95 protein-coding genes, 3 tRNA genes and 1 pseudogene (1 of these 99 running past the window's edge) are annotated in these 115,343 nt (G+C 69.2%); 43 read left to right on the top strand and 56 right to left on the bottom strand.

Annotation, left to right across the window (positions count from 1 at the left end; all coding sequences use genetic code 11):
• From ACWFR1_RS08830 to ACWFR1_RS08820, 3 genes are all read right to left on the bottom strand, one after another.
• Positions 1-692, bottom strand: partial view of a hypothetical protein gene (locus ACWFR1_RS08830; protein WP_453548135.1) — the 5' portion only. Its footprint begins 214 nt before the window's first position; only the first 692 of its 906 coding nucleotides appear in the window; the start codon lies at positions 690-692; its stop codon lies off the left edge, out of view.
• 91 nt (positions 693-783) lie between these two features.
• Positions 784-2,247, bottom strand: coding sequence for a DUF2252 domain-containing protein (locus ACWFR1_RS08825; protein ID WP_453548133.1), 1,464 nt, complete (start codon positions 2,245-2,247; stop codon positions 784-786).
• Positions 2,248-2,349: 102 nt separating this feature from the next.
• Entirely contained in the window at positions 2,350-3,471 is a 1,122-nt protein-coding gene (locus tag ACWFR1_RS08820; RefSeq protein ID WP_453548131.1) for a hypothetical protein, read from the bottom strand.
• A 101-nt stretch (positions 3,472-3,572) separates the two neighbouring features.
• Between ACWFR1_RS08820 and ACWFR1_RS08815 the strand changes: the two genes are divergently transcribed.
• Complete coding sequence (locus tag ACWFR1_RS08815) at positions 3,573-4,040, top strand: MarR family winged helix-turn-helix transcriptional regulator (RefSeq protein WP_453548129.1); 468 nt, start codon at positions 3,573-3,575, stop codon at positions 4,038-4,040.
• Between the two features lie 125 nt (positions 4,041-4,165).
• Here the strand turns inward: ACWFR1_RS08815 and ACWFR1_RS08810 are convergent, their stop codons facing one another.
• The 3 genes from ACWFR1_RS08810 to ACWFR1_RS08800 all read right to left on the bottom strand — a co-directional run bounded on the left by ACWFR1_RS08810 (position 4,166) and on the right by ACWFR1_RS08800 (position 13,613).
• Positions 4,166-4,831, bottom strand: coding sequence for a response regulator (locus ACWFR1_RS08810; protein WP_453548127.1), 666 nt, complete (start codon positions 4,829-4,831; stop codon positions 4,166-4,168).
• A 40-nt stretch (positions 4,832-4,871) separates the two neighbouring features.
• The gene (locus ACWFR1_RS08805; RefSeq protein WP_453548125.1) at positions 4,872-6,641 is read right to left on the bottom strand and encodes a sensor histidine kinase; all 1,770 of its coding nucleotides are present in this window, start codon (positions 6,639-6,641) and stop codon (positions 4,872-4,874) included.
• Positions 6,642-7,823: 1,182 nt separating this feature from the next.
• Positions 7,824-13,613: an RHS repeat domain-containing protein gene (locus tag ACWFR1_RS08800; protein ID WP_453548219.1), complete on the bottom strand. Its 5,790-nt coding sequence runs from the start codon at positions 13,611-13,613 to the stop codon at positions 7,824-7,826.
• A gap of 549 nt (positions 13,614-14,162) precedes the next feature.
• Between ACWFR1_RS08800 and ACWFR1_RS08795 the strand changes: the two genes are divergently transcribed.
• The 3 genes from ACWFR1_RS08795 (at position 14,163) to ACWFR1_RS08785 (ending at position 21,774) form a co-directional block, all read left to right on the top strand.
• A complete protein-coding gene (locus ACWFR1_RS08795) occupies positions 14,163-17,411 on the top strand; it encodes an FG-GAP repeat domain-containing protein (RefSeq protein WP_453548123.1) in 3,249 nt (1,082 codons plus the stop codon).
• Positions 17,412-18,341: 930 nt separating this feature from the next.
• Positions 18,342-20,834, top strand: coding sequence for an AAA family ATPase (locus ACWFR1_RS08790; RefSeq protein WP_453548121.1), 2,493 nt, complete (start codon positions 18,342-18,344; stop codon positions 20,832-20,834).
• Positions 20,835-21,081: 247 nt separating this feature from the next.
• Positions 21,082-21,774 (top strand): hypothetical protein, encoded by a 693-nt coding sequence (locus tag ACWFR1_RS08785; protein WP_453548119.1) that lies wholly within the window; start codon positions 21,082-21,084, stop codon positions 21,772-21,774.
• 219 nt (positions 21,775-21,993) lie between these two features.
• Here ACWFR1_RS08785 and ACWFR1_RS08780 read toward each other — a convergent pair whose 3' ends face one another.
• A complete protein-coding gene (locus tag ACWFR1_RS08780; protein WP_453548116.1) occupies positions 21,994-22,305 on the bottom strand; it encodes a helix-turn-helix domain-containing protein in 312 nt (103 codons plus the stop codon).
• Positions 22,306-22,416: 111 nt separating this feature from the next.
• On the opposite strand from ACWFR1_RS08780, the gene ACWFR1_RS08775 reads away from it, so the two are divergent.
• Positions 22,417-23,328, top strand: a complete 912-nt coding sequence (locus ACWFR1_RS08775) for a hypothetical protein (RefSeq protein ID WP_453548114.1) — start codon at positions 22,417-22,419, stop codon at positions 23,326-23,328.
• Positions 23,329-25,050, top strand: coding sequence for a hypothetical protein (locus ACWFR1_RS08770; RefSeq protein ID WP_453548112.1), 1,722 nt, complete (start codon positions 23,329-23,331; stop codon positions 25,048-25,050).
• A 207-nt stretch (positions 25,051-25,257) separates the two neighbouring features.
• Here the strand turns inward: ACWFR1_RS08770 and ACWFR1_RS08765 are convergent.
• A tRNA-Leu gene (locus ACWFR1_RS08765) sits at positions 25,258-25,344 on the bottom strand.
• Between the two features lie 493 nt (positions 25,345-25,837).
• Between ACWFR1_RS08765 and ACWFR1_RS08760 the strand changes: the two genes are divergently transcribed.
• From ACWFR1_RS08760 to pknB, 6 genes are all read left to right on the top strand, one after another.
• Positions 25,838-26,719, top strand: a complete 882-nt coding sequence (locus ACWFR1_RS08760) for an FhaA domain-containing protein (protein ID WP_453548110.1) — start codon at positions 25,838-25,840, stop codon at positions 26,717-26,719.
• Positions 26,720-26,729: 10 nt separating this feature from the next.
• Positions 26,730-27,254, top strand: a complete 525-nt coding sequence (locus ACWFR1_RS08755) for an FHA domain-containing protein FhaB/FipA (protein ID WP_453548108.1) — start codon at positions 26,730-26,732, stop codon at positions 27,252-27,254.
• An 87-nt stretch (positions 27,255-27,341) separates the two neighbouring features.
• Positions 27,342-28,835 carry a Stp1/IreP family PP2C-type Ser/Thr phosphatase gene (locus tag ACWFR1_RS08750; RefSeq protein WP_453548106.1) on the top strand — a complete coding sequence of 498 codons (1,494 nt, stop codon included), beginning with the start codon at positions 27,342-27,344 and terminating at the stop codon, positions 28,833-28,835.
• Positions 28,836-28,861: 26 nt separating this feature from the next.
• Positions 28,862-30,304, top strand: coding sequence for an FtsW/RodA/SpoVE family cell cycle protein (locus ACWFR1_RS08745; protein ID WP_453548103.1), 1,443 nt, complete (start codon positions 28,862-28,864; stop codon positions 30,302-30,304).
• On the top strand, positions 30,301-31,761 hold the full coding sequence (locus tag ACWFR1_RS08740) for a peptidoglycan D,D-transpeptidase FtsI family protein (protein ID WP_453548101.1): 1,461 nt from the start codon (positions 30,301-30,303) through the stop codon (positions 31,759-31,761). Before ACWFR1_RS08745 ends, ACWFR1_RS08740 begins: the two co-directional genes overlap by 4 nt.
• 183 nt (positions 31,762-31,944) lie before the next feature.
• The gene (pknB, locus tag ACWFR1_RS08735) at positions 31,945-33,987 is read left to right on the top strand and encodes a Stk1 family PASTA domain-containing Ser/Thr kinase (protein ID WP_453548099.1); all 2,043 of its coding nucleotides are present in this window, start codon (positions 31,945-31,947) and stop codon (positions 33,985-33,987) included.
• Between the two features lie 118 nt (positions 33,988-34,105).
• On the opposite strand, the gene ACWFR1_RS08730 is transcribed toward pknB, so the two are convergent.
• The 6 genes from ACWFR1_RS08730 to ACWFR1_RS08705 all read right to left on the bottom strand — a co-directional run bounded on the left by ACWFR1_RS08730 (position 34,106) and on the right by ACWFR1_RS08705 (position 38,516).
• Positions 34,106-34,786, bottom strand: a complete 681-nt coding sequence (locus ACWFR1_RS08730; RefSeq protein ID WP_453548096.1) for a class E sortase — start codon at positions 34,784-34,786, stop codon at positions 34,106-34,108.
• 37 nt (positions 34,787-34,823) lie between these two features.
• Positions 34,824-36,077, bottom strand: coding sequence for a class E sortase (locus ACWFR1_RS08725; protein ID WP_453548093.1), 1,254 nt, complete (start codon positions 36,075-36,077; stop codon positions 34,824-34,826).
• A gap of 56 nt (positions 36,078-36,133) precedes the next feature.
• Positions 36,134-36,772 (bottom strand): aminodeoxychorismate/anthranilate synthase component II, encoded by a 639-nt coding sequence (locus ACWFR1_RS08720; RefSeq protein WP_317597151.1) that lies wholly within the window; start codon positions 36,770-36,772, stop codon positions 36,134-36,136.
• Positions 36,769-36,930 (bottom strand): hypothetical protein, encoded by a 162-nt coding sequence (locus ACWFR1_RS08715; RefSeq protein WP_024760376.1) that lies wholly within the window; start codon positions 36,928-36,930, stop codon positions 36,769-36,771. The genes ACWFR1_RS08720 and ACWFR1_RS08715 overlap by 4 nt, the downstream gene beginning before the upstream one ends.
• Positions 36,931-36,994: 64 nt before the next feature.
• Positions 36,995-37,714 carry a class E sortase gene (locus ACWFR1_RS08710; RefSeq protein ID WP_453548217.1) on the bottom strand — a complete coding sequence of 240 codons (720 nt, stop codon included), beginning with the start codon at positions 37,712-37,714 and terminating at the stop codon, positions 36,995-36,997.
• A gap of 34 nt (positions 37,715-37,748) precedes the next feature.
• The gene (locus ACWFR1_RS08705) at positions 37,749-38,516 is read right to left on the bottom strand and encodes a DUF881 domain-containing protein (protein WP_453548090.1); all 768 of its coding nucleotides are present in this window, start codon (positions 38,514-38,516) and stop codon (positions 37,749-37,751) included.
• Between the two features lie 140 nt (positions 38,517-38,656).
• On the opposite strand from ACWFR1_RS08705, the gene crgA reads away from it, so the two are divergent.
• On the top strand, positions 38,657-38,911 hold the full coding sequence (gene crgA / locus ACWFR1_RS08700; protein WP_453548088.1) for a cell division protein CrgA: 255 nt from the start codon (positions 38,657-38,659) through the stop codon (positions 38,909-38,911).
• A 337-nt stretch (positions 38,912-39,248) separates the two neighbouring features.
• Here the strand turns inward: crgA and ACWFR1_RS08695 are convergent, their stop codons facing one another.
• Both ACWFR1_RS08695 and ACWFR1_RS08690 read right to left on the bottom strand, forming a co-directional pair.
• The gene (locus ACWFR1_RS08695; RefSeq protein ID WP_453548086.1) at positions 39,249-40,136 is read right to left on the bottom strand and encodes a rhomboid family intramembrane serine protease; all 888 of its coding nucleotides are present in this window, start codon (positions 40,134-40,136) and stop codon (positions 39,249-39,251) included.
• Between the two features lie 9 nt (positions 40,137-40,145).
• The gene (locus tag ACWFR1_RS08690) at positions 40,146-40,673 is read right to left on the bottom strand and encodes a peptidylprolyl isomerase (RefSeq protein ID WP_453548084.1); all 528 of its coding nucleotides are present in this window, start codon (positions 40,671-40,673) and stop codon (positions 40,146-40,148) included.
• 245 nt (positions 40,674-40,918) lie between these two features.
• On the opposite strand from ACWFR1_RS08690, the gene ACWFR1_RS08685 reads away from it, so the two are divergent.
• The gene (locus ACWFR1_RS08685) at positions 40,919-41,632 is read left to right on the top strand and encodes a DUF5324 family protein (protein WP_453548081.1); all 714 of its coding nucleotides are present in this window, start codon (positions 40,919-40,921) and stop codon (positions 41,630-41,632) included.
• A pseudogene (locus ACWFR1_RS08680) lies at positions 41,532-41,762 on the top strand (pentapeptide repeat-containing protein); the annotation flags it as partial. The gene ACWFR1_RS08685 and the pseudogene ACWFR1_RS08680, both read left to right, overlap by 101 nt.
• A gap of 45 nt (positions 41,763-41,807) precedes the next feature.
• Here ACWFR1_RS08680 and ACWFR1_RS08675 read toward each other — a convergent pair.
• The gene (locus ACWFR1_RS08675) at positions 41,808-42,203 is read right to left on the bottom strand and encodes a DUF6344 domain-containing protein (RefSeq protein ID WP_453548079.1); all 396 of its coding nucleotides are present in this window, start codon (positions 42,201-42,203) and stop codon (positions 41,808-41,810) included.
• Positions 42,204-42,431: 228 nt separating this feature from the next.
• Positions 42,432-42,504 (bottom strand) — tRNA-Ala (locus ACWFR1_RS08670).
• Between the two features lie 129 nt (positions 42,505-42,633).
• On the opposite strand from ACWFR1_RS08670, the gene ACWFR1_RS08665 reads away from it, so the two are divergent.
• A complete protein-coding gene (locus tag ACWFR1_RS08665; protein ID WP_150268275.1) occupies positions 42,634-43,182 on the top strand; it encodes a helix-turn-helix domain-containing protein in 549 nt (182 codons plus the stop codon).
• 62 nt (positions 43,183-43,244) lie between these two features.
• A complete protein-coding gene (locus ACWFR1_RS08660) occupies positions 43,245-44,663 on the top strand; it encodes a protein kinase domain-containing protein (RefSeq protein ID WP_453548076.1) in 1,419 nt (472 codons plus the stop codon).
• A 78-nt stretch (positions 44,664-44,741) separates the two neighbouring features.
• Here ACWFR1_RS08660 and ACWFR1_RS08655 read toward each other — a convergent pair whose 3' ends face one another.
• The 11 genes from ACWFR1_RS08655 to dnaA form a co-directional block, all read right to left on the bottom strand.
• Positions 44,742-46,046, bottom strand: a complete 1,305-nt coding sequence (locus ACWFR1_RS08655) for a hypothetical protein (RefSeq protein WP_453548074.1) — start codon at positions 46,044-46,046, stop codon at positions 44,742-44,744.
• Between the two features lie 104 nt (positions 46,047-46,150).
• Positions 46,151-46,285 carry a DLW-39 family protein gene (locus ACWFR1_RS08650; RefSeq protein ID WP_003958712.1) on the bottom strand — a complete coding sequence of 45 codons (135 nt, stop codon included), beginning with the start codon at positions 46,283-46,285 and terminating at the stop codon, positions 46,151-46,153.
• 169 nt (positions 46,286-46,454) lie between these two features.
• Positions 46,455-46,528: transfer RNA gene (locus ACWFR1_RS08645), tRNA-Ile, on the bottom strand.
• Between the two features lie 99 nt (positions 46,529-46,627).
• Positions 46,628-47,212 carry a DUF3566 domain-containing protein gene (locus ACWFR1_RS08640; protein WP_453548072.1) on the bottom strand — a complete coding sequence of 195 codons (585 nt, stop codon included), beginning with the start codon at positions 47,210-47,212 and terminating at the stop codon, positions 46,628-46,630.
• A 106-nt stretch (positions 47,213-47,318) separates the two neighbouring features.
• The gene (gene gyrA, locus ACWFR1_RS08635; protein WP_453548070.1) at positions 47,319-49,943 is read right to left on the bottom strand and encodes a DNA gyrase subunit A; all 2,625 of its coding nucleotides are present in this window, start codon (positions 49,941-49,943) and stop codon (positions 47,319-47,321) included.
• 41 nt (positions 49,944-49,984) lie between these two features.
• Positions 49,985-52,012 (bottom strand): DNA topoisomerase (ATP-hydrolyzing) subunit B, encoded by a 2,028-nt coding sequence (gene gyrB / locus ACWFR1_RS08630; RefSeq protein WP_453548067.1) that lies wholly within the window; start codon positions 52,010-52,012, stop codon positions 49,985-49,987.
• Positions 52,013-52,484: 472 nt separating this feature from the next.
• Positions 52,485-53,054, bottom strand: coding sequence for a DUF721 domain-containing protein (locus ACWFR1_RS08625; RefSeq protein ID WP_453548065.1), 570 nt, complete (start codon positions 53,052-53,054; stop codon positions 52,485-52,487).
• Positions 53,051-54,172, bottom strand: a complete 1,122-nt coding sequence (recF, locus tag ACWFR1_RS08620; RefSeq protein WP_453548063.1) for a DNA replication/repair protein RecF — start codon at positions 54,170-54,172, stop codon at positions 53,051-53,053. Before recF ends, ACWFR1_RS08625 begins: the two co-directional genes overlap by 4 nt.
• Positions 54,173-54,231: 59 nt before the next feature.
• Complete coding sequence (gnd, locus tag ACWFR1_RS08615) at positions 54,232-55,110, bottom strand: phosphogluconate dehydrogenase (NAD(+)-dependent, decarboxylating) (RefSeq protein ID WP_141298773.1); 879 nt, start codon at positions 55,108-55,110, stop codon at positions 54,232-54,234.
• Positions 55,111-55,305: 195 nt separating this feature from the next.
• On the bottom strand, positions 55,306-56,436 hold the full coding sequence (dnaN, locus tag ACWFR1_RS08610; RefSeq protein WP_453548060.1) for a DNA polymerase III subunit beta: 1,131 nt from the start codon (positions 56,434-56,436) through the stop codon (positions 55,306-55,308).
• An 897-nt stretch (positions 56,437-57,333) separates the two neighbouring features.
• The gene (gene dnaA, locus ACWFR1_RS08605; RefSeq protein ID WP_453548058.1) at positions 57,334-59,094 is read right to left on the bottom strand and encodes a chromosomal replication initiator protein DnaA; all 1,761 of its coding nucleotides are present in this window, start codon (positions 59,092-59,094) and stop codon (positions 57,334-57,336) included.
• Positions 59,095-59,491: 397 nt separating this feature from the next.
• On the opposite strand from dnaA, the gene rpmH reads away from it, so the two are divergent.
• The 9 genes from rpmH (at position 59,492) to ACWFR1_RS08560 (ending at position 66,224) form a co-directional block, all read left to right on the top strand.
• On the top strand, positions 59,492-59,629 hold the full coding sequence (rpmH, locus tag ACWFR1_RS08600; RefSeq protein ID WP_006381191.1) for a 50S ribosomal protein L34: 138 nt from the start codon (positions 59,492-59,494) through the stop codon (positions 59,627-59,629).
• 21 nt (positions 59,630-59,650) lie between these two features.
• Complete coding sequence (rnpA, locus tag ACWFR1_RS08595; RefSeq protein ID WP_079037505.1) at positions 59,651-60,022, top strand: ribonuclease P protein component; 372 nt, start codon at positions 59,651-59,653, stop codon at positions 60,020-60,022.
• On the top strand, positions 60,019-60,345 hold the full coding sequence (gene yidD, locus ACWFR1_RS08590) for a membrane protein insertion efficiency factor YidD (protein ID WP_015034858.1): 327 nt from the start codon (positions 60,019-60,021) through the stop codon (positions 60,343-60,345). The genes rnpA and yidD overlap by 4 nt, the downstream gene beginning before the upstream one ends.
• 3 nt (positions 60,346-60,348) lie before the next feature.
• The gene (gene yidC, locus ACWFR1_RS08585; RefSeq protein WP_453548055.1) at positions 60,349-61,683 is read left to right on the top strand and encodes a membrane protein insertase YidC; all 1,335 of its coding nucleotides are present in this window, start codon (positions 60,349-60,351) and stop codon (positions 61,681-61,683) included.
• Between the two features lie 14 nt (positions 61,684-61,697).
• Positions 61,698-62,210: a Jag family protein gene (locus tag ACWFR1_RS08580; protein ID WP_453548053.1), complete on the top strand. Its 513-nt coding sequence runs from the start codon at positions 61,698-61,700 to the stop codon at positions 62,208-62,210.
• A gap of 116 nt (positions 62,211-62,326) precedes the next feature.
• Entirely contained in the window at positions 62,327-63,043 is a 717-nt protein-coding gene (gene rsmG / locus ACWFR1_RS08575) for a 16S rRNA (guanine(527)-N(7))-methyltransferase RsmG (protein ID WP_453548051.1), read from the top strand.
• Between the two features lie 236 nt (positions 63,044-63,279).
• Complete coding sequence (locus tag ACWFR1_RS08570; protein WP_453548048.1) at positions 63,280-64,356, top strand: ParA family protein; 1,077 nt, start codon at positions 63,280-63,282, stop codon at positions 64,354-64,356.
• On the top strand, positions 64,353-65,450 hold the full coding sequence (locus ACWFR1_RS08565) for a ParB/RepB/Spo0J family partition protein (RefSeq protein ID WP_453548046.1): 1,098 nt from the start codon (positions 64,353-64,355) through the stop codon (positions 65,448-65,450). Before ACWFR1_RS08570 ends, ACWFR1_RS08565 begins: the two co-directional genes overlap by 4 nt.
• 156 nt (positions 65,451-65,606) lie before the next feature.
• Positions 65,607-66,224 (top strand): GNAT family N-acetyltransferase, encoded by a 618-nt coding sequence (locus tag ACWFR1_RS08560; protein ID WP_453548044.1) that lies wholly within the window; start codon positions 65,607-65,609, stop codon positions 66,222-66,224.
• Positions 66,225-66,309: 85 nt separating this feature from the next.
• Here ACWFR1_RS08560 and trxA read toward each other — a convergent pair whose 3' ends face one another.
• The 7 genes from trxA to ACWFR1_RS08525 all read right to left on the bottom strand — a co-directional run bounded on the left by trxA (position 66,310) and on the right by ACWFR1_RS08525 (position 75,903).
• Positions 66,310-66,642 (bottom strand): thioredoxin, encoded by a 333-nt coding sequence (gene trxA, locus ACWFR1_RS08555; protein ID WP_453548042.1) that lies wholly within the window; start codon positions 66,640-66,642, stop codon positions 66,310-66,312.
• A gap of 47 nt (positions 66,643-66,689) precedes the next feature.
• Positions 66,690-67,655, bottom strand: coding sequence for a thioredoxin-disulfide reductase (gene trxB, locus ACWFR1_RS08550; protein WP_453548039.1), 966 nt, complete (start codon positions 67,653-67,655; stop codon positions 66,690-66,692).
• A 139-nt stretch (positions 67,656-67,794) separates the two neighbouring features.
• Complete coding sequence (locus ACWFR1_RS08545; protein WP_453548037.1) at positions 67,795-68,742, bottom strand: hypothetical protein; 948 nt, start codon at positions 68,740-68,742, stop codon at positions 67,795-67,797.
• The gene (gene sigM / locus ACWFR1_RS08540; RefSeq protein ID WP_453548035.1) at positions 68,739-69,443 is read right to left on the bottom strand and encodes an RNA polymerase sigma factor SigM; all 705 of its coding nucleotides are present in this window, start codon (positions 69,441-69,443) and stop codon (positions 68,739-68,741) included. The genes ACWFR1_RS08545 and sigM overlap by 4 nt, the downstream gene beginning before the upstream one ends.
• Positions 69,444-69,469: 26 nt before the next feature.
• Positions 69,470-71,155 (bottom strand): serine/threonine protein kinase, encoded by a 1,686-nt coding sequence (locus tag ACWFR1_RS08535; protein WP_453548033.1) that lies wholly within the window; start codon positions 71,153-71,155, stop codon positions 69,470-69,472.
• A 116-nt stretch (positions 71,156-71,271) separates the two neighbouring features.
• Positions 71,272-73,488 carry a murein biosynthesis integral membrane protein MurJ gene (murJ, locus tag ACWFR1_RS08530; protein WP_453548031.1) on the bottom strand — a complete coding sequence of 739 codons (2,217 nt, stop codon included), beginning with the start codon at positions 73,486-73,488 and terminating at the stop codon, positions 71,272-71,274.
• A gap of 45 nt (positions 73,489-73,533) precedes the next feature.
• Complete coding sequence (locus tag ACWFR1_RS08525) at positions 73,534-75,903, bottom strand: DUF6049 family protein (RefSeq protein WP_453548215.1); 2,370 nt, start codon at positions 75,901-75,903, stop codon at positions 73,534-73,536.
• Between the two features lie 190 nt (positions 75,904-76,093).
• Between ACWFR1_RS08525 and ACWFR1_RS08520 the strand changes: the two genes are divergently transcribed.
• Positions 76,094-77,536 carry a CCA tRNA nucleotidyltransferase gene (locus tag ACWFR1_RS08520; RefSeq protein ID WP_453548029.1) on the top strand — a complete coding sequence of 481 codons (1,443 nt, stop codon included), beginning with the start codon at positions 76,094-76,096 and terminating at the stop codon, positions 77,534-77,536.
• Between the two features lie 102 nt (positions 77,537-77,638).
• Here ACWFR1_RS08520 and ACWFR1_RS08515 read toward each other — a convergent pair whose 3' ends face one another.
• From ACWFR1_RS08515 to ACWFR1_RS08505, 3 genes are all read right to left on the bottom strand, one after another.
• Positions 77,639-78,898: an MFS transporter gene (locus ACWFR1_RS08515; RefSeq protein ID WP_453548027.1), complete on the bottom strand. Its 1,260-nt coding sequence runs from the start codon at positions 78,896-78,898 to the stop codon at positions 77,639-77,641.
• Positions 78,899-78,971: 73 nt separating this feature from the next.
• Entirely contained in the window at positions 78,972-80,054 is a 1,083-nt protein-coding gene (locus ACWFR1_RS08510; RefSeq protein WP_453548024.1) for an inositol-3-phosphate synthase, read from the bottom strand.
• A 50-nt stretch (positions 80,055-80,104) separates the two neighbouring features.
• Positions 80,105-80,785, bottom strand: coding sequence for a helix-turn-helix transcriptional regulator (locus tag ACWFR1_RS08505; RefSeq protein ID WP_453548021.1), 681 nt, complete (start codon positions 80,783-80,785; stop codon positions 80,105-80,107).
• A 370-nt stretch (positions 80,786-81,155) separates the two neighbouring features.
• Between ACWFR1_RS08505 and ACWFR1_RS08500 the strand changes: the two genes are divergently transcribed.
• The gene (locus ACWFR1_RS08500) at positions 81,156-83,948 is read left to right on the top strand and encodes a transglycosylase domain-containing protein (protein WP_453548018.1); all 2,793 of its coding nucleotides are present in this window, start codon (positions 81,156-81,158) and stop codon (positions 83,946-83,948) included.
• A gap of 126 nt (positions 83,949-84,074) precedes the next feature.
• The gene (locus ACWFR1_RS08495) at positions 84,075-85,709 is read left to right on the top strand and encodes a glycosyltransferase family 87 protein (protein WP_453548016.1); all 1,635 of its coding nucleotides are present in this window, start codon (positions 84,075-84,077) and stop codon (positions 85,707-85,709) included.
• 15 nt (positions 85,710-85,724) lie between these two features.
• Here the strand turns inward: ACWFR1_RS08495 and ACWFR1_RS08490 are convergent, their stop codons facing one another.
• From ACWFR1_RS08490 to ACWFR1_RS08480, 3 genes are all read right to left on the bottom strand, one after another.
• Positions 85,725-86,756, bottom strand: a complete 1,032-nt coding sequence (locus ACWFR1_RS08490) for an alanine racemase (protein WP_453548013.1) — start codon at positions 86,754-86,756, stop codon at positions 85,725-85,727.
• Positions 86,757-86,838: 82 nt separating this feature from the next.
• Positions 86,839-87,957 (bottom strand): lipid II:glycine glycyltransferase FemX, encoded by a 1,119-nt coding sequence (locus ACWFR1_RS08485; RefSeq protein WP_453548011.1) that lies wholly within the window; start codon positions 87,955-87,957, stop codon positions 86,839-86,841.
• Between the two features lie 119 nt (positions 87,958-88,076).
• Positions 88,077-88,391, bottom strand: a complete 315-nt coding sequence (locus ACWFR1_RS08480; protein WP_453548009.1) for a hypothetical protein — start codon at positions 88,389-88,391, stop codon at positions 88,077-88,079.
• A 286-nt stretch (positions 88,392-88,677) separates the two neighbouring features.
• Here ACWFR1_RS08480 and rpsF point away from each other — a divergent pair, with 286 nt between their 5' ends.
• The 4 genes from rpsF to rplI all read left to right on the top strand — a co-directional run bounded on the left by rpsF (position 88,678) and on the right by rplI (position 90,410).
• Positions 88,678-88,968, top strand: coding sequence for a 30S ribosomal protein S6 (gene rpsF, locus ACWFR1_RS08475; protein WP_005482942.1), 291 nt, complete (start codon positions 88,678-88,680; stop codon positions 88,966-88,968).
• Between the two features lie 73 nt (positions 88,969-89,041).
• Entirely contained in the window at positions 89,042-89,650 is a 609-nt protein-coding gene (locus ACWFR1_RS08470; RefSeq protein ID WP_453548005.1) for a single-stranded DNA-binding protein, read from the top strand.
• Positions 89,651-89,708: 58 nt separating this feature from the next.
• Positions 89,709-89,945: a 30S ribosomal protein S18 gene (rpsR, locus tag ACWFR1_RS08465; RefSeq protein ID WP_003967857.1), complete on the top strand. Its 237-nt coding sequence runs from the start codon at positions 89,709-89,711 to the stop codon at positions 89,943-89,945.
• 18 nt (positions 89,946-89,963) lie between these two features.
• The gene (gene rplI, locus ACWFR1_RS08460; RefSeq protein WP_453548002.1) at positions 89,964-90,410 is read left to right on the top strand and encodes a 50S ribosomal protein L9; all 447 of its coding nucleotides are present in this window, start codon (positions 89,964-89,966) and stop codon (positions 90,408-90,410) included.
• A 112-nt stretch (positions 90,411-90,522) separates the two neighbouring features.
• Here the strand turns inward: rplI and ACWFR1_RS08455 are convergent, their stop codons facing one another.
• Positions 90,523-91,860, bottom strand: a complete 1,338-nt coding sequence (locus tag ACWFR1_RS08455) for an MATE family efflux transporter (protein ID WP_453548000.1) — start codon at positions 91,858-91,860, stop codon at positions 90,523-90,525.
• Positions 91,861-92,284: 424 nt separating this feature from the next.
• On the opposite strand from ACWFR1_RS08455, the gene dnaB reads away from it, so the two are divergent.
• Entirely contained in the window at positions 92,285-93,766 is a 1,482-nt protein-coding gene (dnaB, locus tag ACWFR1_RS08450; RefSeq protein WP_453547998.1) for a replicative DNA helicase, read from the top strand.
• Between the two features lie 69 nt (positions 93,767-93,835).
• On the opposite strand, the gene ACWFR1_RS08445 is transcribed toward dnaB, so the two are convergent.
• Positions 93,836-94,756, bottom strand: a complete 921-nt coding sequence (locus ACWFR1_RS08445) for an NAD-dependent epimerase/dehydratase family protein (RefSeq protein WP_453547996.1) — start codon at positions 94,754-94,756, stop codon at positions 93,836-93,838.
• 86 nt (positions 94,757-94,842) lie between these two features.
• Here ACWFR1_RS08445 and ACWFR1_RS08440 point away from each other — a divergent pair, with 86 nt between their 5' ends.
• Positions 94,843-96,225, top strand: a complete 1,383-nt coding sequence (locus ACWFR1_RS08440) for a serine hydrolase domain-containing protein (protein ID WP_453547994.1) — start codon at positions 94,843-94,845, stop codon at positions 96,223-96,225.
• Positions 96,226-96,336: 111 nt separating this feature from the next.
• Here ACWFR1_RS08440 and ACWFR1_RS08435 read toward each other — a convergent pair whose 3' ends face one another.
• The 3 genes from ACWFR1_RS08435 to ACWFR1_RS08425 all read right to left on the bottom strand — a co-directional run bounded on the left by ACWFR1_RS08435 (position 96,337) and on the right by ACWFR1_RS08425 (position 98,275).
• On the bottom strand, positions 96,337-96,789 hold the full coding sequence (locus ACWFR1_RS08435) for an N-acetyltransferase family protein (RefSeq protein WP_453547991.1): 453 nt from the start codon (positions 96,787-96,789) through the stop codon (positions 96,337-96,339).
• A 73-nt stretch (positions 96,790-96,862) separates the two neighbouring features.
• Positions 96,863-97,321 carry a MarR family winged helix-turn-helix transcriptional regulator gene (locus tag ACWFR1_RS08430; protein ID WP_453547989.1) on the bottom strand — a complete coding sequence of 153 codons (459 nt, stop codon included), beginning with the start codon at positions 97,319-97,321 and terminating at the stop codon, positions 96,863-96,865.
• A 90-nt stretch (positions 97,322-97,411) separates the two neighbouring features.
• The gene (locus tag ACWFR1_RS08425; protein WP_453547987.1) at positions 97,412-98,275 is read right to left on the bottom strand and encodes a GNAT family N-acetyltransferase; all 864 of its coding nucleotides are present in this window, start codon (positions 98,273-98,275) and stop codon (positions 97,412-97,414) included.
• A gap of 101 nt (positions 98,276-98,376) precedes the next feature.
• On the opposite strand from ACWFR1_RS08425, the gene ACWFR1_RS08420 reads away from it, so the two are divergent.
• Complete coding sequence (locus tag ACWFR1_RS08420) at positions 98,377-99,048, top strand: HAD family hydrolase (RefSeq protein ID WP_453547985.1); 672 nt, start codon at positions 98,377-98,379, stop codon at positions 99,046-99,048.
• A 104-nt stretch (positions 99,049-99,152) separates the two neighbouring features.
• On the top strand, positions 99,153-100,427 hold the full coding sequence (locus ACWFR1_RS08415; RefSeq protein WP_453547983.1) for a globin domain-containing protein: 1,275 nt from the start codon (positions 99,153-99,155) through the stop codon (positions 100,425-100,427).
• Here the strand turns inward: ACWFR1_RS08415 and ACWFR1_RS08410 are convergent.
• From ACWFR1_RS08410 to ACWFR1_RS08390, 5 genes are all read right to left on the bottom strand, one after another.
• Positions 100,370-100,849: an NUDIX domain-containing protein gene (locus ACWFR1_RS08410; RefSeq protein ID WP_453547981.1), complete on the bottom strand. Its 480-nt coding sequence runs from the start codon at positions 100,847-100,849 to the stop codon at positions 100,370-100,372. The genes ACWFR1_RS08415 and ACWFR1_RS08410 overlap by 58 nt on opposite strands.
• A 35-nt stretch (positions 100,850-100,884) precedes the next feature.
• Entirely contained in the window at positions 100,885-101,781 is an 897-nt protein-coding gene (locus tag ACWFR1_RS08405; protein ID WP_453547979.1) for a LysR family transcriptional regulator, read from the bottom strand.
• A gap of 277 nt (positions 101,782-102,058) precedes the next feature.
• A complete protein-coding gene (locus tag ACWFR1_RS08400; protein ID WP_453548212.1) occupies positions 102,059-103,201 on the bottom strand; it encodes a cystathionine gamma-lyase in 1,143 nt (380 codons plus the stop codon).
• A gap of 56 nt (positions 103,202-103,257) precedes the next feature.
• Positions 103,258-103,749 (bottom strand): low molecular weight protein-tyrosine-phosphatase, encoded by a 492-nt coding sequence (locus tag ACWFR1_RS08395; protein ID WP_453547977.1) that lies wholly within the window; start codon positions 103,747-103,749, stop codon positions 103,258-103,260.
• Positions 103,750-103,759: 10 nt separating this feature from the next.
• The gene (locus tag ACWFR1_RS08390; protein WP_453547975.1) at positions 103,760-104,137 is read right to left on the bottom strand and encodes a phage holin family protein; all 378 of its coding nucleotides are present in this window, start codon (positions 104,135-104,137) and stop codon (positions 103,760-103,762) included.
• Between the two features lie 51 nt (positions 104,138-104,188).
• Between ACWFR1_RS08390 and ACWFR1_RS08385 the strand changes: the two genes are divergently transcribed.
• The 4 genes from ACWFR1_RS08385 (at position 104,189) to ACWFR1_RS08370 (ending at position 106,494) form a co-directional block, all read left to right on the top strand.
• Positions 104,189-104,506, top strand: coding sequence for a cupin domain-containing protein (locus tag ACWFR1_RS08385; RefSeq protein WP_453547973.1), 318 nt, complete (start codon positions 104,189-104,191; stop codon positions 104,504-104,506).
• Positions 104,507-104,695: 189 nt separating this feature from the next.
• The gene (locus ACWFR1_RS08380; protein WP_453547971.1) at positions 104,696-104,914 is read left to right on the top strand and encodes a DUF5326 family protein; all 219 of its coding nucleotides are present in this window, start codon (positions 104,696-104,698) and stop codon (positions 104,912-104,914) included.
• 236 nt (positions 104,915-105,150) lie between these two features.
• Entirely contained in the window at positions 105,151-105,921 is a 771-nt protein-coding gene (locus ACWFR1_RS08375; protein ID WP_453547968.1) for an IclR family transcriptional regulator, read from the top strand.
• 138 nt (positions 105,922-106,059) lie between these two features.
• A complete protein-coding gene (locus ACWFR1_RS08370) occupies positions 106,060-106,494 on the top strand; it encodes an SsgA family sporulation/cell division regulator (protein ID WP_024760447.1) in 435 nt (144 codons plus the stop codon).
• 122 nt (positions 106,495-106,616) lie between these two features.
• Here the strand turns inward: ACWFR1_RS08370 and ACWFR1_RS08365 are convergent, their stop codons facing one another.
• Positions 106,617-107,981 carry a YibE/F family protein gene (locus ACWFR1_RS08365; protein ID WP_453547966.1) on the bottom strand — a complete coding sequence of 455 codons (1,365 nt, stop codon included), beginning with the start codon at positions 107,979-107,981 and terminating at the stop codon, positions 106,617-106,619.
• A gap of 199 nt (positions 107,982-108,180) precedes the next feature.
• Between ACWFR1_RS08365 and thiC the strand changes: the two genes are divergently transcribed.
• The gene (gene thiC / locus ACWFR1_RS08360) at positions 108,181-109,974 is read left to right on the top strand and encodes a phosphomethylpyrimidine synthase ThiC (protein WP_453547964.1); all 1,794 of its coding nucleotides are present in this window, start codon (positions 108,181-108,183) and stop codon (positions 109,972-109,974) included.
• 240 nt (positions 109,975-110,214) lie between these two features.
• Here the strand turns inward: thiC and ACWFR1_RS08355 are convergent, their stop codons facing one another.
• The 3 genes from ACWFR1_RS08355 to ACWFR1_RS08345 form a co-directional block, all read right to left on the bottom strand.
• A complete protein-coding gene (locus ACWFR1_RS08355; protein ID WP_453547962.1) occupies positions 110,215-110,865 on the bottom strand; it encodes a hypothetical protein in 651 nt (216 codons plus the stop codon).
• 159 nt (positions 110,866-111,024) lie between these two features.
• The gene (locus ACWFR1_RS08350) at positions 111,025-112,377 is read right to left on the bottom strand and encodes a metallophosphoesterase (protein WP_453547960.1); all 1,353 of its coding nucleotides are present in this window, start codon (positions 112,375-112,377) and stop codon (positions 111,025-111,027) included.
• A 263-nt stretch (positions 112,378-112,640) separates the two neighbouring features.
• A complete protein-coding gene (locus tag ACWFR1_RS08345; RefSeq protein WP_453547958.1) occupies positions 112,641-113,747 on the bottom strand; it encodes a LacI family DNA-binding transcriptional regulator in 1,107 nt (368 codons plus the stop codon).
• Between the two features lie 380 nt (positions 113,748-114,127).
• On the opposite strand from ACWFR1_RS08345, the gene hisC reads away from it, so the two are divergent.
• Positions 114,128-115,225 carry a histidinol-phosphate transaminase gene (gene hisC, locus ACWFR1_RS08340; RefSeq protein WP_453547956.1) on the top strand — a complete coding sequence of 366 codons (1,098 nt, stop codon included), beginning with the start codon at positions 114,128-114,130 and terminating at the stop codon, positions 115,223-115,225.
• The last annotated feature ends 118 nt before the right edge of the window (positions 115,226-115,343 follow it).

Below are 115,343 nucleotides of genomic sequence, written 5' to 3'. Positions count from 1 at the left end.
AGCCGCTCCTCGGCCGGCACCGGCCCGGCCTCCCACTCGGCGGACAGCTCACGCAGCTGGGCCTCGTCGCCCCGGGCGTAGGCGGCGTTCACACGCGTGATGAACTCCTCGCGCCGCTGCCGCTCGGCCTCCTCACGGGCCAGGTCGGGGTGGGCCTTGCGGGCCAGCTCGCGGTAGAGCCTGCGAGCCTCCTCGCCGGGCCTGACCCGCTTCGGCGCCTGCACCGGCCGCTCGTTGAGCATCGCCGCAGCCTCGGGGGAGAGGCCGTCGGAGTCGATCCAGTCGTGGAACAGCTCCTCCACCCCGGGCATGGGCATGACCGCGGCCCGCGCCTCCTGGGCCCGCAGCAGATCCTCCGGGTCCCCGGTGCGCGCCGCCCGCGCCTCGGCGATCCGCGCGTCGAGCTCGTCGAGCCGCGCGTACATGGGACCGAGCTTCTGATGGTGCAGCCGCGAGAAGTTCTCCACCTCGACCCGGAAGGTCTCGACAGCGATCTCGAACTCGATCAACGCCTGCTCGGCAACGAGCACGGCCCGCTCCAGCCGAGCCTCGGGCCGCTCGTCCCCGGCCGACGCCTCCGCGACCGGCACGCCGGCCTCAGCGCCCACGGCCGCCTCGTCCACAGGCCGCTCGGCCTCGGGCCCGTCGTTCGCACCCTGGTCCACGCTCACGTTCACGCCTGCCCACGTCATCGTTCCGGCTCGTCCCACCCAGCCTACGGTCCTTCGGGGGGGCCTCCCCCCCTCCCTCCCCCTCCCCTCCCTCCCCCGTTGCGGGCGTCGGTCAGACGCCCAGTTCCGCCGCTATGCGCCCTGCCCGGACGGCGGCGAGCAGGTCGGCGTGGTCCGCGGTGGTGCGGTCCGCGTACGTGACGGCGAAGGACGCGACGGCCTCGTCCAGTTCCTCGTTCTTGCCGCAGTAGCCGGCTATCAGACGCGGGTCGGCGCTGTGGGCGTGCGCCCTGGCCAGCAGCGCGCCGGTCATCCGGCCGTAGTCGTCGACCTGGTCTACGGTGAGCGCGGCGGGGTCGACGCTGCCCTTGCGGTTGCGGAACTGACGCACCTGGAAGGGGCGCCCTTCGACCGTCGTCCAGCCGAGCAGGATGTCGCTCACCACCTGCATGCGCTTCTGCCCGAGCACCACGCGCCGTCCCTCGTGGCCGGGGTCCGGCACGGTGAAGCCCGCGGCCGGCAGGTACGGCAGCAGGGCCGAGGGCCTCGCCTCCTTCACCTGGAGCACCAGCGGCTCGCCCCGGTGGTCGAGCAGCAGCACGACATAGGAGCGGGTGCCGACACTGCCGGTGCCGACGACCCGGAACGCCACGTCGTGGACGGCGTACCGCGCGAGGAGCGGCAGCCGGTCCTCGGACACGGTCTCCAGGTAGGCGGCGAGGGAGGCGGCGACGGCCGCCGCCTCGCTGTCAGGGACTCTGCGCAGCACCGGGGGAGCGTCCACGAATCTGCGGCCGCCGCCCTCGGCGTCGGTCACCGCCTCGGTCGACCGGGCGGCGAACCGGGCGCTGGTGTTCTTCCGGGCTTTTCCCGAGACCTTCTCCAGGGTGCCGAGGAGATCGCGGGCGTCGGTGTGCGAGACGAGTTCCTCGTCGGCTATCGCGTTCCAGGCGTCGTGGGCGGGGAGCCGGGCCAGGAGGCGCATGGTGCGCCGGTAGGCGCCGACGGTGTCGAACGCGGCCTTCCGGCACACGTCCTCGCCGGCTCCGACCTCGCGTCCGGCGAGGACGAGCGAGGTGACGAGCCGCTTGAGGTCCCATTCCCAGGGGCCGACGATCGTCTCGTCGAAGTCGTTGAGGTCCATGACGAGCCGGCCGCGGGCGTCGCCGTAGAGGCCGAAGTTGGCGGCGTGCGCGTCGCCGCACAGTTGGGCGGATATCCCGGTGACGGGGGTCGTGACAAGGTCCTGGGCCATCAGTCCGGCGGATCCGCGGAGGAAGGCGAAGGGGCTCGCCGCCATCCTGCCGACCCGTATCGGCGCGAGCTCGGGCACCCGGTCCCGGCTCGACTCCTCGACTGCCCGGACGGCGTCCGGCCGGTCGGCCGCGAGGGCCGGCCGGGCGTGCGAGGAGCGCGGCACCCGGTCGCGCAACTCCTTGCCCGCGTCGCTGGGGGAGACCCCCGTGCCGCCGACGGCGGCGCGGCGCGCGAAGCCCGCTACGTGCGGGACGCGCTCACCTTCCGCCGTCCCGTCGGTACCGCGCTGTCCCGGCACCACGGCCTGGATCTCGTCCATGGGACGCCTCCCCCGATGCGATGTCCAACATCATCCGGCCCTGACCGTACAGCCGCATCTGATCGACCGTCTCCCCCTGTGGACAACGCCCTGTGGACAACCTCAGACGGCGACCGCCTCCTCCATCTCCTCCTCCGCCCTCGCCTCTGCCCGGGCCTTCTCCGCGCCCGACTCGCCGCCCGACTGCCCGCCCGACTCGGCACCCGTCTCGCCGCGCTTCTCCCCGGCCGGTGCCGCGCCGCCCCGCCTGGCCGCCTCCACGACGCCTGCGGTCACCACGAGAGCCGCTCCGACGAGGAACCACACAGCGAGGACGAGGACGTGTCCGCCGAGCGCGTGGCCGCCGAAGTACACATGGCTGCGGATGCCCTCGACGAAGCCGGCGCCGTTCCAGAAGGCGTGCAGCGCACCGAAGAAGCCGGGCTGGAGCTCGGGCCGGTAGATACCGCCGGAGCTCGTGAAGTTGAGCATGACGAAGAGCACCATCACGCCGAGCGTGGTCCAGCGGCGCAGGAAGGTGTGAAGGCCGACGCCGACGAGCAGGATGCCCGCCGCGTACAGCCAGGACATCGCCCAGACTCCGCCGAGACCCTGGTCGACGAGGTGGAAGACCGGTCCGGCGAACAGGATGCCGATCAGGCTGACGACCAGCGACATGCCGGCGGCGAGGAGAGCCCTGACACGCATGGGCAGGACGGCGCCCGCGCCGCCGATGACGGCGACCGAGGCGTAGGCGCCGATGCTGAGGGCGACGAGCAGGAAGAAGACGCCCTGGCCGGTGGGGTCGCCGGAGGCGACGGGGGCGACGTCGGTGACCTTGAGCGGGGCGTCCTGTGCGGCGGCGACCCTGGTGAACACCTTCTCGACGGCCATGGCGCTGGTGTCGGAGGAGCCGGAGGCGACTAGGAGCTCGGGCTGCTCGCCGGGGACGTAGGCCCCGAAGCTGCCCTGCTCGCGCAGCGAGGCGACGGCCGTCTCCCGGTCGGCGACGGTACGGACGTCGAGGGCGCCCGCACCCTGGTCCTGGAGCGTCTGGGCGAGGACCTGGGCGCTCGGACCGGAGCCGACGACGTCGACGCGCAGGTCGTGGGGTGCGGGGGCGTGGAACGCGCCGAGGTAGGCGAGGCCCATGCCGATGCACATCAGCAGGGGAGTGAGCAGATGTCCGAGGACATGTCGCAACGCGTCGTGGGTACTCGGTCCTGCGGCCACCGGAACCTCCATGGTTGGCTTTTACAACTAAATAACCGTTGTACTATACAACCGAAAGCGCAGACGGCGGCAACCGACGACAACCACCGATGACCGACGACAGGGGAGCGCACATGACCGGTAGCGCAGACGTACCGCGCGAGGCGTCCGTGGACGTCATCCAGCGCGAGCTGACGGCCTTCGCTCGCCGCGCCCGCGCCGCGGCGGCCCGGGTCCACCCCGAGCTCCCGCTCGTCTCGTACACGCTCCTCGCCCACATCGACGAGCAGCGCGGCTGTCGCGCCACGGACCTCGCGGCCCACTACCTGCTAGACAAGTCGACGGTCAGCCGCCAGGTCGCCACCCTGGAGAGACTCGGACTGATCGAGCGCCGGCCCGCCCCCGACGACCACCGCGTCCAGGTCCTGCACCCCACGGAGGCGGGCGCGCAGGTCCTCGCCTCGGCCCAGACGAGCCGCCTCGCCGCCTACCAGGAACGCCTCAGGGACTGGTCGGCCGACGACCTCGCCCGGTTCGCCGCGTACCTGCTCCGCTACAACGCCGCGAGCCCGACCGGCCTCCCGGACAACCCCCCGCGCTGACCACCCCGCCCCCGGACCGCCCAGGCCCGCCGACCCACAGCCAGGCCCGCCGACCCACGGCCAGTACCGAACCACAGCCAGGCCCGACCCGCGGCCAGGGCGAAACCAGAGCCCCCCGGAAGGGCCTACAGCCCCAGCCCCGCATCCCGGGCCAGCAGCGCGGCCTGGACACGGTTCTCGCAGTCCAGCTTGGCCAGGATCCGGCTCACGTGCGTCTTCACCGTGGCCTCGCTCATGTGCAGCCGCCGACCCGCGTCCGCGTTGGACAGCCCTTCCCCGAGCACCGCCAGCACCTCGCGCTCCTTCTCGCTCAGCGCCGCCACCCGCACCCGCGCCTGCTCGGACCGCGTGGCCTCCCGGCCCGTGGCGAGCCGCTCCACCACGTGCCGGGTCGCCGCAGGCGACAGATACGCGTCACCCGCCGCGGCCGCCTGCACCGCCCGGATCAGCTCCGCCGGCGCCGTGTCCTTGAGCAGGAACCCGGCGCCCCCGTGCTCCAGCGCCCGCAGGACGTTCTCCCGCTCCCCGAAGGTCGTCAGGACGATGACCCGGGCAGCCGGCGCTGCCCGGCGCAGCTCCGGCAGCGCGGAGAGGCCGTCGAGCACCGGCATCTGAATGTCGAGGAGCACCACGTCGGCGGCGTGCGCCCGCGCCGCCTCGACGGCCGCCCGGCCGTCGGCGGCCTCGCCGACCACCTCGATGTCCGGGTCCGAGATGAGGATCATCCGGATCCCGGCCCGGATCAGGGGCTCGTCATCGGCGATCACGACCCTGATGGGCTGCCCTGCCACAGCTGCTCCCCCACGCCTCCTGGTGGTTCCGAGGACAGCGTCACCGCTGCTCGACCACGTACGACTTCTTCTCGATCAGCTTGCCGTCCTTGAAGCAGAACCGGAAAACAGGCTCCTCTTCGAAGGACTCGCCGCTCTCCGAGGAGAGCAGCACCAGACAGTCCGCGCCCTCCGGCCGCGCGGGCCCCTTGCCGCCCAGGCCCGCGGTGGCGATCGAGTCGCCCGAGGGCAGCCGGTCCCGGACCTCACGCTCGGTCATGCCCACCTTCACCTCGTCGTACCGCTCGGGATCGATCATTCCCTTCTCCAGCGAACCGATCATGAAGAAGAGACCGAAGCCCGCGGCCACCACGAGCAGGACGACCGCGCCGAAGGCGATCCCGCAGCCCAGCGCGACCCCGCCACCCGCGCCCATGCCCCTGCCTCTGCCCCCGCGCACCGCCATCGCCAGCTCCCGCTCCGTGAACGTCCAGTCGGCCGGTCCGACCACGACCGGACGACCATCACTCACCAGCGGCTCCGTCGACTGCTGCCGGAAGTCGTCGGCGGCATCGACCAAAGGCGCCGCCTCGGCGACGGGCGCAGCCCCGTACGGCAGCATCCCGGCCACCCGGAAGCCGCCTCCGTCGGCCGGACCCGCGTGGCACATGCCGCCCACCAGACGGGCCCGCTCGGCAAGTCCGGTCAGTCCCTGACCACCGCTCACGACGTCCTTGGCCGGGCCGCCCGTCGACGGCTCGTTGACGACCTCCACGACGAAGGTGTCCGGCTCGTACCGCAGCTCGACGCCGATCGGCGCCCCCGGCGCGTATTTGTAGGCGTTGGTCAGCGCCTCCTGGACGATTCGGTACGCGGCGTGGTCCGCGGCCGGCGCCAGCGGCCGCTCCTCCCCGAGCCGGCGCAGCCCGACCGTGGTTCCGGCCGCTCTCGCCGACGCCACGAGCCCCTCTATGCCCGCAGTGCCTCGTGCCGCCCGCCCCGTCTCGCCCCCGGCCTGGGCGGGCGCGGAGGCCGTTCCGGTCGTCGCTTCGATCCCGTCGCGCAATATGCCGACGACCTCCCGCAGCTCGTGCATCGCCGTCACCGACGCGTTCCGCAGGACTCCGACGACCCCGCGCTGCCGCTCGCTCAGCTCCCGGTCGACCTCCAGGGCGCCCGTGTGCACGGCGATCAGCGCCAACTGGTGGCCGAGGCTGTCGTGCATGTCCTGGGCGATCCGCTGCCGCTCTCGCAGGCGCGCCTGCCAGGCCACCATGGTCCGCTCCCGCAGCAACTGGGCGTTGCGCTCCTGGAGGGCGTGCAGCAGGGTCCGCCGCTGGATCCAATAGCGGTGGGCGAGGCCCGGCGCCAGGGTGGTGCCCAGGTAGTAGAGGGTCGCGATGAAGGCCACCGTGAGCAGCCGCTGCTGGTCCCAGGTCTCCAGGAGCGTCCCGCCGACGTCCAGGACGAAGGCGGCCATGAAGGCGGCCAGCGCCCGCCCGACGCTCGGGATGTACCGGCCGGCCGACCAGCCGACCACGATCAGCAGCGGCCCGAAGCCCGGCAGGAAGGGGGCGAGCGCCGCGGCGAGGACGAGGACGCTCGCGGGCAGCCTGCGGCGCGCCAGCGACAGCACGGCGGCAGCTGCGGCGACCCCGGCAAGCCGCCATCCCTCGCCGCCCAGGAGCTCCTCGCTCCCGGCGGCGAGCAGCGCGACGACGACGGCGAGCGAGATCTCACCGGCGGTCCTGCGACGCGACCACTGCCCCGGTACGGCGAACCATCCCCACCAGGCGGCGAACCTGGTCCTGATCCCGGTCGTCGCGGTCATCCCGCTGCTCCGGCTCGCGTCCCGGGCCCCCGACTTCGACATAACGTCCACGCTCGCACCCTAGGCAGCGGCCCCACTCGCGGACGTCCGTCTTTCGTCTCGCCCCACGACGACAAAAGTCGCGACCCAGCCACTCGGCCCTCGGGTCCGCGACCCGACGTGTGAAGGCTCACACTCGGCGACACATAAGCGGAAGCCCCGTAGGTCGATGACCTACGGGGCTTCCGTCTGGTGGGGCACCGACGAAACCCGCTGGTCAGGGCCTACGCCGGTGTCCGTGGAGATCATTTCCCCCGCTGGTGTAGATCGTTTCCCACCACTCCAGTCAGAGGGCTGCCGACTCAGGACTCGGTGATCCCGTGCCCGGCCAGTTCACCGAAGCCCGCGAGCACAGCGGTTACTCCGGTGACGGCGGACAGGGAGAGGGCCCTGGCATCGACCTCATGGAGAGCGCGCTACGGACCAGAGGTACATCAATGGCGGGGATCGCGAGTTCCCAGGCTTGATTGGCATCTCGCAGAGACAACAGGCGGAACAGTGTCTTGTCGACCACATGACCGCCATCACCAGTTACCGGCCCCACCCCATAGACACGGAACGGAGCAATCAAATCCACGCCACCGGATCTACCGATAAATCGCACTGGAAACCAGATCACAGGTGAGTGTGCAGCGGGATCAAGGATCAGCACTCCCTGCAAGAAACGGCTACCATCCCAAGCGAACGCGGAAACAGCGCGCGCCTCGCCGGAATTGAACGCATCGACATCCGCCTTTGCCCGAGTCGGAGCATCAACCGTGAACTGCTCAATGACACGCTTCGGATATCTCAGCAAATCCGTGAATGTCTGTGTACCAGCAGACCGTCGCACTCTTTGCCCCACCCCTACCCCCTCTGCCACAGCACACCTCTTACACAGATAGTACCCGCTGCGCGATGCGGAGCCTCTCGCGACCTGAAAACATCTTCACGGACGCCAGCGAGCTGCAATCAAGCAAGCCAATCACGCAACTTGCCCTCACCCGCACCATCGAGGCCAGCTACTGGGATACGCAGACCCGTCTCTCCAACGGCCCCTAATCGCTAAATTAAAGCGAATCATCGCGGATATTCGACTCCCCGATAATCCGAGCGGCTGACACCCACCGAAGGGCACCAGTCACTCGGATCACCACAGAACGGTTACGGCTTCCAATACTTCTTCTTGGTGAACATTAGCTTCGCCATTCCCGACCAGCTACTACGGAACTTCATTGCCGCATGCAGCCTGAAGGCGAGCTTTCCTGCAAATACGCCCCCTACATTCTGCGCAGCCCCTACACCTGCAGCTTGCGCGTATCCCGTAGCCGTGTGCTTTCCACCACTGATCGAATAGCCGGCCACTCCTCCAGCTGCCCCGATACCTGAAGCGATGACGTACCCAGCTATCACGCCTCCACAGACACCCGCCGTTGCCGCGATGCAGAGAGCCCCACCGATGACAGCTGCACCCGTGATTCCAATCTGCGCGATCCCTCGCCAGTGGTCGGATACGAACTCGCCGGTGGCTTCAGCAGCATTTGCGACCCCAGATACGACCTTTCCACCCGTATTGTCCCAGATGCCACCCAGGATACTTCCCCAGGTTTTTTCCTTATTACGACGGTCGGCGTCGGCCTTATCTCGATCGGCTTTCCGGTCGTCGGCAGCCCTTTTTGCCTGGGCAGCCTTCTTGGCGTCGTAGTGGAATACCTTGTAGTTCGCCGGGTCCGCTCGGTACGACTTGTAGCGGCGCTGGGATTCGGGGTCCTTCCTCGGGCTCTGGTTCCAGACGTACTGGCCGTTCTTCTGGGTGTAGTGGCCGGTCGTCATGCCCCGTTCCTGGGCGTAGTAGTAGTCCGAGACCCCGTTGCCGCCTACCGGGCCATCTGGGCGGAGGCCCGTCGGGTCCGCCTTGGTCAGCGGGTTGTTGTGCCCGTAGGCGTAGGCGTTCATCTGGGCCGGGTCACCGACGTCGATGATCGGGTCGACCGAGAGGAAGCGGCCCATGGTCGAGTCGTACTCGCGGGCTCCCAGGTGTGTCAGGCCCGTCGGGTCGTTCGTGCCGCCGACGAAGCCGCGGGTGCCGAAGGCGCCCGACTGGGCCGTGCGCAGTTCGCCGAAGGGGAGCTGCTTGCGGTGAGTGACGGCGAGGGTGGAGACGTTGATGGCGGTCATGGCCGTGCCCTGGTGGTCGCCGACCAGGTAGGAGATGGTCGCGCCCGTGCGGACAGCGATCGTTTCGCCGTCGTGGGTGTAGTAGCGGGTGGCGGTCTTGGCGCCGTTCGCTGCGACCTTGAGTTCATCTCCGTTGGGCAGGGTCAGCACGCTGCTGCCGTCCGCGTTCTTGGCGATGAGCCTGCCGCCGTCGGCGTCGTACACGTAGCTGCTGGTCTTGCCGGCCTCGGTGAGGGTGGCAAGGTGGCCCTCGGCGTCCCAGACCAGGTTCTGCACCTTCGTGCCGATGGTCCGGTTGGTCGTGTTGCCGGTCGCGTCGTACTGGAAGCTGCTGACCCGCCCGTCGTCCGGACCGCCGGTAACGGTGGCCTGCTGGACGGCGTGAGGGCGGTCGGCCTTCGCCGCCGGGTGCGTGTAGGCGGTCGTGATGCCGCCGAGCTTGTTGCTCTGCTCGGTTCGGTTGCCCAGCTTGTCGTAGCCGTAGGTCAGCCAGTACGCGTCCGGGCCGCCGACGCTGGTCGTGGTCGGTGCCGTAGCGCAGTCGGCCTTAGCCGTCCACGCCTCGGTCAGCCGGCCAAGGGCGTCGTTGGTGAAGCACTGACGGTCGGTGGACGCGGTGGCGTCCTGGCCGGTCGTGCTGGTGATCCCGGTGACGTTGCCCGCCGGGTCGTAGGCGTACAGGGAGCGGTCGACCCGCCTCGGCGCGAGGAACCGGTCGGTGGTCCGCTCAAGGAGTCGCCCTGTGTGCTCGTCGTACGCCAGGGTCCGGAAGACCTTCTTGTCCAGATCGTGGCCGAACTCGGTGCCGACGGGCCGACCGAAGACGTCGTACTGGACGTTGGCGACGAGGAGGTTTCCGGCGCGGGTGGTGCGGTAGGGCTGATCGTCGCTGTTGTAGTTGGTCACGACCAGCTCGGAGGGAATGTCACCGACCGCAGGGTTCTCCGCCCATACCAGGGCGCCCGTCTGCTCGCTGTACCCGTATTCCCAGTTGTAGGTGCCGGCGAGTCCGCCCGCAGCGGTCGGGACGGTCAGGGTGGTCGACGTGGGCTGGTAACGGCCGTCGAACGCGTCGACCTGCTCCTTGTACTCGGCACCACCGACGATCCGGCTGCTGCTGGTGAGCTGTCCCTTGGCGAGGGTGTCGTACGTCCACTTGGCCAGCACCGTGGTGCCGTTCTTGACCTCGGTCTTGCGGCCGAGCTTGTCGTAGACGGTCGTCAGAATGTTGTGCTCGGCGTCCTCGCCAGTGACGACCTGTCCGTTGGCGTCATAGGTGAGGACGGTCGTGCCCTTGTCGGGGTCGTCGACCTCGGTCTTCTGACCTCGGTTGTCGTAGGTGTACGTCCAGGTGTTGCCGGCCGGGTCGGTGATCGCGGTGGGCTCGTTGTACTTGCCGTAGGTGTAGGTCGTCGACTGGGGCTGTGTCTGCCCGGCACCCGCGTACTGGATGAGTTCGGTGGCGCGTCCGTTGGCATCCGCCACCTTGGTGGTGACTGTGCCGCCCTTGGGCGGGGTCACGGTGACCCGGTCGCCTCCGTAGGCGGTCGTCGTCCGCCACTTCTCGTCGCCGCGGAAGAGCGACACGGCGTCCGTGACGCGGCCCATGCCGTCGTAGAAGTTCTCCGTGACGTTGTCGACCTGGTGCTGCTCCTTGGCCGTGTACAGCGTCGTGGACGGGGCGACGTCGCCGTAGTACGGGGCGAAGCTCTTCCAGACCCAGCCCCGCGAGTCGTAGCGGGTCTCCGACATGATCGTGTGCAGCGTGCCGACGGCTGCGGCCTGCGACTGGCGCTCACGCAGCAGACCGTCGTACAGGGCGTACGTGGTGCGGTAGGTGCCATCCTGCTTCAGGGTCTTCGTGGTGACCGCGTTGGCCTGGGTCTTCGAGATCTTGTAGCTGTATTCCGTGGACGGCTGCGTGGCGTGGTCGGCCTTGGCCCAGCCGGGCTGCCACACCTTGAGCACGCGGCCGAGGCCATCGTAAACCGCGTCCGTGCGCTTGCCGTTGGCGTCGACGGCAGCGGTGACCACTCCGCGTACCGGATCGTACGTCGTCGTCGAGGCGTGGCTGAGGGCATTGGTCACCTTCATCGAGGTGGGTATGCCCGTGGCCGGGGTGTACGTGGTCGTGGTGGTCTGCCCGAGCGCATCGGTGTCGGTGAGCTCGCGGCCGTGCTGGTCGTAGGCGTGGCGAGCGGTGGTGAGGTAGCCGGTGCCGGCCGCGTCCTGCTCGTCGAGGCGGGTGACATCACCCTTCACCGGCGCGGTGGTGATCGAGGTCGCCCCGTCGTAGTAGCGGCGCTCGACGGAAATCAGGTCGTCAGGCAGGCTCGGCGCCGTACCGCACGGCTTGGCCACGGTCCTGATCTCTGACGGCATCCCGAGAATGACGCCGGGTGCGTAGGTCGTCGTAGTGCACCTCTCGTCGCCCGACTTCGCGGTGTCGCCGAGCCGGGACTCGGTGAGGACGTGACCGTTCGCGTCGAACGTGCGGTGGGTCTCGGTGGTGCGCCAGTTCTGGCCGACGACAGTGCGGGTCTTCTCCTCCGCGCCTCCGGTGATGTAGGCGTGGCGGGCGGGGAGCCCCTCCGCCCGGGTCTCCGTGGCGGTCGCAGTGGACACCCACGGCGTGAAGCTCGTGGTCGACTCCAGCCCGCCGTTCTCACCGTTGTACGTGGCTTCCTCACGCGTCATGCCGCCAAAGGCCTCGTGGTCGGTGACGCCGATCTGCTCGCTGTCCTTGACCGAGGCGCCAGGGATGCCGCGGAAGTAGCGGTACTCCTTGAGCGTGCGCTGGAACGGGTACGCGCCGGTGCGGACCTGGACCCGTCCGAAGCCCTTGCGATCGCCGTACGTGAGGTGCTCGGCCTTGGTGAACTCGTCGTCCTTGGCCTTCGCCCAGGCCATACCGTCGGGGTACGTGTACTCGGTCCGCTTGGCGGGAGCCCCACCGGTGTTGTCGTTCTCGGTGATCAGGTTGACGGCGTAGGCGTGGAACCAGTCGAGGTACGGCTCGTAGTTCGCAGCCGGGGCGTCCGGTGGGGACCACTTGACCGGGTAGCAACGCCGGGTGTTCGAGGTGGGCGAGGGCACGCTGGTGGCCGAGCAGTCCTCGGACGTGTAACCGATGCCGATGGTGCCGCCGGACTCGGTGTGGATGGCGGTGACCCGGAAGCGCCTCATGCCAGGCAGCGGGTCCGGGTCGCCTCCAGTGGTAGCGCCTTCGACACGGTTGGGCAGAGGAGTGCCGTTGAAACCGACCGCGGGTAGTTGCACGGCGCCTGTTCCGGTGTGTCCGGTACGGGTGATCGACTTGAGCCAGAGCGGCGCGCCACCGTCGCCGGGTGGCGGGAAGTTCGCGTCCAGGGCCCAGCTGTCGACCGGCTTCCACGCGCTGACAGACCAGACATGGGTGGCGATCGTGGTGAGCTTCAGACGGGTCCAGAAGGACGGCGAGTAGCGGTCCTTGCATTCGGTCCCGGAGGCGCAGTACTGGTCGAAGGGCACGTCCGGCCAGTTCTTCGCATTGGTCGCGTCGAAGGTGGAACAACCCGTGATGCAGCGCTCGGTATTGGTGAACTCGACCTTCGCAGACGGCTGACCGTAGAGGGCGGTGTCGCGCAGACCGTACTCAATGCGCTTCAGGTAGCCGCTGCGGTCGTATGCCGTCGCGGTGGAGGCGCCGGTGTTGGGGTCGACGTTGCGGCCGTAGTAGTTGACCTCTTCGCCCCAGTAGTACGTCATGGCGTCACCGTGCGGGTCGACCACGGCGTCCAGGTTCCAGCGCCAGGCCTGCTGGCACCAGGCGTCCTTGAAGGCGGCGTTGTAGCAGAACTCGCCCTCGTGGTTTCCGAAGACGGGGACCGTCCAGGTGGAGCGGGTCTCGGTCTTGCCCGCGGCCCAGCCGTCCATCCGGTTCGCGCCGAAGTAGTACTGGGTGCCGTCCGGCGTCGTCACCTTCCAGTACTCGCCGTTGTCGTCACCGTTGTTGTCGCCGTAGTTGTCGGCGGCCGTGCTGGTGAGCTTGTCGATCTCGGTGCCGTCGTCGGCCTCCAGGTGCCACTTCTTCGAAGCGGTGTCCCAGATGAGCTGGTTGGTCTTGCCGCCAAGGTTGAGGACGGCGTTGTCCTTCTTCCAGCACAGGTCACCGACCTTGGCGGTGGTGTTGTTGCTGTTCGCCTTGTCGTCCATGCAGGAGACGTACTGGCGCTCGACGTAGCCGGGCTCCATGGACCAGCCGTCGCCGATACCGCCCGGCTGGTTGTTGGTCGCGGCAGTCCGGCCGTCAATGGCCTGCGAGCTGTAGCCCAGCTTGAGCTGTGGACTGACGTCACCGGGGACGTCCGGGACGTCGATGTCGTAGTTCCAGGAGAAACCGCCGCTGGAACCGCCGGCCGACCAGGATGCGGACGGAGCGAGCGACGTGGCCCTGAAGTCGCCGGACGAGCCGGCCGCCCCCGCGGTGGCCACGAGAACGGTGGCCTCGCCCGGCGCCGCGGACAGCGTCACGGGAGCGGAGAGCGTCCCCGTCTCGACGTCGTTGGCCGTCGGTAACTCCGCACCGACGGCACAGCCCTTGGCTCCGGGCGTGGTCAGCGCACAGGAGGGCAACTCCCGCAGGCGGAGCCGGGAGGCCCAGTCGCCGCCGTAGGCGCCGCGGAACGCGTCGTAGTCCAGCTCGACGCGTACGTCACCGATCCCCTTCTGGAGGGGCTGCACGGAAAGCACGACCCCTTCCACTCCGAGCCGCTCGGCCGCGTCCCGGCCGAGCACGTTCACACGCGCCCTGTCGGCCTGCTTCGCGTCCTGCTTCCACACGCGGACACCCGAGACCGTCGGGTCGACGAGCGGCGACGCCTGGACGCCCGCCTTCGCGGACGAGATCGCGACGGACGTCCTACCCAGGCTCACGTCCGCCGATGCCTGCGCCGGCCAGGTCACCTGAGGTGTCCGCCAGGTCATTTCGGTCGGTGCCTTCTGACGGGTGCCCTGTTGGTACGGAGCCACAGGCTCCACCTGTACCGGGTCGATCCTGCGTGGCTTGTCGGGCCGCCATTCCTCGACGGCCGCCGCGACCGGTCCCCCCAGTAGACCTGCGGAAAGGAAGCCCGCCGTCAGTGTCGCGACGGCTCGGACACGTCTTCTACCGGTACGAGTTCTGCTTTTTTCGAGTCCACTCACGTGATCGTCTCCCCACCCCATGAACACATGGATCACAGATCCATCACTAACCGACGGAAGATAACAAGCGCCCCCCTCAGGAGTTCACCAACGGCCGAAATCGAACACGCACTGAGTCAAGTCGCATGACTGATATCGGACATGACGGGCGCCCTCTACGTACGCCTTGCAGATCAAGAAGCAGAATCAAGCCAACCGAAGACCGTTGGAAAACAGATCCACTTTTCAGGAGAAAGACGATCTAGTCTGCGTGTCGACCAAATCCTGGGAGGGGAGATCATGAGGAATCGGAAAAGAAGAACAAGATCGAGAACAGTCATCGCCGTAGTGGCAACTACGGCGGCCGCCCTGATCGGCACGTCGATCACGCCTCAGCTCGCCGCGGCTGCCTCGGACCCGTCGACGGACGGGCCCGTTTCTTCGCAGGTCGAGACGCCACAGCCGACGCCGGAGGATGTGGCGAGCAAGGAGGCCAAGGAGACCGGAAGGCCGGTCGAGGTGCTGGCCCGCCGCACCGAGACGTCTCAGCTGTTCGCCGATCCGTCAGGCAGCTACACCCAAGAGCAGTACGTACTGCCGAGGTGGACGCGGAAGGACAACAAACTCGTCCCCATCGACACGAACCTCGCACTGGAAGCGGACGGGAGGATCGCACCGAAGGCCACCACCACCGGCCTCTCGTTCTCCGGCGGCGGCACGGACCCAGCCGTCACGATCACACGCGACGGCCGGAAGCTCTCGCTCACCTGGCCATCGCCTCTGCCTCAGCCCGATACCGACGGCGACAGCGCGACCTACCGCGAGGTCCTTCCCGGGGTCGACCTGGTACTCCGCGCGGGCAACACCGGCTTCGGTCAGCTCCTCGTCGTCAAGACGCCCGAGGCCGCCGCGAACCCCGCTCTCAAGTCCATCCGGCTCTCCATGGCGACGGATGACCTGAACGTCTCCGCTGATGCCGACGGCAACCTGACCGCCGTCGACCCGGCCGGCCAAGAGGTCTTCACGGCCCCGACCCCGCGCATGTGGGACAGCTCCACAGCCACCAGCGGAGCCCAAGCGTTCGCCGACGAGACACCGGCACCGCCGACCGACGGATTCGAGCCTGGTCACGGCGCCAAGCAAGCCGACATTGACCTGGCCGTCAGCGACGCATCTCTCACGTTGGCACCCGATCAGCCGTTGCTCACTGGCGAGGACACCACCTACCCGGTGTACATCGATCCGACCTTCTCCGCCCCCGGAGTGCGCGAGGCATGGGCTATCGCCTACAAGGCGACCCCGAACGCCGCCTACTACAACGGAGCCGGCTGGCATAACTCGGACGGAAGCGTCGGGACCAACCTCGCACGCGCCGGGTACGAGAACTACACCAACGGCCTCGCCCGATCATTCTTCCGCATGGATTCCAACAATCTGTGGGGCACCACCACGAAGTACATCAAGACCTCGACGTTCCGGATCAAGAACGTCTGGTCCTATTCCTGTGGCGACCGTGGCATCGAGCTCTGGCGCACCGGTAGCATCTCCTCGTCCACGACCTGGACCAGCCAGGACAACAGCACCATGTGGGCGGCAAAGCTCGACTCCGTCAACGACTCCCTCGGCTGGGGATCCGGCTGCCCGGCAGGCGATCTCGCCTTTGATGCCACCCCCGCCGCCAAGGACGCGGTGGCGAAGAAGTGGAACAACATCACGATAGGTCTCCGTGCCACGAACGAGGCCGATACGTACGCGTGGAAGAAGTTCGACGCCGGGACGGCGAGACTCACCACTACTTACAACACGTACCCCAACCCGCCCTCCAACCTTGACACCACTCCGGACACGAACACCGAGGCCTGCCTGGCCGGCGGCTACTTCTTCAAGACGATCGGCAACACCGACATCTCCCTGGCTGGAACTTTCTCCGACCCCGATGGCGGCACGGTCAAGGCACGCTTCGTGCTGTGGCCCACTGGCCACGGCGGTGCCGCCAACGAAGTCAACCAAGTCGTTGACGTGCCCTCCGGCAAGGGCGCGACGCTCCCGATTCTCCGAACGAAGCTGAAGGACCTCCTGGCAGATGCCGGAGAGACCGGCACGGGCAGCTTCTCCTGGCACGCACGTGCAGAGGACGGCGAACTCGTCAGCCCCTGGAGCCGCACCTGCGAGTTCCTCTTCGACGCAACCAGGCCCAGCTTCCCGCCGAGCGTCACCTCGACGCAGTTCCCCGACGGATCCGCAGGCTGGCCCGAAGTCACCGGCATGGCCCGCAGCCAGGGAACGTTCAGGGTGCTGAACAAGGACAACGATGAGGTCATTGGCGCCTTCGAGTACTGGACCGACTGGGACCCGACCGTCCGCAAGATCGACCTCGGTTTCATGGGCGGCAATCTCGCCGACATCAACCTCACTCCACCCAGCGTGGGCAGGCACGCCCTCAGCGTCCGGGCGATTGACAAGGGCGGCAACATCTCCGACACCACCCGGTACTGGTTCTACGCCAACGGGCCGGGGACAAAGGACAAGTCCGGTGACCTCAATGGGGACGGAATCGCCGACTTCTACGGTGTGCGCACCGACGGTGACCTGTGGTTCTACAGCGGCAACGGCAACGGCATCATGGCCCCCTACACCGTCGCGTCGAACCACAACTTCGACGGCGCCGACATCACCCGCCGCGACGACTGGACACAGGACGGATACGAGGACCTCATCGCCCTCAATCCCGCCGCCGCCGACGGCGACAAGACACTGACCATCCACCCCAACAACGGCTTCGGCTATGCCTGCTCCGCAAGAAACGAGCAGGCCGACGGCGTGTCAAAGGCCTGCCTGTTCGACAAGATCACCCTCTCCGTACGCAAACCGGCCAACAACCACTGGTCCACCGCCAGTGAGATCCTCGCCATCGGCGACGTCGACGGACCGCTCGACACGAACGCCGACGGCGTGATCGATACCCCCGCCCACCCCGACCTCCTGGTCAAGGAGGGCAACCTCCTGTGGCTCTACTTCGGCTCGGCCAACCACTATCTCGATGACCGGGATCCCAAGCTCATCGGCACCGCCGGCTGGGCCAGCTTCACGCTCGCCGCTCCGGGTGACCGCAACAAGGACGGCTACGTCGACCTGATCGCCCGCAACACCACCAACGGCGAACTCCGTCTCTACACCGGCAGCGAGGATGGCGACAGCCTCGGATCCGGCTACAGCTTCTCCGTCATCGGTACCGGCTGGACCACAGCCGCCCGTCCCCATCTCACGGCCGTCCCCGACGCCAACAAGGACGGCACCCCGGACATCTGGTCCACCGGCAGCGACGGCAAGCTCTACTTCTATCCGAACGCCGTGGGATCCGGAACGGTCGTCGGCAGCAGCGGCTGGACCTCGTTCCAGGATCTCTCCTAGCACGCCAGGCTGGTACCGCGATCCTGCAGCGGGACCAGCTGGGCACTGATCGGCCACCACGTGATCACCGATAGTTGCGCGTCAACCCCTCAAGATCACGTGGTGGCAGCAGGTCAAAGCGGAGCCGCTGACAGGTCCCCCACGTCCACCACGGCTTCCCGTTCCATGCACGGATGTGCCCCTTCGGACAACTACGACAGCCTCAAGCGTCCAGCGTGATGGTCCCGTCCGGGATCCACCCCTCGACGTAGCCAGTCATCAGGATGCCGAGCTCCTGAGGGAAAACGGCCGCAGGGTCGATGTCCACGAGAGGCCACCAGGCCCCCGTGCGGCGAAAACTTCCCCGGCGCCTCGTCCCGGCACAGCTTGAGGATGACGACCAGGTAGTCGCAGCGCCCATACGTCGTCCCGGTCATCAGCCGTCCACTCACCGCACCTCGGCGCAGGGTCGTCCAGCGACCCACGCGTTTCTGCCATCGGTGCACGGCACGCGCGTACGAAAGATGGGGCGGTACGTCGACGCACAGCGGCCACCAGACAGGCTGCCCCGGCCGTCGCTCCAGGAGGATCGTTCTGCTGTCGTGCGACAGCAGAACGATCAGCAGCGCGCGACGCAATTCCTGGACGGCCTGTTTCACGAGTACGGGGGAGGCCGTGTCGGCGGGTGTCATACACGCCACCCTTACTCTTCGTTATAGGAATATCACCTTGGGTGTTCCAACCGGGTGGTACGGGGCAGGATCTCCCCGTCAGAGCGTTCAGCGAACTCGATACCGGGCCAGCCCTGGTACGGCTCCTCCGCATCCTTTTCGCTGAACGCCACGGCTGGTCGGTCCGAGCAGGACCGAGGAACGCCCACGTGCGGTGTGAACGCACCAGGGCGCTGCTCGGTGCGGCTCGGACCAACCCCGTATCCGGACCGAGGGGTGAATGGACGCGGCGTGGCCGGACCGGTTGGGCGTGGGTGACCGAGTCCGATTCGACGGGCGGGCGTGCACGGTCACCAGCGTGTACGGCAGGCGCCTGACGTTGACGGACGCGGTCGGCGCCACGCTGCACGAGGACGTGGTGGCGCTCTTGCGTAGCCCAGGCTTCACGGTGCTGGACCTGGCGGCGCGTGCTCCCGTAGGAGGGCCGCCTCAGCCCGTGGGTGACGCCGCCGAGCGGGCGCGGTGGTGGTTTCCCCACATCGTCGAAGTGCTGACGGGACTGCCGCCCGGCTCGCCTCCGGGCGCGCGGCCGAGGCCCGAGTTCGATCCGGCACGGCGCACTCTGGGCGAGCGCGAGGAGGCTAAGTCCGAGGAGCTACGGCGAGCGGGGCTGCGGGGCACTTCCGCTCGAACGGTCCGGCGCAAACGGCAGCGGTACGAGGAGGAAGGGCCGGCCGGGCTGGTGGACGGCCGGGCTTGGCGCCGTGAGGACCTCGGGGCGCGGTGGGACCCGCGGCTTCTCGGGGCAATACGCACGACGGCGTCGGAGTCAGCCGGGGAATGGCCAGGGGTCGAGTCGGTCCGCCGCCAGGTCGCCAGACTCCTGGAGGCAGAGGTCCGTTCGGGGTCGCTGGTGCTGCCTTCACGGACGACCTTCCACCGCCTGTACACCGAACTGGAGGCTGCGGGTCTGATCGCCGGTCCGGACAGATGGCCGGGACGGCAGGTCGTCGTGGACGCCGTACGGCTTGCCCCGCTGCCGCTCCCGCACGGCGAGCAGCGGGACTTGGGGCTGGTGTTCGCCCTGGACGCCGACTCCGAGGTGCTGCTGACTGCCGTCGTACGGGAGGGTTCACGGCCTGTGGACGGAGCCGCGCTGCTGGCTCGGATGTGGACACCCGCAGATCGACGGGCGGACTGGCTCTCCGGGCACAAAGAGGTGGTCCCGGAGGGTCCGTATGGCGGGGAGGGGCTGCCACCACTCGTCCGGCCGCAGACCTTGCTCCTGGACCAGGCACTCACGTTTCCCCGATTGGCGGACGCGTGCCGCCGCCACGGTGTCCTCGTACGCACCGCCCCCGACTCGCTGCCGCATATACGCCACCATGCCGAGGTCGTGGCCCGGCAGTTGACCGGCCGGTTCAGTGCCTGCCTGCAATCGGCACAAAGCGATCAGGCCCGGGATGCCGGGTGGCCTATGGACATGCTGCAGAACCTGCTCGATGTGTGGACCCATGAGGAGTGGAATCACGACGAACTCCACGGACTGGAAGGCGGGTTCGCTACGCATCAGTCCCCTCGCAGCAGGGTTCTCAGATATTCGGAGCTCACCGCGCAGGCGGGCTGGGTCGCCACACCCCCCTCTCCACAGGCGTTCGCCGCCCTGTTCCCCGGCGTGCGTAGGCGCGTGACCGGGTCGGGGCTGCACCTGGCCAGGCAACGCTACGACAGCCCCGCCCTGGACAGTCTGCGCGGGCAGCACCCGGTTGACGTACGCCAAGACCCTTACGACCGACGGCACGTGTGGGCGCGCACGGCGGAGGACACATGGTCCACGGTGCCGGCCACGACGCCCGCTCCGCTGCTGCCCCTCCGCGCCCCGCGCTCCGCCGCCTACGGTCGTCCCGTCGTCACCCCGATCCCGATGTCGGGACCAGGCCGGACGCCCGCCGTCGACGCCCCGGACCGGGCCCGCATCGAATACCACGCCGGGCTCCCTCTTCTCACCCCTGACGTCGAGGCCGCGCTTCTCCGGGCCGAGGAGTTGACGCTGCTCAACGAGCACACCTCCGGTGCACGCCGTGGCATCTTGGTGAGCGGCGGATCCGGCATGGGCAAGACCACGGCGCTGCTGGCGCTCGGCCGGAGTTACACAGCGCGGGCACCGATCGCCGTCGAAGGCACTCGTGCGCCGGTCGTCTACCTGCGGGTGGCGCCGGCTACGACCCCGCGCGTGTTCCTGGCGGAGCTGGCCCGACAGGCATCGGCCCCGGTCCGCGATCGGGCCGGGGTGGCCGTCCTGGCCCGCGAGACGAGTGACGCGCTGAACCGGCTGGGTACGGGCCTGGTCCTGGTGGACGAATTCGAGTACCTGCACGCGGCAAGAGGCTCTGTCACGCCCGTGTTCGACACTGTGGACTACCTGTGTGATCGGGTCCCTGCCACCTTCGTGTTCGCAGGTCGCACCGCTGCCCTGGCCTGCCTCGCGCCCAGCCGCCGCCTGCTGCACCTGACGCTGAGTCCGATGCCGTGCGACTGCACTTGGCGCGATCACCTCGCACGAGCGGAGGCATCGCTCCAATTGCGCAGGCATGTGCAGGGCACCCTGCCCGACATGGCCGACCATCTGCACAAGCTCACCGGCGGCCGGGCCGACCGACTGGGCTATCTACTGCGCAGCGGAGCTATACGCGCCATCCGAGACGGCACCGAGAACCTCACCCGCACGCTGTTCGACGACCTCGCCGCCCCCTGGCGCAGCGCGCACGACTGACAGGACACGGCCCCTGGGAAGCCATCTGTGCCGGGACAGCTGCAGCTCTACCGGGTCGCCCTGGCCAACTATCCAGAACACCCAGAGGAAACCGGCGACCAGCGAACCCGATATTCCCGCTCATTCATTCGAGCAACGAATATACAACTAGGGCAAATCGGAACGACAACCCCCCTGCCTGTCGAATGTCAATGCCAGCTAAAGGGAAGGCAGGACATATATGGCCGCCTGCCTCTACCGTGACACCATGGCTTTTCAGGCGACTGAGCAGATCATCCCGGATGAGTCTCCGGACACACTCGAAGATTGGGCCTGGAAGTTCGATGCGGCGCTGAAGGAATGCGACACCCGCATCGACGAGCTTGAGCAGTCGTTGCGGCTGGCCAAGGAGCGTCGCATGCGACTCTCCTTGGGGAGGGAAGAAGTCTGGGCGGCCGTGACGAGTAGGCGGTCCGCGCTGAAGACTGCTCGCGAGGTGTTCGCCCCACAGGAGAGCACCGCCGACGCCCCCACAGCCGCCCAGCAGGGCCCTCAGCTCAAGATCGTCCTGGCGGACGCGTCGCCGCCCGACGCGCGACCTTCCAATGAGCCGCCCGCACCGGAACACCCGGCTGCCCCCGGTCCGCACCTTCCACCCCGGGAGTCCACCCCCGTGGACGTGGCCCCGTCGACCGTTGCGCCGCACGACCTCCCGCTTGAGGTCGTCGTCCGGGGGGCCCGAATGAAGCAGATCCTCACGGTGATGGCTCAGCGCCCCGATATCAACTGGGGCACCGGCGATGTCGCCAACCTCCTCGGCGTCGACGACGACATCGCAGCCCGCCGCGCGCTGCGCGAAAACCTCCGCAACCTCGCCCGACGCGGCGCGCTGGAACGGGTGACGATCGAAGGCGACTTCCACACTTACTACCGGCCCCGCATGAACTGGAAATTTGCCTGACGTAGAGACCTCGTCGGCAATCACCACTGCAAAAACAAACCGCAAAATACATAAATGACCGCCGCCGCGTAAAGCGACCCCGGGTGGCACCCCATGGGTCTGCGGCGACGGTCATGGCCAGCTAGGCCGTTTCCGAGACTACCCGGCACCGCCTGGGCGTGTACGGCATTCGGCCATTTCACCCTGCCTCTTTTCGAGGAGCCGAATGCTCATGCGAATTCATCGTGGCGGATTTCCTGGCTCTCGACCGGGCCACAGGTCCACGTCGAGCGCCTTCTCCAGGGTCGCGATCGTCAGCAGATCGGGCCACACCTGCCCAGCGAGCACCCGCGTGACGGTCAGCCGGTCGACGCCCGTGCGCCGGGCCACCTCCACCATCGACCAGCCGTTCGCGTCGATCGCCTTCCGCAGCCTCGCGGCCACTTCCTGGGCGACCCGCGCCCCGTGGTGGTCATCGAGCACAGCGCCCGGCCAGGTGCCCTCGAGGACGTACCCGACGGGCTTGCGGCTGCGCTTGTCTCCCTGTGGCACAGGAAAGAGTCTCGCCCATACGGACCTCCCGGGATGACGGCGGCCGCCACTCTCACCGAATGTTATTGGAATATCACCCCGCCCGGGGTCTATTCCTGGTGGAGAGTCACGATGGACGCGATCGAGCGGTACCGGCCCAAGCTTCCGGGCCCTGTCTGGGAGCGGATCGGCGCGGACTGCCGTCGCGCGGTCACCAAGGCCAAGCCCGGCACGCCGAAGGAGGCCCGTGACTGGCTCGGCGCCCTGGCGTATGCCGCCGCTCACGCGGACGCCTGCGGACAGTCCACAAGAGCCGAGCAGTTACTCACTCCCGAGGCGATCGAGTGGTACCTCGCGACCGGCTACCTGCACACCGACGAGTCGTCCCGCTCCAACCGCCGCGGTCGCCTCAACAAACTCCGCCGTGCCCTGCTCGGCCCCGACCTCATCACCGGCGACCCGGCCGCCTACTCGGGCTCTGACCCCTCCCGCCCGTACACGAAGCCGGAACAGGCCCAGTTGTACGCCGCAGCCCGCGCCCAGCCCACCGACGAACTCCGCTACGGCTGCCTCACCCTGCTCGCCCTCGGACTCGGCTGCGCCCTGGACTCACCCGAGATCATCCCGCTGCGCACCCACGACATCCGCGAAGCACCCAACGGCGCGGTCGCCGTAACGGTCCGCGAGCGGCGGAAGCGGATCGTGCTGTGCCGCAGGACCTGGGCCCCAGTCCTCATCGAGGCCGTGGCCTGGGCCTCCCGTCCCGGCCAGGCCCGCTATCTCTTCCGTCCGGCCAGTCACGCCCGCGGCACGAACACCGTCACCAACTTCCTCGCCCGCACCAAGCGAACGCCCGGCACACCCGCCCTGGTGATGGGCCGGGCCCGTGCGACCTGGCTCGTCGACGCCGTCGAGGCCCGCATGCACCTGCCCACGCTGATGGCCGCCGCCGGCCTGACCACCCTGCGCTCGATCGACCGGATCCTGCCCCACGTCCGCAATCTCCCGCCCGACCAGGCCGCCGCCCTGCTGAGGGAGCTGTAGATGACCAGCCGCCTCGACCGCCACGAGCACATCGCCAAGCTCCGCACGAGCCGCCTGCCCATCCCCGACGGCGAGGTCCACGAAGTGCTGGCCGAACTGGACGCCTCCGGCCTCGTCGCCGAGATCGAGCCGCTCGTCGCCCGCCCCACTGGCCGTCGCCGGAAGCTCGCCGTACGAGCCCTGCTGCTCGGCATGTGCCTGGCCGCCGCACGCAACGCGGGCACGGTCACCCTGACCTCGGTCACGAATGTCCTGTGCTTCACCCTGTCCGACCAGGCACGCGAGCAGCTCGACATCCCCCGCTATCCCGACCACTCCCAGGGCTTCGAAGCCGCGTACGGAGTCGTCCGCCGTCTGTTCCACCGCATCGTCGGAGCCGTCGACCCCTCACCGCTGCCCAAGAACCACCGCCTCGACCGGGAGGCAGCGGCCCGCCTCCTCCAGGAAGCCGACCCTGACGAACTGGCCCGCAGGAGATCGCTCATGCTGCGGATCGCCAACCTGATCCTCGCCATGTCCCTGCGCGAGGCCCACGCGCTACTGGAAGGCCGCTGGAGCGGTTCGGCCGCCCTGGACGCCACCGTCGTCGGCACCTACTCGAAGGGCCTCTCGGCCAACAGCCCGGTCACGGCAAGCGACCCCGAAGCCGGCTGGTACATCCGCACCGCCAAGCACAAGGACCCCGTCATTGCAGACGCACCGGCACGGGACCGGGTCAAGAAGCGGCTGTACGGCTACGACGCCTGCCTCGTCGTCGCACGCGACCCCGACCATGACGGCGCACCGCTGCCCGACGGCTCGGCCAGCCCCGACGTCGTCCCCGCCCTCGTCGTCGCCTTCTCCCTCGACAAGCCAAGCCATCGCCCCGCCGAAGTCGCCATCGAAGCCCTCCGGCACGTCGACGCCCGCTATCCCCGCGGCTACCTCGCGGGCGACCGTCTCTACCCCGACCAGAAGCCGCACAAGTTCCAGCTCCCCATCCGCGCCATGGGCTACCAGCCCGTCTACGACTACGCCAAGGACCAGCTCGGCGTACAGACCCAGTTCGCCGGGGCAGAACTCATCGAAGGCAACTGGTACTGCCCCTCCATGCCCCAGCCCCTCAAGGACGCCACCAAAGACCTCGTCGCCAAGAAGATCGACAAACAGACCTGGCTCAACCGGATCCAGCAGCGCACCACCTACCTCTTCATGCCCAAGCAGCGCGCCGACACCGAGGGCCACCGCCGCATGATGTGCCCCGCCGAGGCCAACCGCGTCCAGTGCCCCCTCAAGCCCTACACCCTCGGCCGAGGCATCCACCTGCCCCTCATCAGCCCCGACCCCAGCCCCACCGGCTCGCCCACCACCTGCACCCAGCACACCATCACCCTCCCGCCCGAGGCCGGCGCCCAGCTCTGGCAACCCCTCCAGTACGGCACCGAAGACTGGCAGCGCGTCTACTTCCGGCTCCGCAACGCCATCGAGGGCATGAACGGCTTCGGCAAGGACCCGCTGTACGAGCGCCTCGAATCCGGTGGCACCCGCCGCATCCGCGGCATCGCCGCGCAGGCCATCCTGCTGGCCTTCCAACTCGCCCACGCCAACAAACGAAAACTGGCGACTTGGGCCGGCAGCATCGCCCTCAACGGCGACCGCCCCCACCGACGCCCCACCCGCCGACGGGCAACGCTGCCCCTCGGCCACTGGACACCCGTGGGTTACCTCACACCCACAGCCTGACCCGAACCCCTGCCCCCGCGCTGGGCTCCCACCACCGCGCGAACAACCACAGACACACCACTGCCGACGGCCTGAAGGCCGTCGGCAGTCTGCGTTCCACCACCCCACACCCCGCCTGACCAGCGAGGAAAAGCAAAACGGTCGGCATCGTGATCACGATGCCGACCGTTTCGTCGGTGCTGCAAGGACACTTTCGTCGGTGTCCCCTGGTGCGCGAGGGGGGAGTTGAACCCCCACGCCCTTTCGGGCACTGGAACCTGAATCCAGCGCGTCTGCCTATTCCGCCACCCGCGCATTGGTGGCCTCCCTGCCCTCTCACCTTTCGGTTCGAGCGCCTGGCGACATCTGAAGATTAGCACGTCGCAGACCGTGGATTCACATCCCTTGTTTCGCCCCCGCTCCCGGAGAACAAGGAGAGAGGGAGACCGGAGCGAGCCCCCGAAGGGTGGATCAGAAGGATCTGAAGAGATCCGGTGAGATCCGGCGAGATCCGGAGAAGGAGGAAAGAACCGTATAAGAGGGGACCAAGGGAAGAAGACGGAAGAAGGAGGAAGGAGGGAGAAAGGTGACGGACCGCACTCGGCCCTCAGGGCCGGACGACCGGTCCCACCGCCGGTCCCTCCGTCGGGTGCGGGACACTGTCCACAGGCCGCCTCTACGATCCGGGGGAAGGGCTGTGAGAGGTGACACTCGTCCACAGGGCAGAGAAGGGGAACCAGCCGATTTCCCGACGCGTGGATACGATCAGTAAGCAGTACCAGGACGGCAACGACGGAGGAGGTGCCCCATGGGAGTCCTGAAGCGATTCGAGCAGCGCCTCGAAGGTCTGGTCAACGGCACCTTCGCCAAGGTCTTCAAGTCCGAGGTCCAGCCCGTCGAGATCGCCGGCGCGCTCCAGCGCGAGTGCGACAACAACGCGACGATCTGGAACCGCGAGCGGACCGTCGTCCCCAACGACTTCATCGTGGAGCTGAGCGCGCCGGACTACGAGCGCCTCAGCCCCTACTCGGGTCAGCTCGGCGACGAGCTCGCCGGCCTGGTCAGGGACTACGCGAAGCAGCAGCGGTACACCTTCATGGGTCCGATCAAGGTCCACCTGGAGAAGGCCGACGACCTCGACACCGGTCTGTACCGGGTGCGCAGCCGCACACTCGCGTCGAGTACGTCACAGCCGCAGCCGCCCGCTGCCGGACAGCAGCAGTACCACCAGCAGCAGGGCCAGGCGCAGGGCCGCGGCGGTTACGGGTACCCCCCGGCCGACGCCCCGCCCATGCCCGCATCGCCGCCTCCCGGCGCTCCCGGCCACCGGCCTGCGGCACCCGCCGGACGCCCGGCGAGCGGGCCCGTGGCCGTGCCCGGTACGGGCGCCGGGGCCGGAGCGGGCTCCCAGGTCCGCCGCTGGATCGAGATCAACGGCACCCGCCATCAGATCTCCCGCCCGACCCTGGTCCTCGGCCGCAGCACCGACGCGGACGTGAGGATCGACGATCCCGGCGTCTCCCGCCGGCACTGCGAGATCCGGACCGGAACGCCCTCGACGATCCAGGATCTGGGATCCACCAACGGCATCGTGGTGGACGGGCAGCACACCACCCGCGCTACGCTCCGCGACGGCTCGCGGATCGTCGTGGGCAGCACCACCATCGTTTACCGGCAAGCCGAAGGGTGAAGCGGGGGCAATGTCAGAGCTGACCCTTACGGTCATGCGGTTGGGTTTCCTGGCCGTTCTGTGGCTGTTCGTCATCGTGGCCGTCCAGGTCATCCGTAGCGACCTGTTCGGGACGCGGGTGACGCAGCGCGGTTCACGGCGCCAGGACGCCCGGCCGCAGCAGAACGCGCGCCAGCAGACCGCGGCGCCTCCGCAGCAGCGCGGCCAGCAGCCCACCGCGGGCGGGCGGCAGCGCCGCGGCGCCCCGACCAAGCTGGTCGTCTCCGAGGGCACCCTCACCGGCACCACCGTCGCCCTCCAGGGCCAGACGATCACGCTGGGCCGGGCGCACGATTCGACGATCGTGCTGGACGACGACTACGCGTCCAGCAGGCACGCCAGGATCTACCCGGACCGGGACGGCCAGTGGATCGTCGAGGATCTCGGGTCCACGAACGGCACCTATCTCGACCGGACCCGCCTCACCACCGCCACACCGATTCCGCTGGGCGCGCCGATTCGCATCGGCAAGACCGTCATCGAGCTGCGGAAGTAGTACGACAATGAGCGGAGCGACCGGAGGGTGGGCAGTGTGGGTCGAGACCGGCTGTACCCCGATGCAGCGTCGACAGGGCAGGTGCGCATGACTCTGTCCCTGCGTTTCGCCGCGGGCTCCCACAAGGGCATGATCCGCGAGGGCAACGAGGACTCCGGCTACGCCGGCCCCCGGCTGCTCGCCATCGCCGACGGCATGGGCGGCCAGGCCGCCGGTGAGGTCGCCTCGTCCGAGGTGATCTCCAACCTCGTCACGCTCGACGACGACGTCCCCGGTTCCGACATCCTCACCTCGCTCGGTACGGCGGTGCAGGGCGCCAACGACCAGCTGCGGATGATGGTCGAGGAGGACCCGCAGCTGGAGGGCATGGGCACGACGCTCACGGCTCTTCTGTGGACCGGTCAGCGCCTCGGCCTCGTGCACGTCGGCGACTCGCGCGCCTACCTGCTCCGTGACGGTGTCCTCACCCAGATCACGCAGGACCACACGTGGGTCCAGCGGCTCGTCGACGAGGGCCGGATCACCGAGGAAGAGGCCACCACCCACCCGCAGCGCTCGCTCCTCATGCGCGCGCTCGGCAGCGGTGACCACGTCGAGCCCGATCTCTCCATCCGTGAGGTCCGGGCCGGCGACCGCTATCTGATCTGCTCCGACGGCCTGTCCGGTGTGGTGTCCCACCAGACCCTCGAGGACACGCTCGCCAGCTACCAGGGCCCCCAGGAGACCGTGCAGGAGCTGATCCAGCTCGCGCTGCGCGGCGGCGGCCCCGACAACATCACGGTGATCGTCGCCGACGTCCTCGACGTCGACGGCGGCGACACCCTCGCCGGTCACCTCAGCGACACCCCGGTCATCGTGGGCGCGGTCGCCGAGAACCAGGCCGCCCAGCTGAACGACGGCGGGGCGATGCAGACGCCCGCGGGCCGCGCATCCGGTCTCGGCCGCCCCGCCCCGCACCAGCAGCCGCCCGCCGGCGGCTTCGGTCCGCCCGGCAGCGGCGACGAACACGGCTACGGCGGCATGCCGCCGCAGGGTTCCTTCGAGTCGTACACGGACGACGACTTCGCCAAGCCCCGCACCGGCCGCAAGTGGCTGAAGCGCTCCTTCTTCATCGTCCTGGCCCTCGCCGTCGTCGGCGGCGGGCTCTACGGCGGCTGGCGGTGGACGCAGACGCAGTACTTCGTCGGCTCCAAGGACCAGCACGTGGCGCTCTACCAGGGCATCAGCCAGGACCTGGCCTGGGTCTCGCTGTCGAAGGTCGAGAAGGACCACCCCGAGATCGAACTCAAGTACCTCCCCGCCTACCAGCGGAAGCAGGTCGAGGACACGATCGCGGGCGGCAGCCTCGGCAAGGCCGAGACGAAGATCTCCGAGCTCGCCGCGCAGGCCTCGGCCTGCAAGAAGACCGAGCAGCGCCGCGCCGCCGCCGAGAAGGCCGCCGACCAGGCGAGCAAGCCGCCGGCCGAGACGCCGGACGGCGCCGCCACCCCTGACTCCAAGCCCACCACAGCCGCTCCGACCCCGGGTCCCACCCTCACCGCGGAGGAGCAGAAGCTGGCCTCGAACTGCGGCAAGCAGTAAGCACCCGTAGGGGGCCTTTCACCACCATGAGCGTTGTCACCAACACGACCACCATCGGCGCGATCGAGGCGCCGAGCCGCCGCAACACCGAGCTGGCGCTGCTCGCGTTCGCCGTCGTCATCCCGGTGTTCGCGTACCTCAACGTGGGCCTGGCCATCGACGGCACGGTCCCGGCCGGCATGGCCGGGTACGGGCTCGGTCTCGCCCTGCTCGCAGGCGTCGCGCACCTCGTGGTCCGGAAGTGGGCCCCGTACGCGGACCCGTTGCTGCTGCCCCTCGCGACCCTGCTCAACGGCATGGGCCTGGTGCTGATCTGGCGTCTTGACCAGTCGCCGCGGCTGATCGCCACCTCGATGCGGCTGTACAACAGTTTCAGCCCGGACGCGCCGAGCCAGATGATGTACTCGGCGATCGGCATCGCCATGTTCGTGGGCGTACTGCTGCTCCTGAAGGACCACCGCGTCCTCCAGCGCTACACGTACATCTCCATGGTGGTGTCCCTGGTCCTGCTGTTGCTGCCGCTCGTCCCCGGCCTCGGCGCGGACGTCTTCGGCGCCAAGATCTGGATCAACGTCGGTGGCTTCTCGATCCAGCCCGGCGAGTTCGCCAAGCTGGTCCTCGCGGTGTTCTTCTCCGGCTATCTGATGGTGAAGCGGGACGCCCTGGCGCTCGCCAGCCGCCGCTTCATGGGGCTCTACCTGCCCCGTGGCCGCGACCTCGGCCCGATCCTCACGATCTGGGCCGTCAGCCTCCTCATCCTGGTCTTCGAGAACGACCTCGGCACCTCGCTGCTCTTCTTCGGCATGTTCGTGATCATGCTGTACGTGGCGACGGAGCGGACCAGCTGGATCGTCATGGGTCTCCTGATGGCGGCGGGCGGCGCGGTCGCCGTGAGCTCCTTCGCCAGCCACGTGCAGTCCCGTGTGGCGGCCTGGCTCGACCCGTTCGAGTGCCTGAAGACGGCACCGCCGAACAGCAACATGGCCTACGCCTGTGACCAGATGACCGAAGTGCTGATGTCCTTCGGCTCGGGCGGCATCCTCGGCACCGGCCTCGGGCAGGGCAACTCCGACCTCATCGGCTTCGCCGCCAACTCCGACTTCATCTTCGCCACCGTCGGCGAGGAACTCGGGCTCGCGGGCGTGATGGTCTTCCTGCTCATCTACGGCCTGATCGTCGAGCGGGGTGTCCGCACCGCCCTCGCCGCCCGTGACCCCTTCGGCAAGCTCCTCGCGATGGGCCTCTCCGGCGCCTTCGCGCTCCAGGTCTTCGTCGTCGCCGGCGGCGTGATGGGCCTCATTCCGCTCACCGGTATGACCATGCCGTTCCTCGCGTACGGCGGTTCCTCCGTGATCGCCAACTGGGCCCTGATCGGCATCCTGATCCGGATCAGCGACACCGCGCGCCGTCCCGCGCCCGCGCCCGCCCCGTCCCCCGACGCCGAGATGACCCAGGTGGTCCGTCCGTGAACAAGCCGCTGCGGCGGGTCGCGATCTTTTGTGGCCTGCTCATCTTCGCCCTGCTCGTGCGGGACAACTGGGTGCAGTTCGTCCGCGCCGACGAGCTGAACTCACACCCCGACAACACCCGCGTCCGGATCGAGCGGTACGCGAGCGAGCGCGGCAACATCGTCGTCGACGGCAAGCCCATCACCGGCTCCGTCGACTCCGGCGGCAACTACTACAAGTACAAGCGCACCTATGTGAACGGCCCCATGTGGGCCCCCGTCACCGGCTACGCCTCGCAGGTGTACGACGCCAACCAGATCGAGAAGATCGAGGACGGCATCCTCACCGGCAACGACGACCGGCTCTTCTTCGACCGCACGCTCGCCATGTTCACCGGCGACAAGAAGAAGGGCGGCGACGTCGTCACCACCCTCAACGGCGCCGCGCAGAAGGCCGCCTTCGAGGGCCTGGGGAAGAACACCGGTGCCGTCGTCGCGATCGAGCCGTCCACCGGCAAGATCCTGGCCCTCGCCTCCACCCCGTCGTACGACCCGGCCTCCATCGCCGGAAGCAACGACGAGAAGGCCTGGGTCGCGCTGAACGAATCCAAGAGCAAGCCGATGCAGAACCGCGCGCTGCGCGAGATCTACCCCCCCGGCTCCGTCTTCAAGGTCGTCACCGCCGCCGCGGCGCTGGAGAGCGGCAAGGTCACCGACATCAACGCGGCGACCGACACCCCCGAGGGCTGGAAGATCCCGCTCTCCACGAAGGTGATGAAGAACCACTCCGGCGGCTGCGCCGACGCCAGCCTCACCCTGGCGCTCGAAGTCTCCTGCAACTCGGTCTTCGCGAAGCTCGGTGACGACGTCGGCCGCGACAAGATGGTCGAGATGGCCGAGAAGTTCGGTTTCAACGCCGAGCAGTTCACCCCGGTCCGCTCCGCCGCCTCCGTCTACGACAAGAAGATGGACCGCGGCGGCAACGCGCTCTCCTCCATCGGCCAGTTCAACACCGCGACCACCCCGCTCCAGATGGCGATGGTCACGGCGGCGATCGCCAACGACGGCAAGCTGATGAAGCCGTACATGATCGACAAGCTGGTCGCGCCGAACCTGGACGTCATCAAGCAGAACGAGCCGGAGGAGATGAGCCAGCCGGTCTCGCAGAAGAACGCCCAGCTGCTCCAGCAGATGATGGAGAACGTCGTCACGAAGGGCACCGGCGGCAAGGCCGACCTGCACATGGACGGCGTCAAGGTCGGCGGCAAGACGGGTACGGCCCAGCACGGCGAGAGGAACGCGAAGCGCCCGTACGCCTGGTTCATCTCGTATGCCAAGACGGACCAGGGCTCCCCGGTGGCGGTGGCCGTGATCGTCGAGGACTCCGCGGGCACCGACCGCGAGGACATCAGCGGTGGCGGCCTGGCCGCCCCGATCGCGAAGGACGTCATGAAGGCGGTCCTCAAGAGCCGGGGCTGATCCCGGAGCGGTACGAGGAACGGCACCGAGCAGCGAGACGGTACGACGCAGGTACCGGTCAGGTATCAGCTACCGGCCCCGGGCTGAACGTCTTCCCGGGGCCGGTAGCGTATGCGCGAACAGCACACACCGCCGGACCACCCATGGGTGCGGTCGGGACAGACGGAGAGGGCTGGATTAGCTATGGAAGAGCCGCGTCGCCTCGGCGGCCGGTACGAGCTGGGCTCGGTGCTCGGCCGTGGTGGCATGGCCGAGGTGTACATCGCCCAGGACACCCGGCTCGGCCGCACCGTCGCCGTGAAGACGCTGCGGGCCGACCTGGCCCGCGATCCGTCCTTCCAGGCCCGGTTCCGCCGTGAGGCACAGTCCGCCGCCTCGCTGAACCACCCGGCGATCGTCGCGGTCTACGACACCGGCGAGGACTACGTCGACGGGGTCTCCATCCCGTACATCGTGATGGAGTACGTCGACGGGTCGACCCTGCGCGAGCTGCTGCACTCGGGGCGCAAGCTGCTGCCCGAGCGCACCCTCGAGATGACGGTCGGCATCCTCCAGGCGCTCGAGTACTCGCACCGCGCCGGCATCGTGCACCGCGACATCAAGCCGGCGAACGTCATGCTGACGCGCAACGGCCAGGTCAAGGTCATGGACTTCGGCATCGCGCGCGCCATGGGCGACGCGGGCATGACCATGACGCAGACCGCCGCGGTGATCGGCACCGCCCAGTACCTCTCCCCGGAGCAGGCCAAGGGCGAGCAGGTCGACGCCCGGTCCGACCTGTACTCCACGGGCTGCCTGCTGTACGAGCTGCTGACCGTCCGGCCGCCTTTCGTGGGCGACTCGCCGGTCGCGGTCGCGTACCAGCACGTCCGTGAGGAGCCGCAGCCGCCAAGCAACTTCGACCCCGAGATCACGCCGTCGATGGACGCCATCGTCCTGAAGGCGCTGGTCAAGGACCCCGACTACCGCTACCAGTCGGCGGACGAGATGCGCGCGGACATCGAGGCCTGCCTCGACGGTCAGCCGGTCGCCGCGGCTGCCGCGATGGGCATGGGCATGGGCATGGCGGGCGCGCCCGCGTACGGCGGGGGTTACGGCGGCTACCCGGAGGACCAGCCGACCACCGCCCTGCGTCAGGCCGACCCGGCCGGTCAGACGTCGATGATGCCGCCGGTCAACGGGGACGACGGTGGCTACGGCTACGACGACCGTCCGGACCGGCGCCGCGGTGGTGGCCAGAAGAAGTCGAACACCTCGACGATCCTGCTGGTCCTCGCGGGCATCCTGGTGCTCGTCGGCGCGATCTTCATCGGTGTCTCGCTGATGGACCAGAAGGAGGGGCCGCAGCAGGTCACGGTCCCCCAGCTCGTCGGTCAGCCGCTGAAGACGGCGGAGGATCTCGCGACGAACGCCCAGGTGAAGGCGGTCCAGGCCGGCACCGAGCGCTGCGACGAGCCCAAGGGCGCCGTCTGCCGTCAGACCCCGGTCGCGGACAACACCGCGAAGATGGACACCGGCGGCACGATCCAGGTGTGGGTCTCCGAGGGCTCCCCCCTCCAGGAGGTCCCGGACGTCATCGAGCAATCCCAGGAGCGGGCCGAGCAGACCCTGAAGGACAAGGGCTTCAAGGTCAAGGTCGAGCAGGAGGAGTCCGAGGAGGACCCGGGCACGGTCCTGCGCACGAACCCGGACGCCGGCACCAAGGCGGAGAAGAACTCCGAGGTGACGATCACCGTCGCGAAGCAGTTGCTGTCCGAGCTTCCCGACCAGAAGGGCCGGACCTACGACCAGGCCGTCCAGCAGCTGAGCGCCGTCGGTTTCACCAAGGTGACCCGCGAGGATGTGGACAACGACCAGCCGGCGGGCACGGTCGTCGACATGACCCCGCAGGGCGGCACGGACCAGCCGAAGGACGTCCAGATCACGCTGAAGGTCTCCAAGGGCCCGCAGGTGACCCAGGTCCAGATCCCCGCGGACATCGGCGGCAAGCCGTTCAAGGACGTCAAGGCGCAGCTTGAGGCCTTGGGCCTGCCGGTGGTCCAGCAGGGCTCCGACAAGGGCGACGCCACGGTGGTCACCTCGACCCCGGCGCCGGGGTCGATGGTCAACCCCGGCACTCCGGTCAACGTCCTCACCGTGGGCGGCAACGGAGGCGATCAGGGCGGCAACCCGGGCGGCCAGGACGGCGACCAGGGCGGGACCGACGGCGGCGGCTTCTTCGGCTGACAGCGCCTGACAGCGCCTGACAGCGCCTGACGGGGCCGCATCCGTACCCGCGCCCCGTGCCCGCACCCGTACACACGACCGAGCCCCGGCATCCATCGGATGCCGGGGCTCGGTCGGTTCAGTTCGCGCGCAGCTCCGCCGGAGGGGTGCGGTCGCGGTCGACCTTCTCCGTGCGTTCCAGCTCGCCCCAGACGATGTACCGGTAGTCCGAGGTGTACATCGGGGTGCAGGTCGTCAGCGTGATGTAGCGGCCCGGCTTGGTCTTGCCGGATTCCTTCGGGACGGGCTGGAGGACGTCGACGTTGTACTTCGTGGTCTCCGGCAGCGTCTTGTAGACCTTGTAGACGTACCAGGTGTCCTTGGACTCGAAGACGATCGCGTCGCCGGTCTTCAGCTTGTGAATGTTGTGGAACTTCGCGCCGTGGCCGTCGCGGTGCGCGGCGAGCGTGAAGTTGCCCTTGTCGTCCTGCGGGAGGGCGGACTTGACCGGTTCGGTGTAGTAGCCGGCGACGCCGTTGTTGAGGATGCCGCTGGTGGTGCCCCGCTTGACCAGGACCTCGTCGCCACTCATCGCCGGCACGTGCAGGAAGCCGATGCCGTCCTTGGTGTCGAGGGCGCCGGGGCTGTCGGCCCAGCCGTCGCGGACCTGGGCGCCGTCCTGGTCGGCCGCGCGGTCGGCGAGGACGTTCGTCCACCACAGCGAGTAGACGACGAAGAGGCCGAGCACCAGGCCCGCTGTGATGAGGAGTTCGCCGAAGACGCTGATGATCCCGGCGATCCGGTTACGCGCGCGTGCCACTAGGTCGTCCCGTCGTCCCGTCCGGAGGTGTCGGGTCTCAGCCTACGAGTGCCTCGGGCTTTCCCTTGCTGCGCGGGCGTTCCTCGACCAGCTTGCCCCAGACGATCATGCGGTACGTGCTCGTGAACTCGGGCGTGCACGTGGTCAGCGTGATGTACCGGCCGGGCTTCGTGAAGCCGGAGCCCTTCGGGACCGGGTCGATCACCGAGACGTTCGACGGCGCGGTCTGGGGCAGGATGCTCGCCATCTCGTAGGTGTAGTACGCGTCCTGGGTCTCGACGACGATCGGATCGCCCGGCCTGAGCTGGTTGACGTACCGGAACGGTTCGCCGTGGGTGTTGCGGTGTCCGGCGACCGCGAAGTTGCCCTGCTTGTCGGACGGCATGGCCGTCTTGAGCTTGCCTTCGGCGTAGTGGCCGACCATGCCCTTGTCGAGGACCTTGGTCTTGTTGATGCCCTCGGCGATGGGCACGACGACGTCGAGCTTGGGGATGTACATGATGGCGAAGCCCTGGCCGGGCTCGAAGGCCTCCGGCTTGTCGTCCTCCTTGTCGCCGTCCTTGGCCCAGGTGTCCTCGATCTGTTCCTTGGCGCGGTCGGTCTCCTGACCGGCGAGGACGTTCGTCCACCACAGCTGGTAGGTGACGAAGAGCAGCATGACGACGCCGAAGGTGATGAAGAGTTCGCCGATGACCCGGCTGGCGACGACGCCGACGCTGTCCTTGGCGGCGCGGGCGGCACGGCGGGCCTCGACGCGGGAGAGGGGCCGGGTTTCGCCCTCGGTCGTCGTCACGCCGGTCCCACCGGTCCCGGTGGCTGCGGGAGTTGCCGTGGTGCTTCCTCGGCCCTTGCCCCGGCCGCCGCCCTTGGCCGCGCGGCGCCGCTCGGCCCGCCCGGGCCCCGGAGGCGTCTCCACGGCCCGTAGAGCCACTGTCTCGTCCCGTGGGGCTCCCGGGGCCTGTGAGGCCTCATCCGTCGCGTACGCCGCGTAGACGGGCTCTTGTGGGGCCTCGTGGACGGGCGGGGCCTCGTGGACGGGCGGGGCCTCATAGGCGGGCTGGGTCTCGTACGAGACCGGCCGGGAGCTGTGCGGAGCCGCCTCGTACGTCTCGTACGCGGGCTCGTGCGGAGCCGCCTCATACGCGGGCTCGTGCGGAGCCTCGTAAGGCTCGTACGCGGGCTCATGAGCAGGCTCGTACGACGCTTCGCGCGTCGGCTCGTAGGACGGTTCGAGCACCGGCTCGTAAGACTGCTCGTACGGCGGCTGCGCCCCGGGCCCGTACGGGTCCACGGGTATCGGCTCGGGTCCCGGGCCTCCTGTGTCCCGGAACCAAGGCGAGCCCGTCGTCACGCGACGGCCTTGCCCACCACCGGCGCGAGCCCCGCCGACCGACCGACCGCCCCCTTGTCGCCGCACCGCTCCAGCCAGTTGGCGAGCATCAGGTGGCCGTGCTCGGTGAGGACCGACTCGGGGTGGAACTGGACGCCTTCGACGGGCAGTTCGCGGTGGCGCAGCCCCATGATGATGCCGTCCTCGGTCCGCGCGGTGACCTCGAGCTCGGCCGGCAGGGCGGCGGGCTCCGCGGCCAGCGAGTGGTAGCGGGTCGCGGTGAAGGGCGAGGGAAGGCCGGCGAAGACGCCCTTGCCCTCGTGCGTGACGAGGGAGGTCTTGCCGTGCAGCAGCTCGGGCGCGCGGTCGACGACGCCGCCGTACGCCACGGCCATCGACTGCATGCCGAGGCAGACGCCGAAGACGGGCACGCCGGTGTCGGCGCAGTGGCGGACCATGTCGATGCAGACCCCGGCCTGCTCGGGCGCGCCGGGCCCGGGTGACAGCAGGACGCCGTCGAATCCGTCCTGGGCATGGCTGAGCTCGACCTCGTCGTTGCGGAGGACCTCGCACTCGGCACCGAGCTGGTAGAGGTACTGAACGAGGTTGAAGACGAAGCTGTCGTAGTTGTCGACGACGAGAATGCGCGCGCTCACTGGCCGTCCACCGTCACATCGTTGAACGGAAGCAGGGGCTCCGCCCAGGGGAACACGTACTGGAAGAGGGCGTAGACGACCGCGAGCACCAGCACGATCGAGATCAGTGCCCGCACCCACGCGTTGCCCGGCAGATGCCTCCAGATCCAGCCGTACATGACGTCGACCGCCCCTTCCGTTCGTTACGGGGACCAGAGTACGGGGCGAGGGGCCCGTGGGGGGTCAGCTGCCCAAAGCCTGTGGACGACCGTCGGTCACCGGCTGGGCGGCGTCGAGGTGGGCCCAGACGATCAGCCGGTGGCTGCTGCCCCACTCGGGCTCGCAGGTGGTGAGGGTGAGATAGCGGCCGGGCCCGTCGAACCCCGACTTCTTCGGTACGGGGGCGACGACCCCGACGTCGGTGGGCACGGTCCGGTAGGGGCCGCGGTCGATCCGGTACGTGAACCAGGTCGTCCCGTCGGTGAGGACGACCGCGTCGCCGGTGCGCAGCTTCGGGAAGTCCTTGAACGGGTCGCCGTAGGTGCGGCGGTGGCCGGCGACGGCGAAGTTGCCGGTCGCGCCGAGCCGGGTGGTGGCCGCGTAGTGCCCGAGGCCCTTCTTCAGGACGTTCGGGCCGGTGCCTTCGAGGACGGGCCACTTCCAGTCCTTGCCGAGCCGGGGGACGTACATGACGGCGAACCCCTTGCCGGGGGCGTAGGGCCGCGCCTTGGGGGCGGAAGCCGGGTCCGGGGCCGGATCGGGGGCCTGATCGGGGGCCGGTGCCGGTGCGGGTGCCGGCGCGACCGGGGTGTCCGCCCACTCCCGCTGGAGGGTGTCGATCTGGCCGGCGCTCGCGCTCTCGGCCTGGACACCGGTCCAGTACAGGACGTGGACGACGAAGAGGACGATCAGGGTGCCGACGGTCAGGCACAGCTCGCTGAAGCTCCGCACGACGAGCCGCACGCCGCCCACGCGCCCCTCCCCAGAGTCCCTCCGGTCAGCTCACCGGCTTCGCGTAGTGGAGGTCCACTGTGCCCGAGTAGCCGGGAAGAGTCACCGCTCTGTGGTCGTCGACTTTCCAGCCGAGCCCGTAGGCCTTCACGTACAGCTGGTAGTTCTGGAGGGCCGGGGAGTTGTTGAGCGCCTTGCTCAGCTTCCCGCGGTCACCGACGGCCGTGATCTTGTACGGGGGCGAGTAGACGCGGCCCTGGAGGATCAGGGTGTTGCCGACGCAGCGCACGGCGCTGGTGGAGATGAGCCGCTGGTCCATGACGCGGATGCCTTCGGCGCCGCCCTGCCACAGGGCGTTGACCACGGCCTGGAGGTCCTGCTGGTGGATGACGAGGTCGTTGGCCTGCGGTTCGGGGTAGCCCGGGGCGGCCTGGGCGTTCGGCGGGGCGTCGTCGAGGGTGACGGTGAGGCCGGAGCCGGAGACCTCCGTGGTCCCCGCGGTCGCTTCGAGGGCGTCGAGTCTCGCGTCCTCCGCACGGGTGGAACCGTCGTCGCGGGAGGCGAGGCCGTCGACCTGCGTGCGGAGGGCGGCGGTGGACTCGTCGAGCCCGGCGTTCTTGTGGCTGCGTTCCTCGATCAGGTCGGAGAGCCTGAGGAGCGAGGCGTCCGTGCGGATGTTGGTGCCCTTGGCGGTGTTGAAACTCGTGACGAAGATCAGTCCGGCGAGGGCGAAAACGGCAAGGGTGAGCACCCGGACGGGGCGCCACCTCGCGGTGCGGCCCGGCCCTACGGGAGCGTCGGCGAAATTGCTCAACGTATCCTGATCCCCTTCGGTGCCGCGGAACCACTACGCTAACGGACGCCCGGGGGACGCAGTCTTCCTCCTACGTCACATCCCGGCGCCAGCCACAGTTCCCTGCGCGGTCACGCAGCGCATCGACAGGAGAGTCCCTCGTGCCGAAGTCACGCATCCGCAAGAAGGCCGACTTCACGCCTACGCCTGCCAAGCAGGCCACCAACATCAAGCTGACGAACCACAGCTGGGTGGCCCCTGTGATGCTGGCGTTGTTCGCCATCGGGCTGGTGTGGATCGTGGTCTTCTACGTCACCGACGGTTCGATGCCGGTCAAGTCGATCGGCAATTTCAACATCGTGGTGGGCTTCGGCTTCATCGCGGCGGGCTTCGGCGTCTCCACACAGTGGAAGTAGCCCGGTAGCCCGGTAGCGCGCGGCGAAGCGGCCCGCGATTTATCGGCTGGCCCGGCGGCTCGTCAAGCTCTCCCCTGAACTTATCCACAGCGTTGTACACAGCACTGGATAACTTACGAAGATCTGTGGATAACTTGCACGAGATTGACGCCGGTATGACCGCTCACTGAACGCGATCGCTCGCGGCAGGACGCGAAACACCCCTCGCCTCCCTGGAGAAACACCAGGTCAGAGGCGAGGGGTGCAGTCTTTCCCCCGAGCGGACGAGCGATCCGCCACACACTGTGGATAACTCTGGGGAAAGCTCGGAAAGAAGCTCGTCCACAAGCCCCCGCGCTCAGGTGAGCGCAGCGGATCGGGCGAGTACCAGCCCCACGTCGAGCAGGAGCAGCACTCCACAGGCCCCGTACTGCACGAGGTCCCTGCGCGCCCTCGGCGCGTGGACCAGTGCGTACGTCACCAGGACTCCCGCGACCAGACCGCCGACGTGGGCCTCCCAGGAGATCCCCGGCCGGGTGAAGGTCATGAGCAGCGACAGCGCCACGAAGAGGATCACCGGCCGCATGTCGTGCCGCTTGCGGCGGGCCAGGACGACCCAGGCGCCGATCAGGCCGTAGACGACGCCGGAGGCGCCCAGCGAGGGCTGGGCCTGCGAGGCGACGAGATAGGCGAGCACGGAGCCGGAGAGACCGGAGAGCAGGCACAGGGCCGCGTACCGGATCCGGCCGAGCTCGGGTTCGACGATCCCGCCGATCACCCACAGCCCCAGCACGTTGAAGAGGATGTGCCAGACCGCCTGGTGGAGGACGGTCGAGGTCAGCAGCCGGTACCACTCGCCGTCCGCGACCCCGACCACCTCGCCGAGGGCCGGGCTGTAGGCGTAGCCGATGAGGACGAGCTCGTCGACGAACCGGTCACCGAGCACCAGCACCAGGAGGTAGACCGCGAGGTTGATCCCGATCAGGATCTTGGTGACGAGGTGGCCGTCGGTCGCCACCCTGCCGCCCGCGAGCGTCCGGGGCTGGTTGGCGCCGGCGGCGTGGCCGGTCCCCGAACCGTTGCGCACGCAGTCCGGGCACTGGAAGCCGACCGAGGCGGAGATCATGCACTGCGGGCAGATGGGCTTCTCGCAGCGGGTGCAGCGGACGCCCGCCTCGGCCTCCGGGTGGCGGTAGCAGCGACCGGAACGCGGGTCCACGAGAGGTTCCTTCCCTTCCGTCTCCATCTCTTCCGCTCAGCGCTTCTCGATCACCACGGACTCGATCACCACGTCCTGGACCGGACGCTCGGTGTGCGGGTCGGTCGCGACCGCCGCGATCGCGTCCACGACCTTCCGGCTCTCCTGGCCCGCGACCTCGCCGAAGATGGTGTGCTTGCGGTTCAGCCAGGTCGCGGCGCCGACGGTGACGAAGAACTGCGAGCCGTTGGTGCCCGGGCCGGCGTTGGCCATGGCCAGCAGGTATGGACGGTCGAAGAAGAGCTCCGGGTGGAACTCATCGGCGAACTCGTAGCCGGGTCCGCCCGTGCCGTTCCCCAGCGGGTCGCCGCCCTGGATCATGAAGCCCTTGATGACCCGGTGGAAGACCGTGCCGTCGTAGAGCGGGTCCGAGGAGACCTTGCCGGTGGCGGGGTGCGTCCACTCTCGCTCGCCGGTGGCGAGTTCGACGAAGTTGCGCACCGTCTTCGGGGCGTGGAACGGCATCAGCCGGACCTCGATGTCGCCCAGGCTGGTCTTGAGGATCGCGTACAACTGCTCGGCCACGGTCGCCTTCCATCCACGTCGTGTCGCGTCATGTCACGCCTGTTGTCTCTGGTGTGACCGATCCTCGCATGCCCCGGATCACCACCCGGCATGCCGTGGATCGCCGCCTCGCACGCCTGCGGATCACCGCCCCGGATGCCCCGGATGCCCGCCCCGCATGCCGTACCTCGGTCTGACGGGCATGATTCCGAAAAGGATGGAAAGGTGAAAAACCGACATCGTCGCCACCGAGGAGGAGGAATCCCGTGACCCGCATGGACAGCGTGCGCGCCGCGTCAGATTCGGCGAAGGAGAGCGTCCTGCACGCCGCGGAAGTGGTGGCGCCGTACGCCGAAACGGCCAGGGACCAGGCCACGCACTACGCGCACGAGGCGCGGGTGCGCATCGCGCCGAAGGTCTCAAGGGCCGCTCGAAAGGCCCGAGTACAGGCGCGGGCGCAGTACGCCTCGCATGTCGCTCCGCACGTGCCACCACGGGTCGACGCGGCCGCGCATCGCGCGGCGGACATGACCCGCTCAGCCGCCCGTCAGGCGGCCGACTACACCGTTCCGCGGGTCGAGCACGCGGTCGCCGCGACCGGTCCCGTCCTTGAGGAGGCCGGGTCGCGTTCCACCGCCGCCTGGGCCGCCTTGCGCGGACAGGTGACGCCGAAGGAAATTCAGAAGATCGTGAGGAAGCACGAGCGGCGGGCCAGGGCCGGACGCCTCGCCAAGGGACTCGTGGTCCTCGGCTTGGTGGCCGGCGGCGCTTTCGCCGCCTGGAAGTGGTGGGACAAGCAGGCCAATCCCGACTGGCTGGTCGAGCCGCCGGCTCCCACCGAGGTGGACGAGGGTTCCACGCTGTCGTCCGTCGACGGCAGTGGGGGCTTCATCGATCCGGAGGTGGAGTACAAGGAGACGGAGGACGAGATCAGGTCGGACGCGGAGATCGAGGCCGAGGAGCGCGACGAGCGTCGCTGATCACTGCGGTCCGGTCCGGAGGAAGGTTCTTCGGGACGCGGTTCTTCGGGACGCGGTTCTTCGGGACGCGGTTCTTCGGGACGCGGTTCTTCGGGACGCGGTTCTTCGGGACGCGGTTCTTCGGGGCGCGGTTCTTCGGGGCGCGGAAAGTGCGCGTACATCCGCTCCCCGCGTCCTACGCGGCCGTCGACGGCGCGGTCGCGGCGAGCGCCAGTTCCGTCAGCGCGGCCGGGTCGCTCTCGGCCGCGCCACCCGCGTGACGGTGGCGTACCGAGGGGGACGAGCCGTGCGCCTCGGCGCCGATGCGCTGCTTGATCGTGGGCGGCAGGGAACGGTCACCGGCGAGCGGCCACCGGTGCGTCCGCTGTGCCGGCACGGAGGCGAGGGCCCGCTCCCCGGTGGTGGAGTGCGAGGCAGCGGCGGCGGCAGCGGAGCCGGCCGGCTCCTCGGGCTGCTGCACGGCGGGCTGCTGGGCCGCGGCGGCGGTGCTCGCCAGGCCGACGGAGGCGAGCAGGGCGAAGAGGACGGAGATGAAGGCGGTCCAGAACTGCTTGACCTTGGCGGTGGCCATGATCCCTCACTTTCGTGACGTTCTCGGATGGTTCATTTCGGTTTGCGCGTTTTACGTACTTTCCACATGATGTGGATGCGGCTCGCGATTCCTTGGAGCGACGCCGCCGCCGCGCAGTTCTTCCGATGAACACCACCCGTACGGACCAGTGGCCGCCTCCCGGCCCGGCCCCAGCGCACGAAAACACCCCCTTGATCGCGTTTCCGCAGATCAAGGGGGTGCGTTTTGTGGAGCCTAGGGGAGTCGAACCCCTGACATCTGCCATGCAAAGACAGCGCTCTACCAACTGAGCTAAGGCCCCGGAACGAGAACAGCGTACCGGGTCTCCCCCCATGTCCGGCAAAAGGATAGGGACTCCCGGTCCACGACCACTCTCCGTAAGATGCTGACCGAGGTTCGCAGTGGCGAACTTAAGGGATGGGGAGAAGTAATGGACGCAGCGCAGCAGGAAGCCACGGCAAGAGCCAGAGAGCTTCAGCGCAGTTGGTACGGGGAGCCGTTGGGGGCGCTCTTCCGTCGGCTGATCGACGATCTCGGGCTCAATCAGGCCAGGCTCGCGGCCGTGCTCGGGCTCTCCGCGCCCATGCTGTCCCAGTTGATGAGCGGCCAGCGGGCCAAGATCGGCAACCCGGCCGTCGTCCAACGCGTCCAGGCCCTCCAGGAGCTCGCCGTCCAGGTCGCCGACGGCAGCGTCAGCGCCGCCGAGGCCACCGACCGGATGGACGAGGTCAAGAAGTCGCAGGGCGGCTCCGTCCTCACCAGCACCGCCCAGACCGCCACCGGCTCCGGAGCGCCGACCGTGCGCCGCGTGGTCCGCGAGATCCAGTCCCTGCTGCGGTCCGTGGCGGCCGCGGGCGACATCATCGACGCGGCCGACTCCCTCGCCCCGGCCCACCCGGAACTGGCAGAGTTCCTCCGGGTGTACGGCGCGGGGCGCACGGCGGACGCCGTCGCGCACTACGAGTCGCACCAGAACTGACGCGGTACCGGCGCTCGCCGGTACCGGGAAGACACGACACGACGGGGAGCGGGCGCAGCGCGATGGGTGAGGTCTTCGCTGGCCGGTACGAGCTGATCGACCCGATCGGACGGGGCGGGGCGGGCGCCGTGTGGCGCGCCTGGGACCACCGGCGCCGCCGGTACGTGGCGGCCAAGGTGCTTCAGCAGAGCGACGCCCACACGCTGCTCCGCTTCGTCCGCGAGCAGGCGATGCGGATCGACCATCCGCACGTCCTCGCCCCGGCCAGTTGGGCCGCCGACGACGACAAGGTCCTCTTCACCATGGACCTGGTCGCCGGCGGCTCCCTGGCGCACGTCGTCGGGGACTACGGCCCGCTGCCGCCCCGCTTCGTCTGCACCCTGCTCGACCAGCTCCTCTCGGGTCTGGCCACGGTGCACGCCGAGGGCGTCGTCCACCGGGACATCAAGCCGGCCAACATCCTCCTGGACGTCACCGGAACCGGACGGCCGCACCTGCGGCTGTCCGATTTCGGCATCTCCATGCGCAAGGGCGAGCCCCGGCTCACCGAGTCCAACTACGTGATCGGCACGCCCGGTTACTTCGCTCCCGAGCAACTCCTCGGTTCCGAGCCGGACTTCACCGCCGACCTGTTCGCCGTCGGCCTGGTCGCGCTCTATCTGCTCCAGGGCCGCACCCCGGACTCCCAGGCTCTCGTCTCGCACTTCCTCACGTACGGCACGCCGAGCGCCCCCGAGGGCATTCCGGAGCCGCTGTGGCAGGTGCTCGCCGGACTCCTGCAGCCCGACCCGCAGGCCCGCTTCAGGACGGCCACGGGCGCGCGCAAGGCACTGGACGCCGCCGTCGAGATGCTGCCCGAGCCGCGTCCCGACGAGCCGCCGGTCGAGATCTTCGACCAGATCGGCCCCCTGCCGGCCGGCTTCGGCCCGACGGGTCCGACGGCTCCGACCGGCCCGACCGGCCCGACCGGCCCGACCGGTCCCGCAGGATCCGCGGGTCCCGGAGCCCCCGGCATCCCCGCCATCCCCAGCGCCTCCCTCGCGCACGGCGCCGCCACGGTCACCGACGCCGCACCGACGCCGTCCGCCGGGCCCACCGCGCCCGTACCGCCCCAACAGCACCCCGCACAGGGCCAGTACCAGCCCCAGCAGCCCGTGCAGGCGGCGGCTCCGGCGTACGCGCCCGCGCCGAACCCCTCCGAGACGGGCAGCTTCCACCTGCCCCCGCCGGTCACGCACCCGACCCCCTCCTTCGACCAGGCCCCCACGGCCGCGGCGCCGTACGGACCGGCCCCTACTCATCCATACACCGCTCACCCCGTTCAGGTTCCCGATCAGCACGGTGCACCGGCGCACAGCCCGCAGCCCGCGCCCCCGGCCCCCGTACGCCGACCGGGACCGCCCCCGAAGGTGACGGTCCCGGTCCTGCTGCTCGCCCTGATCTGCTTCGCGGTCGGCTTCTGGGCCCTCACCCAGACCTGAGCGTCCCAGGCGGGCCCCAAGCGAGCCGTACGCGGTCCCCGAGCGGCCCCAAGCGAGCCCGAGCGGCCCCAAGCCTCCCTAAGCGGCCCGCCGTCGCGCCATCAGCGTCCACGCGCCGAGCCCGAGCAGCAGCACGCTCCCGGTGCCGATCCCGGCCACCGCGACGAGCTGCATGGAGCTGCTGTCCTCGGCCGCCTCGCTGCCGCTCGCGCCGTTCGCCGCCGCCTCCTTGTCGTCGGCGGTCACCGTGAACGGACCCGGGTCCCCGTCGTACCCGGGTCCGGGCCTCGCGTTCCCCGTGACGTTCACGCGCAACGTCAGCGGTACCGGCTCGTCCCCGTACTCCTCGGCGACCTTGGGGCTCAGCGTGGCCGACAGGTAGTACCAGCCGGCGAACCGCATGCCGTTCGTGGCGTCGTTGTACGAGGAGCGGTTCTCGTGCGCGACCGGCCGCTGCGGGTCGAGCGCCAGCGTCGCGGGCTTCCCGTCGTAGCTCCCGCTGCTCTCGTCGACGTGACCGAGCGCGGGGTTGTCGAGGGAGAGCACCAGCGCGTTGCCGATGTACTCCTTCCCGGCGGCGCTGCTGCCGAGCTCCGCGGTGGCGAAGAGCTGCTGACCCCAGTCGACGGGCACCCGGTAGAAGAGCGTCTGACCGGGCCGGATGTCGGACCGCCACTCACCCTGCGTCAGCGAGACGGCGTGGTGGAAGCCGGCGCCGCCCTGGCGCTTCTGCGGGCCGCCCGTCGGCGGCGGGGGCGTGGCCGACGACCAGGCCTCGGGGAGCTCGGTCGGGCCGGCCTTCTTCAGGCCGGGCTCGGACAGGTGCCGGATCTCCAGCTCCCAGTCCTCCGGGGCCGAGGTCGGCTTCGACGTGCGCTCGACGAGCACGTAGAAGGCGCCCGCCTTCTGGCAGCTGGAGCTGTCCGGGTCGATGATGCGGCGGGCGTAGCCGGCGAGCGGGCGCGCGTACTCGGCAGAGGAGAACGACACCTGCTGATAGCCGCAGTCGGTCCCTGAACCGTCCTGCATGCTCACCTTGAAGCCGTCGCCGTACTCGACCTTGCCCCCGGGCTTCGGCACGGCGACGACGGAGACGTAGCTGTTGAGCTTGTCGTCGAGGTCGACGCGGTAGTAGACCTTGCCGTCCTTCTTGAGCGTGTCCCGGTAGGCCTGCCCGGTCTTCAGCGCCACGGCGTCCGAGCTGGAAGCGGCTCCCTCGACGGGCTGGGCCGCGCTGTCGAAGGCGTACGGCGGGAGCGCGCCCCCGTCGGCCGCCCGTGCCTGGACCGGCAGCGCCGTCACCGCGCCCACTGCCGCGACCGCCGCGATCAGGGCCCCCGCCCTCCGGCCGCCGATGCGTCCGATGCCGGCCTGCGTCTTCACGCGCTTCTCCCCTTTACTCAAGCAAGCCAATTGTTCGCTCAGGCAAAGCAAAGCCCCGGCCCGCTCACGCGCGGCCGGGGCTTCACCCACATACGGTCTTCGTCTCAGACACCCGAACCTGCGGGCACGGAGTCGGTCGCCTCCGTCCACAGATCCTGCTCGGCGCGATCCGCCTGGATCTGGCGGTACACGAGGAGCCCGCCGATGGCGGCCAGTGCGACCAGGAGAAGCTTCTTCACCGCGCGACCTCGTCTTTCGTTGACGTAGGAGACTTCTGACGCCCACTCTACACATCGACCGATACCGATCGGTGACCTGTACGAGTTTCAAACCCCCGCCGCGCCCTTGTCTTCCCCTGACAAACGAAATCGACCCGGACGGAGTAACCGTCCGGGTCGATCGATACTGTGGGGCTAACAGGATTTGAACCTGTGGCCTCATCCTTATCAGGGATGCGCTCTAACCAACTGAGCTATAGCCCCGCCGCGCTTTGCGGTGTGTGTCCCGCGCGCTGACTCCTGAAGATTAGCGCACGTGGGGGCCAGTCCCAAAATCCGTTCCTTGGGTCGGCCCCACACGTCCTACTCGTCTTCGGCGAGCGTGAGCTCCACACCGCCGACGAAGCCGGCCGACAGGTTGTAGATGAACGCGCCCAGCGTCGCCAGAGCGGTCATCAGGACGACGTCGATCACGGCGATCACCGAGGTGAACATCAGGACCCGCGGCAGCGACAGGAACGACTGCAGGTCGAAGCCGTTGGACTCGTTCGAGCCCGTCGCCTCGCTGATCGTGCCGCCGACGGTCGAGAAGACGCCCATGGCGTCCATGACCATCCACAGCACCGCCGCGGCGACGACCGTGCAGATGCCCAGTGCGATGGAGAGCAGGAAGCTCACCTTCATCACCGACCACGGATCGGCCTTGGCCACCCGCAGCCGCGCCTTGCGCGTACGGGGCGTGGTGCGCGCCCCCGTACGCGGCCGGCGCACGGCAGCGGCGCCCGTGTGGCCGCCCAGCGTCCCGCCCGCCTGACCGCCCGGCGCCGGAGCGCCGTACGCCTGCGGCGGGTGGTACGGGCCGCCCGGCTGCTGCGCACCCGCGCGCTCGCCGGGCAGTGGCCCGCTGTAGGTCTCGTACGAGGGCTGCTGCCCCCGGCTGTCCGTCACCGCAACCCCCTGGGAGTCCGTGGCGGGGCCACGGGCGCCGTTCGCTCCAGCACCAGCAGAAGCTCCGGCGGCCGCCGATCCGGCGCCCGTGGCTCCACTCACGCTCTTACTCCTCGTGCTCCCCGGCCGAGGGCTCCGTGCCCTCGACTGCCTCGGCCTCGACCGATTCGACCTCAGCCGATTCGATCACCTCGACGGCGCCCTCGGCGTCGTCGATGTTCTCGATGTCCTCGTCCTCGCTGCCGGCCTCGGCGTTCCGCGCGATACCGACGACGGCATCGCGCTTGCCCAGGTTGATCAGCTGGACGCCCATGGTGTCACGGCCGGTCTCCCTGACTTCGTTGACTCGCGTACGAATCACACCGCCGGACAGCGTGATGGCGAGGATCTCATCGGTCTCCTCCACCACCAGCGCGCCCACGAGCGAGCCACGGTCCTCCACGATCTTGGCGGCCTTGATGCCGAGGCCGCCACGGCCCTGGACGCGGTACTCGTCGACGGGGGTGCGCTTCGCGTACCCGCCGTCGGTCGCGGTGAAGACGAACGTACCGGGCCGGACGACATTCATCGAGAGCAGTTCGTCGTCCGCGCGGAAACTCATGCCCTTGACGCCCGAGGTGGCGCGTCCCATCGGGCGCAGAGCGTCGTCCGTTGCCGTGAAGCGGATCGACTGCGCCTTCTTGCTGACGAGGAGCAGATCGTCCTCGGACGAGACCAGTTCGGCCCCGATCAGCTCGTCGTCGCCGCCGCCCTCGGTCTCCCGGAGGTTGATGGCGATGACACCGCCGGAGCGCGGCGAGTCGTAGTCCTTCAGCGCGGTCTTCTTGACCAGGCCGGCCTTGGTGGCGAGCACCAGGTACGGCGCGGCCTCGTAGTCGCGGATCGCCAGGATCTGGGCGATCTGCTCGTCCGGCTGGAAGGCCAGCAGGTTGGCCACGTGCTGGCCGCGCGCGTCCCGGCCGGCGTCCGGCAGCTCGTACGCCTTGGCCCGGTAGACCCGGCCCTTGTTGGTGAAGAAGAGCAGCCAGTGGTGGGTGGTGGAGACGAAGAAGTGGTCGACGATGTCGTCCTGCTTCAGCTTCGTCCCGCGCACGCCCTTGCCGCCGCGCTTCTGCGAGCGGTAGTCCTCGGTCTTCGTCCGCTTCACGTAGCCGCCGCGGGAGATCGTGACGACGATGTCCTCCTCGGCGATCAGGTCCTCGATGGACATGTCACCGTCGAAGGGGACGAGCTTGGAGCGGCGGTCGTCGCCGAACCGCTCGACGAGCGCCGCGAGCTCCTCGCTGACGATCGACCGCTGGCGCTCCGGCGAGGCCAGGATCGCGTTGTACTCGTTGATCTTGGCCTGGAGCTCGTCGTGCTCGGCGACGATCTTCTGGCGCTCCAGGGCGGCGAGCCGGCGGAGCTGCATCTCCAGGATCGCGTTGGCCTGGATCTCGTCGATCTGGAGGAGGTCCATCAGGCCGCCGCGGGCGACCTCGACCGTGTCGCTGCGGCGGATGAGCGCGATGACCTCGTCGATCGCGTCGAGCGCCTTGAGCAGACCGCGCAGGATGTGGGCGCGCTCCTCGGCCTTCCGCAGCCGGAACTTCGTCCGGCGGACGATGACCTCGATCTGGTGCGTCACCCAGTGGCGGATGAACGCGTCGAGCGAGAGGGTGCGGGGCACGCCGTCGACGAGCGCCAGCATGTTCGCGCCGAAGTTCGTCTGCAGGTCGGTGTGCTTGTAGAGGTTGTTCAGCACGACCTTGGCGACGGCGTCGCGCTTGAGCACGATGACCAGGCGCTGACCTGTGCGGGACGAGGTCTCGTCGCGGACGTCGGCGATGCCGCCGACCTTGCCGTCCTTGACGAGGTCGGCGATCTTCTGCGCGAGGTTGTCGGGGTTGGTCTGGTACGGAAGCTCCGTGACCACCAGGCACTGGCGGTTCTGGATCTCCTCGACCGCGACGACCGCGCGCATCGTGATCGAGCCACGGCCGGTGCGGTACGCCTCCTCGATGCCCTTGCGGCCGACGACGAGCGCGCCGGTCGGGAAGTCCGGGCCCTTGATCCGCTCGATCAGCGCGTCGAGGAGCTCCTCGTGGCTGGCGTCGGGGTGCTCGAGCGCCCACTGGGCACCGGCCGCGACCTCGCGGAGGTTGTGCGGCGGGATGTTGGTGGCCATACCGACGGCGATGCCGGCGGAGCCGTTGATCAGCAGGTTCGGGAAGCGGGACGGCAGGACCGTCGGCTCCTGGTTACGGCCGTCGTAGTTGTCCTGGAAGTCGACGGTCTCCTCGTCGATGTCCCGGAGCATCTCCATCGACAGCGTCATCAGCTTGCACTCGGTGTACCGCATGGCGGCAGCCGGGTCGTTGCCCGGGGAACCGAAGTTGCCGTTGGAGTCGACGAGCGGCATCCGCATCGACCAGGGCTGGGCGAGGCGGACGAGCGCGTCGTAGATCGAGGAGTCGCCGTGCGGGTGGTACGTACCCATGACGTCACCGACGACGCGGGCGCACTTGTAGAAGCCCTTCTCGGGCCGGTAGCCGCCGTCGTACATCGCGTACAGCACGCGGCGGTGGACGGGCTTGAGGCCGTCCCGTACGTCGGGCAGCGCGCGGGACACGATGACGGACATCGCGTAGTCGAGGTACGAGCGCTGCATCTCGGTCTCGAGCCCGACGGGCTCGATCCGCAGGACGGGCCCCTGGTCTTCGGTGGTGCCGGGAGTGATTTCGTCGGCCATTGCTGGTCGTCAGTCCTTTCGTACGGTCAGCTGAGGCCGACTCAGATGTCGAGGAAGCGAACGTCCTTGGCGTTGCGCTGGATGAACGAGCGCCGTGCCTCGACGTCCTCGCCCATCAGCACCGAGAACAGGTCGTCGGCCTGCGCCGCGTCGTCCAGGGTGACCTGGCCGAGCACACGGTGCTCGACGTCCATGGTCGTGACGCGCAGCTCCTCGGCGTTCATCTCACCGAGGCCCTTGAAGCGCTGGATCGAGTCTTCCTTGATCCGCTTGCCGTTCTGCTTGCCGAGCGCGACGAGCGCGTCCCGCTCGCGGTCCGAGTAGGCGTACTCGAAGTCGTCCCGGCCCCACTTGATCTTGTAGAGCGGCGGGCGCGAGAGGTAGACGTGACCGGCCTCGACCAGCGGCCGCATGAAGCGGAAGAGGAAGGTCAGCAGCAGGGTGTTGATGTGCTGGCCGTCGACGTCGGCGTCCGCCATCAGGATGATCTTGTGATAGCGGAGCTTCTCGATGTCGAAGTCCTCGTGGACCCCGGTGCCGAAGGCCGAGATCAGCGCCTGGACCTCGGTGTTCTGCAGGATCTTGTCGATCCGGGCCTTCTCGACGTTCAGGATCTTGCCGCGGATGGGCAGGATGGCCTGGTACATCGGGTTTCGGCCGGACTTGGCCGAGCCGCCGGCGGAGTCACCCTCGACGATGAAGATCTCGCACTTGGCGGGGTCGTTCGACTGGCAGTCGGAGAGCTTGCCCGGCAGCGACGCCGACTCGAGCAGGCCCTTGCGGCGGGTCAGGTCGCGCGCCTTGCGGGCGGCCACGCGCGCGGTGGCGGCCTGGATCGACTTGCGGACGATGTCCGCGGCCTCGACCGGGTTGCGGTCGAGCCAGTCGTTGAGGTGCTCGTAGACCGCCTTCTGGACGAAGGTCTTCGCCTCCGTGTTGCCCAGCTTGGTCTTGGTCTGGCCCTCGAACTGCGGCTCGCTCAGCTTGACCGAGATGATCGCGGTCAGACCCTCGCGGATGTCGTCGCCTGTGAGGTTGTCGTCCTTCTCGCGGAGCAGCTTCTTGTCGCGCGCGTACTTGTTGATCAGCATGGTCAGCGCCGCACGGAAGCCCTCCTCGTGCGTGCCGCCCTCGTGGGTGTGGATGATGTTGGCGAAGGAGTACACGCCCTCGCTGTAGCCGCTGTTCCACTGCATCGCGACTTCGAGGGAGAGGGCCTTGTCCTTGTCCTCGGCCTCGAGGTCGATCACGGTGGGGTGGATCAGCTCGCCCTTGCGCGAGTTGAGGTACTTCACGAAGTCGACGATGCCGCCCTCGTAGTGGTACTTCACCGTGCGCGCGGCGGCCTCGGAGGGCTCCGCGTCCGGGTCGTCCGCGCCGACCGTGGCCTTCGCCGACTCGCGCTCGTCCGTGAGCGTCAGGGTCAGGCCCTTGTTGAGGAAGGCCATCTCCTGGAAGCGGCGCGCGAGCGTCTCGAAGGAGTACTCGGTGGTCTCGAAGATGTCCGGGTCGGCCCAGAAGGTGACCGAGGTGCCGGTCTCGTCGGTGGCCTCGTGCTGCGCTAGGGGCGCGGTCGGGGCGCCCATCTTGTAGTCCTGCGTCCAGCGGTGACCGTCCGTCTTGATCTCGACGGCGATCCTGGTGGAAAGGGCGTTCACGACGGAGACACCGACACCGTGGAGACCGCCGGAGACGGCGTAGCCGCCGCCGCCGAACTTGCCGCCCGCGTGCAGCACGGTCAGCACGACCTCGACGGCCGGCTTGCCCTCGGAGGCCACGATGCCCACCGGGATACCACGGCCGTTGTCGATGACGCGGACGCCGCCGTCGGGCAGGATCGTCACGTCGATGGTGTCGGCGTGGCCGGCCAGGGCTTCGTCGACCGAGTTGTCGACGACCTCCTGCACCATGTGGTGCAGACCGCGCTCGCCGGTCGATCCGATGTACATGCCAGGGCGCTTGCGCACCGCATCCAGGCCCTCAAGGACCTGGATGTTGCTGGCGGTGTACTGGTTGTTCTCGTTGGGGTTGCCGGAATCGGCCACGAAGCGCCCTTTCTGGCACAGCACAGGCCGTTCTCCGGGCATACGGGAGCGGCTGCGTCGTTCGACTTGTTCCGCAGGGTGGCGGGATTGTCTCCCAGTCTACCGGTAGCGCCGACACTCATGGGGGTTTGCCGGTCCCTGAGTCCGCATGTGCCGCCCTGAGCAGACCCAAGACGACTCCCCATATCCAGACAGGGCCCCCAGAGCCCTCTGACGGCCACCCAGCGCTTCGGGTCGTAGCGGGGTGTGGACACCGCCGCACCGCGCTGTGCGCATGCGTCCCGCCCGGGGCGGAACGGGGCGGGAACGAGGGGCGACGGGAGGCGACGGGGGCGACGGGAGGCGCGACTGGGGGCACGAGGCCCACCAGCTCCGGCGGCTCCGCCTGGGACCCGCACCGTGGCGTCTTCTCCCCGTACCCGCACCGTGGCGCCCTCCGCCTGGACCCGCACCCTGAGGACCTGGGCCCCTACCGCGACGCCGCAGCCGACAACTCCTACCCGTACGTGTCCCCGGGCCCCACGGACCCCGGCGCCCTGAGCGGCCCGTACCCCCGCCGGGGGGCGCCAGGCCCCAGCACCTTGATGACCCGTACCGTCCCGTGCCCGAGGTCCTCGTTCAGACGGGCCACCAGCCGCGGCGCCAACAGCCGCAGCTGCGTGGCCCACGCGGTGGAGTCGCACTGCACGGTGAGGACCCGCGCGTCCGGCTCGTCGTCGAACTTCAGCGGTACGCAGTGCTTCGCCAGGTCCTCGCCGACGATCTGCGGCCAGCGCCCCATCACCCCGCCGACCGCCGCCGGGGTCTCCCAGCCGCGCTCGGTGATCAGCCGGTTGATCGCCGCGCCGAGCGCCATCGGGTCACGCCCGTCGGCACGCGCGCCGGAGCGCAGCCCGCCCCCGCGCCGGGCCTGCTTCTTCTGCTGGGCGGCGGCGCCCCGCGCCTTCGCCTGCTCCTTGGCCGCGCGCAGCGCGACCCGCGCCAGGTCGATGCCCGAGGCCTCGGGCACCTTGGGGCCCTCCGGCGGCTCCGGCGCCCCGGCCCCGAGGGGCGGCTGCTCGCTCATACCCGCTCCACCGTCCCGCCGGCCACCTTGTACCGCGTCCCCGCGAGGACCCCCGGCACGTCGTCGTCCACCGCCGCCGTCACCAGCACCTGCTCACCGCCGGCCACCAGCTCCGCGAGCCGCTCGCGCCGCCGCGCGTCCAGCTCGGCGAAGACGTCGTCGAGGACGAGGACCGGCTCGTTGCCCTCGGAGCGCAGCAGGTCGTACGAGGCGAGCCGCAGCGCCAGCGCGTACGACCAGGACTCCCCGTGACTCGCGTACCCCTTCGCCGGCAGCTCGCCGAGCTTCAGCAGCAGTTCGTCCCGGTGCGGTCCGACGAGCGTGACACCCCGCTCGATCTCCTGCTTCCGGACCTCGGCGAGGGCGGCGGTCAGCTGCTCGTACAGCTCCTCGCGGGTGTGTCCGGCGCCCGGCGCGGAGGGGCGGTACTCCAGCAGAATCGGTCCGCCGCCCGGCGCCAGCTGGTCGTACGCCTTGTCGGCGAGCGGCTGGAGGGTGTGGATGAGGTCGAGGCGCTGCGCCAGCAGCTCCGCCCCGGCCCGCGCGAGGTGCTGGTCCCACACGTCGAGCGTGGAGAGGTCCATGCCGCGGCCGCCGTGCCGCCGGGCCATCGCCGCCGACTTCAGGAGCGTGTTGCGCTGCTTGAGCACCCGCTCGTAGTCGGAGCGCACGCCCGCCATGCGCGGTGTGCGCGCCGTGATCAGCTCGTCGAGGAAGCGGCGCCGCTCGCCTGGGTCGCCCTTCACCAGGGCGAGGTCCTCCGGCGCGAACAGCACCGTCCGGACGATGCCCAGCACGTCACGCGGTTTGACCTGCGAGGACCTGTTGATACGGGCACGGTTGGCCTTGCCCGGGTTGAGTTCGAGCTCGATCAGCTGGGAGCGCTCGCCCTGGGTGACGGCGGCCCGGATGACCGCGCGCTCCGCGCCCATCCGCACCAGCGGGGCGTCCGAGGCGACGCGGTGGCTGCCGAGGGTCGCGAGATAGCCGACGGCCTCGACGAGATTGGTCTTGCCCTGGCCGTTCGCGCCCACGAACGCGGTGACGCCCGGGTCGAGCGGAACCTCGACCCGGGCGTACGAGCGGAAGTCGGCCAGCGACAGATGCGTGACGTGCATGGTGGGCGCCGACCTTCTTCCCCCGGCGGCTGTGCACCGCGGGGTGCACAGCCTGTGGATTACTTCTTCGTCTCGACCGCGTGGCCACCGAACTGGTTGCGCAGCGCGGCGATCATCTTCATCTGCGGGGAGTCGTCCTGACGGGACGCGAACCGCGCGAACAGCGAGGCGGTGATCGCCGGCAGCGGTACGGCGTTGTCGATGGCGGCCTCGACGGTCCACCGGCCCTCGCCGGAGTCCGACGCGTAGCCGCGCAGCTGGTCCAGGTGCTCGTCCTCGTCCAGCGCGTTCACCGCGAGGTCCAGCAGCCAGGAACGGATGACCGTGCCCTCCTGCCAGGAGCGGAAGACCTCGCGCACGTCGGTGACGGAGTCGACCTTCTCCAGGAGCTCCCAGCCCTCGGCGTAGGCCTGCATCATCGCGTACTCGATGCCGTTGTGGACCATCTTCGCGAAGTGGCCGGCGCCGACCTTGCCCGCGTGGACCGAGCCGAACTCGCCCTCGGGCTTGAGCGCGTCGAAGATCGGCTGGACCTTCGCCACGTCCTCGGCGGAGCCGCCGTACATCAGCGCGTAGCCGTTCTCCAGGCCCCAGACGCCGCCGGAGACGCCGCAGTCGACGAACCCGATGCCCTTGGCGGCGAGCTCCTCGGCGTGCTTCTCGTCATCGGTCCAGCGGGAGTTCCCGCCGTCCACGACGATGTCGCCGGGGGAGAGCAGATCGGCCAGCTCGTCGATCGTGGACTGGGTCGCGGCACCGGCCGGAACCATGACCCACACGACGCGCGGGCCCTTGAGCTTGCCCACAAGCTCTTCGAGGCTGTGGACATCGGCGAGGTCCGGGTTGCGGTCGTATCCGATGACGGTGTGGCCTGCGCGGCGGATGCGCTCGCGCATGTTGCCGCCCATCTTGCCGAGACCGACGAGACCGAGCTCCATCAGAGATTCCTTAAGCGTCGTGTGCGGTTTACCCGGGTCCGAGCCTACGCCCGGCCCCCGGTGCACACCTGTGGGGTCAGCCGCTCAGGCGACGACCCCCACGAGCATCGGTCGCAGGCCCTCAGCCGCTGAGGTGGACCGGCATTCTGTGCCTTTCCGGGGCAACCCCCGGACCCCGGCATGGACCACCAGGCGTCAGCCGCTGAGCCGCACCGGCATGATCAGGTACTTGTAGGCCTCGTCCGCCTCGGCGTCCAGGGCGGGCTTGCCGCTGAGCAGCGCCGGCTTGGTGGACGTCGTGAAGGAGAGCTGGGCGACCGGGGAGCCGATCGCGCTCAGGCCTTCGAGCAGGAAGGTCGGGTTGAAGGCGATCGAGATGTCGTCACCCTCCAGCTGCGCGTCCACACGCTCCACAGCCTGTGCGTCGTCGCTGGAGCCGGCCTCCAGGATCAGCACGCCCTGCTCGAAGCTCAGCCGGACCGGGGTGTTGCGCTCGGCGACCAGGGCCACGCGCTTGACGGCCTCGACGAAGGGCGCGGTCTCGATCACCGCGACCGAGTTGAACTCGGTGGGGAAGAGCGTGCGGTACTTCGGCAGATCGCCCTCGAGCAGCCGGGTGGTGGTGCGGCGGCCCGCGCCCTCGAAGCCGATGAGGCCCTCGCCCTTGCCGGAGCCCGAGAGCGCCAGCGTGACCGTGTCGCCGCTCGTGAGGGCCTTCGCGGTGTCCAGGAGGGTCTTCGCGGGCACCAGGGCGACCGCGGAGGCGTCCGGGGACTCCGGCTTCCACAGGAACTCGCGGACCGCGAAGCGGTAGCGGTCGGTGGAGGCCAGGGTGACCGTGTCGCCCTCGATCTCGATGCGCACACCGGTGAGGACCGGCAGCGTGTCGTCACGGCCGGCGGCGATGGCCACCTGCGCGGCGGCGGAGGCGAAGACCTCACCGGGGACGGTGCCCGTCGCGGTGGGCATCTCCGGCAGCGAGGGGTACTCCTCCACCGGCAGGGTGTGGAGGGTGAAGCGGGAGGAGCCGCAGACCACGGTCGCCCGTACACCGTCTGTGGAGATCTCCACCGGACGGTTGGGGAGGGCGCGGCAGATGTCGGCGAGCAGCCGGCCGGAGACGAGGACGGTGCCGTCCTCCTCGACCTCGGCCTCGACCGAGACCCGGGCGGAGACCTCGTAGTCGAAGCTCGAGAAGCTCAGCGCGCCGTTCTCGGCCTTCAGCAGAAGACCCGCGAGTACGGGAGCCGGGGGACGGGCCGGGAGGCTGCGGGCCACCCAGGCCACCGCCTCGGCAAGTACGTCGCGCTCCACCCGGATCTTCACCGGAACCGCCTCCTGCTTGTTGCTGGCTCTTCGTCGACTGCGGGAACCAGTCTGACGTACGCCGCCGACACTCGGTGCTGCTCGGGGTCAAGTCGCGACGAGGGCGCGTCGGAGCTCCGGCGCCGAGTTGTGCACAGGCCCCACTTCGAAGCGGATTCCTAGCTAACTCTAAGTGGGAGTAGTAGTAGGGCCTGTGGAAACGGTGGATAACGTCGTTTTCGCAGGTCAGACCCGTTTTTTTGTCCACCGACCCTGTGGGCGGAACCCGTGGAAAACCGGGGTTCTCTGTGGACACCAAAAAGTTCTGCACACCCGGTACACAGGTCATGGGGAGTTCTCCCCAGCGCTGTCCCCAGCTTTACCCACGTTCCCCACAGCCCAACCGTCCCCCTTGGTGTGACGGCTTTCACTCGACGCGGTGAGACGGGGTGATTCGTTGCCGAACAGTGGACAGGGGTGTGGAGAAGCTGTGGGCAACCGACGACCCCCTGTGGGCAGCCAGTGGACAACTTTCCGGGCCCCCTGTGGACGAAGATTTCATCCACAGGCTGTGGAGAAGAGTTGCCAACAAATCCCCAAGGGTCTGACCTGGGGTGATGATCTGTCACCAGTCCGGCCTGTGGACACAATCCGGATAACTCGACAGTCCCCACCCTGTGGACGGGAGATCATCCCCCAATCTGTGGAGAACCCGCCACCGGAACGGAGTAATCGAACACTCCGCGCTCGTACACAGCTGTGCACAGGGAACAGGAACACGGCGGAAGCACCCCCGGAACGGGTCCGAGAACGCCGAAGGGCGCCCCAGGAGGTGTCCCGGGGCGCCCTTCGGCACTGCTGCGGAGGCTCTGTCGTGGCCCTGTTGTGGCCCTGTCGCGGCGGTGCCGCGGCGGTCCGTCAGCCGTTCTTGATGCGGTTCGTGAGCTCGGTGACCTGGTTGTAGATGGAGCGCCGCTCCGCCATCAGGGCCCGGATCTTCCGGTCCGCGTGCATCACCGTCGTATGGTCGCGGCCGCCGAACTGCGCACCGATCTTCGGCAGCGACAGGTCCGTCAGCTCACGGCACAGGTACATCGCGATCTGCCGTGCCGTCACCAGGACGCGGCTGCGCGACGATCCGCAGAGGTCCTCCACCGTCAGCCCGAAGTAGTCGGCCGTGGCCGCCATGATCGCGGGGGCGGTGATCTCCGGCGAGCTGTCCTCGCCGCCGGGGATCAGGTCCTTCAGGACGATCTCGGTGAGGCCGAGGTCCACCGGCTGCCGGTTGAGGCTCGCGAAGGCCGTCACCCGGATCAGCGCGCCTTCCAGCTCGCGGATGTTCCGCGAGATCCGGGAGGCGATGAACTCCAGCACCTCCGGCGGGGCGTTGAGCTGCTCCTGCACCGCTTTCTTGCGGAGGATCGCGATGCGCGTCTCCAGCTCGGGCGGCTGCACATCGGTGGTGAGGCCCCACTCGAAGCGGTTGCGGAGCCGGTCCTCCAGGGTCACCAGCTGCTTGGGCGGCCGGTCCGAGGAGAGCACGATCTGCTTGTTGGCGTTGTGCAGCGTATTGAAGGTGTGGAAGAACTCCTCCTGCGTCGACTCCTTGCTCGCGAGGAACTGGATGTCGTCGACGAGCAGGATGTCCACATCGCGGTAGCGCTTGCGGAAGGCGTCGCCCTTGCCGTCGCGGATCGAGTTGATGAACTCGTTGGTGAACTCCTCGGAGCTCACGTACCGCACGCGCGTGCCCGGGTAGAGGCTCCGCGCGTAGTGGCCGATGGCGTGCAGCAGGTGGGTCTTGCCGAGCCCCGACTCCCCGTAGATGAAGAGCGGGTTGTACGCCTTCGCCGGCGCCTCGGCCACCGCGACGGCGGCGGCGTGCGCGAAGCGGTTCGAGGAACCGATGACGAAGGTGTCGAAGAGGTACTTGGGGTTCAGCCGCGCGTGCTGCTCGCCCGGCTGCCCGGCGCCCTGTCCGGAGGAAGAGGAACCGGGGCCGCCGTGGACCGGACCGCCGCCCGGCCGGGGACCGGGGCGGGGGCCGCCGTGGCCCTGCGGGTCGGGAAGCTCGGCGCGCTCGGACCGCTGCGGCTGCTCGTATCCCCGGGAGGGCTCGTCGTAGCGGGACTGCCGCGACTGCTCAGGACCGGTGTACGGGGCACGCTCCTGGTAACCGCCGAGCCGCGGCTGCTGCCAGGAAAGGTCCTCCTGCGTGCGCGGCCAGGCGCCGGGGTCGGGCCGCTGCGGCTGCTGGTAGTCCGGGTAGGCCGGGCGCGCGGTGGGCAGCCCGTCGTCGGGCATCGGACGGTGACCGTAGCCTTCGTACTTCTCGTACGGCTCGTGCTGCGGGCGCTCGTCGTAGCGGGGCTGCTGCGTGGGCGGCGCCGGCGGGGTCGGTTCGCCGACGGAGTCGTCGACGGTGATCGCGATCCGGATCGGGCGTCCGCACTCACGGCTCAGGGTCTCGCTGATCAGCGGGGCGAGCCGGCCCTCGAGGACGCGCTTGCCCCACTCGTTGGGTACGGCGAGGAGAGCGGTGTCCGCGACCAGGGCCAGCGGCTGGCAGCGCTCGATCCACTGCTTGTCCTTGGCCTCGATCCCCTGCTGGCCCTCGCCGAGGAGGTACTCGAGGACGCGTGGCCACACTGCGGCAAGATCGGCAGGTACGTCAGCCACGGGGCACGCTTTCTCGCAGGTCCCCACGATGGTGTGGTTCTCGGGGACGGTGGGTCGAAGTCCGTGAGGACGGGTCCGTTGAGGACAGGTGAGGACAGAACGGAAAAGACTGTGGAGTCTCACCACGGTAGTCGGGGCGGCTGACGTGGTTCAAGTTGTTGTCCACAGCCTGTGCATAATGGACCATGGCGACAGGTCGGTTTGACCGGATGGCGTAGCCGCGCGTACCGTGACCAGGTCGAGTTGTCGATGGCTGCTGCCGCCTGCCTCCGATGGGCAAAGATCACTCTTCTGTGATCGCGAAGCGGTGCTATCGGGCGTTACGAGCTACTCGTGGGCGCACGGTGACAGCCAGGCGATGTCCCGCCACCACCCGAATCATTTCTGGAGCCCCCGAGTGAGCAAGCGCACCTTCCAGCCGAACAACCGTCGTCGCGCGAAGACCCACGGCTTCCGCCTGCGCATGCGCACCCGCGCCGGCCGCGCCATCCTGGCGAACCGCCGTGGCAAGGGTCGCGCGAGCCTGTCCGCCTGATCCACTTAAACAGGTCATGACGTGCTGCCTACCGAGAATCGGCTGAGGCGGCGCGAGGACTTCGCAACCGCGGTACGCCGAGGTCGCCGGGCCGGTCGCCCGCTCCTCGTCGTCCACCTACGCAGCGGTGCAACGGACCCGCACGCGCCTGGGGAGAGCGCTCCCCCGACGCGTGCGGGTTTCGTCGTGAGCAAGGCCGTAGGCGGCGCGGTCGTACGCAACCAGGTGAAGCGTCGTCTGCGCCATCTTCTCCGCGACCGACTCATCGAGCTGCCCCCCGGTAGCCTGGTGGTCGTACGGGCGTTGCCCGGAGCCGGTGACGCCGATCACGCACAGCTGGCCCGAGACCTGGACGCCGCTTTTCAGCGGCTGCTGGGAGGGGGCGCGCGATGAAGTACCCGCTGCTGGCTCTCATCAAGCTGTACCAGTGGACGATCAGCCCTCTTCTGGGGCCCGTCTGCCGGTACTACCCGTCGTGTTCCCACTACGGATTCACGGCCATCGACCGGCATGGCGCGATCAAGGGCACGGCCCTGACCGCCTGGCGCATCCTGCGGTGCAACCCGTGGTCGCCCGGCGGTGTGGACCATGTCCCCCCGCGGAAGCGCCCTCGCTGGCACGAAATGCTGAGGAACGCGCTGCGCGGCGACAAGGGCGGGTCCACCGCCGAGACGAGCCCGGCCGCAGAGACCTCGCCCAATGCTCAAGGAGCCTGATTAGTGGACACGATTGCCAGTCTGTTCAGCTTCATCACCACACCTGTCTCATGGGTGATCGTCCAGTTCCACAAGGTGTACGGGGCGATCTTCGGTCCTGACACGGGCTGGGCCTGGGGCCTGTCCATCGTGTCCCTGGTGGTGCTGATCCGTATCTGCCTGATCCCGCTGTTCGTCAAGCAGATCAAGTCGACCCGGAACATGCAGGCGCTCCAGCCGAAGATGAAGGCGATCCAGGAGCGTTACAAGAGCGACAAGCAGCGTCAGTCCGAAGAGATGATGAAGCTGTACAAGGAGACGGGTACCAACCCGCTCTCCTCGTGTCTTCCCATCCTGGCGCAGTCGCCGTTCTTCTTCGCGCTCTACCACGTGCTGTCCAACATCGCCGAAGGCGACGAGGTCGGCGTGATGAACCAGGCGCTGGTCGACAGCGCCCGGAACGCCCACATCTTCGGTGCCCCCATCGCCTCGAAGTTCATGGACAGTGCCGCTGACGTCGCCGCTCTCGACGCCTCGATCACCTCGGTCCGCATCGTCACCGCGGTCATGATCATCATGATGTCGGCCTCGCAGTTCTTCACCCAGCGCCAGCTGATGATGAAGAACGTCGACCTCACGGTGAAGACCCCGTACATGCAGCAGCAGAAGATGCTCATGTACATCTTCCCGGTGATCTTCGCGGTCATGGGCATCAACTTCCCCGTCGGTGTCCTCGTCTACTGGCTGACCACCAACGTGTGGACCATGGGCCAGCAGATGTACGTGATCAACCAGAACCCGACCCCGGGTAGCAAGGCGCAGGACTCCTATCTCCAGCGTCTGCTGAAGAGCATCACCACTCACGAAGAGGTCCGCGGCCGGCGCCGCAAGGCCATCGTGAAGGTGATCGTCGCCAAGAGCACCAGCGACCGCAACGAGAACGAACGCCGCTTCTTCTCGGGCCTGACCAAGGCCGGCTTCGTCGCCCAGGCCGACGGCACCGTGATCAAGGGCGACACGATCGTGGCGGAGTCCGAGGGTGGCGCCGCCGCCAAGCGCCAGCAGCCCAAGCGTCAGACCAAGGCTCAGCGCCAGGCGGCCGCAGCGCAGCAGGCCGTGGCGAAGGATGCCGAGGAAGGCTCCGAGCAGGCCGCCGAGCAGACGACCACCTCGCTTGAGAAGAAGCCGCAGGATTCGGCGAAGGCCGACGCTGAGGGCGAGACGAAGGACGAGGCGCAGGACCAGGCGCAGGGCGACAAGCCCGCGCGTCCCCGTGCCAACTCCGGAGGCTCCCGCCAGGGCAAGTCCGGTCAGCGCAAGGGCCAGCAGCGGCCCAAGCACCCGTCGTCCAAGAAGTAAGAAGGAGACCATCCGTGACGGAAGGCATCACCTCCGCCGCCGCCGAGGGTGGCGACACCCTGACCCGCCTGGAGCAGGAGGGTGAGATCGCGGCCGACTACCTCGAGGGTCTCCTCGACATCGCCGACCTCGACGGTGACATCGACATGGACGTCGAGGCGGACCGCGCCGCGGTCTCGATCGTCAGCGACTCCAGCAGCCGCGACCTGCAGAAGCTCGTGGGCCGTGACGGCGAGGTCCTGGAGGCTCTCCAGGAGCTGACCCGCCTGGCGGTGCACCGTGAGACCGGCGACCGTAGCCGGCTCATGCTCGACATCGCTGGCTTCCGCGCCCAGAAGCGCACCGAGCTCGCCGCGCTCGGTGCCAAGGCCGCGGACGAGGTGAAGTCCAGCGGCCAGCCGGTCAAGCTGGACCCGATGACCCCGTTCGAGCGCAAGGTCGTGCACGACGCGATCGCCGCCGCCGGTCTGCGCAGCGAGTCCGAGGGCGAGGAGCCGCAGCGCTTCGTCGTCGTACTCCCGGCCTGATCCCTCTCGTAGTGTCGGCCCCGTCTGTTCGCAGGCGGGGCCGATCTTTGTCAGCCTGATAGTCAGCCACCACAGTGCGCCCGCAGGATTGCGTGCGGTACGGAAGGACGGTTCCCGTGACGGAGGCAGCGGAGCTCCCGGAGGCGCCGGAGCAGGCGCGGACAGTCTTCGGTGAGTACTTCCCGGAGGCCGTGCGGTACGCGGAGCTTCTCGCGGACGCGGGTGTGAAGCGTGGCCTGATCGGGCCGCGTGAGGTCCCGCGGCTGTGGGAGCGCCACCTGCTGAACTGTGCCGTCCTCGCGGAGGCCGTCCCCGAGGGCGTCACGGTCTGCGACGTGGGCTCGGGCGCCGGTCTGCCCGGCATCCCGTTGGCTCTGGTCCGGCGCGACCTCAAGATCACCCTCCTGGAGCCGCTCCTTCGCCGGACGAACTTCCTCCAGGAGGTCGTCGAGCTGCTCGGCCTCGACCATGTGACCGTGGTCCGCGGTCGCGCGGAGGAGATGCTGGGCAAGATCACGCCCGTCCATGTGGTGACCGCCCGCGCGGTGGCTCCGCTGGACCGGCTGGCCGGCTGGGGTGTTCCGCTACTCCGCCCGTACGGCGAGATGCTGGCCCTCAAGGGCGACACCGCCGAGGAGGAGCTCAACGGCGCCCGCGCCGCGCTCTCCCGGCTCGGTGTGGTGGAGACCTCGGTGCTGCACGTCGGCGAGGGCATCGTGGATCCGCTGACCACGGTCGTCCGGGTGGAGGTCGGCGAGAGCCCGGGCGGTGTGCGGTTCGCGGCCAAGCGTGCCAAGGCAGCCCGGACGAGCAAGACCCGTCGACGCCGCTGAGCGTCGCATACGTACCATTTCGGAGTGTCGACCGGCTCCGACCGGGCAGCAGGGGCATGGTGTTTCACGTGAAACGTCGCTCCCTGCTGCAGGGGATCATCAGCCGCGGTCGCGCGGCTGCCACGCCCCGGGACCGTAAGCCCCGCGTGAAACCACTCGCGAGGGTTACGGAGTTGTCCACAGAGGTGGATTCACCCACAGAACCACCGACCTCGCTGGTTCGCGACCCCGAAAGCATGGCAGGCTCTGCTCATCGCGAGCCTGAAGCCGAGGAGAGTGAATCCTTGCGGTCCGACGCCAACATCGCGGGACCGATGACCGATCCGGTCCCCGGTCCCCGAACCGAATCGGTGGGGGAGGATGTTTCACGTGAAACATTGCCCCCGATGGACGACACCCCCATTGGTCGTGCTGCCCAACTGGCAGTAGAAGCCCTGGGTCGTGCCGGTGAGGGACTTCCCCGACCGGCCCAGACACGCGTGATGGTGGTCGCCAATCAGAAGGGCGGGGTGGGCAAGACGACCACGACGGTCAACCTTGCCGCCTCCCTGGCACTGCACGGCGCCCGGGTCCTGGTCATCGACCTGGACCCGCAGGGCAACGCCTCCACAGCGCTCGGCATCGACCACCACGCCGAGGTCCCCTCGATCTACGACGTGCTGGTCGACAGCCGGCCGCTGTCCGAGGTGGTGCAGCCGGTCCTGGACGTCGAGGGCCTCTTCTGCGCCCCCGCCACGATCGATCTCGCCGGTGCGGAGATCGAGCTGGTGTCGCTGGTAGCGCGTGAGAGCCGGCTGCAGCGGGCGATCCAGGCCTACGAGCAGCCGCTCGACTACATCCTCATCGACTGCCCGCCCTCGCTCGGCCTGCTCACGGTCAACGCCATGGTGGCGGGCGCCGAAGTGTTGATCCCGATCCAGTGCGAGTACTACGCACTGGAGGGCCTCGGTCAGCTCCTGCGGAACGTCGAGCTGGTGCGCGGCCATCTGAACCCGGGGCTTCACGTCTCGACGATCCTGCTCACCATGTACGACGGCCGGACGAGGCTCGCCTCCCAGGTCGCCGACGAGGTGCGCACGCACTTTGCCGAGGAGGTGCTGCGGACCAGCATTCCGAGGTCCGTCCGCATCTCCGAGGCACCGAGTTACGGCCAGACGGTTCTCACGTACGACCCGGGCTCCAGCGGCGCCCTGTCGTACCTGGAAGCCGCCCGTGAGATTGCCCTGCGGGGTGCTGCCGTGCACTACGACCCGCAGCACGCCCATGCAGGGCACCAGAACAACCAGCGCAGCATGTCGGAGGGGATCCAGTGAGCGAGCGACGTAGGGGATTGGGGCGTGGGCTCGGTTCGCTGATTCCTTCGGCTCCCCAGGAACGGCAGACGCCGCTGGTCGGCGTCGGAGCGGGTGCGGCCTCCGCCGGTGCCGGTCCTGCCCTGCCCTCGGAGCGCGGCGTGGCCGCCGCGAAGCTGGCGTCGCTTCCGCACAGCAGCCAGTCCCCCGACTCGGCTGCGTCATGGAGCGGGGCAGAGGCGGTGGCGCTGCCGGAGGTCCAGGGTGGGGCCTACTTCACCGAGCTTCCGATCGATGCCATTGTTCCCAACCGCCACCAGCCACGTGAGGTCTTCGACGAAGACGCCCTGGCGGAGCTTGTCGTCTCCATCAAGGAGGTCGGCCTGCTCCAGCCCGTAGTGGTGCGCAAGGTCGACGACGAGCGCTATGAACTCGTCATGGGTGAGCGTCGCCTGCGGGCGTCGACGACCGCAGGCCTCGAGCGGATCCCGGCGATCGTCCGGGACACCGACGACGAGAAGATGCTGCTTGACGCTCTTCTGGAGAACCTTCACCGTGCCCAGCTGAACGCGATCGAAGAGGCTCACGCCTACGAGCAGCTGCTCAAGGACTTCGGCTGCACCCATGACCAGCTCGCGGAGCGGATCGGGCGGTCCCGCCCGCAGATCTCGAACACCCTGCGTCTGTTGCGTCTCTCTCCGCCGGTGCAGCGGAGGGTCGCCGCCGGCGTGCTCTCCGCCGGCCACGCCCGGGCCCTGCTCGGTGTGGAGGACGCGGAGGCCCAGGACCAGCTCGCCTACCGGATCGTCGCCGAAGGCCTCTCCGTGCGTACCGTCGAGGAGATCGTGAGCCTCATGGGCTCCGAGGAGCCCGTCGCGGTCAAGCCGAAGGGCCCGCGTGCCGGGGGACGTGTCTCGCCCGCGCTGACCGATCTCGCTTCTCGGCTCTCGGACCGCTTCGAGACCCGGGTGAAGGTCGACCTGGGACAGAAGAAGGGCAAGATCGTCGTCGAGTTCGCCTCGATGGACGATCTGGACCGGATCCTCTCCACCCTCGCCCCCGGCGAGGGGAAGGTCATGGATCACAAGATCGCCGAGCAGAGCGAGCAGGGCTGACGTTCCTCCTGCACTGAGGCCGCCAAGGGCGGGTCGTGTTCCGGTCACCGGAGCCCGGCCCGCCCTTTGCCTGTGAGCGGTGTCCCCCTGATCGTCCGGTCGATACGATTCTGAGAGGCCCATCCGTGCTCGATGGCGAGGAAGCGAGGGGAAGCCGTGGGGCGTCGGCTCGTACCGCTCACGCTGGACAACCTTTCGGACCTTCCCCAGCGATGTCGGTCCTGTGTCTTCTGGGAGCTCGACCCGGTCAGCGGGGAGGCCGCCGTGAAGGCGGGGCATCCAGAGGTGGAGAAGGAAGCCTGGATCTCCGCCGTCCTTCTGGAATGGGGTTCCTGCGGGCGGGTCGTCTACGTGGACGAGGTGCCCGTCGGCTACGTCCTCTACGCTCCCCCGGCCTATGTGCCGCGGTCGACGGCGTTCCCGACCAGTCCGGTGGCGGCTGACGCCGTCCAGCTGATGACGGCCTGGATCATGCCGGGATATCAGGGCCAGGGGCTGGGCCGGATGGTCGTGCAGACCGTGGCCAAGGACGTGATGAGGCGGGGCTTCAAGGCGATCGAGGCGTTCGGCGATGCCCGGTGGAAAGAGCCGGCCTGCATGCTTCCGGCCGACCATCTCCTTTCCGTGGGCTTCAAGACGGTCCGGCCGCACCACGCGTTTCCCCGGTTGCGGCTGGAACTCCGGACGACGCTCTCCTGGAAGGAAGACGTCGAGATGGCCCTGGACCGTCTGCTCGGGGCCGTCAAGAAGGAACCCGCCCTGCGGCCGCTCTGACACCGGGACATGAGAACGGCCCGCCCCTTGCCGGGGCGGGCCGTTCGTGTTTCACGTTCATGTTTCACGTGAAACGAAGAGCGTGTCAGCCGTTCGAGGGCTCGACGAAGTCTGCCAGGTCGCGCAGGATGGCGGCCTTCGGCTTGGCGCCGACGATCGTCTTCACGACCTCGCCGTTCTGGTAGACGTTCAGCGTCGGGATGGACATGACGCCGTACTTGGCGGCCGTGTCCGGGTTCTCGTCGATGTTGAGCTTCACGATCTCGATCTCGCCGTGCTCCGCGGCGATGGCCTCCAGCGACGGGGCGATCTGGCGGCACGGGCCGCACCACGCCGCCCAGAAGTCCACCAGGACGGGCTTGTCGCTCTTGAGGACGTCCTCTTCGAAGGAAGCGTCGGTCACAGTCTTCAGGGCCACGGCGGCCTCCTTGTTTTCGTGGGGTGTGGAATCAGGAAGGGCGGGGATCAGACCGCGGGGGTCTCGGCCAGCTTCTCGCTGTCGGCGAGGGCGGCCAGGAAACGCTCGGCGTCGAGTGCGGCGGAGCAACCGGTACCGGCGGCCGTGATGGCCTGGCGGTAGGTGTGGTCGACGACGTCGCCCGCGCCGAAGACGCCCGTGACGTTCGTGCGGGTCGAGGGCGCGGTCACCTTCAGGTAACCCTCCTCGTCCAGCTCCAGCTGGCCCTTGAACAGCTCGGTCCGCGGGTCGTGGCCGACGGCGATGAAGAGGCCGGTGACGGGCAGCTGACGGGTCGCACCGGTCTTGGTGTCGCGCAGGGTCAGACCGCTGAGCTTCTGCTCACCGTGGATCTCGGTGACCTCGCTGTCCCAGGCGAAGGAGATCTTCGGGTCGGCGAAGGCGCGGTCCTGCATGGCCTTGGAAGCACGCAGGGTGTCGCGGCGGTGGACGATCGTGACGGTCTTGGCGAAACGCGAGAGGAAGGTGGCCTCCTCGATCGCGGTGTCGCCGCCGCCGACCACGGCGATGTCCTGGTCCTTGAAGAAGAACCCGTCGCAGGTGGCGCACCAGGAGACACCGCGGCCCGAGAGCGTGTCCTCGTTGGGAAGGCCGAGCTTGCGGTGCTGGGAGCCCGTGGTGACGATGACGGCCTTGGCGCGGTGCACGGTGCCGGCGGTGTCGGTGACGGTCTTGATGTCCCCGGTCAGGTCCACGGCGATGACGTCGTCGGGGACCAGCTCGGCGCCGAAGCGCTCGGCCTGCGCCCGCATGTTGTCCATCAGGTCCGGACCCATGATGCCGTCGCGGAAGCCGGGGTAGTTCTCGACCTCGGTCGTGTTCATCAGAGCGCCACCAGCGGTGACGGCGCCCTCGAAGACCAGGGGGTTCAGCGACGCTCGGGCCGTGTAGAGCGCAGCGGTGTAACCCGCGGGCCCGGAGCCGATAATGATCACGTTACGGACGTCGCTCACGGGTTTCTTCCTCGTCTCTGCAGACTGCCACTGCCTACGGGGGCGGTCGTCTCGGTCACTCTCACCCCACCCAACGGATCCTACGGGGGATGCATTCCCGAGATTGCCGCGCGGCACGTGGCCGAGACGCCGAGCCGGATCAGGAGCGCGGATACGTCTCGCTGAGCAGGAGGTCCGCCGCAGGGCTTTCGGTGCTCGTGGGCCGGTCGGCACAGGAGGCGTCGAGAACGAATGCCCGGACCCGGGTGCTGTCCGCGGGGTCCGTGAGGACGAGCAGATAGGCGGGCATCCCCTGGTACTCGCCCCGCTCGTGGGCGAGCACGGCGTCGGTACGGCCGGTGCCTGCCAGGACGCAGCCGGGTACGGCGCCGTCCCGGTTCCGCTGGGGGGTGGCGGCGTCCTCGGCGGACATGGATTCGGGTCCGACTCCCTGGGGCGTCCTGGCCATGGTGCTGTCCCCGCCCAGGAGGGCGTGGACGCGTTCCTCGACCGGTGCCCCGGAGAAGGCGATCTGGGCCGTACCAGCGGCGGTGCTTGCCTTCCTGGTGTCGGCGGCGCTGTCGGCGTTCGGGAGGCCGCTCTGACTGAGGTAGAGGCTCGTGCCGAGGACGACGACCCCGAAGGCGGCGCCGACCGTGGAGAGCAGGGCGATCCGGCGGCGACGGGGCCTTTCGGGGCGCCCGGGGCCGGTGGCTGCCCGGGGTCGGCCCGCGGGGCGACTCCTGACGGGCTCGGTGGCAGAGGAAGGCGCTCCGGCGGGAAGCGGTTCGGTGCGGGGGCGTGATGTTTCACGTGAAACAGGGCTGCCGTTCTCCGGCGCGGTTGCCTGGAGGAGGGCTTCGGCGGCCAGTGCGGCGTCGATCCGGCCGGCGATCTCGGCGGGCATGCGGGGCGGCCCGGGAAGCGTGCCCAGGAGGCCTCGGATCTCCTCCAGGGAGGTCCTGACGTCCGCGCAGAGGGGACAGCCGTCCAGATGGCGGCGTACGGCCGCGGAGCGGCTCGGTGACAGGATCCCCTCGGTGAGATCGGAGATCTCCGAAACGTCCGGGTGCTGTGTCGTGTCGGCCTTGCCGGTCGTGGAACTCACGTGCGCCCACCTCCGCCCTTCACAGCAGCTGGATCTGTCGGTCCGGGTTCCGTCGGCCCCGGCACCGGTGGGACGGATGTCCCCGGCGTCCGGTTCCTTCCCCCTTCGGTGGTCCCGTTACCCACTGTGTCGGCGCGCAGATGAGTGACCATCGGAAGCAGGCGCGACCGGCCCCGCGCGCAGCGGCTTTTCACGGTTCCCGTGGGAACGCCGAGGATACGTGCCGCCTCCGCGACCGGGTATCCCTGCATGTCGACGAGGATGAGCGCGGCGCGCTGGTCCGCGGGGATCAGGGCGAGGGCAGCCAGGAGCTGCCGGTGGAGGTCCTGGCGCTCCACGGGGGCCTCGGCCGACTCGTGCGGGTCGAGGAGCTGCTCGAAACGGTCGGTGTCGTCGACGGGTGAGGTTCGGCGGGAGGCGGCCTTGCGGGCGCGGTCGAGGCAGGCGTTCACCGTGATGCGGTGGAGCCAGGTCGTGACGGCCGACTGCCCCCGGAAGGTGTGGGCGGCCCGGAAGGCCGACAACAGGGCGTCCTGGAGGGCGTCGGCGGCCTCCTCCCGGTCTCCCAGGGTGCGCAGGGCCACGGCCCACAAACGGTCGCGGTGCCGCCGCACGAGCTCACTGAAGGCGTCCGGGTCCCCGGCGACATGGCGCGCCAAGAGCTCCTGATCGCCTGTGGCCTCGTCTATCGGAGTGTCCAACGGTGAGCCCCCTCCCCGTACGGTGGTCAGCCCATGATCTTGATCTCGGACAGCTTGCCCCGGAAGCCCCCGTCGTTGGCGGGGAGTTCCGTCAGCCAGACCAGAACGTAGCGGGTCCTGATCGGCTCGGTGGGCTTCAGCGTCACGTTGCTGCCCGCGGCGGAGGCCTGGGTCGTGAACCCGTCGGGCATGGAGGGTTCGGAAGAGGCGTCGGAGGGTGCGGTGCGGAGCTCCACCGCGGTGTGGCCCAGGAACGACAGGTCGACCGAGCTGACCTTCTGGACCTGGCCCAGGTCGAGCACGAGCCCCACGCCCGTCTTCAGGTTGGCGAAGCCGGGAGCGTAGTAGCGGTCGGTGTACCAGAAGGTGCTGGGATCACCGTCGTACGCGAGTTCTATGGCCTGCGGCTTCTCCGTACCGTTGCCCAACGGGTCGAAGTCGTGGGCGGACTTGATGGTGACCGGCTTGGGCGGCTCGGGCTTCTCGTCGACCGTGGGGGACGTGACCGGCGTCTCGGTGGTCGAGTCCTGGTCGAGCAGGCGGTCGGCGATCTGCCAGCTGCCCAGGCCGAGGGCCGCGATCAGAAGGGCCGAGACGGCCCATTTCAGCGCTGTGCCGGTACGGCTCTGGAGCGGGGCCGGCGGCATGGCGATCGGCTGGGTGGCGACGGGACGTGCCTGCGGACGGCCGTACGTGCCCTGCTGGTACGTGGTGCGCTGGTAGTCGGGCGGGGCGGGGAACTCCGGCTCCGGCGGCTTCACACGGGGCATCGCGGCCACGGCCTTGGCGAGCTCGTCCGGGGTCGTGCAGGGCGGTTCCTGGCGCGAGGCGGTGGCCCCGTCGTTGGCGAGGGCGCGCATGGCGATCTCGGAGAGGCCGCGGTGGACCCCGGCGCGGACCTGGTCGGGCGGGAGGAGCCCCACGCCCTTGGGGAGTCCGGAGAGGCCGTAGGCGTCGCTGTCGTACGGCCAGCGCTGGGTGAGTGCCGCGTAGAGCAGGGCGCCGATGGCCTCGGTGTCGGTGCGCTGGGGGCGTTCGGCGGTGATGCCGCGCAGGGCGGCGTTCACGGCGAGGCCGCGGATCCGGTACTGGCCGGTGGAGCTGCGCAGGACGGCGCTCGGGGTGAGCCGGAGGTGTGCGAGGCCCTCGCGGTGGGCGGCGGCCATGGCCTGCGAGACCTGGCTGACGAGCTGGTAGGCGTCGTGCGCCTCCATCGGGCCCGTCGCGAGCAGCGCGGTCAGCTCGGTGGAGTCGGGCAGCCATTCGTGCACGACGTACACGAGGTCGTTCTCCTCGACGGCGTCGAGGACCTGGACGAACCGGGGGTCGCCCAGCAGCGCCGCGGAACGGGCCGCGGCCAGGACGGAGCGGGCCCGGGGGTGGTCGGCCGGCAGGAGGTGGACGCCGACGGCACGCCGCAGCTTCTCGTCGACGGCACGCCAGCTGCTGAAGCCGTCCAGACGGGTGACGCACTCCTCCAGGCGGTACCGTCTGGCCAGCTTGTGGCCGCTGTGCAGTTCGGGTGCCGTGACGGAGGGCTGTTCGCCGCTCTTTCGTTCGACCGCCTTGCTCTCCGTGGCCTGGGCGGTCTGCTCCGCCTTGGTCTGCGTTGTCGCCACCCCGTCGGTCGCGGCCTTGTCCGCCTTGGCGGTCAGCGGATCGTCACCGCTGTTGTCGGCCACGTCGACGGCAGCCGTGCTACGTTCCGCCACCGTCGTCCTGCCTCCCCATCCATTGCGCCACATCCAACAGCCATGCCAATTGTGCCCACAGTCCGACGCTATGCACGACACGCGGTCCCCACCGAGGGTTGTGCGGGGCCGTCGATTCAGCGTCCGAGGCGTCCCCGCACCATGCCGACCAGGGTGTTCAGTTCCGCGATCCGCATGCGCTTGGCCGCGACGAAGAAGACACCCAGGAGGACGGCTCCGCCGACGAACAGGGCGACGAGGGAACCGAGGGCGCCTTCGCCGAGAAGCTTCAACAGGCCGAAGCCGACGGCGCCGGCGACGATCGCCGCGGGCACGGAGGCCATGCAGAGCCGCGCGTAGGTCCGCATCACCTGGGTGCCGTCCAGGTCGCCGCCGAGACGGTTGCGCAGGCGACGCCACGCGATGCCGACGCCGACGGCGTACGCGAGGCCGTAGGAGGCGGCCATGCCGACGACGGCCCACTGCGGGGGCAGGAGGACGTAACAGAGCGCCGAGGCGGCCGCGTTCACGGCGGCGACGATGACCGTGTTGTAGAAGGGCGTCCGGGTGTCCTCGTAGGCGTAGAAGCCGCGGAGCACGACGTACTGGACGGAGTAGGGGATCAGGCCGAGTCCGAAGGCCATCAGGATGAAGCCCATGCCCTGGGCGGCCTCGACGCCGCTGGAGGCGTAGAGCAGGGTGCACATCGGGACGCCGAGTGCCAGGAAGGCGAAGGCGACCGGGACGATCGCGACGGCCGAGTTGCGCAGGCCCTGCGAGATGTCGTCACGGACGGCGCCGGGGTCGTTGTCGTGGGCGGCACGGGAGATCCGCGGCAGCAGCGCGGCCATGACGGAGACGGTGATGATGGCCTGCGGCATGCCCCAGATCAACTGGGCGTTGGAGTAGGCGAGGAAACCGGCGCCGTTCTTCCCCGACTCCTGGCCGGCGGCCGTGGCGAGCTGGGTGACGACCAGGACGCCCGCCTGGTTGGCGAGGACGAAGAGGACGGTCCACTTGGCGAGCTTCACCGTCTTGCCGAGCCCGTGGCCCTTCCAGTCGAAGCGGGGCCGGAAGCGGAAGCCCGTCTCGCGGAGGTACGGGATCATCGCCAGGGCCTGCACGACGAGCCCGAGGAGGGTGCCGATGCCGAGCAGGCGGATGCCCTCGTCAGGAATGGTCTGGACACCCATCTGGGACTCGGCGGAGGTGCCGTAGACCCAGATGAACAGGCCGAACGTGACGATCATGACGATGTTGTTGAGGACCGGCGTCCACATCATCGCGCCGAACTTGCCGCGGGCGTTGAGGATCTGGCCCATCACCACGTGCACGCCCATGAAGAAGATCGTGGGCAGGCAGTAGCGGGCGAAGGTCACGGCCACGCTGTTGGCCGCGGCGTCGTCGGCGATCGTGTTCGACATCAGCCGGACCAGGACGGGTGCGGCGAGGACGGCCGCCACCACGATCAGGCCGAGCGCCACCATCACGAGGGTGAGCAGACGGTTGGCGTACGCCTCACCGCCGTCCTCGTCGTTCTTCATGGAGCGGACGAGCTGGGGGACGAAGACCGAGTTGAGGCCACCGCCGACGGTGAGGATGTAGATCATCGTCGGCAGGGTGTAGGCGATCGTGAAGGTGTCACCGAGCAGTGCGGCGCCGAGCGCTCCGGTGATCACGAGGCTGCGGACGAAGCCGGTGAGCCGGGAGACCAGGGTGCCGGCCGCCATCACGGCGCTCGACTTGAGCAGCCCGGAGGCGCGGCCGGACTTCTTCGGCGCGGGGGCGGGAACGGGCATGGGGTCCGGCTCCGTGGCGGGCGGGGGCACCTGGCCGGGCATCTGCTGATCCCGGTAGAGGTGGGCGAACGCGTCCGGTTCGGGCTGCTCCTCGCCGGCGTGGGTCACCAGGTCGTCGACGCCGGTGAACTGCACCGTGCGGGCGTCGTCGCCGTACGGCAGGTGACGCGAGGGGCCCTCGGGCTCGGGCGGCGGGGTCTGCGCCCACACGCGGGGGTCCGGGGCGTGCTGGGGCGCGGCGGGCTGCTGGTAGAGCGGCTGGGGCTCCTGGTAGGTGCCGGGCGGCGGCGGGGGGTGCGCGGCGCGGTCGTAGAGCGCCTCGGTCACCGGGTCCTGCGCGGAGAGGTCCTGGGCCTGGTACGGGTCGTGGGCGAAGACGTCCTGGACGTAGGGGTCCTGTGCGTAGGGGTCCTGCCCGTGCGGGGCGGGGACGCCCTGCTGAAGGGAGGGCGGCACCGGTGGGTACCCGGAACCAGGGGGTGCCGTGGGCGTCCCACCGGACGGCGAGGTGCCGCCCGCACCCTGGCCGCGGTCACCGTCGTACGGCGCGTTCATGGTTACCCCACCTCATCGTCCCCGGCCGACCGGCCACGACATCGCTCAACGGTCCACTTTCTCACCCGTGCCCGACGGGTCACCGCTTTCGGGCCCGGTGTCCGGTGTCGGGTCACTCGGCTGCTCGGGTTCTCCGCCCGCGCCGTCCGGCGTCTCCGGTACCGGTTCCGTGCCCGACGTGGACTCCTCGGCCTCGGCCGCGGACTCCTCGGCCTGCGCCTCTTCGGCTTCGGTCTCGGCCTTCCTGGCGGCGACCCGCTTGCGCTGGCTGTACATCCGCACGCCGGCGAGGACGAGCAGCAGCACGCCGCCGGCGATCACCAGCATCACCGTGGGGGTGATCTCGGAGACCTTCACGGTGAAGGTCATCGGCTGCCCGTACGGGGTGCCGTCCACGGTGTAGAGCTGGGCGGTCACCGGGACCTGGCCGTTGACGTTGGCCGAGGCGGTGAACTTCACCGACTGGCTGTGCCCGGCGTTGATCTTCACGGGGAGTTCGGCCGAGGTCCTGCCGTTCAGCTCCAGCCGGCTTCCGTTGCCGGACGTGAGGCGCAGCACCAGATCGTCCACGCCCTGCAGCAACTGGTTCTGGACGGTCACGGGGATCGTCGCGCTGCGGCCGGACAGCATGAGGTCCGACTTGTCGACCAGCTGGATGCCCTCGGTGAGGTCCTGCAGGTACCGCAGGACGTCGTTCCGGTAGACCGCGGCCCCTCGGGCCTGACCGCGCCAGGAGATGGACATCTCGCGGTTGATCGCGTTGCCGAACGGGGTCACGACACGTTCGGGCTGAGTCAGGACGACCTTGAAGTCGTCCAGTTCGTCGCGGGTGGTCTTCATGTCACGGAAGGTCTGGACCGGCAGTTCCCGGTCGCGCAGCCGCTTCGGGTACCGGGAGCCGCTGGGCACCGCGGTGGAGGCGTCCGGGTCCGGCTTGGCCGCGGCGGCCGCGAGGAGGTCGATCGGCTGGCTCCAGCGCCGGGCGGACAGGTCGCGCAGGGCGGCCGCCATGGTCTGCGCCTGGGGGGCGGTCGGTACCCGCTGCGGGGCGACCACGACGCTGCGCTGCTGCTCGGGCTGTTCGAGGGTGATCGCGAGCGACTGCGCGAGGAACTCCTGGACCGCGAGGGTGGAGTTCTCCGTGCGGACCATGTCGCCCTCGAAGGCGGTGGACAGGAGCGCGTCGCTCACGACGGCCGTGGTGCTGCCGTTGCCCAGGGGGCGGGCCGCCGTCGGCGTGTAGGAGAGGTCGTCGCGGACGCTGTCGCTGCGGGCGATCACCTTGTTGGCGCCGGCCGAGGTGGCGACTGCCACGATCGAGGGATCGACGGCCCCTTCCACGGGCCAGGAGAAGTCGGTGGACGGCTGGACCTGGAGGACCGTCTCGACGGTCACCGCCGCGAGCGAGGTCGCCGACTGGAGGTGTCCCAAGGAACCCGGGACATCCTTGCCGCGATGCGCCAGGGAGGCGAGGTCGGGGTCGGCGAACGGCAGGGCGACGATCTTGTGCCCCTGGACCGCTTTCTGCAGGGCGTTCAGCCACTGCTCGGCCGCGGCCTTGTTCTTGCCTGGGACATGGGCCGTGCCGTCCTTGACGCGGTAGCCGTTGGCCATGGCGTCGACGGTGGCCAGCAGGTCCGGGTCGATCACCCAGGTCACCGGCAGATCCTTGCCCAGCGAGACCATCTGCTCCAGGCGGCCGCCCGGACGCAGCTCGGCGGCCAGAGCGTCGTCCTCGAAGACGGGGGTCTGCTGGTCGTCCGTGGCCGTCTCCGCCGAGACGTGGGACGAGGAGATCAGCGGCCAGAGGTAGGTCAGCTGGGTCTTCTTCGCGGTGGCCTCCGGCTGGTACGGCAGGAAGGTCCGCTCGATGCCGAGCACCCGGTCGTAGCGCTGGTCCGAGGTCTGGCCGGTGAGGGAGACGCCCAGCTGGTAGACGCCCGACTCGTCGAGGCCGAGTTCGGAGACCGGGATCGAGAGGGAGAAGTCCGTGCTGAGCCCCGCGCCGAGGCGGGGGATCTTGGCGGTGGGGGCCCCGTCGAGCGGTGCGGGGTCGCTGTCGCTCCGGTAGCCGGTGCGGTCCGCCGCCTGCTCGATCTCGCTGCGGCTCGTCATCATCGGGCCGACCCGCAGATCCACGGTCGCGTCGGTGATGGTCTTCTTGCCCCTGTTGGTGACCGTGCCCGAGACGGTGACCGTGTCGCCTTCCACGGGTGCGCTCGGAGACAGCGCGTCGAGGGACACGTCGACGGTCTTGGAGACGGTGGCGTCCGCCGCTGCGTCCGCCGACGGGGCGGTCGGGGCCTGGAGCAGCCCGGCGAGGAGCGGTGCGCCGAAGGCGACCGTGACGGTGCGCCGCAGCCATTGGCGGGCAGGTGAGGGACCGGTTCCCTGAATGTCTGCCGCCTCGCCCACGCGTTCGCCCATCCTCGTCGTTGTCTGTGGTGCCAGTGGTGTCGATGGTTCCCGGTTGCTGTGTCCAGGCATGGTAACGAGGCACGCTGGGAGCAGGTGCCGGGGACTGCTCCAGCCGATGGGGGCGTGCGAGCGGCCCGCCAGGAAACGGGGACGCCGCGGTGGACCGGGGCACGTACCCTTTTCTGTTGTGCCGAACGCCAACGAAGACACCCCGACCGCACTGAGCCAGGTGCAACGCCGCGCGGTCAGCGAACTGCTGCGCGTGTCCCCTGTCGCCGACGACCTTGCCCGCCGTTTCCAGGAGGCCGGGTTCAGCCTTGCGCTGGTCGGCGGCTCGGTACGGGATGCCCTGCTCGGCCGGCTCGGCAACGACCTAGACTTCACCACCGACGCCCGCCCCGAGGACGTCCTGAAGATCGTCCGCCCATGGGCCGACTCCGTCTGGGAGGTCGGGATCGCTTTCGGGACGGTCGGCTCGCAGAAGGACGGCTACCAGATCGAGGTCACGACGTACCGCTCCGAGGCGTACGACCGGACCTCTCGGAAGCCCGAGGTCTCCTACGGCGACTCCATCGACCAGGACCTCGTCCGGCGTGACTTCACCGTCAACGCCATGGCCGTGGCCCTCCCCGAGAAGGAGTTCATCGATCCGTACGGCGGTCTGGAAGACCTCGCCGCCCGGATCCTGCGGACGCCGGGTACTCCCGAGGAGTCCTTCTCCGACGATCCTCTGCGCATGATGCGGGCCGCGAGGTTCGCCGCCCAGCTGGACTTCGAGGTGGCACCCGAGGTCGTCGCGGCGATGCGTGACATGTCCGGCCGGATCGAGATCGTCTCCGCCGAGCGGGTCAGGGAGGAGTTCAACAAGCTGCTGCTCTCGACCCAGCCCCGGAAGGGCCTCGGGCTGCTCGTGGACACGGGTCTCGCCGACCACGTCATGCCCGAGCTGCCCGCACTGCGCCTGGAGAGCGACGAGCACCACCGGCACAAGGACGTCTACGAGCACTCGCTGACCGTGCTCGACCAGGCGATCGACCTGGAGGAGGACGGCCCCGACCTGGTGCTGCGTCTCGCCGCCCTGCTCCACGACATCGGCAAGCCGCGCACCCGTCGCTTCGAGAAGGACGGCCGGGTCTCGTTCCACCACCACGAGGTGGTGGGCGCGAAGATGACCAAGAAGCGCATGACCGCGCTGAAGTACTCCAACGAGATGACCAAGGATGTCTCTCGGCTGGTCGAGCTGCACCTCCGCTTCCACGGTTACGGGGACGGTGAGTGGACCGACTCCGCGGTGCGCCGCTACGTCCGCGACGCCGGTCCGCTGCTCTCGCGGCTCCACAAGCTGACCCGTTCCGACTGCACCACGCGCAACAAGCGCAAGGCGACGGCGCTCTCCCGCACCTATGACGGCCTGGAGGAGCGGATCGCCCAGCTCCAGGAGCAGGAGGAACTGGACGCGATCCGTCCCGACCTGGACGGCAACCAGATTCAGGAGACCCTCGGGATCGGGCCCGGTCCGGCCATCGGCCAGGCGTACAAGTTCCTGCTGGAGCTCCGGCTGGAGAACGGCCCGATGGAGCACGACCAGGCGATCGCGGCGCTCAAGGAGTGGTGGGCGGCGCGCGACTGAGACGAGCCGGGTCGTCGAGCGGGTCGATGTTTCACGTGAAACGCCCACCCGATCGAGACCGAGGCAGTGATGCCGTGGAGGGGTGGTGTTTCACGTGAAACATCACCCCTCCGTGCGTTCCCTTCGCAGTGTCAGTGCGATCGCCGTGTAGACCAGGGCGACCAGAACGACCAGCAGGGGGGAACGGCCGTCCGCGGGCAGCATCAGCGCGGCGATGCCCGCCGCGCTCACGAAAGCGACGTTGAACAGCACGTCGTAGAGGGAGAAGACCCGCCCCCGGTAGGCGTCGTCGACGGTCGTCTGCACCACTGTGTCCGTCGCGATCTTGGTTCCCTGGGTGATGAGTCCGAGGACGAAGGCAGCGACGAGGAAGGGGGCCGGGTCGAAGAACAGGCCGAGTGCCGGGACCAGAACGGCGGCGAGCCCGGCGCACAGGGTCATCCAACCGAAGGGGCCCAGTCGTCCCACGGCCCAGGGGGAGAGGAGGGCGGCCGCGAAGAACCCGGCCCCCGAAGCGGCGACGGCGATCCCCAGGAGGCCGAGACCCTCGGACTCCGTGGTGCTCCAGGCGTAGCGGCTCAGCATCAGCACGGTGACGAGCAGAGCGCCGTAGCAGAAGCGCATCAGGCCCACCGCGGCCAAGGCCCTGGCGGCCGGCCTTCGCTCGGCCAGGTGCCGCAGCCCCTCGACCAGTCCTCGGGCCGTGGAGGCCAGGGCCGTGGAGAGACGCTGCGGAGCGACCTCCTGATCGGGGCCGAGGAGGCCGCGGGGCATCCGCAGGGAGGCGAGGGCGGACAGGAGGTAGAGCGCGGCCCCGAAGGCCACCACGGCCGCGTCGGAGTCGCCGGCGATCAGCCGGACACCGAAGGCCAGACCACCCCCGAGGGTCGCCGCCAGCGTGCCGGCCGTGGGTGAGAGCGAGTTCGCCACGACCAGCCGTTCCTCGTCGACGACGCGTGGGAGTGCGGCCGAGAGCCCCGCGAGCACGAAGCGGTTGACCGCCGTGACGGAGAGCGCGGAGGCGTAGAAGAACCAGTCGGGGACGGAAGCGACGACGAGCACGGCGGTCCCGCAGGCGAGCAGGGCCCGCAGGAGGTTTCCGTACAGAAAGACCTGGCGGCGCTGCCAGCGGTCGAGGAAAACCCCGGCGAAGGGGCCGACGAACGAGTACGGGAGCAGGAGCACGGCCATGGCGGAGGCGATGGCGGTGGGCGAGGTCTGCTTCTCGGGGGAGAAGACGACGTACGTGGCCAGTGCCACCTGGTAGACACCGTCGGCGCACTGGGAGAGCAGCCGGACGGCGAGCAGGCGGCGGAAGTTCGTCAGGCGCAGGAGTACGCGCAGATCACGTACGACGGACATGGCAGCAAGACTCACATACGAAGAGGGCCCCCGGGCAGCGCCGCGGGGACCCTCTTCGACAAGCGTGCGGCGCTTAGCGCTCGACCTCACCCTTGATGAACTTCTCGACGTTGGCCAGGGCCTCGTCGTCGAAGTACTGGACCGGCGGGCTCTTCATGAAGTAGCTCGACGCGGAGAGGATGGGGCCGCCGATGCCGCGGTCCTTGGCGATCTTCGCGGCGCGCAGGGCGTCGATGATGACACCTGCGGAGTTCGGGGAGTCCCACACCTCGAGCTTGTACTCGAGGTTCAGCGGAACGTCACCGAAGGCGCGGCCCTCAAGGCGCACGTACGCCCACTTGCGGTCGTCCAGCCAGGCCACGTAGTCCGACGGGCCGATGTGGACGTTCTTCTCGCCCAGCTCGCGGTCCGGGATCTGCGAGGTGACGGCCTGCGTCTTCGAGATCTTCTTGGACTCGAGGCGGTCGCGCTCGAGCATGTTCTTGAAGTCCATGTTGCCGCCGACGTTGAGCTGCATGGTGCGCTCAAGACGGACACCGCGGTCCTCGAACAGCTTCGCCATCACGCGGTGCGTGATGGTCGCGCCGACCTGCGACTTGATGTCGTCGCCGACGATCGGGACGCCCGCCTCGGTGAACTTGTCCGCCCACTCCTTGGTGCCGGCGATGAAGACCGGGAGAGCGTTGACGAACGCGACCTTGGCGTCGATGGCGCACTGCGCGTAGAACTTCGCAGCGGCCTCGGAGCCCACGGGCAGGTAGCAGACGAGAACGTCGACCTGGCGGTCCTTGAGGATCTGGACGACGTCGACCGGCTCCTCGGCGGACTCCTCGATGGTCATGCGGTAGTACTTACCGAGACCGTCGAGCGTGTGACCACGCTGAACCGTGACGCCCGCGTTCGGGACGTCGCAGATCTTGATGGTGTTGTTCTCGCTGGCGCCGATGGCGTCGGAGAGGTCGAGGCCGACCTTCTTCGCGTCGACGTCGAAGGCGGCGACGAACTCGACGTCACCGACGTGGTAGTCGCCGAACTGGACGTGCATCAGGCCGGGCACCTTGGCCGCCGGGTCGGCGTCCTTGTAGTACTCGACGCCCTGGACCAGCGAGGCGGCGCAGTTGCCCACGCCGACGATGGCTACGCGAACCGAACCCATTTCCGGTTGCTCCCTGTTGTGATCGTGGAAGCCCTGCTGTGAGCAGGGTTTCACTTGGCGGTGTCGTCGGACGGATCCGGCCGGGTACTGCCCCCGTGCCGGGGCAGGCCGCCCGTTTCTCCAGAATCGTTGTCGTGCTGAGCGGAGGTGTCGGGGCCGGATCGCTGATCCCGCCCCGCCCGCTCGCTCTCGATGAGCTCGTTCAGCCAGCGCACCTCGCGCTCCACGGACTCCATACCGTGGCGCTGCAGCTCGAGCGTGTAGTCGTCGAGTCGCTCGCGGGTCCGGGCCAGGGAGGCGCGCATCTTCTCCAGACGCTCCTCCAGCCGGCTGCGGCGGCCTTCGAGCACCCGCATCCGTACTTCGCGTTCGGTCTGGCCGAAGAAGGCGAAGCGGGCGGCGAAGTGCTCGTCCTCCCAGGCGTCGGGGCCGGTGTGGGTGAGGAGCTCCTCGAAGTGCTCCTTACCTTCCGGTGTCAACCGGTAGACGATCTTGGCCCGGCGTCCTGCGAGTGAAGCGGCGAGAGCCTCCTCGGGGGCGCTTCCCGGTTCCTCGATCAACCAGCCGTTGGTGACCAGCGTCTTGAGGCAGGGATACAGCGTCCCGTAGCTGAAGGCACGGAAGACCCCCAGCGAGGTGTTGAGGCGCTTCCGCAGCTCGTACCCGTGCATCGGGGCCTCGCGGAGCAGGCCGAGAACGGCGAACTCGAGGATGCCTGAGCGCCTGCTCATCCGTCGCCTCCTCCGCTTCTCGGGACCCCTATGCCGTGCTGATGTATCGACTCGATACATCAGCACGATAGAACGGCCTCTCTGTCTCGACAAGTGGGACCGCCGTGACCGGCGTCACATCGTCAATTCATAGCGATCGACTTGCCTGATTTGGGGTGAACTCCGGCCCTACGTGGGTTTTGGCCGTGCGTAGTCTGTGCGGCATGCAGACCACCGGGAACCAAGCGATGCCGCGGGGCGTCAGTGCTGCGGGTGACCGGCTGCGGTACGGAGGGGCCTCCGATGGGCTTCCGTCCGTGCGCATTTCGGGGGGACCGGAACTCAACTGCCGCTTCCAGGCGTACGCGCCTGCCCGAGGAGTAGTCGTTCGATGAGCGAGCATCGTCGCAGAATGTCGCCGCAGGAACCGCCGGCAGGTGGTCGCGCGGCGGTACGACGCGCTGCCCAGCAGCCGGTGGGCCGCAGGTCGGTCCCGGCACAGGATGCCGGTAGGGGAGCCCCTTCGGCCTCGTACGGGCCGCCCTCTTCCCATGGGGAGGAGCAGCGCCCCTACGGCGGTCGAGCGGAGGCCCGGCGGGCCGCCCAGCGCGGCAGCCGTCGACGGGGTGCCGAAGCCGGCCCCGGTGGTCCCGGTGATCCAGCCGGTCCTGGCGGAGGACGGCGTGGTGGTGGCGGCGGCGGTGGCGGTCGCGGCAGTGGTCCGGGGCGCGGCTCCGGCGGTCGTCCGCCGGGCAAGAAGCGGATCATCGACTACCCGCGCTACGACAAGTACGGCTGGCGTCGCTGGCTGCCCTCGTGGAAGCTCGTGACGGGCACGTTCCTGGTGTTCGTCGGCGTGCTGATGGGCGGCGCGGTCTTCGCGTACTCCAACGTGGTCGTCCCGAAGGAAGACGCGACCGCGACGTCGCAGAACAACATCTACTACTGGAAAGACGGCTCGCGCATGGTCGCGACCGGCAGCGGCACCAACCGCCAGATCGTCGGCATCGAGCAGATCCCGAGGGTCATGCAGGAGGCCGTGGTCTCGGCCGAGAACAAGACCTTCTGGACCGACTCGGGCATCGACCCGATGGGTATCGGCCGCGCCGTGTGGAACATGGCCAAGGGCGGCGAGACCCAGGGCGGTTCGACGATCACCCAGCAGTACGTGAAGAACAACCGCCTCAACGACCAGTCGCAGACCGTCACCCGGAAGGTGAAGGAACTCTTCATCTCCATGAAGGTCGGCAACGAGTACGAGAAGCCCGTCATCATGGCGGGCTATCTGAACACCGCGTACTACGGGCGCGGCGCCTACGGCATTCAGGCGGCTTCTCGCGCGTACTTCAACAAGGACGCCAAGCGCCTCAACGCCAGTGAGTCGGCGCTGCTCGCCGCCGTCCTGAAGGGCGCGACGTACTACGACCCCGCCGGCTATCCCGAGATCGACCCCGAGGCCACGCCCCAGAAGAACCTCGTCAGGGCCACCGAGCGGTGGAGCTGGATCCTCGACGAGATGGTCAAGGACAAGAAGATCACCGCCGAGGAGCGCGCCAAGTACACGACCTTCCCCAAGGTCCAGAAGCGCAAGCAGGACGCGGCGCTGTCCGGCCAGATCGGCTACCTCGTCAGCACGGCCAAGGCGAACTTCATCAACAACAACACCGAGGGCATCGGCACCAAGGAGCTGGAGCGCGGCGGCTACGAGATCTACACCACCTTCGAGAAGAAGAAGGTGGACGAGCTCGAGAAGGCGGTCAAGAAGGTCTACGACGAGAACATCGACCCGGAGAAGCGGCCGACGAAGGACACCAACGTCCAGTTCGGTGGCGCCTCCGTCGACGTGAAGACCGGCGAGCTCGTCGCGATCTACGGCGGCCAGGACGCCACCAAGCACTTCACCAACAACGCCGACACGACCGGTGCCCAGGTCGGATCGACCTTCAAGCCCTTCGTGCTGGCCGCCGCGATGAAGGACGGCGTCCGGGACCCGGAGCTCGGTGCGGTCCAGGACGCGTCCTCCCGCACGATCGTGGACCCGGACAAGAGCCGTTACTCCGGCAAGAACAAGCTGAAGATCCGGGACTACAGGGGCGAGATCTGGGAGAACGAGAAGGGCGACGAGTGGCTCCAGACCAATGACGGCGACCAGAGCTACGGCCCCATGACCCTTCGCCGGGCCATGATCAAGTCGGCCAACTCGCCGTACGTGCAGCTCGGCATGGACATCGGCATCGACAAGGTCCGCGAGGCCGCCGTCCTCGCCGGCCTTCGCGAGGACTCCCTGGTCAAGGGCGAGGTGCCCTCCTTCTCCCTCGGTATCTCCAGCCCGAGCGCGATCCGGATGGCCGGCGCCTACGCCACCTTCGCCAACAACGGTGAGCGGAACGAGCCGTTCTCGGTGACGAAGGTGGTCGAGGGCGGCAAGACCATCTACACCCACAAGGCCAAGCCCGAGACGGCCTTCTCGTCGGCCATCGCCAGCAACGTCACCGACGTCCTCCGGGACGTCGTGGAGGACCCCGAGGGCACCGGTAACAACGCCGCGATCCCGGGCCGCGCCGTGGCCGGCAAGACCGGTACGACCGACGGCAACCGGTCGGCCTGGTTCGTGGGCTACACCGCGCAGCTGTCGACCGCCATCGACATGTACCGGTACGACGACGACGAGACGAAGAAGAACCGCGAGTTCGAGAAGATGTACGGCACCGGTGGCAAGGACACAATCCACGGTTCGTCGTTCCCCTCGCAGATCTGGAACGACTACATGACGGAAGCCGTCGCGGGCATGCCGGACGTGAAGTTCCCCGAGCCCGAGAAGCTGGAGGACGCCAAGGCGGTCTTCGGCGGTGGCGCCACCAGCCCGACGCCGACGCCGTCGGCCACCCCGACGCCCACCGAGACCTCGGCGACGCCGACGACGGCGCCTGCGACGACTCCCCCGGCCACCGCGACGACGACTGCCCCGGCCCAGAGGCCGTCGAAGCCGGGCAAGCCGACCTGCAGCGTCTGGGACTTCGACTGCAACAACCCCGGTGGCGGCCCGGGCGGCAGTACGGGTGAACCGACGACCGCGCCGCCGACCACGTCGGACGCGCCGACGCCGACCGGCTCGGCGACAACGGGGAACCCGGACACCGGGAACGGCAAACCCGGTGGCGTGGAGGGGGCCTGGACCCCCTGATCCAGGCCGCGCCCTAACCGGGGCAGCGCACGCGGCGAGGGCCGTCGCGTCCGTCCGTACCTTCCGTACGGACCGGACGCGGCGGCCCTCGCCGTTTTGCCAGGGACGTACGGCAGGATGTCCCCCATGCCGAGCCTCCAGAAGACGCGCGAGCCGCAGGACCGGCCGCAGGGCCCGCCGGCGGTCATCCCCACCCACCGGGACGAGGTGGCCGCCGCGGGCAGCGAGCTGATCGGCGGTCCCTTCGGCCGCCGTGCCCAGATCGGCGGCGGCCAGTTCACGCCGGTGCGGGTGATCGCCCTCGTGGCCATCGGGATGTTCGCGCTCGGCATGGTGCAGAAACTGCCCTGCTACAACTGGGCCTGGTTCCGGGGCACCACCTCGCAGTACACCCACGCCTGTTACTCGGACATCCCGCACCTCTTCTCCGGGCGCGGGTTCGCCGACGGCCTGGTCCCCTACTTCGACCGGCTGAGCGGCGACATACCGTTTCTGGAGTACCCGGTCCTGACGGGCCTGTTCATGGAGGTCGCGGCCTGGGTGACACCCGGCAGCGGCACCATGGACCACCGCGAGCAGACGTTCTGGATGGTCAACGCGGGCATGCTGATGGTCTGCGCCGCCGTCCTCGCGGTCTGTGTGGCGCGGACGCACCGGCGCCGCCCCTGGGACGGCCTGCTGGTCGCCCTGGCCCCCTCCGTCGCGCTCACCGCCACGATCAACTGGGACATACTGGCCGTCGCGCTGACCTCCGCCGCGGTCCTCCTGTGGTCGCGCGGCCGGCCGCTCGGCTTCGGCATCCTGCTCGGCCTCGCCACGGCCGCGAAGTTCTACCCGATACTGCTCCTCGTCCCGCTGCTGCTGCTCTGCTGGCGCGCGGGGAAGTGGCGGGAGTACGGGACGGCCGTGCTCGGCGCGGTCAGCGCGTGGCTGGTCGTGAACCTGCCCGTGATGCTGATGGCCCCCGAGGGGTGGAAGCAGTTCTACCTCTTCAGCCGTGACCGGAACGTCGACTTCGGTTCGGTCTGGCTGCTGATCAGCCAGCGGGCGGGCATCTCGATCACGCCGGACAAGGCCAACCTGTACGCGCTGATGCTCATGGTGGTCGCGGTGGTCGCCCTCGGGTTCCTGGCGTTCAACGCTCCCCGCAGGCCCCGCTTCGTCCAGCTGGCCTTCCTGGTCGTCGCCGCGTTCGTCCTGACCAACAAGGTCTACTCACCGCAGTACGTGCTGTGGCTCGTCCCGCTCGCGGCCCTCGCCCGGCCGCGCTGGCGCGACTTCCTGATCTGGCAGGCGTGCGAGGTCATGTACTTCCTGGGGATCTGGATGTACCTGGCGTTCATGAACAGCGGGAACAAGCAGGGCCTGCCGGTCGACGGCTACCAGTTCGCGATCGTGCTGCACCTGGCCGGCACGCTGTACCTGTGCGCCGTGGTCGTACGCGACATCCTCATGCCCGAGAAGGACCCGGTCCGGCAGGACGGCTCGGACGACCCCTCGGGGGGCGTCCTGGACGGCGCCGAGGACGTCTTCGTCACGGGCCGGGCGGCACACCCGGCCCGGCACGCCGCGCCGGCGGCGGTGGGGCCGCGGGTGGAGTGGGGTACGCCCGCGGGCGTGGAACAGGGCGTGGAACAGGGCGTGGAACAGGGCGTGGAACAGGGCGTGGAACAGGGCGAGGACGGGGAACAGGACGAGGACGGGGAACAGGGCGAGGACGGGGAACGAGACACCCCCGGAGAGCAGGGCTCCCGGGGGTGAACGTGGTCGACCGGGTCAGCGCTCCACGATCCGGTCGAACTGCGTGGTGGTGTGGCGCAGATGCGCCACCAGCTCGTCGCCGACGTGGGGTTCCTGCGCGTCGGAAGGCACGAACAGGATCGACACCTGCATGTGCGGCGGCTCGGCGAACCAGCGCTGCTTGCCCGCCCAGACGAACGGCGACAGGTTGCGGTTGACCGTGGCCAGACCGGCCCGCGCGACACCCTTGGCGCGCGGCATCACGCCGTGCATCGCCTTGGGGGCCTCCAGGCCCACGCCGTGCGAGGTGCCGCCGGCGACGACGACCAGCCATCCGTCCGACGCGGCCTTCTGCTGGCGGTAGCCGAACCGGTCCCCCTTGGCGACCCGGGTCACGTCGAGGACGGCGCCCCGGTACTCGGTGGCCTCGTGGTCGCCCAGCCAGAGCCGGGTCCCGATCCGCGCCCGGAAGCGGGTCTGCGGGAACTGCTGCTGGAGCCGGGCCTGTTCCGCGGCCCGCAGGTGGCTCACGAACATGGTGTGCAGCGGCAGACGGGCCGTCCGCAGCCGGTCCATCCAGCCGATGACCTCCTCGACGGCGTCGGTGCCGTCCGGGCGGTCCAGCGGGAGGTGGAGAGCGAAGCCCTCGAGCCGCACGTCCTCGATGGCGGAGTGCAGCTGGTGGAGCTCCTCCTCGTGGACGCCGTGCCGCTTCATCGAGCTCATGCACTCGATCACGACGCGGGCACCCACCAGGGCGTGGACGCCGTCGACGGACGAGACGGAGCGGATGACCCGGTCGGGCAGCGGAACCGGTTCCTCACCCCGGCGGAAGGGGGTGAGGACCAGCAGGTCGCCGCTGAACCAGTCCTTGATGCGCGCGGCTTCGTAGGTGGTGCCGACCGCGAGCATGTCGGCGCCGAAGCGGGCGGCCTCGTCGGCGAGGCGCTCGTGCCCGAAGCCGTAGCCGTTGCCCTTGCAGACCGGGATCAGACCGGGGAACTGGTCGATGACCGTCTTCTGGTGCGCGCGCCAGCGAGCGGTGTCGACGTAGAGGGAGAGCGCCATGGCCGGCCCGGAACCTTTCTGGTGGCAGCGGTGTATCAAAGATATGTACGAGACTACGGAACCGTCGCCGAAGCGACGCCGCTCAGCGGCGCGACATGTAGATGTCGAGCGCCTTGTGCAGCAGCTTGTTCAGCGGGAAGTCCCACTCGCCGACGTACTCGACGGCCTCGCCGCCCGTGCCCACCTTGAACTGGATGAGCCCGAAGAGGTGGTCCGTCTCGTCGAGCGAGTCAGAGATGCCCCGCAGGTCGTAGACGGTCGCGCCCATCGCGTAGGCGTCGCGCAGCATCCGCCACTGCATCGCGTTCGAAGGCCTGACCTCGCGGCCGATGTTGTCGGAGGCGCCGTAGGAGTACCAGACGTGCCCACCGACGACGAGCATGGTCGCGGCGGACAGGTTCACGCCGTCGTGACGCGCGAAGTAGAGCCGCATGCGGTTGGGGTCCTCGTTGTTGAGGACGGTCCACATGCGCTGGAAGTACGAGAGCGGGCGCGGCCGGAAGTGGTCGCGGACGGCCGTGATCTCGTAGAGCCGCTGCCACTCGGCCAGGTCCTCGTAGCCGCCCTGGACGACCTCGACGCCGGCCTTCTCGGCCTTCTTGATGTTGCGGCGCCACAGCTGGTTGAAGCCCTTGAGGACGTCGTCGAGCGAGCGGTTCGCGAGGGGGACCTGGAAGACGTACCGGGGCTGGACGTCGCCGAAGCCGGCGCCGCCGTCCTCGGCCTGCTGCCAGCCCATCTTCCGCAGCCGGTCCGCGACTTCGAAGGCACGCGGCTCGATGTGAGTCGCCTCGACGTCCTTGAGGCGCTTCACGTCCGGGTCCTGGATGCCGGACTTGATGGCGGCGGCGTCCCAGCGGCGGATGACGACCGGCGGGCCCATCTTCACCGAGAAGGCGCCCTGCTGCTTGAGGTGCGCCAGCATCGGCTGCAGCCAGTCGTCGAGGTTGGGCGCGTGCCAGTTGATGACCGGGCCCTCGGGCAGATAGGCGAGGTAGCGCTTGATCTTCGGGAGCTGGCGGTAGAGCACCAGGCCGGCGCCGACGAGCTCGCCGTTCTTGTCGAACCAACCGAGGTTCTCCGAGCGCCACTCGGTCTTCACGTCAGCCCACGCCGGGACCTGGCAGTGGCTCGCGGCGGGCTGGCTCTGGATGAATCCCAGATGCTGCTCGCGGCTGATGGTCCTCAGGGTCAGGCTCATGCGGGGCGCTCCTCGGCAGGTGTGTCCCCATCGGTCAGGGGCTCCGGCTCTCGCGCCGAAGCCTACTGTGACCGGGGAGCGCCCCGAATGGGCGTGTGTGCCCCGACGCGCCGCCGGACTCAGCTGATGACCCCGCCGAAGAGACCGCCGTGGGCCATGCCGAGATAGAAGCCCACCGCCGCCGCGCCGAGTCCGACGATCAGCGCGAAGCGCTCGCGGGTCGTCACGGAGATGAACTGTCCGTAGGCCCCGGTCAGGATGCCGATCAGCCCCGCCCACGAACTCAGCAGATGGAGGCTGTGGAACTGGGCGGTGACGAAGGCGAGGACTCCCAGCGCCAGCGTCACGCCGACGAGCGTGTCCTGGAGGGGGTGGGGCTTGCCGTCGGTCGCGAAGAGGGAGTGGCCGGGGTCGGGTCGCATTGCCTGTGCCATGAGGGCACCTCCTGGCGTGCCTGCCGGACGGCGGCGCATCTTAGCGCCGCCGACATCCGTTGTGTACAGATTGCGTCCCCTCACCGGTGAATTTCAACCGCAGGCCGATGTGCGGGTACTCTGTACGGTCTGCACCGGTGTCTGCCCAGGTCCGTCCTGGATCCCGACGGTGCCCCTCGCTCGTCGAGGGGGATTGTCAGTGGCGGCGGATACCGTTGCTTACGCATCACGACCCTCCTGCCACGGAACGACCGTGGCCGCTGAGTCCAAAGGAGGTGGGTTCCACATGCGTCACTACGAGGTGATGGTCATCCTCGACCCCGATCTGGAGGAGCGCGCTGTCGCTCCCCTGATCGAGAACTTCCTCTCCGTCGTCCGTGAGGGCAACGGAAAGGTCGAGAAGGTCGACACCTGGGGCCGTCGTCGTCTCTCGTACGAGATCAAGAAGAAGCCCGAGGGCATCTACTCGGTCATCGACCTGCAGGCCGAGCCTGCGGTCGTCAAGGAGCTCGACCGCCAGATGAACCTGAACGAGTCGGTCCTCCGGACCAAGGTCCTCCGCCCCGAGACCCACTGAGCTTCTAGCTCAGAGGTCATCGGGTTCGAGTAGCTACAAGCAGCCAGAAGCAATCCCGCCGAGAGGTTCCCCCATGGCAGGCGAGACCGTCATCACGGTCGTCGGCAATCTTGTCGACGACCCCGAGCTGCGCTTCACCCCGTCCGGTGCGGCGGTCGCGAAGTTCCGTATCGCGTCCACCCCCCGCACCTTCGACCGTCAGACCAACGAGTGGAAGGACGGCGAGAGCCTCTTCCTCACCTGCTCGGTCTGGCGTCAGGCGGCGGAGAACGTCGCCGAGTCGCTTCAGCGAGGCATGCGCGTTGTCGTGCAGGGCCGGCTGAAGCAGCGGTCCTATGAGGACCGTGAGGGCGTCAAGCGCACGGTCTACGAGCTGGACGTCGAGGAAGTCGGCCCCAGCCTCAAGAACGCCACGGCCAAGGTCACCAAGACCACCGGTCGCGGTGGCCAGGGCGGTCAGGGCGGCTACGGCGGCGGTGGCCAGCAGCAGGGCGGCGGCAGCTGGGGTGGAAACTCCGGCGGCGGTGTCCCGCAGGGTGGCGGCGGTGCTCCCGCCGACGACCCGTGGGCGACCGGTGCTCCTTCTGGCGGTTCCGGCGGTTCCGGCGGCCAGCAGGGCGGCGGAGGCGGTGGCTGGGGTGGAAGCTCCGGCGGCGGCTACTCGGACGAGCCTCCCTTCTAGGGCCTGCGCCCTCGAAGCAGCTCGTATCCCCACTTCTTGATCACACAGGAGAAACACCATGGCGAAGCCGCCTGTGCGCAAGCCTAAGAAGAAGGTCTGCGCTTTCTGCAAGGACAAGACCCAGTACGTGGACTACAAGGACACGAACATGCTGCGGAAGTTCATTTCCGACCGCGGCAAGATCCGTGCCCGCCGCGTCACCGGCAACTGCACGCAGCACCAGCGTGACGTCGCCACGGCCGTCAAGAACAGCCGTGAGATGGCGCTGCTGCCCTACACGTCCACCGCGCGATAAGGAAAGGGTGACCGAAAAATGAAGATCATCCTGACCCACGAGGTCTCTGGCCTCGGCGCCGCCGGCGACGTCGTCGACGTCAAGGACGGCTACGCTCGCAACTACCTGGTCCCGCGTGGTTTCGCGATCCGCTGGACCAAGGGTGGCGAGAAGGACGTGGCACAGATCCGCCGCGCCCGCAAGATCCACGAGATCGCGACCATCGAGCAGGCCAACGAGATCAAGGCCAAGCTCGAGGGCACGAAGGTGCGCCTGGCCGTTCGCTCCGGCGACGCCGGCCGTCTCTTCGGCTCCGTGACCCCGGCCGACATCGCCTCGGCGATCAAGACCGCGGGTGGCCCCGACGTCGACAAGCGTCGCGTCGAGCTCGGTTCGCCGATCAAGACCCTGGGCTCGCACCAGGTCTCCGTGCGTCTGCACCCCGAGGTTGCCGCGAAGCTCGGCGTCGAGGTCGTCGCCGCGTAACGCTGCCCTTGGCAGTCTGCGCTCAGCAGTGAGGAAGGGCCGCACCCCTCGGGGTGCGGCCCTTCCGCCGTTTCACGTGAAACGGTCGGCGTGAACAGCCGGCGTGAACCGTTCAGCGCGTAGCGCCCGTGACGATCCAGCGGCCCGAGCGCGAGCGGAGCCAGAGCGTCACCATCCGGACCGTCATCATCAGGGTCATCGCCCACCAGAGGGCGGTCAGCCCACCACCGAGCACGGGAACCAGCAGGGCGACCGGCGCGAAGACCGCGAGGGTCAGCAGCATGGCCCAGGCCAGATAGGGGCCGTCGCCCGCGCCCATGAGGACGCCGTCGAGGACGAAGACCACCCCGGAGATCGGCTGGGACAGCGCGACCACCAGCAGGGCGGGCAGCAGGGTGTCCTGGACGGTGGCGTCGCTGGTGAAGAGCGGGACGAACAGGGGGCGGGCGACGATGAGCAGCGCGCCGAGCACCACTCCGGAGAGCACACCCCACTGGACCATGCGGCGGCAGACCTGGCGTGCTCCCTCGGAGTCGTCGGCGCCCAGATAGCGCCCGATGATGGCCTGGCCCGCGATGGCGATCGCGTCGAGGGCGAAGGCCATCAGACTCCACAGGGACAGGATGATCTGGTGGGCGGCGACCTCGGCGTCACCCATCCGGGCTGCGACGGCCGTGGCGATCAACAGGACCGCGCGGAGCGAGAGCGTACGGACGAGAAGCGGGACACCGGCCTGGGCGGAGGCGCGGATGCCGGCCGCGTCGGGGCGGAGGGAGGCGCCGTGGCGCCGGGCGCCCCGAACGACCACGAAGAGGTAGGCGACGGCCATGCCGCACTGGGCGATGACCGTGCCCCAGGCCGAGCCGGCGATCCCCAGGCCGGCGCCGTAGACCAGTCCGACGTTGAGCGCTCCGTTGACGGCGAAGCCGCCGATGGCCACGTAGAGCGGTGTACGGGTGTCCTGGAGGCCGCGCAGGACGCCGGTGGCGGCCAGGACGACCAGCATGGCGGGGATGCCGAAGCTGGAGATCCGCAGATAGGTCACGGCGTAGGGGGCGGCGGTGTCGGAGGCGCCGAAGAGGCCGACGAGCCAGGGTGCTGTGGGCAGGGTCAGGGCGACGACGGCGACTCCGAGGAGGAGCGCGAGCCAGATGCCGTCCATGCCCTGCCGGATGGCGGCCCGGAGGTCGCCCGCTCCGACGCGTCGGGCGACGGCCGCCGTCGTCGCATAGGCGAGGAAGACGAAGACGCTGACGGCGGTGGACAGCAGGGCGGCGGCGATCGCGAGCCCCGCGAGCTGGGGGGTACCCAGGTGGCCGACGATGGCGCTGTCGACCATGAGGAAGAGCGGCTCGGCGACGAGAGCACCGAAGGCCGGCAGGGCGAGGGAGACGATCTCGCGGTCGTGCTGTCGGCGGACGGCCTTGGAGGTCTCGGGGGCCTGGATCATGGGGTCAATCTAATCTTCCACAGGTAAGCGATGCAATGGATGAGAGACCATTACTTTGTGATGGTGCGGGGCTTCGGGTGTGGGCCGTTTGTTCTGATCTTGCTCCGGGTGGAAAACTTTTTCTCCCCCACAGGTGGTGGATGGAAAAAGGGCAGGTCAGATGGGTGGGGGTGGGGGTGCTATGAGTTTGTCCACATGGCTGTCCCCCGCTCCGTGCACAGGATCCGGGGAGTTCTCCACAGCATCTGGGCGTTCACCCACAGGCCCTGTGGATAACCAGATTGGCTGACGCCCCTCGCGGGCCTACCGTGGACCGGCACCCGACGCGCCGACAGCGGTCGCGAAGCCACTTGTTGATGAAGGCCGTGGCATAGGAAAGAGTGGCACGGCGAGGTCCGCGGAGCGGACGGGAGGAGGTGGCTTGGTGAGCATTGCCGAGCCCATGGACGACCCCTGGGCCGACAGCGGACCGAGCGACCGGCTGCCCACCCGTGGCCGAGGCGAAGGGCGCGGCCGGGGCCGCGGGCGCGACGACCAGCACGAGCGCGGCACCGACGGCCCCTGGGACGGAGGGCTCTCCGGCTTCGAGCGCGTCCCCCCGCAGGACCTCGACGCCGAGCAGTCCGTCCTCGGCGGCATGCTGCTCTCCAAGGACGCCATCGCGGACGTCGTGGAGATCATCAAGGGCAACGACTTCTACAAGCCGGCCCACGAGACCGTCTACTCCGCGATCCTCGACCTCTACGCCAAGGGCGAGCCGGCCGACCCCATCACGGTCGGCGCCGAGCTCACCAAGCGCGGCGAGATCACCCGCGTCGGCGGCGCCTCCTACCTCCACACCCTGGTCCAGTCGGTACCGACCGCGGCCAACGCCTCGTACTACGCCGAGATCGTCCACGAGCGCGCCGTCCTGCGCCGCCTCGTGGAGGCCGGCACCAAGATCACGCAGATGGGCTACGCGGCCGACGGAGACGTCGACGAGATCGTGAACTCGGCCCAGGCCGAGATCTACGCCGTCACCGAGCAGCGCACCACCGAGGACTACCTGCCGCTCGGCGACATCATGGAGGGGGCCCTCGACGAGATCGAGGCGATCGGCTCCCGCAGCGGTGAGATGACGGGTGTGCCGACCGGTTTCAGCGACCTCGACTCGCTCACCAACGGACTGCACCCCGGCCAGATGATCATCATCGCGGCCCGTCCCGCCATGGGTAAGTCGACCCTCGCCCTGGACTTCGCCCGGGCGGCGTCCATCAAGAACAACCTGCCCAGCGTCATCTTCTCCCTCGAAATGGGCCGCAACGAGATCGCGATGCGACTGCTCTCGGCGGAGGCCCGGGTCGCGCTCCACCACATGCGCTCCGGAACGATGACCGACGAGGACTGGACGCGCCTCGCCCGCCGTATGCCCGACGTCTCCCAGGCGCCCCTGTACATCGACGACTCCCCGAACCTCTCGATGATGGAGATCCGGGCGAAGTGCCGCCGGCTCAAGCAGCGCAACGGCCTCAAGCTCGTGATCATCGACTACCTGCAGCTGATGCAGTCGGGTGGCTCCAAGCGGCAGGAGAGCCGCCAGCAGGAGGTCTCCGACATGTCGCGAAACCTCAAGCTCCTCGCCAAGGAGCTGGAGCTGCCCGTGATCGCGCTCTCCCAGCTGAACCGTGGCCCCGAGCAGCGCACCGACAAGAAGCCGATGGTCTCCGACCTGCGTGAGTCCGGCTCGATCGAGCAGGACGCCGACATGGTGATCCTGCTGCACCGCGAGGACGCCTACGAGAAGGAGTCGCCGCGGGCCGGCGAGGCGGACATCATCGTGGGCAAGCACCGTAACGGCCCGACGGCCACGATCACCGTGGCCTTCCAGGGCCACTACTCCCGCTTCGTGGACATGGCCCAGACCTGACCCGAGGCCGCGCGCCGGACGGCGCCGCTTTCGCGTCCGGAGCACGCCACTGACAGCGGCCTTCCCGCCTCAGGCGGCGGCGGAGTGGGCGGAGGCGAGGGCGCGTACGCCCGTCAGGCTGTCGGTGTGGGTGGGCGACCAGCCGAGCTCCCGGTCGGCCTTGCTCGCGTCCAGGCGCAGCTGGGAGGCCATGGCCGTGTGGGCCAGGGGAGCCGGCTTGAGCAGCCAGAGCGGGACCCGCAGGGGCTTGGGGGTCCCGAAGACCGCGGCGACCTCCTGGACGTGCCTGCCGAAGGGGAGCGGCGTGCGGTCGGCGATGTTGTACGCCTGGCCCGGGGTGCCGCTCTCCACGGCGAGGACGACGGCCCGTGCCGCGTCGTCGACGTCCACCCAGGAGAGGGCGCGTCCGCGGTCGGCGACCACGGGCAGGGAGCGCTTGCGCAGCAGGGGGAGGACGTCCTTGTCGGTGACCCCGGCGCCGTAGAAGAAGCCGAACCGCAGGCTGATCGCCTCGAGTCCCTCGGCGGTGAAGGCCATGCGCTCCTTGGCGCGCATCGCGCCGACGTGGCGCTCCAGCCAGGCGTTGGTGCCGCGCGGGCCGAAGGGGGTGTTCCGCTCGGTGATGAGGCCTGTGCCGTGGTCGCCGTAGCCGTAGCCGAACATCATCGACTCGACCACGAACCGGCGGGCGCCGGTCGCGCGGGCGGCGGCGAGCAGGTTCTCGGTGCCCCGGGTCCGCAGGGCGTTGGTCGGCACCATGCTCTGGTGGCGTGCCAGCGACTCGCCCTTGAGGGCGGTCGCCGCGTGGACGACGACGTCGAACTCGAGGCCGTCCACGGCTCTGAGGACGGCGTCGGCGTCCAGGAGGTCGGCACGTAGCGTGTTCGTGGCGCCCCGACCGAGTCCCGCGACCTCGTGCCCGGCGGCGGTCAGCTGTCGCGTGGCGCTCCGGCCCAGTGCGCCGCTCGCTCCTGCCAGCAGAACCTTCATGTCCGTGCTCCCTTGCGATCCGATCCGGTGATGTTCATGGGACGGATCGGGAAGCTTCGTATGTGACATCACGTTGGATGTGATCTATGACGACATCTTTCGAAGCCTTGTTGCCCGGTACCGAGAGGGCCCTGCTGCACCGTGTGGCGGTCGCCCAGTCCGAGGGGCGTTCCCCCTCCTTCGTCGGGGCGGTGGTCCGTGACGGAGAGCTGGTCTGGAGCGGTTCGCGCAGCTGCGTGGACGGGCACGCGCCGGACGCCGACACACAGTTCAGGATCGGCTCCCTCACCAAGGTGTTCACCGCCGTCCTGGTGATGCGGCTGCGGGACGAGGGGCTGCTCTCCCTCGACGATCCACTGGAGCGTCATCTCAAGGGCACGGGCGTCGGCGAGGTGACGATCGCTCAGCTCCTGAGTCACGGCGCCGGTCTCGCAGCCGAGACACCCGGCCAGTGGTGGGAGCGGTCCTCCGCCGCGCTGCGTCCGGAGCTCTCGGACGTCCTGGGGAAGCAGCCCTCCCTCCGGTCCCCCGGGCGCGGCTTCCACTACTCCAACCCCGGCTACACGCTGCTCGGTTCACTCATCGAGGAGGTGCGGGGGGTCTCCTGGGCGGAGGCGCTGCGGAGCGAGATCCTGGCGCCGTTGGGGATGGCTCGTACGACGCTCGACCCGGTCGCCCCGCACGCGGGCGGCTGGGCGGTGCACCCCTGGGCCGATGTGATGCTGCCCGAGCCGTCCGAGGACCTGGGGCTGATGGCGCCGGCCGGACAGCTGTGGTCGACGGCGGCGGACCTCGGCCGGTTTGCCGCGTTTCTCGCGGCGGGCGACGATCGGGTGCTCGCGGCGGCTTCCGTGGAGGAGATGCGGGCTCCGGCCTCTCCCGCCGGCGAGGGTGACTGGGAGGGCGGCTACGGTCTCGGTCTCCAACTGCTGCGCAGGGACGGCCGGACCCTGATCGGTCACACCGGCTCGCTGCCGGGCTTTGTCGCGTGTCTGTGGGTGAGCGTGGAGGACGGGCTGGCGGGCATCGCCCTCGCCAATGCCACGTCCGGGCCGCTGACCGCTGCCGTGGCGGCCGACCTCGTGCGGATCGTGGCGGATGCCGAGCCGAGGTTCCCGGAGCCGTGGCGCCCCCTTCCGGAGGCCGAGGTCGATGAGGAGCTGCTCTCCCTGACGGGGCCCTGGTACTGGGGCACGTACTCCTACGGGCTCCGGCTCGGGCCCGAGCGGTCCGTGGTGCTCGAGCCGCTGAGGGGAGCCGGACGGCGGGCCCGCTTCCGTGCGCTGCCCGAGGGCGGCTGGGTCGGGCTGAACGGCTACTACGCGGGGGAGGAGCTCCGCGTGGTGCGGCGCCCCGACGGCGGGGTGAGCCACCTCGACCTGGCGTCCTTCGTCTTCACACGAGAGCCGTACGCGCCGGGTGACGCGGTGCCGGGCGGGGTGGACGAGCCGGGCTGGCGCGGCCTCTGAGTCGTTCCGGGGGCTTGCCTGGGGCGCTTGCCTGCGCGCCCTCCACCTCGTGTTTCACGTGAAACAGCGCGCCGGGTCGTCGCCCGGCGCGCTGTCCGCCCGCGGGGTGCTTCAGAGGCTCTTCTTGAAGCCCACGTGGGAGGCCTCGAAGCCGAGCCGTTCGTAGAAGCGGTGGGCGTCGGTGCGGGTGACGTCGGAGGTCAGCTGGACCAGTGCGCAGCCCTGACGGCCGGACTCCTCGACGGCCCACTCGATGAGCTGGGTCCCGAGCCCGCTGCCGCGCTCGTCGGAGTGGACGCGAACGCCCTCGACGATCGACCGGGTGGTGCCCCGACGGGAGAGCCCGGGGATCACCGTCAGCTGGAGTGTCCCGACGACCTTCTCCTCGCGGACCGCCACGACGACGTGCTGATGGGGGTCGTTCACGAGGCGCTCGAAGGCGGCGAGGTACGGGGCGAGGTCGTCGGGCGACTCGCGCTGTGCTCCCAGCGGGTCGTCGGCGAGCATCGCCACGATCGCCGGGACGTCGGTGGCGAGGGCGGGGCGTATGTCAAGATCGCTCATGCCCCGAAGGGTACGCACGCTCCGCTGCCGCCGCCCTCTGCCCTCACCCTCAGTCCTCGAGCTCTGCCCTCGGTCAGGCGGTAACCGCCACGCCCTCCACGACCTGCACCAGCGGGGCCAGCTCGGGGTTCTTCGCGGCTTCGTCGAGAGCTTCGCGCAGCGCGCTGTCGTTGGTGGGACGGGCCTCTTCGAGGAGCTTCAGGCCGGCCTCGGTGACATCGGTGTAGATGCCGCGCCGGTCGGTGGCGCAGAGGTACCGGGTGAGCAGACCGCGGTCCTCGAGCCGGGTGACGAGCCGGGTGGTGGCGCTCTGGCTCAGTACGACGGCGTCGGCGACCTGCTTCATCTGGAGGTGGCCGCCCGGGCCGCTGTGCTGGCGGCTGAGGACGTCGAGGAGCGAGTACTCACGAACGCTCAGACCGTGCCCGGACTCCAGGGCGCGCTCGATGTGGGACTCGATCCTGCCGTGCAGGAGGGAGAGGGCGCACCAGCGCTGGGACAGCGCGGTCAGTGCGGGGTCCGTCGCGGTCATGGGCTCTCCTCGGTCTCTCCTCGGCGCCGGGGCGGCTCAGTGCCAGGGTAGACGATGCGACGCAATAATGCGCGTCTGCAAGTAAATCCGTCACCCCGCCGCGACGGTCAGGGGGGCGAAGCGGCGGCGCCAGTCGCCGGGGAGGTCCGGGAGGGAGCGGACCATCACGGAGGTGTTGGCGATCGAGTCGATGCCGTTCTCCTTCGCCCAGCTCAGCAGCGTCGTGTGGCGCACATCGATGTCGGTGCGCAGCGGCCGGTCGGTGGCGGCGGCCAGGGAGGCGATCAGCGCCTGAGCCGTGGCCGGGTCCTTGGCGATCAGCGGTCCGACGACGTGCGTGTCCATGTTGGGCCACGCCGCCGCGAAGCCGGTGATCTCGCCGTTCTCCTCCGCGACCCGGAGATGGTCCGCGAAGGCCGGCAGCCGCGTGATGATGTGCGTGCGATCGAGGCCGAAGACCTCGTGGTCCAGACGCAGGATCGCCTGGAGGTCCTCCGCGGTCGCCGGGCGGACCGGAACGTCCGGGGCGGGCGTGGTGAAGCTGAATCGTCCGCGCACCATCTCGGCCCGGCTCGTCTCGACGAAGCCCAGCTGCTCGTAGAGGGGCTGACCGTTGGCGGTGGCGTACAGGGTGAGCGGGGTGTCGCCGGCCTCCGCCAGGACGTGCTCCATGAGTCTGCGACCCACGCCTTGGCGTGCGTACGACTCGGCGACGAGCACCATGCCGATCGCGGCGAGCCCCGGGCCGTACGAGGTGACGACGCTGCAGGTGACCAGCCCCGTGCCGGAGGGGTCGTCGATGCCGTAGCCGGTGCCCGCGGTCAGCAGATGGCCCCACTTGTGCTCTTCGCGCAGCCACCCCCTGTTCTCGGAGAGGTCGGCGCAGGCGAGGAGGTCGTCCGCGGTGAGGCGCCGGATGGGGAGTTGAGCGAGAGCGGAGGGGGGAATCGGCATAGCTTTCAGGCTGGCTGAAGCAGTGATCGTCCGTCCACTGGTTTACGAGATCCGGTCGATTACCCGAGGGGGCGTTGATTCTCTCCCTTGGGATGCGGACGATGTTTCACGTGAAACCGAGTGAATCCATGGAATCCCGACACGGCAGGCTGCATCTCTTCGACCTCGACGGCACGCTGATCAGAGGTTCGGCCGCCGCTGTGGAGATCTCCCGGCAGATGGGCCTCGCGGAGGAGATCGCCGTGCTGGAGGAGGGGTTTCTCCGGGGGCTCACTCCGGACGAGTTCGCCGTGCGGGCCCGCGACCTCTGGTCCACACTCACCCTGGAGCAGGTCGCCGCCGCCTTCGAGGGCGCGCCCTGGCTGGCCGGCATCCGTGAGGTCTGGGCCGACATCCGGGCCCGGGGTGAGCGCTGCGCGGTCATCTCCCTCTCGCCCGACTTCTTCGTGGAGCGCCTGCTCGACTGGGGCGTCGACACGGCACACGGTTCGCGCTGGCCCGCCGTCCCCTTCACCGAGCCGATCCATCGACCCGGCATTCTCGACGCGGCGGCGAAGGTGCGGATCGCCCGGGAGCTCTGCACGGAGTACGGGGTGGAATGGGGCGACTGCGTGGCCTACGGGGACTCGATGTCCGATGCCGAGCTCTTCGCGATCGTGCGGGACACCGTGGCCGTGAACGCGGACCATCATCTCGCCGGGATCTCCCGCCACAGCTACACCGGAGGAGATCTGCGCGAGGCCTACGCCTTGGTCCGAAACGGCGCAGCTTAGCGGAAACCCTGCCCTATGACCCGAGAACGCCGCTTTCCGTCCGAAGCGGTGCTCGGAAGCGTCATGCTGCGGGCACGGAAGCCGGCCAGCGCGAGGCGAGGCACATGATGGATGCTCCGACCACCACGACGGACGGGACGGAGGCCCGAATACCCGTAGAGGTCTCCGCTCACGAGGAGTCCTCCGTAGGCGTCTCCCCCGACGCCTTTCTGGTCCGCCGCACCCTGGCGGAGATCGCACCCGTCGCCGACCAGGTGACCTCGTACTTCTACGCCCTGCTCTTCGTCCGGAACCCCGAGCTGCGCGAGATGTTCCCCGCGGCCATGGACACCCAGCGCGACCGGCTTCTGAAGGCCCTCCTGACGGCGGCCGAGCACCTGGACGACGTACCCGTCCTCACCGCGTATCTGGAGAACCTCGGCAAGGGGCACCGCAAGTACGGCACCCGGGCCGCCCACTACCCGGCCGTCGGAGAGGCCCTCATCGGTGCGCTCGTCCGGTACGCCACGGCGAGCTGGGACGAGGAGACCGAGGCGGCCTGGGTCCGTACGTACACGACGATCTCCCAGATCATGATCGACGCGGCGGCGGAGAACGAGGAGCACGCGCCCGCCTGGTGGCAGGCCGAGGTGGTCTCCCACGATCTCCGCACCCCGGACGTCGCCGTCGTCACCCTCCGGCCCGACCAGCCGTATCCCTTCCTGGCGGGGCAGTACACGACGCTGGAGACCCCGTGGTGGCCCCGGATATGGCGCCACTACTCCTTCGCCGCGGCGCCCCGGCCCGACGGGCTGCTCTCCCTCCACGTCAAGGCGGTCCCGGCCGGCTGGGTGTCCAACGCGCTGGTCCACAGGGCGCGCCCCGGGGACGTCCTGCGCCTCGGCCCGCCGGCCGGCTCGATGACGGTCGACCACTCCACCGACACCGGACTGCTCTGTCTGGGCGGCGGCACCGGGATCGCGCCGATCAAGGCCCTGGTCGAGGACGTCGCCGAGCACGGGGACCGGCGTCCGGTCGACGTCTTCTACGGGGCGCGCAGCGGTCACGACCTCTACGACATCGACACGCTGTTGAGGCTCCAGAAGACCTTCCCCTGGCTCTCCGTCCATCCGGTCACCGAGGAACAGGGGCGTCTCCCGGACGCCGTCTGCCGCTACGGATCCTGGGAGGAGCGCGACGCCTACCTCTCGGGCCCGCTCGGCATGGTGCGCCGCGGGGTCGACGCCCTGCGCGGAGCGGGGGTGCCGTCGGACCGGATCCGGCACGACTTCCTGGCGGAGCTCACCACCGCGAGCAGCGAGCTCGTCCCCGTGAGCAGTGATCAGCCCAGGTCAGGAGCGTGCATGGCGCGGACCCCCTCGATGTTGCCGTCGAGATAGTGGCGCAGGGAGAGAGGGACGAGGTGGACGGCGGCGATGCCGACCCGGCTGAACGGCACCCGGACGATCTCGTACTCGCCGACCGGCTCGTCGATCTCGGGGCCGTGCCGCAGGGAGGGATCCATGGAGCCGAGTCGGCACACGAAGAAGTGCTGGACCTTCACCCCGGAGACCCCACCGTCGACGATGTGTTCGACGGTGTCGACGAAGCAGGGCACCACATCGGTGATCTTGGCGCCGAGCTCCTCGTACACCTCGCGGTGCAGGGCCTCGACGACGGTGGCGTCGGAGGGTTCCACACCACCACCGGGCGTGACCCAGTACGGATCCATCCCCGGCTTGGTGCGTTTGATGAGGACGAGATCGTCCCCGTCGAGCAGGATGGCGCGTGCGGTGCGCTTGATCACGGGCCGTTCAGTCATGGGAAGAAAATGGCCCGTACGCGGTGTCCTGAAACTCACCAGCCCCCAGCGGCCCGCAGCAGAGCCTCGTGGGCCCGCGCGATGTGCGACAGCGCGAGGGTGCCGGTCCTGACGGCCAGGAAGTACGTCCGCAGCGGAGGCACCGGAGGGTCGAGCAGCGCCACGAGCCGTCCCTGCTCCAAGGCCTCCTCGCACAGATAGCGCGGCAGGACGGCAAGACCGGCACCCGAGGCGGCGGAGTCCCGTACGGCGCGCAGGTCCGGGGCGATGACGGCCGCGGCCGCCGCCGGCTTGGTCTCGAAGACGGCGGCCCAGTAGCGGGAGACGAACGGCAGCGACTCGTGCACCTCGACCACCGGCAGCTGCTCCAGGACGACCGCCCCCTTGCGGAGCAGCGTCTCGGGGGCGAGCCGTGCAGCCCAGCGCGGGGCCGCCACCAGGACGTGCTCCTCGTCGCAGAGCGGGGTGGTGGCGAACAGGCCGCCGCGCGGGCGGGCGGGGGTGAGGGCCAGATCGTGATGGCCCGCCGCGAGTCCGTCGAGGATCTCCTCCGAGTTGCCCACGAAGGAGGCCCGTACGGCGAGCCCCTGGCCGACCAGCGGGGTGAGCGCGGGCAGCGCGCGGAGCGCGGTGAACTCCGGAGGCCCGGCGACATGGAGGGTGCGGACGCCGCTCTCCTCGTCGAGACCGGTCTCGGCGATCTCGACCAGGGCGTCCAGATGGGGTGCGGCGCGGTGCGCGAGCTCGTCGCCGATCGTGGTCGGCGTGACCCCGCGCGCCTGCCTGAGGAAGAGCGGCCGGCCCAGCTGACGCTCCAGGGTTCTGATCTGGCTGGTGACGGCCGGCTGGGAGAGGCCCAGGAGTGCGGCGGCGCGGGTGAAGGAACCGGCCCGGTGCACCGCGACGAACGTGCGCAGCAGGGCCAGATCCATGTCCGCCCCCTCCCGGCCGTGCGGGCCGTTCGACTCAGGCGGTCGGCTGACTGCGCCTCAGGACCGTCCAACTATAAATAAGTCGATAGGTCGCTGTCGCTACCGTGATTGGACACTGACGCACAGTCAACTAGCCTTGTTCAGGCGGTCTCCGCGCGTGGAACCGAGGGCGTTCCGAGCCACGAGGGGGGAGGCTCGGAGCGCCCCGTTCCGCGCGACCGGCACGGGCCGGGGCGCGACAGGAACCGGCCCGGCCGGTCCCCGACGCCATGACGGCTCAGTTGGCGGCGCTGGCCTCGTCGAGGGCCCGCAGGACGTCGGAGATCAGATCCTCCGGATCCTCGGCGCCCACCGAGAAGCGGATGAAGCCCTCCGCGACCGCGTCCCCGCCCCAGCGCCCGCGCCGCTCCGCCGTGGAGCGCACGCCGCCGAAACTGGTGGCGTCGTCCACGAGCCGCAGCTCCTCCAGGAACCGCTCGGCCCGCTTCCGGTCCGCCAGCTCGAAGGAGACCACCGGCCCGAAGCGCCGCATCTGGCGGGCCGCCACCGCGTGCGAGGGGTCGCCCGGAAGCCCCGGGTAGCGCAGCCCGGTCACGTCCGCGCGCCCTTCGAGCACGCGCGCGAGGGACAGGGCGGTGGAACACTGCCGGTCGATCCGCAGCTGGAGGGTGGCCAGTGAACGGTGGGCGAGCCAGGCCTCCATGGGACCCGGGATCGCGCCGACGACCTTGCGCCAGCGCCGTACCTCCGCCGCCCGCTGCGGGTCCCGGCAGCTCACATGACCGAGCAGGACGTCGCCATGCCCGGTCATGCCCTTGGTGTCGCTGGCGACGGAGAAGTCCGCGCCCAGCTCCAGGGGCCGCTGGCCGAGCGGGGTGGCGAGGGTGTTGTCGACGGCCACCAGCGCCCCCACGGCGTGGGCCTCGCGCACCAGGCGCCTGATGTCGCAGACATCGAGCCCGGGGTTGGACGGGGTCTCGATCCACAGCAGCCTGGCGCCTTCGAGGACGGCGAGCTGCCCGTCGCCACCGGTCGGCGCGGTACGGACCTCGACGCCGTACGCCCTGAGCTGCTCGTGCAGCAGCGGCAGGGCCTGGTAGCCGTCGGTCGGCAGCACCACCGCGTCGCCGGCCTTCAGCTGGGAGAGGAGGACGGCGGAGATCGCGGCCATGCCGGAGGCGAAGACCAGCGTCTCGACGCCCTGCTCCCCCGGTGCCTCCAGCTCGCCGATCGCCCGTTCCAGATGGGTCCAGGTCGGGTTCTCGTCGCGGCCGTAGGTGTACGGGCCGGTCGGCTCGCCCGGCAGATGGAAGTGCGCCGCGAAGACCGGCCCCGGCAGGGTCGGTTCGTACTTCACGGGTTCGGGAAGCCCGGCCCGCACCGCGAGGGTGCCGTCACCGAGCGTCCCGTCGCCGCGCACGGCGGCCGTCCGCGGGCCGGGGTCGCCGGCCCGGCCGGGGTCACTTGCCTGGTCGGTCACGCTGTCCGTTCCTCCACTTCCGCACGTACGGCCGCGAGCAGTCCCTCGCTCGCGGCCTCCACCATCTCCAGGCACTCCTCGAAGACCTCCCGGCCCCCGTAGTACGGGTCGGGGACGTCGAGTGCGCCCCCGGCGGCCGGGTCGTAGGAGCGCAGCAGCCGTATCCTCGCGGCTTCCTCGGGGGTCCGGGCGAGCTCCCGGAGCTCCCGGACGTGCCCCTCGTCCAGCGCGATCACCAGATCGAGGGCGGGGAACCAGGAGGCCATGAACTGGCGGGCGGAGTGCGCGGAGGTGTAGCCGTTCTCCTCAAGGACGGCGACCGTGCGCGGGTCGGCACCGTCGCCCTCGTGCCAGCCGCCGGTCCCCGCGCTGTCGACCTCCACCGCTCCGCCGAGGCCGGCCTCCTCCACACGGCGGCGGAAGACGTGCTCGGCCATCGGCGAGCGGCAGATGTTGCCCGTGCAGACGAAGCACACGCGATAGGTCACGGTCGTCGGCTCAGTCGTTGTCGGGGAGCACGACGTTCAGTGCCCACGAGACGACGGAGATGATCAGGCCGCCGAGGACGGCGGTCCAGAAGCCCTCCACATGGAAGTTGAGCTCGAACTGCTCGGCCAGCCACGACGTGAGGAGCAGCATCAGGGCGTTGACCACGAGGGTGATCAGGCCGAGGGTCAGGATGAACAGCGGCAGTGTCAGCAGCTTGACGAGAGGCTTGACCAAGAAGTTCACCAGCCCGAAGACCAGGGCGACGAGAATGAGGGTCAGGGCCTTCTTGCCGGTGCTCTCACCGGTCAGGGTGATGTCCTGGAGCAGCCAGATGGCGACTCCCAGGGCGCCCGCGTTGGCGAGCGTCTTGACTACGAAATTCATCATGTGTCTGATCGTGGCAGACATGATCGGGCCAAGGGCAGGGGCTGACAGGCGATGAAGGCATTCCGACTGGATGAACTGGAGGCGGAGCGCGCCGCGAACCAGGGCGCGTACCTCCAGTTCCTGCGGGAGCGGAACATGTCGGTGGGCCTGTACGCGCTGGACGCGGGGGCGCTCGACCCGCAGCAGCCGCACGGCCAGGACGAGGTGTACTTCGTGGTGAGCGGCCGCGCGGCGATCACGGTCGGGGAGGAGACGACCCCGGTGGCGCGCGGCAGCGTGGTCTACGTGCCGGCCGGGGTGTCCCACAAGTTCCACCACATCAGCGAGGACCTGCGGGTCCTGGTGGTGTTCTCCCCGCCGGAGAGCTGAGTCCCGGAGCCTGAGCCCCGGAGCCCCAGCCCCGAAGCCTGAGCCCCGAGGTGTGGGAGGCGACCCCCTAGGGGGCGGATCAGGGGAGAGCGGGGGCCGGCAGGGCCCCGTGAGCCGCTTTCCGCCCCTAGCCTTGAGGGTGTTCGGCGCGGAGTGCGTGGAACAGATCTTCGAGAGCGAGGTAGGACCATGGCCGTACAGGAGATTCTCGCGGGGATGCCCTGGTGGGTGAAGTGGGTCGCCATACCCGCTCTCGCCCTGCTGGTCTTCGGCGGACTCATCACCAGCGTCCTGACTGTCGTGGTCACGCTGCTGTTCAAGGTGCTGCTCTTCGTGGCCCTCGTCGCCGGACTGGTCTACGTCGTGCGGAAGTTCAAGAACTCCGCCGGGTCGCGCGAGGAGTGGTAGCACAAGCTACCGAGCGGTAGGGAGCCGACGACGGCTATTAGCCCGGGCGGGGGAACGCGAGGTCGAATTCGGGCGGGGCTCCAAAGGCTCCGACTAGAGTGGAATCCCTCCGCCGGGTTGGGGACTACGGGCGTAGACCTCGCTACTGACCAGCGGTTTCCCAGGCCCGGCGGGCGCGCGGGGGCGGCCCCCGCGGGCGGATGCCATGCATCCGTCGTCACGCCTGGGGGTGACCTTTGGCCACGGCTACGCAGACTGCTGCACCTACCCTGATCGGCTCGGTGCAGCGGGCGCTGAGACTTCTGGAGGCCGTGTCCTCCCACGGGGACGGCGCCCCGGCCAAACAGCTCGCCCGCGAGACGGGCCTTCCGCTGCCCACCACGTACCACCTGCTCCGCACCCTGACGCACGAGGGCTATCTACGCCGCGAGAAGGGTGTGTTCGTCCTGGGCGACGCCGCCGTCCGACTGGCCGGCGGCGGAGCTGTGCAGAATCGTCGCATCAAGATCGAAGACTCCCTTGCCCGTTGGCGGGACGAGATCGGTGTGCCGGTGTACTTCGCGCTCTACCGCGAGGGCGAGATCGAGCTCGTCGCCGTCGCGGACACCCCCTCGGCCCCCGCGGTGGAGGAGTGGGCCGACTTCCGCGAGACCGCGCACGCGCACGCCATCGGGCAGTGCCTGCTGAGCCAACTCGATCTGAAAGCTCGTCAAGACCACCTCGACCGCCACCCGGTGGAAGCCATCACTCCGTACACGGTGCGTAACCGCCGTGTCCTTTTGGATCGTTTGGGCGGTTTGGGGCGAATGGAGCCCCTGGTGGAGCGCCAGGAATATGCACTCGGCACGGTCTGTGCCGCCATTCCCATCACGGCGGGCTCCGTGGCGGCCGCGATGGCCGTTTCCCTCCCCCTTCATCAGGAAGAACGGTTGCTCCCAGCAGTCGAGCGGCTACGTACGGAGATCGGGAGGCTCTTCAGCTCGCTCGCGTTCTCTATCAGTATCTGAAAAATCACTCCTTGTGATCTGCTAGCGCTTACAGCACGATTGCGTCAAGAGGGCCACGGGGGATCATTCCTGGCCGTTTCGGTCACAGCTTTCAGCAGCTGTGTTTACACAACTGCTTCATCTACTGCGGGGTACATGATGCGAGAGTCGGTTCAGGCCGAGGTCCTGATGAGCTTCCTCGTCTCCGAGGAGCTCTGCTTCAAGATCCCAGTCGAGCTGCGATACGAGACCCGGGATCCTTACGCGGTGCGCATGACCTTCCACCTGCCCGGAGACGCGCCCGTGACCTGGGCGTTCGGCAGGGAACTGCTGCTCGACGGGATCAACAGGCCGAGCGGGGACGGGGACGTGCACATCGCCCCGACCGACCCCGAGGGGCTGTCGGACGTCTCCATCCGGCTCCAGGTGGGCGGTGACCGCGCTCTGTTCCGGGCCAGCGCGCCGCCGTTGGTCGCCTTCCTCGACCGCACGGACAAGCTGGTTCCGCTTGGTCAGGAACGGACACTCGGTGACTTCGAGGACAACCTGGAGGCGGCACTCGGCCGGATTCTGGCAGAGGAGAACGCCGGCTGAGGCCCGGCCGCCGCCACGCGGCCAGGCGCATCGAGGGCCAGACATATCGGGGGACCGGGCGGAACAGGACGCGGAGTACGGGGGCCGGGGCGCGGGACGGCCCAGCCCTCACCCGGAAGCCCTTACTTCGCGCGGCGGCGCCGACCGCCCCGTACTGCCGCCCGAGGCTGTCCCTCGACGTCCGGCCCCGGCCGGTCGGCGGAGACCACCAGCGCCGCGAGGGCCGTCGTGACCGGCACGGAGGCGACCAGACCGATCGAACCGACCAGCGTGCGGACGATCTCCACCGCGACCAGCTCGCTGTTGGCCACCGTGCCCATGCTGCTCTGCGCGATCGAGAAGAGCAGCAGGAGCGGCAGGGCGGCGCCCGCGTAGGCGAGGACCAGTGTGTTCACGACCGAGGCGATGTGGTCGCGGCCGATCCGGATCGCGGCCCGGTACAGTCCGCGCGGCCCCATGCCCGGGTCGGCCTGGTGCAGCTCCCAGACCGCCGACGTCTGGGTGACGGTCACGTCGTCGAGCACACCGAGCGAACCGATGATGATGCCGGCGAGCAGCAGGCCGGACATGTCGATGTCCGGGTACAGGCCATGGATCAGGCCGGTGTTGTCGTCGGTGTTGCCGCTCAGCGAGGCCCAGCCGATGAAGAGCGAGCCGAGCAGACCGATCAGCAGCAGCGAGATCAGCGTGCCGAGCACCGCGACCGAGGTGCGGGCCGAGAGCCCATGGCACATGTAGAGCGCGATCAGCATGATCGCGCTCGACCCGACCACCGCCACGATCAGCGGATTCGATCCCTCCAGGATCGCCGGCAGGATGAAGAGCGTCAGCACCAGGAAGCTCGCGGCGAGCGCGATGAGCGCCATCACGCCCTTCATGCGGCCGACGAGCACGACCACGAGGGCGAAGATCCCGGCGAGCACCGCCAACGGGAGCTTCCGGTTCACATCCGTCACCGAGTACTGCAGGTCGCGTGGGGCGTCGGGGGCGTACGCCACCACCACGCCCTGCCCCTCGTGCAGTTGGCGGGGCGCGTCGGGCTGCACGATCTCGGTGAACGTACGTCCCTTCTCCGGGCCGCTGGTGACCTCGATCGTCGCCTTCTCGCACTGCCCCTGCTGGGCGTTGACCGCCTCGCGCCCCTCCGGTGTGGAGGTGTCCCCGGTCGGCGGGACCTGGGCGGCGTTCACGTCCTTGCAGTCGACCTGCTCGACGGAGACGACCGTGCCCTGCTCGGTCTGCCGGTCGAAGCCGACGCCGGTGCGCTCGTGCGCCGGAGCACTGCCGGGCCACAGGACCACGAGCCCGACCACGACGGCGGTGGCGAAGGGGATCAGGACGGCGGCGATGACCTTGCGCAGATGCCGGGAGACGGGGGCGGCGGGGCCGTGGCTGTGGCTGTGTCCGTGGCTCTGGACGTGGCTCTGGGCCTGGCCGGGTTCATGGCCGTGGTCGTGCGGCTCGGGGGTCTGCTGGGGGGAAGTCACCGACCGATCATCGCAAGAACGGCGGGGGCCCACTGTTCAGCACGCCAGGGATGACGCTAGCGTGGTGACACCTTTGCACACGCGGGAGCTCGGAGCACCGGGCTGAGAGGGCGCTGATCACCGTACGCACGTACGGGAGGAGGCTGCGCCGACCGCCGAACCTGTTACCGGGTAATGCCGGCGTAGGGAGATCGGTCTCATGACCATTCAGGATGCACGCACGCCTGCCTCCAACCAGGACGGCCAGGACAGCCAGACCCCGGGCGAGCGCACGCCGGGCTGGCACAAGGGGTACATCCAGGGCTCGCGCCCCGACCTCCGGGTCCCGGTCCGTCAGGTGCACCTCACCAACGGCAAGGACGTGACGCTGTACGACACGTCCGGTCCGTACACCGACCCCACCATCGACACCGACGTACGGCGCGGCCTGGCGCCGCTGCGCGAGAACTGGGTCATCGCGCGCGGCGACACCGAGGAGTACGCGGGCCGCCCCGTCCGCCCCGAGGACGACGGCATCAAGCACACGTCGCCGCGCGGCGGCGGGCTCAAGAACCTCGACGCCGTCTTCCCCGGCCGCCCGCGTCTGCCGCGTCGCGGCCGCGACGGCCAGGCGGTGACGCAGCTCGCGTACGCCCGCCGCGGTGAGATCACCCCGGAGATGGAGTACGTCGCGATCCGCGAGAACGTCGCCCCCGAGGTGGTGCGGGAGGAGATCGCCGCGGGCCGCGCGGTGCTCCCGGCGAACGTCAACCACCCGGAGATCGAGCCGATGATCATCGGCAAGCGGTTCCTGGTGAAGGTCAACGCCAACATCGGCAACTCCGCCGTCACCTCCTCCATCGAGGAGGAGGTGGAGAAGATGACCTGGGCGACCAAGTGGGGCGCGGACACGGTCATGGACCTGTCCACCGGCCGCAACATCCACACCACCCGCGAGTGGGTGCTGCGCAACTCCCCCGTACCGATCGGCACCGTGCCGCTCTACCAGGCCCTGGAGAAGGTCGACGGTAAGGCCGAGGACCTGACCTGGGAGATCTACAAGGACACGGTCATCGAGCAGGCCGAACAGGGCGTCGACTACATGACGGTGCACGCCGGCGTGCTCCTGCCGTACGTGCCGCTCACCGCGCGACGCAAGACCGGCATCGTGTCGCGCGGCGGCTCGATCATGGCCGCCTGGTGTCTCGCGCACCACAAGGAGAACTTCCTCTACACGAACTTCGAGGAGCTCTGCGAGATCCTGGCGGCGTACGACGTCACGTACTCGCTCGGCGACGGTCTGCGCCCCGGCTCGATCGCGGACGCCAACGACGAGGCGCAGTTCGCGGAGTTGCGCACGCTTGGCGAGCTGAACACGATAGCCAAGCGCCACAACGTGCAGACGATGATCGAGGGCCCCGGCCACGTCCCGATGCACAAGATCAAGGAGAACATCGACCTCCAGCAGGAGATCTGCGAGGAGGCGCCGTTCTACACGCTCGGCCCGCTGACGACGGACGTGGCGCCCGCCTACGACCACATCACCTCCGGCATCGGCGCGGCGATGATCGCCTGGTGGGGCACGGCGATGCTCTGCTACGTCACGCCCAAGGAGCACCTGGGCCTGCCGAACAAGGACGACGTGAAGACGGGCGTCATCACGTACAAGATCTCCGCCCACGCGGCGGACCTCGCCAAGGGGCACCCGGGCGCGCAGGAGTGGGACGACGCCCTCTCGGACGCGCGGTTCGAGTTCCGCTGGGAGGACCAGTTCAACCTGGCGCTCGACCCGGTCACGGCGCGCGAGTTCCACGACGAGACGCTGCCTGCGGAGCCCGCGAAGACCGCGCACTTCTGCTCGATGTGCGGTCCGAAGTTCTGCTCGATGAAGATCTCCCAGGACATCCGGCGTGAGCACGGCGGCACGCAGCAGGAGATCGAGGCCGGGATGGCGGAGAAGTCGAAGGAGTTCGCGGAGGCCGGCAACCGCGTCTACCTGCCGCTGGCGGACTGACGGCGGCGGCTTCCGACCGGCACGACGCCGGCTTTTGACCGGCACCGCGCTGGTTTCCGACCGGCGCCACGTCGGCTTATGACCGGCACGACGCCGGCTTTTGACCGGCACCGCGCTGGTTTCCGACCGGCGCCACGTCGGCTTATGACCGGCACGACGCCGGCTTTCGACGGCACCGCGCCGGCTTCTGAGCAGGCACCGGCCCGCGACCCACGGGGGAGTCGCGGGCCGGTCCCGTTGTCATGGGGCGGGATCGTCGTCCCGGTGTGCGGCGGCGAGTGCGTCGCGGAGGAAGGGGACGACGCCGCGTTCGAGCAGGGCGAGGCGCCAGGCCTCGCGGGCGCGGGACAGTTCGTCGTCCGCCGCGGTGGCGGGCGGACCGGCCGTGACGGTCGCGGTCGGGCTGTTGCGCAGGGCGGTCCGGAGGAGACCGGCGGCTGCGCAGAGCAGGCCGGCGGCGGCTATCGCGCCGAAGACCAGGCCGGCCGTCAGCAGCGTCGCGCCGAAGACCACGGTGGGTGCGATCGCGTGCAGGAGCGCGCCGACCAGCAGGAAGATGAAGGCGGCCGAGCCGGCGAGAACTGGCACCATGACGGTGACGATCGCGGCGATCCCCGCGCCGGAACCGTCCTGCGGGGCGGGCACGCGGGTGGCGACCGCGACGCGGCTCTGCTCGCGGACCTTCACGAAGTGGTCGTACTCGCTCGACGCCGCGGTGGTGATCAGCGCTGTCGCGTTCAGGGCCATGGAGCGGAGTTGCCCGGCCGTGAGCCGTGTCCCGACTCCGGCGAGATCCGGACGTGCGTGGGCGGTGCTCAGTGCGTCGTCGAGGACCCGCTCGTACTCGGCGCGATCCTCGGTCAGCAGGTACGGAGCCACGTTCATGTGCATCCCCCGATGCTCCGCAGGCCCGGATCAGCCGTGGAGAACGGCCGGTCGGGCGGAAACGGAGGAGAGCCTGCTACGGATGGTCCGATGGTATTGCGGTGACGCCACGGGCTGACAGGGTGTTTCCGGAAATCGACTTCCCCGGCTGCGCAGGGTTATGCGTCAGCTGTTCAGCGGGAGTTGGACGACCAGCAGCTTTCCGGCCATGGTCACACCGCCGTCCATGGCGATCGCGAGACCGTCCGCGTACACGTGCGGTCCGTCGACGATCGGTCCGCCGCCGCCCTCGCTCTCCTCCGTGCCGACCTGGCCGAGGAGGTACGGAATGGGGCTGTGACCGTGCACGATCCGGCCGCCGCCGTAGGTGGAGAGGAGCTCCTGGACGGCCTGCGGTCCGCCCTCGTCGCGGAACGCGAAGCGTTTCGTGAACTTCCGGAACACGTCCCAGACCTCGTCGGCGTCGCTCCGGTTGAGGATCTCGTGGACCGTCTCGTTGACGTCCTCGATGGTCTCGCCGTATTCGAGGTACGCGGTGGTGTCGGAGTGCAGGAGGAGGTGGTCGTCCTCCAGGACCACGGCGTCGAGCCGGGACATCCACTGGAGGTGGACGTCCTGGAGCCGGTCCATGTCGTGCTTCTGGCCGCCGTTGAGCAGCCAGGCGGCCTGGAAGGTGGCCGTGCCCGCACCCGAGTTGACCGGGGTGTCGCCGAAGCGCTTGGCGCCGATCAGCAGCAGTTCGTGGTTGCCCATGAGGGCCTTGCAGTAGCCGCCGGCGGCGGCGGCCTCGGCGGACAGCCGCATGACGAGGTCGATGACGCCGATGCCGTCGGGGCCGCGGTCGGTGAAGTCGCCGAGGAACCACAGTCGGGCGTTGCCCGCGGCCCAGCCGCCGTTCTCATCGACGAGGCCCTGGGCGCGCAGGGCGGCGACGAGTTCGTCGAGGTAGCCGTGGACGTCACCGACGACGTAGAGGGGGCCGGGGCCGTCGCCGTTCGTGGCGGCGGGGTCGGGCGCGGTGGCGGCGTCGGGGATGACCCGGACCTGGGCGGTGTCGCCGCGGTTGATGATCGGGAGGTCGCGCTCGGTCGGGGTGTAGCCCTCGGGCAGGTCGCTCTCGGGGAAGGCGCTGCCGGGGTGGCCGGTGGCGACCGAGACGATGGAGGAGCCGGTCGTGCTGGTGGTACCGGCTGTGGCGGTGTACGCGGGGGCGACGCGACGACCCAGGAGCAGGGTCGGGTCGGCGGGCGCGGGCGCGGGGGTGGGTACGGAGGCGGGTACGGACGCGGGCGCGCCGATGACGGGGAGTGCCCCGCTCGGTGCCGCCTCGACGGTCCGCGCGGGAGCGGCGGACGGCGCCGGTGCGGGCGTCGGCCCCGGTGCGGCGGTCGGCTGCGGATCCGCGGACGTCGGCTCGGCGGCATGGCCCTGTACGGGCACGCGGGCGTACGGCGGTACGCGGAAGTCGCGCAATGTCGCCGTGCGCACCACGGGCTCCTGCCCGGCCCCCTGAGTCATGGACCCCTCCACCACCGTCGCGATGCCCTGCACATCGTGGACCGGCCTGGTCGGGGAGGCCCACGATGTCGTCCGCCCATCATAGGAATGAGGGTCCTCCTGTGTGACGCACCAGGGGTGGTGAATCCGGGTCCACTCCGGGTTCACCGGTTGTTTCGCCCGAATTGAGAAGGTCCAGTCCAGGGTTGAAGCCGGTACGGTGCTCGGTTTCGCCGCCCCGACCCACGGGCATGGGTGGGGGCGGCGGGTCGGGTGGGTCTCGATCAGTCCTTGGCGGGTGAGCGCGGCGGGCTGACCGTGGTGCGCGGCGAGCGCCGCTGCGAGGAGGTGCGCACGATGAGTTCGGTCGGTATCACCTGCTCGAGCGGGCCGTCCGTATCGATCCCCTCGATGGCGTCGATGAGGAGCTGGACGACGGCCGTGCCGATCCTGCGTGGCTTGAGCGAGAGTGTCGTGATGGGCGGTTCGGTGGTGGCGTAGACGGTGGACTCGCTGCAGCAGACCAGCAGCAGGTCCTCCGGGACGCGCAGCCCGTAGCGGCGCGCGGCCGCGAGGAGATCGGTTCCGTTGGGGTCGAAGAGGCCGTACACGGCGTCGGGTCGGTCCGGGCGGGCGAGCAGCCGGTCGGCCGCGACGGCGCCCGCGCACGGATCGTGCGCCGGATAGGCCTCGTAGACGGGGTCCTGGCCGACCCTCTCGCACCAGTTCAGGTACGCGGTGGTGGACAGGCGGGTGTACGTGTCGGTGGTGGTTCCGGTGAGGAGGCCGATGCGGCGGGCGCCGGCGTCGGCGAGGTGGTCGAGCAGATCGAGGACGGCGGCTTCGTGGTCGTTGTCGACCCAGGCGGTGACCGGAAGGGTGCCGGCGGGGCGTCCGTCGGAGACGACGGGGAGGCCCTGCCGGACCAGTTCGGTGACGACCGGGTCATGGTCGGAGGGGTCGATGACGACGGTGCCGTCTAGGGCGACGTTCGACCAGACGTCATGGCGGGAGGTGGCGGGGAGGATGACCAGGGCGTAGCCCCGGGCGAGTGCCGCCGATGTGGCTGCTCTGGCCATCTCCGCGAAGTATGCGAATTCGGTGAAGGTGAAAGGTTCATCCCCGTACGTGGTCACGGTCAGGCCGATGAGTCCCGATTTACCCGTACGGAGCGTGCGGGCCGCCGCGGATGGGCGGTAGCCCAGCCGGTCGGCGACCTCGCGGACGTGGCGGCGGGTGGCGTCCGGGAGTCGGCCCTTGCCGTTGAGCGCGTCGGAGACAGTCGTGATGGAGACCCCGGCGGCGGCGGCCACGTCCCGGATGCCTGCCCGGCCCTGCCGGCTTCCCCGGGTCTGTGCCCGGCTCACCTGGTGCTTCCCTGCTGCTGTCATGGCGAGCCGATAGTAGGGCGATGAGGGGCGGTCGGGACGGTCGCATATGCAGGCATTGACAGGCACGTTTCTGCATGGTCGGAATGGGTCAATAGGCAAGGAATCAAAGGCAGTTAGGGACTTCTGTATGCGACCTGGGCTTGTCGGACCGCGTAGGCCTGGCGAAGGGGCGAGGTCTCGAAGAGGTCTCAACTCACCTCTACGGGGGATGCGCGCCACGGCGCCCGCCACCGGCGCGCGCCACCCGGGTGCGCGCTCCCCCTCTCCGCGGAAGGGATGCGCAGCGTGTCCCTCCTGTTGTCCACAGGCCATTCGCAGCGGAGGCGAATCCTCATAAGGTGAGGAGTATTGGCGGTAAGGACGGTCGAGGAGGCCACACTGTGAGCGAGACCAGCGGGACGAGCACCGGCAGCCCGAAGCTGCGCGCCGAGCTGGACGGCGTCCCCACCTACAAGCCGGGCAAGCCGGCGGCCGCGGGCGGCCCCGTGGCCTTCAAGCTGTCGTCCAACGAGAACCCCTATCCGCCGCTGCCCGGTGTCATGGAGAGCACGCTGGCCGCCGCCGCGAACTTCAACCGCTACCCGGACATGGCCTGCACCGGCCTGATGCAGGAGCTCGCCGACCGCTTCGGCGTGCCGGTCTCGCACATCGCGACCGGCACGGGCTCCGTCGGGGTCGCGCAGTCGCTGCTCCAGGCCACCTCCGGCCCGGGTGACGAGGTGATCTACGCCTGGCGCTCCTTCGAGGCGTACCCGATCATCACGCAGATCAGCGGGGCCACCGCGGTGCCGGTGCCGCTGACCGAGGGCGATGTGCACGACCTCGACGCGATGGCCGCGGCGATCACCGACCGGACCCGGCTGATCTTCGTGTGCAACCCGAACAACCCCACGGGCACCGCGGTCCGCCGGGCCGAGCTGGAGCGCTTCCTCGACCGGGTGCCCTCCGACGTCCTGGTCGTGCTCGACGAGGCGTACAAGGAGTTCGTCCGCGACACCGACATCCCGGACGGCATCGAGCTGTACCGCGACCGGCCCAACGTCGCCGTGCTGCGTACGTTCTCCAAGGCGTACGGCCTGGCGGGCCTGCGGGTCGGCTTCGCGATCGCCCACGAGCCCGTGGCGGCGGCGCTGCGCAAGACGGCGGTCCCGTTCGGGGTGAGCCAGCTGGCCCAGGACGCTGCGGTGGCCTCGCTGCGGGCCGAGGACGAACTGCTCGGCCGGGTCGGCTCGTTGGTGGCCGAGCGCGAGCGGGTCCACGCGGGGCTCGTGGCCCAGGGGTGGACCGTGCCGGACACCCAGGCGAACTTCGTCTGGCTGCGGCTCGGCGAGCGGACGCTCGACTTCGCGGCGGAGTGCGAGCGGCACGGTGTGATGGTGCGGCCGTTCGCGGGCGAGGGCGTGCGCGTCACGATCGGTGAGACCGAGGCGAACGACCTGTTCCTGAAGGTGGCGGAGGGCTTCCGCAAGGAGGTCTAAGGAGGCCTAAGGAGGTCTAGGGCCAACGCCGTTCAGTTAGGGCGGGGGTCGGGGCGTCAAGGGCTGCTCGTGAGCATGGTGATGCTGATGGTGGCTTTGTAGGTGGTCCGGTCGATGG

Source organism: Streptomyces sp. NPDC055103 (assembly GCF_053607625.1).
The sequence above is the reverse complement of the archived record's forward strand: the minus strand, read 5'-3'. Positions and strand labels throughout refer to the sequence as shown.

Coding starts and splice junctions, on each gene's coding strand:
- ACWFR1_RS08825 (WP_453548133.1), bottom strand. CDS start 2,247: ATGGACGAGATCCAGGCCGTGGTGCCGGGACAGCGCGGTACCGACGGG.
- ACWFR1_RS08820 (WP_453548131.1), bottom strand. CDS start 3,471: ATGGAGGTTCCGGTGGCCGCAGGACCGAGTACCCACGACGCGTTGCGA.
- ACWFR1_RS08815 (WP_453548129.1), top strand. CDS start 3,573: ATGACCGGTAGCGCAGACGTACCGCGCGAGGCGTCCGTGGACGTCATC.
- ACWFR1_RS08805 (WP_453548125.1), bottom strand. CDS start 6,641: ATGACCGCGACGACCGGGATCAGGACCAGGTTCGCCGCCTGGTGGGGA.
- ACWFR1_RS08795 (WP_453548123.1), top strand. CDS start 14,163: ATGACGGGCGCCCTCTACGTACGCCTTGCAGATCAAGAAGCAGAATCA.
- ACWFR1_RS08790 (WP_453548121.1), top strand. CDS start 18,342: ATGGACGCGGCGTGGCCGGACCGGTTGGGCGTGGGTGACCGAGTCCGA.
- ACWFR1_RS08785 (WP_453548119.1), top strand. CDS start 21,082: ATGGCTTTTCAGGCGACTGAGCAGATCATCCCGGATGAGTCTCCGGAC.
- ACWFR1_RS08775 (WP_453548114.1), top strand. CDS start 22,417: ATGGACGCGATCGAGCGGTACCGGCCCAAGCTTCCGGGCCCTGTCTGG.
- ACWFR1_RS08770 (WP_453548112.1), top strand. CDS start 23,329: ATGACCAGCCGCCTCGACCGCCACGAGCACATCGCCAAGCTCCGCACG.
- ACWFR1_RS08760 (WP_453548110.1), top strand. CDS start 25,838: ATGGGAGTCCTGAAGCGATTCGAGCAGCGCCTCGAAGGTCTGGTCAAC.
- ACWFR1_RS08755 (WP_453548108.1), top strand. CDS start 26,730: ATGTCAGAGCTGACCCTTACGGTCATGCGGTTGGGTTTCCTGGCCGTT.
- ACWFR1_RS08750 (WP_453548106.1), top strand. CDS start 27,342: ATGACTCTGTCCCTGCGTTTCGCCGCGGGCTCCCACAAGGGCATGATC.
- ACWFR1_RS08745 (WP_453548103.1), top strand. CDS start 28,862: ATGAGCGTTGTCACCAACACGACCACCATCGGCGCGATCGAGGCGCCG.
- pknB (WP_453548099.1), top strand. CDS start 31,945: ATGGAAGAGCCGCGTCGCCTCGGCGGCCGGTACGAGCTGGGCTCGGTG.
- ACWFR1_RS08715 (WP_024760376.1), bottom strand. CDS start 36,930: ATGTACGGCTGGATCTGGAGGCATCTGCCGGGCAACGCGTGGGTGCGG.
- ACWFR1_RS08695 (WP_453548086.1), bottom strand. CDS start 40,136: ATGGAGACGGAAGGGAAGGAACCTCTCGTGGACCCGCGTTCCGGTCGC.
- ACWFR1_RS08675 (WP_453548079.1), bottom strand. CDS start 42,203: ATGGCCACCGCCAAGGTCAAGCAGTTCTGGACCGCCTTCATCTCCGTC.
- ACWFR1_RS08665 (WP_150268275.1), top strand. CDS start 42,634: ATGGACGCAGCGCAGCAGGAAGCCACGGCAAGAGCCAGAGAGCTTCAG.
- ACWFR1_RS08660 (WP_453548076.1), top strand. CDS start 43,245: ATGGGTGAGGTCTTCGCTGGCCGGTACGAGCTGATCGACCCGATCGGA.
- gyrA (WP_453548070.1), bottom strand. CDS start 49,943: ATGGCCGACGAAATCACTCCCGGCACCACCGAAGACCAGGGGCCCGTC.
- ACWFR1_RS08625 (WP_453548065.1), bottom strand. CDS start 53,054: ATGAGCGAGCAGCCGCCCCTCGGGGCCGGGGCGCCGGAGCCGCCGGAG.
- recF (WP_453548063.1), bottom strand. CDS start 54,172: ATGCACGTCACGCATCTGTCGCTGGCCGACTTCCGCTCGTACGCCCGG.
- gnd (WP_141298773.1), bottom strand. CDS start 55,110: ATGGAGCTCGGTCTCGTCGGTCTCGGCAAGATGGGCGGCAACATGCGC.
- yidD (WP_015034858.1), top strand. CDS start 60,019: ATGAAGTACCCGCTGCTGGCTCTCATCAAGCTGTACCAGTGGACGATC.
- ACWFR1_RS08570 (WP_453548048.1), top strand. CDS start 63,280: ATGGCAGGCTCTGCTCATCGCGAGCCTGAAGCCGAGGAGAGTGAATCC.
- murJ (WP_453548031.1), bottom strand. CDS start 73,488: ATGAACGCGCCGTACGACGGTGACCGCGGCCAGGGTGCGGGCGGCACC.
- ACWFR1_RS08515 (WP_453548027.1), bottom strand. CDS start 78,898: ATGTCCGTCGTACGTGATCTGCGCGTACTCCTGCGCCTGACGAACTTC.
- ACWFR1_RS08510 (WP_453548024.1), bottom strand. CDS start 80,054: ATGGGTTCGGTTCGCGTAGCCATCGTCGGCGTGGGCAACTGCGCCGCC.
- ACWFR1_RS08505 (WP_453548021.1), bottom strand. CDS start 80,785: ATGAGCAGGCGCTCAGGCATCCTCGAGTTCGCCGTTCTCGGCCTGCTC.
- ACWFR1_RS08500 (WP_453548018.1), top strand. CDS start 81,156: ATGAGCGAGCATCGTCGCAGAATGTCGCCGCAGGAACCGCCGGCAGGT.
- ACWFR1_RS08495 (WP_453548016.1), top strand. CDS start 84,075: ATGCCGAGCCTCCAGAAGACGCGCGAGCCGCAGGACCGGCCGCAGGGC.
- ACWFR1_RS08490 (WP_453548013.1), bottom strand. CDS start 86,756: ATGGCGCTCTCCCTCTACGTCGACACCGCTCGCTGGCGCGCGCACCAG.
- ACWFR1_RS08485 (WP_453548011.1), bottom strand. CDS start 87,957: ATGAGCCTGACCCTGAGGACCATCAGCCGCGAGCAGCATCTGGGATTC.
- ACWFR1_RS08480 (WP_453548009.1), bottom strand. CDS start 88,391: ATGGCACAGGCAATGCGACCCGACCCCGGCCACTCCCTCTTCGCGACC.
- rpsF (WP_005482942.1), top strand. CDS start 88,678: ATGCGTCACTACGAGGTGATGGTCATCCTCGACCCCGATCTGGAGGAG.
- ACWFR1_RS08470 (WP_453548005.1), top strand. CDS start 89,042: ATGGCAGGCGAGACCGTCATCACGGTCGTCGGCAATCTTGTCGACGAC.
- rpsR (WP_003967857.1), top strand. CDS start 89,709: ATGGCGAAGCCGCCTGTGCGCAAGCCTAAGAAGAAGGTCTGCGCTTTC.
- rplI (WP_453548002.1), top strand. CDS start 89,964: ATGAAGATCATCCTGACCCACGAGGTCTCTGGCCTCGGCGCCGCCGGC.
- ACWFR1_RS08455 (WP_453548000.1), bottom strand. CDS start 91,860: ATGATCCAGGCCCCCGAGACCTCCAAGGCCGTCCGCCGACAGCACGAC.
- ACWFR1_RS08445 (WP_453547996.1), bottom strand. CDS start 94,756: ATGAAGGTTCTGCTGGCAGGAGCGAGCGGCGCACTGGGCCGGAGCGCC.
- ACWFR1_RS08440 (WP_453547994.1), top strand. CDS start 94,843: ATGACGACATCTTTCGAAGCCTTGTTGCCCGGTACCGAGAGGGCCCTG.
- ACWFR1_RS08435 (WP_453547991.1), bottom strand. CDS start 96,789: ATGAGCGATCTTGACATACGCCCCGCCCTCGCCACCGACGTCCCGGCG.
- ACWFR1_RS08430 (WP_453547989.1), bottom strand. CDS start 97,321: ATGACCGCGACGGACCCCGCACTGACCGCGCTGTCCCAGCGCTGGTGC.
- ACWFR1_RS08425 (WP_453547987.1), bottom strand. CDS start 98,275: ATGCCGATTCCCCCCTCCGCTCTCGCTCAACTCCCCATCCGGCGCCTC.
- ACWFR1_RS08420 (WP_453547985.1), top strand. CDS start 98,377: ATGTTTCACGTGAAACCGAGTGAATCCATGGAATCCCGACACGGCAGG.
- ACWFR1_RS08415 (WP_453547983.1), top strand. CDS start 99,153: ATGATGGATGCTCCGACCACCACGACGGACGGGACGGAGGCCCGAATA.
- ACWFR1_RS08410 (WP_453547981.1), bottom strand. CDS start 100,849: ATGACTGAACGGCCCGTGATCAAGCGCACCGCACGCGCCATCCTGCTC.
- ACWFR1_RS08405 (WP_453547979.1), bottom strand. CDS start 101,781: ATGGATCTGGCCCTGCTGCGCACGTTCGTCGCGGTGCACCGGGCCGGT.
- ACWFR1_RS08390 (WP_453547975.1), bottom strand. CDS start 104,137: ATGATGAATTTCGTAGTCAAGACGCTCGCCAACGCGGGCGCCCTGGGA.
- ACWFR1_RS08385 (WP_453547973.1), top strand. CDS start 104,189: ATGAAGGCATTCCGACTGGATGAACTGGAGGCGGAGCGCGCCGCGAAC.
- ACWFR1_RS08380 (WP_453547971.1), top strand. CDS start 104,696: ATGGCCGTACAGGAGATTCTCGCGGGGATGCCCTGGTGGGTGAAGTGG.
- ACWFR1_RS08370 (WP_024760447.1), top strand. CDS start 106,060: ATGCGAGAGTCGGTTCAGGCCGAGGTCCTGATGAGCTTCCTCGTCTCC.
- thiC (WP_453547964.1), top strand. CDS start 108,181: ATGACCATTCAGGATGCACGCACGCCTGCCTCCAACCAGGACGGCCAG.
- ACWFR1_RS08355 (WP_453547962.1), bottom strand. CDS start 110,865: ATGCACATGAACGTGGCTCCGTACCTGCTGACCGAGGATCGCGCCGAG.
- ACWFR1_RS08350 (WP_453547960.1), bottom strand. CDS start 112,377: ATGACTCAGGGGGCCGGGCAGGAGCCCGTGGTGCGCACGGCGACATTG.
- ACWFR1_RS08345 (WP_453547958.1), bottom strand. CDS start 113,747: ATGACAGCAGCAGGGAAGCACCAGGTGAGCCGGGCACAGACCCGGGGA.